The sequence below is a fragment of the Streptomyces griseus subsp. griseus genome (assembly GCF_003610995.1).
Classification (GTDB): domain Bacteria; phylum Actinomycetota; class Actinomycetes; order Streptomycetales; family Streptomycetaceae; genus Streptomyces.
In genome coordinates this window covers 3,959,932-4,075,274 of record NZ_CP032543.1, presented here as the reverse complement: position 1 = coordinate 4,075,274, position 115,343 = coordinate 3,959,932, and the positions used below count along the sequence as shown (strand labels likewise).

Genomic DNA, 115,343 nt, shown 5'->3' with positions numbered 1-115,343 from the left:
GGACATCGTCGAGCAGTTGCGCCACCCCAAGCCCGAGTCCGCCGAGGCGATGAACGTCGACATAGACGACGTACGGGCCTGGGGCCTGGACGTCGCCCTCGTCCTGGACCGGCTCGTCGACGGCGACCTGCGCGGCATGTTCGACGGCCCGACCACCATCGGCATCGACCTCGACGCGCCCCTCATCGTCTTCGACCTCTCGCACATCGACCGCAACTCGATCGCGATGCCGATCCTGATGGCGATCGTCGGCGTCTGGCTGGAACACACCTGGATCCGGCCCGACCGCAAGAAGCGCATCTTCCTGGTCGAGGAGGCGTGGCACATCATCAACTCCCCCTTCGTCGCTCAGCTCTTCCAGCGCCTGCTGAAGTTCGGGCGCCGGCTCGGCCTCTCCTTCGTCGCCGTCGTCCACCACCTCAGCGACGTCGTGGACGGAGCCGCGGCGAAGGAAGCGGCGGCCATCCTCAAGATGGCCTCCACCCGCACGATCTACGCCCAGAAGTCCGACGAGGCACGCGCCACCGGCCGCGTCATCGGCCTGCCCCGCTGGGCCGTCGAGATCATCCCGACCCTCACCCCGGGCATCGCGGTCTGGGACGTCAACGGCAACGTACAGGTCGTCAAACACTTGATCACCGAAGCCGAACGCCCCCTCGTCTTCACCGACCGCGCCATGACCGAGGGCTCCTCGGACGACCTGCTCCCGGAGGACATCCGCGCCGCGGAGCTGGAGGCGGAGCAACGGGCGGCCCGGATCGAGAACCAGCAGCGTATCGACGACTCGTCCCGGTCCACGGTGGCCTGACATGGCACGCCGAGCGGTCCACGGACCGGGACCGGAGCAGGACCCCCGGTACGACGCCCCGTACCACCCCCGGCACCATCCGCGCCCCGGCCCCGGCCGCCGCCCCCAGCCCCGCCACGAGGACTCCCGCACCGGCGGCATCCCCGACGGCCTGCTGGTCGGCCTGATCGGCTTCCTGTTCGCGGCGACGCTGCTCGCCTGGGCGGCCACCGGTCTGGCCGGCCTCCTCGCGCACGGGTCCTGGCCGGACGGCGTCACCTTCACCGGCACCCCCCTCGCCCTGCGCGAACTGGCCACCGCACCACAGGACCTCTCCGCCGCCTGGCCCCACACGCCCGCATCCCAGCTCTCCGGATACGGCCTGTTCTGGGGCCTGTTCATCGGCGAGCTGCTGGTGCTGGTGGTCCTGACCGTGTTCGTCCTGGGGTCCGTCGCCCGATGGCGGACCGTACGGGAACGGCGCCGCGAGGAACGCCTGTACGGGGCACCCCACGAGGCGCACCAGACGCACGAGGCGCATGAGGCCTACAGAACGCACGAGCCCCAGGAAGCACGCCAGCCCTACACGACCGCCGAGCCCCAAGAAGCACGTCAGCCCCACACGACCGCCGAGCCCCACGAGATCCCCACCTCCGCGCAACCAGAGCCACCGGCCACCCCCTCCCTGGCCAAGACCACACCGGAGGCGCCCACCGCGCCCCTCACACTCCCCTCCCCCCGCATCCCCTCCTCGTCTACGCCCCCGCTCCCGCCCGGCGCCCCACCGTCGTCCAGGCCATCCGGGACGCCGAGGGGCCCGCCCTGGTCGTCACCTCGGACCCCACGGTCTGGGCCGAGACGAAGAACGCCCGCGCCAAGCTGGGCCCGGTCCTCGTCTACGACCCCGGCCACCTCTGCGACACCCCGGCTCGCCTCCACTGGCCGCCCACGGCGGGCTGCGAGGACCCCGACACCGCCGCCGTACGCGCCGCCGACCTCCTCGCCCCGGTCCGCCCGCAGGCCAGGATCGACGCGGCGGTGGCCGACACCGCGCAGACCCTCCTCCAGTGCTGGCTTCACGCGGCGGCGGTGGACGCCCGCCCGTTCCGCCAGGTCGCCCGCTGGGCCTCGGGCGCCGCCGCCCACGAACCCGTACGCCTCCTCCGTACGCACCCCAAGGCCGCCTCCGGCCTCGCCGGGCTCCTGGAGTCCGCGCTCACGGGATACCCGGAACGACGGGAAGTGGCGCAGGAGTTGAACGTACGGGCCTTCTCGGCCCTCTCATCGGTGCACATCCGCGAGGCCTGCACAGCAAACCGATCGGATGCGGCCGCGCTGGAATCTTTTGCCCGCGAGGGGGGAACGCTCTATGTGGTCGGTGAACCCATCGAGGATCCCCGCACCCGCCCCGGCGCGATGCCCCTCCTCACCGCGCTCGCCTCACACGTGGTCGAGTACGGCCGCCGCATGGCCGCACGGTCATCCGACGGTCGGCTCGACCCACCAATGACGCTGGTCCTGGACGATGTGGCCGCCGTGGCCCCGCTCCCCCAGCTCCCCGAACTGCTGGCGAAGGGACAGGAGTTGGGTATGCCCGCGATCGCTCTGCTGCGCTCCCGCGAGCAGGGCCGGGCCCGCTGGCAGCAACATCTGCACGCCCCGGCCGCAGGCACCCCCTGAGGGATCGGGCTACCCCCGCTCCATCACATACTCCAGCTCACACTCGACCGGCCCGCCCGGTTCGCCCCGCCCACCCGGCACCGCCATCCGCTGCCCCGACGGTACGAACCCGAACCGCCGGTAGAACGCCGCCGCGCGCGGGTTGTCCTCGTGCACATACAGGCGCACCCGCTCCAGCCGGGGCGCGGACAGCGACCACGCCCAGTCGACGGCCGCCCGGAACAAGGCGTCGGCCACCCCGGCCCCCCGCACCCCCGGCCGGACGAAGACGCCGACCAGGTGCCCCTGGTCGACCGCAGGAGCCTCCCCGAAGCGCACCTCGTCCTCCGGACGCTCCACCAGCACGGTGACCGTGCCCACCCACTCACCCGCGGCCGACTCCACGACGAACTGCCGCACGTCCGTGCCCTCGGCGGCCGCGGCCGTACGCTCCTGCCAGAAGACAGCCGGCCGCGCCACCGCCGCCTCGTACGAATCCAAGAACGCCACGGGAGCCGCCGGGTCCTTCAACGCCTCCAGCCGCAGCTGCCTGGCCAGCGGCCACTCCTCGGCCCGCACGGAACGCATCACATAGTCCATGCACCGATCCTCGCCCCCACCCACACACCACTCAACCGACTAATTCCGCGGCTGCCCCGTCGTACCCCGGTACTACGCCCCCACCCACCACGTCCCACCCCCGGTCGGACGACCACCCTCGGGCCCGCTCCGTAGCGTCGACCGCATGATCGAGGCATACGGACTCACCAAGCGGTACGGCGACCGAACCGTCGTCCACGACCTCGACTTCACCGTCCACCGCCGCCACCCCGGGACGCCAACTGACGGTCTACCGGGTGGTCCAGATTCTGCACGACCTTCGACCTCGACGAGTACGCGTACGACGGCCTCCGCGCCGGTGCCAGCGGCTTCCTGGTCAAGGACGCCCTGCCGGAGGAGCTCCTCACGGTCATCGTGAGCCGGAGGGCTGCGTTCCGGGTCCGGAACGCAGGAAAGCCCCGCACCACAAGGGTGCGGGGCTTTCCCGGAAAAATTGTTCGGCGGCGTCCTACTCTCCCACAGGGTCCCCCCTGCAGTACCATCGGCGCTGAAAGGCTTAGCTTCCGGGTTCGGAATGTAACCGGGCGTTTCCCTAACGCAATGACCACCGAAACACTATGAAATTAGAACACCGGACAAAAACACGGCCGTTCGTTATTTCAGAACTAACACAGTGGACGCGAGCAACTGAGGACAAGCCCTCGGCCTATTAGTACCAGTCAGCTCCACCCCTTACAGGGCTTCCACATCTGGCCTATCAACCCAGTCGTCTACTGGGAGCCTTAACCCTTCAAGAGGGTGGGAATACTCATCTCGAAGCAGGCTTCCCGCTTAGATGCTTTCAGCGGTTATCCTTTCCGAACGTAGCCAACCAGCCATGCCCTTGGCAGGACAACTGGCACACCAGAGGTTCGTCCGTCCCGGTCCTCTCGTACTAGGGACAGCCCTTCTCAATATTCCTACGCGCACAGCGGATAGGGACCGAACTGTCTCACGACGTTCTAAACCCAGCTCGCGTACCGCTTTAATGGGCGAACAGCCCAACCCTTGGGACCGACTCCAGCCCCAGGATGCGACGAGCCGACATCGAGGTGCCAAACCATCCCGTCGATATGGACTCTTGGGGAAGATCAGCCTGTTATCCCCGGGGTACCTTTTATCCGTTGAGCGACAGCGCTTCCACAAGCCACTGCCGGATCACTAGTCCCGACTTTCGTCCCTGCTCGACCCGTCGGTCTCACAGTCAAGCTCCCTTGTGCACTTACACTCAACACCTGATTGCCAACCAGGCTGAGGGAACCTTTGGGCGCCTCCGTTACTCTTTAGGAGGCAACCGCCCCAGTTAAACTACCCATCAGACACTGTCCCTGATCCGGATCACGGACCCAGGTTAGACATCCAGCACGACCAGAGTGGTATTTCAACGACGACTCCACAACCACTGGCGTGGCCGCTTCAAAGTCTCCCACCTATCCTACACAAGCCGAACCGAACACCAATATCAAACTATAGTAAAGGTCCCGGGGTCTTTCCGTCCTGCTGCGCGAAACGAGCATCTTTACTCGTAGTGCAATTTCACCGGGCCTATGGTTGAGACAGTCGAGAAGTCGTTACGCCATTCGTGCAGGTCGGAACTTACCCGACAAGGAATTTCGCTACCTTAGGATGGTTATAGTTACCACCGCCGTTTACTGGCGCTTAAGTTCTCAGCTTCGCACACCCGAAAGTGCACTAACCGGTCCCCTTAACGTTCCAGCACCGGGCAGGCGTCAGTCCGTATACATCGCCTTACGGCTTCGCACGGACCTGTGTTTTTAGTAAACAGTCGCTTCTCGCTGGTCTCTGCGGCCACCCCCAGCTCAAGCAGCACGTGCTATCACCAGGAATGGCCCCCCTTCTCCCGAAGTTACGGGGGCATTTTGCCGAGTTCCTTAACCATAGTTCACCCGAACGCCTCGGTATTCTCTACCTGACCACCTGAGTCGGTTTAGGGTACGGGCCGCCATGAAACTCGCTAGAGGCTTTTCTCGACAGCATAGGATCATCCACTTCACCACAATCGGCTCGGCATCAGGTCTCAGACATCATGCACGACGGATTTACCTACCGTGCGTCCTACACCCTTACCCCGGGACAACCACCGCCCGGGCTGGACTACCTTCCTGCGTCACCCCATCGCTTACCTACTACAAGTCTGGTTCATCGGCTCCACCACTACCCTCAACTCCGAAGAGATCGGGCCGGCTTCACGGACTTAGCATCGCCTGATTCAGTACTGGGCGTTTCAAAGCGGGTACCGGAATATCAACCGGTTGTCCATCGACTACGCCTGTCGGCCTCGCCTTAGGTCCCGACTTACCCTGGGCAGATCAGCTTGACCCAGGAACCCTTAGTCAATCGGCGCACACGTTTCTCACGTGTGTATCGCTACTCATGCCTGCATTCTCACTCGTGAACCGTCCACAACTCGCTTCCGCGGCTGCTTCACCCGGCACACGACGCTCCCCTACCCATCCCAGCCCCCGTTGGGGGTACATGCTGGAATGACACGACTTCGGCGGTACGCTTGAGCCCCGCTACATTGTCGGCGCGGAATCACTTGACCAGTGAGCTATTACGCACTCTTTCAAGGGTGGCTGCTTCTAAGCCAACCTCCTGGTTGTCTCTGCGACTCCACATCCTTTCCCACTTAGCGTACGCTTAGGGGCCTTAGTCGATGCTCTGGGCTGTTTCCCTCTCGACCATGGAGCTTATCCCCCACAGTCTCACTGCCGCGCTCTCACTTACCGGCATTCGGAGTTTGGCTAAGGTCAGTAACCCGGTAGGGCCCATCGCCTATCCAGTGCTCTACCTCCGGCAAGAAACACACGACGCTGCACCTAAATGCATTTCGGGGAGAACCAGCTATCACGGAGTTTGATTGGCCTTTCACCCCTAACCACAGGTCATCCCCCAGGTTTTCAACCCTGGTGGGTTCGGTCCTCCACGAAGTCTTACCTCCGCTTCAACCTGCCCATGGCTAGATCACTCCGCTTCGGGTCTAGAGCGTGCAACTCAAACGCCCTATTCGGACTCGCTTTCGCTACGGCTTCCCCACACGGGTTAACCTCGCTACACACCGCTAACTCGCAGGCTCATTCTTCAAAAGGCACGCAGTCACGACTGACAGCACAAGTGCTGCCAGCGACGCTCCCACGGCTTGTAGGCACACGGTTTCAGGTACTATTTCACTCCGCTCCCGCGGTACTTTTCACCATTCCCTCACGGTACTATCCGCTATCGGTCACCAGGGAATATTTAGGCTTAGCGGGTGGTCCCGCCAGATTCACACGGGATTTCTCGGGCCCCGTGCTACTTGGGTGTCTCTCAAACGAGCCGTTGATGTTTCAGCTACGGGGGTCTTACCCTCTACGCCGGACCTTTCGCATGTCCTTCGCCTACACCAACGGTTTCTGACTCGTCTCACAGCCGGCAGACTATGAAAGAGAGATCCCACAACCCCGTAAGCGCAACCCCTGCCGGGTATCACACGCATACGGTTTGGCCTCATCCAGTTTCGCTCGCCACTACTCCCGGAATCACGGTTGTTTTCTCTTCCTGAGGGTACTGAGATGTTTCACTTCCCCTCGTTCCCTCCACACTGCCTATGTGTTCAGCAGCGGGTGACAGCCCATGACGACTGCCGGGTTTCCCCATTCGGAAACCCCCGGATCAAAGCTTGGTTGACAGCTCCCCGGGGACTATCGTGGCCTCCCACGTCCTTCATCGGTTCCTGGTGCCAAGGCATCCACCGTGCGCCCTTAAAAACTTGGCCACAGATGCTCGCGTCCACTGTGCAGTTCTCAAACAACGACCAGCCACCCACCACCCCGTCCTTGCGGACGAGTTCACCGGGGCCGGAAAGAAGGCAGCCATCACGGCCATACCTTCAGACACCCAACAGCGTGCCCGACCCGACGATCCGTTCACCACGTTCCACGCCGAAGCAGTACTAGTGACCAACAAACCATCGTGCCGAATAGTCAACGTTCCACCCATGAGCAACCAGCACCGAACACTCGCCGGTGTACTGGCCTCTGACCAAACCAGGTTTGGTAAGAAGTGCTCCTTAGAAAGGAGGTGATCCAGCCGCACCTTCCGGTACGGCTACCTTGTTACGACTTCGTCCCAATCGCCAGTCCCACCTTCGACAGCTCCCTCCCACAAGGGGTTGGGCCACCGGCTTCGGGTGTTACCGACTTTCGTGACGTGACGGGCGGTGTGTACAAGGCCCGGGAACGTATTCACCGCAGCAATGCTGATCTGCGATTACTAGCAACTCCGACTTCATGGGGTCGAGTTGCAGACCCCAATCCGAACTGAGACCGGCTTTTTGAGATTCGCTCCGCCTCGCGGCATCGCAGCTCATTGTACCGGCCATTGTAGCACGTGTGCAGCCCAAGACATAAGGGGCATGATGACTTGACGTCGTCCCCACCTTCCTCCGAGTTGACCCCGGCAGTCTCCTGTGAGTCCCCATCACCCCGAAGGGCATGCTGGCAACACAGAACAAGGGTTGCGCTCGTTGCGGGACTTAACCCAACATCTCACGACACGAGCTGACGACAGCCATGCACCACCTGTATACCGACCACAAGGGGGGCACCATCTCTGATGCTTTCCGGTATATGTCAAGCCTTGGTAAGGTTCTTCGCGTTGCGTCGAATTAAGCCACATGCTCCGCTGCTTGTGCGGGCCCCCGTCAATTCCTTTGAGTTTTAGCCTTGCGGCCGTACTCCCCAGGCGGGGAACTTAATGCGTTAGCTGCGGCACCGACGACGTGGAATGTCGCCAACACCTAGTTCCCAACGTTTACGGCGTGGACTACCAGGGTATCTAATCCTGTTCGCTCCCCACGCTTTCGCTCCTCAGCGTCAGTAATGGCCCAGAGATCCGCCTTCGCCACCGGTGTTCCTCCTGATATCTGCGCATTTCACCGCTACACCAGGAATTCCGATCTCCCCTACCACACTCTAGCTAGCCCGTATCGAATGCAGACCCGGGGTTAAGCCCCGGGCTTTCACATCCGACGTGACAAGCCGCCTACGAGCTCTTTACGCCCAATAATTCCGGACAACGCTTGCGCCCTACGTATTACCGCGGCTGCTGGCACGTAGTTAGCCGGCGCTTCTTCTGCAGGTACCGTCACTTTCGCTTCTTCCCTGCTGAAAGAGGTTTACAACCCGAAGGCCGTCATCCCTCACGCGGCGTCGCTGCATCAGGCTTTCGCCCATTGTGCAATATTCCCCACTGCTGCCTCCCGTAGGAGTCTGGGCCGTGTCTCAGTCCCAGTGTGGCCGGTCGCCCTCTCAGGCCGGCTACCCGTCGTCGCCTTGGTAGGCCATTACCCCACCAACAAGCTGATAGGCCGCGGGCTCATCCTTCACCGCCGGAGCTTTTAACCCCGTCCCATGCAGGACAGAGTGTTATCCGGTATTAGACCCCGTTTCCAGGGCTTGTCCCAGAGTGAAGGGCAGATTGCCCACGTGTTACTCACCCGTTCGCCACTAATCCACCCCGAAAGGCTTCATCGTTCGACTTGCATGTGTTAAGCACGCCGCCAGCGTTCGTCCTGAGCCAGGATCAAACTCTCCGTGAATGTTTACCCGTAATCGGGTGCACACACACGAGAGCGGAACAACCGGTCGGAATAAGACCCGTTGTTCACAGCGTCCTCGCTGTGTAATTGCCTACCGTCACCGAAGTGAGCCGGTAGGACTTTCAAAGGAACCACCAACCTGCCGAAGCAGGCCGGGGTATCAAGATATCTGGCGTTGACTTTTGGCACGCTGTTGAGTTCTCAAGGAACGGACGCTTCCTTCGGTCCCGTATCACCGGGGCCCTCCGGGCGCTTCCCTTCGTGTTTCTTTGTCTTGCTGTCCTGCGTTTCCGACTCTATCAGACTTTTTCGTGTCCGATTCCCGGTCGAAGCGGGTCAAGCGGGGTGCTTTCCAGGTTCTTCGCTTTCGCGTTCTCCCTTTCCGGCGATTCCGACTCTATCAGATCCTCTCGGGCCTGATTCCCAGTCAGCGGGGTTTGCCTTCCCGGCTGTTGGGCCGTTCCGACGCTCAAACTCTAGCGGATTCTCTCGGCGGCTCATAATCGGGCCTTCGAAATGAATTCCGGCATGCCGAAATCATCCCGACTGGGAGATCGTGCTGAAGTTTGGTTGCCGCGTGTGCGGCGGGATTGGTTGTCCAGGAACCGTTCCGGCTCCGTGACAACTCGAAGAACCTTACGGATCGGACGGGGCCGTGTCAACCCCGCCCGGTACCGGGGCCAGGGCCGGGCCCCGTACCCCTTCAGTCCAGGTCGGTGAGGCGGCCGCCGGCGTCCGGCTGGGCGTGTTCCACGCGGCGCAGGAGGCGGACCAGGAGCTCGCCGAGGACTCCGCGTTCGTCGCCGGAGAGGTCCTGGAGGAGGTCCTCCTCGAAGTCGGAGGCCATGCGCATCGCCTCCAGCCACTTCGTACGGCCCACGTCGGTCAGCTCGACGATGACGCGGACCCGGTTGTTCTCGTCGCGGTCCCGGGTGACCAGGCCCTCGCCGGCCATCCGGTCGATGCGGTGGGTCATGGCGGCCGGGGTGAGGCCGAGGCGCTTCGCCAGTTCGCCGGGGCCGAGGCGGTAGGGGGCGCCCGACAGGACGAGGGTCTTGAGGACCTCCCATTCGGCGTTGCTGATGCCGAGGGCGGCGACCTGTCTCCCGTACGCGACGTTCATCCGGCGGTTCAGGCGGCCCAGCGCGGAGACGACCTGTTCGACCTGGGGGTCGAGGTCGCGGAACTCGCGCTGGTAGGCGGCGATCTGTTCGTCGAGGGTCGGCTCGGTGGGGCCGGGCTCCTCGGTGCTCTCAGACATGGCGGGCAGTATGGCACGCCCTCACCACTCTTGAAGTCCTTCGGGCTGTAGTTTTCATCATCTAAGTTTAGTGCTAAAGTCTTCGAGTCTGAGGTTCGTTCGAGTCATTGAGGTAGGTGAGTGTGACCAGGGAGATGGGCGCAGCGCTGCGGCGGATCCAGCTGGGCAGCGCGCTGAGCGCGTTCGGGCTCGGGTTCACCGTTCCGTATCTGTACGTCTACGTGGCGCAGGTGCGGGATCTGGGCGCCGGTACGGCGGGAGTCGTACTGGCCGTCTTCGCGATGGCGGCGCTGGCCGTTCTGCCGTTCACCGGGCGGGCCATCGACCGGCGGGGGCCGCTGCCCGTGCTGGTGGTGGCCGCCGGCCTCGCGGCCGTGGGGGCCGCTGCCCTGGGGTACGCGAGCAGTGTGCCGGCCGCCGTGCTGTCGGCCGCGGTCCTCGGTGCGGGCACCGCCGTGATGCAGCCCGCCCTGGCCACGATGCTCGTCTGGTGCTCCAGCACCGCCACCCGTACCCGCGCCTTCGCCATGCAGTTCTTCCTGCAGAACCTGGGGCTCGGGCTCGGTGGGCTGGTCGGCGGGCAGCTCGTGGACGTGAGCCGTCCGGCGAGCTTCACCCTGCTGTTCCTGATCGAGGCCGTGATGTTCGTGGTCCTCGGTGTCGTCGCGGTGACCGTGCGGATGCCCCGTACGGCCTCCATCGGCGGAGACCGGCCGACCGACGGCTCCGCCAAGGGCGGGATGCGGGCGCTGCTCTCGCACCGGGCCATGGTCCAGCTGTGCGTGCTGGGGTTCGTGCTCTTCTTCGCCTGCTACGGGCAGTTCGAGTCCGGCCTGGCCGCGTACGGCACCGAGGCCGCCGGGATCCAGCCCTCGACGCTCGGCTTCGCGCTGGCCGCCAACACCGCGGTCATCGTCATCGCCCAGTTCGTCGTGTTGCGGCTCGTGGAGCGGCGGCGACGCAGCCGGGTCATCGCGGCCGTGGGGCTCATCTGGGCGTTCGCCTGGATCGTCGCCGGATACGCCGGGCTCGGGCACGGCAGCCAGGCCATGGCGACGGCCGCGTTCGTCTCGACGTACGCGCTGTTCGGGCTGGGTGAGGCGATGTTGTCGCCGACCGTGGCGCCGCTGGTCGCCGATCTGGCGCCGGAGTCGATGGTCGGGCAGTACAACTCGGCGTTCGCCCTGTGCAAGCAGCTGGCGCTCGCGGTCGGTCCGGCGGTCGGCGGGCCGATGGGGGCCTCGCTGCACGGTCCGTACATCGTGACGTTCGTGCTGTTCTCGCTGGGCATCACGGTGCTCGCGCTGCGGCTGGGGCGTCGGCTCACCCCCGTACAGGATCAGCCTTCGCTGGACCCGGCACCCTCGCGGGTGGTGGCGGTTTCGCTGCCCGGGGGTGGGGAGAGCGGTGCGGAGGCGGCCGACCGGGCCGTCTCGGTCACCGCGTCGGCGGCCGCGGCCGCCACCGCCGGTCGCTGAGCCGGGCGGCGGGGCTCCGGCAGAGCGTCAGCGGGGCAGGGCGAACTCGCACCAGACCGCCTTGCCGCCGTCCGGGGTGCGGCGGCTGCCCCATGAGGTGGCGACCGAGGCGATGATCTCGATGCCGCGTCCCGCCTCGTCCGCCGGTTCGGCCTGGCGGCGGCGCGGCAGGTGGTCGTCGCCGTCGGTGACCTCGATGATCAGCCGCCGGTCCGTGCGGCGCAGGCCCAGGCGCATCGGCGGGGTGCCGTGCTGGAGTGAGTTGGCGACCAGCTCGCTGGCGGCGAGGACGCCGAGGTCGCGGAGCTCGGCCGGGAATCGCCAGGAGGTCAGGACCCCGGTGGCGAAGGCGCGGGCGCGCGGGGCGGCCTCGATGCCGCCGAGCAGTTCGAGAGCGGCGTTGTGGAACAGCTCCGCGTTGCTCCCCGTGCGGGCGGGGTGCTGGACCACCAGGACCGCCACGTCGTCGTCGTGCTCGGCGGTCACTCCGAGGGAGCGGATCAGCCGGTCGCAGACCACCTGCGGGGTCCCCTTGGCGCCGGAGAGGGCGCGGGCCAGGGAGGCGACGCCCTCGTCGATGTCCTCGCTGCGGCGCTCCACCAGGCCGTCGGTGTAGAGGACCGCGGTGGAGCCGGGCGGCAGGGCGATCGTGCCCGAGGTGTGGACCCAGCCGCCGGTGCCGAGCGGCGGGCCCGTGGGGTCGGCGGCGCGGTGGACCGTGCCGTCCTCGTCGCAGACCAGGATCGGGAGGTGGCCCGCCGAGGCGTAGACGAGCTGCCCCTCGTTCGGGTCGTGGACGGCGTAGACGCAGGTGGCGATCTGGGTGGCGTCGATCTCGGAGGCGAGGACGTCCAGCAGCTGGATCACCTCGTGCGGCGGGAGGTCGAGACGGGCGTAGGCGCGGACGGCGGTGCGGAGCTGGCCCATCACGGCGGCGGCGCGCACGCCCCGGCCCATCACGTCGCCGATCACGAGGGCGGTGCGGCCGGCGCCGAGGGTGATGACGTCGTACCAGTCGCCGCCGACGGCCGCGTCGGTGCCGCCGGGCTGGTAGGTGGCGGCGATCCGGAGGTCGTCGGGCTGCTCCAGCTCCTGCGGGAGCAGGGAGCGCTGGAGGGTGACGGCCGTCTCCCGGTGGCGGCGCTCGCTGGTGCGCAGGCGCTCGGCGGCCTCGGCGTGGTCGGTGACGTCGGCCGCGTAGACGAGGACGCCGCCCTCCCTCCCGGCGTCGTCCTTGTCCTCCGTGCCGCCCCAGGCGGCGACGGGGGTGCAGGTCACGGTGTACGAACCGCCCCCGGCCGTCCGGCGGGACTTGACCGTACGGGCGGTGCCGCTGCGCAGGACCTGGTCCAGCAGGGGCAGCACGCTCAGCTCGGCGAGTTCGGGCAGGGCATCGGCGGCGGGCGCGCCGCAGGTGCGGGGTCCGAACGTGGTCTCGTACGCCTCGTTGACGTAGGCGACGCTGTGGTCCGGGCCGTGCAGCAGGGCGACGGCGGCGGGGAGCCGGCCGAGGATCTCGCGGGCCGAGAGGTCGTCCAGAGCGGGCCCGGGGGCGGCCGGGGCGTGGGTGGTGTCGGGGGGTTCCGGAAGTGTGCCGTCCGGCAGGGGGGCCGCGGTCTGCGCCTGGGCGGACTCGGCCCGGGCCGCGGGGACGGGACTGCGGTCGTCCCGCGCGGCGGCTCGACGCTGCGTTCCGGGAAGGCGGGCGCTCCAACGCGTGAAGTTCACGGAATTTCTGGCCTCGTGTGTCGGTTCGGTGCGTCGCTGCTGGTCACTGTTGGTCACTGCCGGCCGGGTCACTCTGTGCAGGTGTGAGCCCACCTATGGTCACACGTCCAGTGTGACCGACCGTACTGACAGTTGCCGTCCGGGCGCCGTCCCGGCGGCGTCCGGACGGCGTACACCGGGGTGCGGCCCTGGTCAGCGGGAGGGGCGGGGCGGCAGTCCGCCCGGCGGGTCCTCCGGGCTCTCGTCGGCGTCGGGGCGGGGAAGGGTGCCGGGGCGTTGCGGGGCCACCGGACCGCCACCGGCCGCGAGTTCGAACTCGGCCCGGGGGTGTTCGAGCGAGCCGAGGGAGACGATCTCCCGTTTGAAGAGTCCGGCCAGGGTCCATTCGGCAAGGACGCGCGCCTTCCGGTTGAACGTCGGCACCCGGCTGAGGTGGTACATGCGGTGCATCAGCCAGGCGGGGTATCCCTTGAGCTTGCGACCGTAGACGTGGGCGACGCCTTTGTGCAGGCCCAAGGAGGCGACCGATCCCGCGTACGCGTGGCGGTACTCCTTCGGCGGGCGCCCCTCCAGCGTCGCGAGGACGTTGTCGGCGAGGACCTTCGCCTGGCGGACGGCGTGCTGGGCGTTGGGTGCGGTCTCCCTGCCCGGCTCGGCGGCGGTGAGGTCGGGGACGGCGGCGGCGTCGCCCGCGGCCCAGGCGTGCGGCATTCCCTCGACGCCGAGGGTGGCGGTACAGCGGAGCCGGCCGCGTTCGGTGAGGGGCAGGTCGGTGGCGGCCAGGAGCGGGGCCGGTTTGACGCCGGCGGTCCAGACGAGCGTGCGGGTGGGGAAGCGGGAGCCGTCGCTCAGGACGGCGACGCGGTCCTCGCAGGTGTCCAGGCGGGTTTCCAGGCGTACGTCGACGCCTCGGCCGCGCAGCTCGCCGATGGCGTACCGGCCCATGGCCTCACCGACCTCGGGGAGGATGCGGCCGGAGGCCTCGACCAGGATCCATATCAGGTCCGTGGGCTTGATGTTGTGGTAGTACCGGGCGGTGTAGCGGGCCATGTCCTCCAGCTCGGCGAGCGCCTCCACGCCCGCGTAGCCGCCGCCGACGAAGACGAAGGTGAGGGCGGCGTCGCGGATGGCGGGGTCGCGGGTGGCGGACGCGATGTCCATCTGTTCGATGACGTGGTTGCGCAGGCCGATGGCTTCCTCGACGGTCTTGAACCCGATGCCGAAGTCGGCCAGGCCGGGCACGGGCAGGGTGCGCGACACGGATCCGGGGGCGATGACGATCTCGTCGTACGCGATCTCCAGGGCGCCGGTGCCGTCCTCCGCCGTGGCCAGGGTGGTGACGGTGGCCGTGCGCTTGGCGTGGTCGATGCGCCCGGCCTCGCCGATGACGATCGTGCAGTGGTCCAGGACGCGGCGCAGCGGCACGACCACGTGGCGCGGCGAGATCGACCCGGCGGCCGCTTCGGGGAGGAAGGGCTGGTACGTCATGTACGGCTCGGGCGTGACGACCACGATCTCGGCGCCCCCGCTCTTGAGTCTCTGCTTCAACTTCCGTTGGAGACGCAGCGCTGTGTACATCCCGACGTAGCCGCCGCCGACGACGAGAATGCGCACACCTGGCCGGGTGCCGGGGGTCGTCCCCCGGGAATCTGGAGCCATCACCACCCCATGACGCAACGGAGTCGGTGGTTTGTCCACAGGCCCGGCAAATTGTGTGACCGGAGGGTGCGGCCGGGCGGCCCTCGGCGGGCGGGCGGACCGTACGGAAGGCGTGCAGGTCAGGTGCTGTGCGGGGGGTGAAGGGGCGGGGGGCGGCGGGGGGTCGGGGCGATCCTGCTCCGATCGCATGGCTCGCCATGCGGAACTACCCCCTTCTGAATTGACGCGGGCTCAACTATGTTCGTTACCCGTCGGGAGTCGGTGCGGATTTCGTTGTGCTCGCTCCCCGACGGACATGGCGGGGAAGTCTCCGGGGGGAGACGTCATAAACCGGGGGAAGTTATGCAGATTCAGGATTCGTATGGGCAGTCCGCGCGCACGCACGTGCCCAAGGACCATGGACGTCTGGGTTCCGTGGGCGCTCTCGGTGTCATGAGCTCGGCCGACGCGGTGCGTTCCGCCGCCGCGGTGAGCGCTGCGGCGATCAACGCGGCCGCGACGGGAGCGGCTCCGGCCGGTCCCACGACGAGCGGGACGGCACCCGGACCGCCTGCCGGCGCTCCGCGTTCGGCTCCGCTGCGCGTCGACGCGCAGCGCAATCTGGAGCATGTGCTGCGGGCCGCGCGTGAGGTGTTCGGGGAGCTGGGGTACGGGGCTCCGATGGAGGACGTGGCACGCCGCGCCCGGGTCGGGGTCGGCACCGTGTACCGGCGGTTTCCCAGCAAGGACGTGCTGGTGCGGCGGATAGCCGAGGAGGAGACCGCCCGGCTGACCGAGCAGGCGCGTACGGCTCTGGGGCAGGAGGAGGAGCCCTGGTCGGCGCTCTCCCGCTTCCTGCGGACCTCGGTGGCGTCGGGCGCGGGCAGGCTGCTGCCGCCCCAGGTGCTGCGCGTCGGGGCCGACGCGGAGGAGACGGGTGCGGCGGTGGCGGGCGACGCTGCGGACGAGACCCGCGTTCCGCAGCAGCGGCAGGGAGTGGCCGGCCAGGCCGACTTCCGCGTCATCGGCCAGCGCACCGGGAGCGAGGACGCGACCGCCGACGGGGCCGGGGACGGGCTGGACGAGCTCGGTGAGGACTCCGGCGCGGCGGAGCTGCTGGAGGTCGTGGGCCGGCTGGTGGACCGGGCCAGGGAGTCGGGCGAGCTGCGCGGCGATGTGACGGTGGCCGATGTGCTGCTGGTCATCGCCACGGCCGCGCCGTCCCTGCCGGACGCCGTGCAGCAGGCGGCGGCTTCGGCCCGGCTGCTGGACATCCTGCTGGAGGGGCTGCGGTCCCGGCCTGCCGTCTGACTCCGGGGGCGCGTGTGGCCCGGCGCCTGTTGCCTGTTGCCTGTTGCCGTACGGAGTCCGCTCGGCCGCTCGTCGATATTTCGGGCGGTCGGGCGGGGCGCTCGCACGGTCGGGCTCGTGTCGGTGAACAGGTGAACGGGTCCGAGTGGGCGAAACAGCAGGGATTCATTCCCCTAAAGAGGGCCCTCTAGCACTCTCATTCGAGAAAACGCCCCGGATGAGTGGTTGGCATGAGTGAGGGGTCAACGCGATTGAGCCATGTGGCAGTCTTGGCCGGTATTCGGGTCCGAGGGTGTATACGGGGGCTTCCGCGATGAGCGGTAACGAGCAGCAGGAAGAGCCGCTCGGCGAGATCGCTGCGGCGGGCGGGGGTACGAAGGCCGACGGGATGTCTTCCGCGCACGTGCCGGCCCAGGCCGGGCGTGGGCCGTCGGACGGTCCGGAACGTCCGGGTGGTTCGGACCGCTCCGGTGGATCGGACGGTGAGGCCGAGGGCGGCACCGTCCTGCCCGGGCCGTGGCCGTCCGTCGCCGATGCCGGGGACGGCGTCGTGGACAGCCCCGGGGACAGCGCCCCCGGTGGCGTCGGCCCGTACGCCGTGCCCTCGCAGCGTGAGGGCCGCGTTGGGTCTCCCGGCACCGGTCTGTCCGACGCGCAGTTGATCGAGGGCATGCGTGAGGGGGACAACCTCGCCTACGAGGAGCTGTTCCGGCGCCACTCGGGCGCGGTCCGGCGGTACGCCCGCACGTGCTGCCGGGACGGGCACACCGCCGACGACCTGACCGCCGAGGTGTTCGCGCGCACCCTCCAGGCAGTACGGGGCGGCAAAGGGCCGCAGGAGGCCGTCCGGGCCTATCTGATGACCGCCGTCCGCCATGTCGCCGCCGCCTGGACGAAGAGCGCCAAGCGGGAGCAGCTGGTCGACGACTTCGCGGTGTTCGCCGCGCAGGCCTCGCACACCTCGGAGCTCTCCGACGACGACACCCTCGACCTCGGCGCCGATGTGCTGGCGATGCACGAGGCCGAGCAGTCGATGGCGATGGAGGCGTTCCGGAGCCTGCCCGAGCGCTGGCAGGCGGTGCTCTGGCACACCACGGTCGAGGAGGAGTCGCCCAGCGAGATCGCCCCGCTCTTCGGCCTGACCGCCAACGCCACCGCCGTACTGGCCAGTCGGGCCCGTGAGGGGCTCAAGCAGGCGTATCTCCAGGCCCATGTGAGCCAGGCGCTCACCACCGGGGGCGACTGCGCGCAGCACGCCGACCGGCTCGGCGCCTATGCACGCGGCGGGCTGCGGATGCGGGCCGAGCGCGGGCTGCGCAAGCACCTGGACGAGTGCGCGAAGTGCCTTTTGGCAGCAGGCGAGTTGGAGCATGTGAACGCCGGGATTCCGGCGCTTCTGCCGATCGCGGTCATCGGCTGGTTCGCCGCCGGGTACTCGCTCAAGGCCGCCGGTGTCGTGGCGGGTGGTGCCGCCGGCGCCGCCGGGGCGGGAGCCGCCGCCGCGGCCACCGGGTCGGGCACGACCGGGGCCGCTGCCGGAGGTGCCGCGGGAGGTTCCTCCTCCGGGGCTGCGGGGGGTGCTGCCTCCGAGGGGCTCGGCGCGCCCGCCAAGGCCGGGATCGCGGCGGCCGTCGCCGTGGCTGCCGCCGCCGGTCTGGTGTGGGCGCTCGTCGGGGACGACCAGCCGAAGCCGGAGCCCGAGCCGGTCGCGAAGCCTCCGGCGGTGGCGCCCGTGGTTCCGTCTCCGGAGCCGCCCGCCGCCGAGCCCGAGCCGGAAGCTCCGGCCGCGCCCGCCCCCGGCCCGGTACCGCCCGCGCCGGACGGTCCGGCCCCCGAGCCGAAGCCGGAGCCGGCATCTCCCACGCCCGAGCCGACCCCGCCGCCGAGCGCCGGGCCGACACCCTCCCCCGAGCCGCCGGAGCCCGCGCCGAGCCCGCCGCCGTCCCCGCAGCCCACGCCCAGCCCGAAGCCGCCCCCGCCGCCGCCCGCCCCGGCCGTCTACCAGGTCAGCGAGCTCGCGTACTCCCTGCTCGGCGACCACACCGAGCCGGAGGTGGTGACGGGCCGCAGCAGCTGGGTCTGGCAGCGGTCCAACGTGTCGATCGCCGAGACGCGGTACGCGCACGGGGTCACCGTGCACGCCCGGTCCTCGGTCACCATCCAGCTGAACCGCCCGTGCACCCGCTACGAGGCGATGGTCGGTGTGGACGACCTGACGATGGGGCTCGGCGCGGTCCGCTTCTCCGTCTACGACGGGGACGGCGCGCGGTTGTGGCGCTCCCCCGTGATGGCGGGCGGGGCGCCCGCCGTGCCGGTCAGCGTCGGGATCGCCGGACAGTCGTCGATCCGGCTCGTGGTGGAGCCCGAGGGACCGCTCGGCGGGGTGGCGCTGGCCGACTGGGCGGATTCGCGGATCAGTTGCGCCTGAGCCGGGCGCCGTGGCGTGCAGGCCTCGCCCCCACGGGGCCGGTGGCCCCGCTTCACCTCACGGCTGGAGCGTGCGGCGGGACGGGACCACTCCGCCCGCCACCGCGCGCTGGCGCGGCGCCGCCGTGCCCGTCCAGCAGGTGCCCCGGCGGGCCAGCAGACGGCGCAGCCACAGCTCGGTGGAGGCCAGTTCCGCCAGGCCGTCCAGGGGGAGCGGCTCGCCCTCGGAGGCGGCGCGCAGGGCCTTGCGTACGACGCGGGCCTCGACCAGGCCCGCGTCGGCCAGGAGCGGGGCGTCGAAGAGGGCCATCAGCTCCGGCAGCGCGGTGCGCAGGCCGGTGCGGGTGACGGCGGCGGAGGTGGCCTGGGAGGGCGTGCCCCAGCCGGGCGGCAGGTCGTGGATGCCCGCCCCGCCCAGCACCCGGCGCAGGATCGCGGCCCGGGCGCCCGGCTGGACCCGGAGCGACTCGGGGAGCGCGCGGGCGGCCCGTACGACCTGGTTGTCCAGGAACGGGGCGTGCAGGCGCTGGCTGCGGATCTCGGCCGCCTGCTCCAGGATGCGGTGGTCGGCGGCGGCGCGGGCGAGGGCGGCGCGGGCGCGCGCCTCGCCGGGGCGCTGGACCGAGGTGGGCCGGATGGCCGCCTCCTGGAGGCGAACCGATACTTCCGCCAGCGCCTCGCCCGTCAGCCAGCGGGCCGCGGGACCCGGGCGCGACCAGGCGAGGGCGGCAAGCGAGGCGTCGGCGGGGGTGGCGAGGTCGAGGGCGTACCGGTTGGCGTCGGGGAGGAGTCCGGCGGCGGTCTCCAGGCCGGTGCGGTACGACGTACGGGCCAGGCGGCGGGCGGCCCGGTAGAGCGTCAGCGGGACGAACAGCGAGTGCGCCGAGGGGCCTTCGGCCTTGGTGAGGGCGGCGACGGGGCGCAGGAGGTGGCGTCTGCGCCGGTCCATCAGGAGGTCGGCGAGCCGGGCCGGGTGGGCGTCCAGGACCTGCCGGGCGCCGTGCCCCACCAGATGGTCGGCGCTTCCCGCGGCGAGGCGGCGGCGGTGGCGTTCGGCGACGACGAGGGAGGGGCCCGGTTCGTCGGTGAGCGGTCCGGTCTCCAACGAGGCGTAGGGGAGGGCCTCTTCGCCCGCCGCGACCACCACGTGGTGCAGGCGCGGGTTGGCGGCGATGGCGCTGGCGCGCTCCAGCTCGTCCTCGTGGCCGCGCGTGGTGAGGTCGTTGAAGGTGACCGCGAGCAGCCGCTCCCCCGCCCCGGTGCCGTGGCCGAGGAGGGTGCCGGGCAGTCCGGGCAGCCCGGCGGCGAGCAGGGCGAGGGTGGCGGAGGCGCTGCCGCCGGAGAGATCGGCGCCGATTCCGGCCACCGGCCCGCCCCGGGCCGCGCGCCGGTCGGCGGGGCCCATGCCGGGGACGGGCCCCGGGTCCTGGGGCAGGGTCTCGGGGGCGTGGCGGGGCGCGGTGAGCCGGGCGCGTACGGCTTCGACGAGCGCGTCGCGTACGCCCTCCACCGCGTGCACCGGGTCGACCTGGGGCGCGGCGACGGCGAGGGAGGCGACGGCCTCGTACCCGGTGATCTCCCGCGATCCCTCCCGCAGGATCAGCGCGTGGCCCGGCGGGACCCGCTTCACCCCGGCGTACGGGGTGCCGTCGCCGAGCGCCTCGGGCGTCTCCGGGCAGGCGAGCAGGGCGGCGAGGTGGCCGATGTCCAGCTGGGCCTCGATGAGGTCGGCCAGCGGGAGGGCGGCGGTGGCGTAGGCGGTGCCGTTGGCCCATGGGGTGTGGAAGACGGGCCGGGCGCCGGCGAGGTCGCCCGCGACGGTGATGCGGCGGCCGATCTGGACGACGGCGGTGTAGCTGCCCGGCCAGGCGGTGAGGTGGCGCATCGCCCCGCCGCGTGCGGCGAGCAGCCCGACGCGCAGCTGTTCGTCGGTGGCCCCGCAGCAGCCGAGTACGGCGAGGCGGGCGGTGGGGGCGCCTTCGGGGGTGGCGACGCCGATGACGCGGATCTCGTCGGGGCGCCAGTCGCCGACCGCCCAGAGCGGATCCGGGTCGCCCCACAGGAGTTGGGAGCCGACGGGGTGGACCGTGCGCCCCTCACCGCCGTTGCCGACCGCCCCGACGGTGCCGAAGCTCGCGGCGATACTGCTCCATCCCACCAACCAACGCATCGCCGCCTCCACAGGCTGTGGACAAGCGGCGCACCGTACCGAGTCGTATCGCCGCTGCGGGACATGCTGCCACGACAGCGCCGCAGGAGAGGGGGTACGGGCGGCGCACGCCGGATGAGCATGCGCCCCTGGCAAAGGCCGGACCCCGGACTCGCCGCCGTCTTCACCGCATCACCGGCAACGGAAGTACCGGTTCCGGGAGTTAAGGGACCATCGGAGGCCGCCCGGTCTCGCGCGAAGACGCATCGTACACAGAGACGGAGGAGGAGCCGCCGAGCTCCGAGAGCGGTCGAAATCCGGCCATAGTCGGACCGTTGGCCAGACCGTCACCGGACGGTCGTTATTCAGCCATTCTCGTCAGGCTCCGCCGCCCGCGCATACCCGTCCGCGCCCCCGCGGCGGACCCTTCCACGCACAGTCCGGGAGGTGGGCCTCACCTCCCGGACCGGCCCGCCGCCCGCGGGGAATGGAGCGGCGGTATCCCCCAGCCCACTGAGTCCAGTGCAGTGAGCCGACCCACGCGGTACCCAGCCAAGCCCCTCCCGTACGGGCCGGGCCAGAGCGCACGGCCGGGCGCACGGCCACACACCAGGGGCACGCCCCATCCCGCCACGCGCACCCCCGGAGCGCGGGCCCGGCCGCCCGCACGGACAACAATCCCGCCATACGGACGTCTGCCCCTTAACGGTAGGGATGGGGAGAACTACGCTGTGTTTACTGGTGTTCTCAGCAGGGGGGCATATTCCTCGGGGCTCGGCCACATGCGTGTGCAGGCGGAGTACGGGGGTTCGAACCTGGGGAGCATCGGTACGAATGCCGCGCGCCGTCCTCGGTGACGCGGCGGCTGTCTGTGTGTCGAGGGGTGGCGCATGTCCAGGGAGCAACGCGGGCCGAACGAGAAGCTCGGCACGGTTCTCGCCCTCGCGGGAATCAGTAACGCCGGGCTCGCCCGGCGGGTCAACGACCTCGGAGCACAGCGCGGTCTGACACTTCGCTACGACAAGACCTCGGTGGCCCGGTGGGTCGCCAAGGGGATGGTGCCGCAAGGTGCGGCGCCCCATCTGATCGCGGCGGCGATCGGGGCCAAGCTCGGCCGGCCGGTCCCGCTGCACGAGATCGGTCTCGCCGACGCGGACCCCGCGCCGGAGGTCGGCCTCGCCTTCCCCCGGGACGTGGGCGAGGCGGTGAGGTCGGCGACCGAGCTGTACCGGCTGGATCTGGCCGGGCGCAGGGGCGGCGGCGGGATCTGGCAGTCGCTGGCCGGTTCGTTCGCGGTGAGCGCCTATGCGACCCCCGCGTCCCGCTGGCTGATAACCCCCGCCGATCCGTCGGTCGCCCGCGACCCGACGGCGGCACAGGCGGCGATCCTCGGCGCCCGGAGCGGCGGCCAGGACAGCCCCGGCACGCCCGGTCCCCGGGGACCGCAGGGCGGACCTGACGGCCGCGGCGCACACCATCCGCACACACCCCCGGGCGCGGCGAGCGGCTCCGTGCCCGTGCAGCCCGGCCCGGAGTCCGTCGCGGACGCCTCACCGCTGCGGGTGGGCCACAGCGACGTCATGAAGCTGCGCGAGGCGGCCCAGGACGCCCGGCGCTGGGACTCCAAGTACGGCGGCGGCGACTGGCGTTCCTCGATGGTCCCCGAGTGCTTACGCGTGGACGCGGCACCCCTGCTCCTCGGCTCGTACACCGACGAGGTGGGCCGGGCCCTGTTCGGCGCCTCGGCCGAGCTGACCCGGCTCGCGGGCTGGATGGCGTTCGACACCGGCCAGCAGGAGGCCGCCCAGCGCTACTACATCCAGGCCCTGCGCCTGGCCCGCGCCGCCGCCGACGTACCCCTGGGCGGCTATGTCCTCGCCTCGATGTCCCTCCAGGCGACCTACCGGGGCTTCGCCGACGAGGGCGTCGACCTCGCGCAGGCCGCCGTGGAGCGCAACCGTGGCCTGGCGACCGCCCGCACCATGAGCTTCTTCCGGCTGGTGGAGGCCCGCGCCCACGCCAAGGCGGGCGACGCACCGGCCGCGGGGGCCGCGCTCAAGGGCGCCGAGAGCTGGCTGGAGCGGTCCCGGGCGGGCGACGCGGACCCGTCCTGGCTCGGCTTCTACAGCTACGACCGGTTCGCCGCGGACGCCGCCGAGTGCTACCGCGACCTGAAGGCGCCCCGCCAGGTGAGGCGCTTCACCGAGCAGGCGCTCTCCCGGCCGACCGACGAGTTCGTCCGGAGCCACGGACTGCGGCTCGTCGTCTCCGCCGTCGCCGAGCTGGAGTCGGGGAACCTGGACGCGGCCTGCGCGGCGGGCACCCGGGCGGTCGAGGTGGCCGGCCGCATCTCCTCCGCACGCACCACCGAGTACGTACGCGATCTGCTCCACCGGCTCGAACCGTACGGGGACGAGCCGCGCGTCGCCGAGCTGCGGGAGCGGGCCCGTCCGCTGCTGGTGACCCAGGTCTGAGCCGGTGCTCGTGGCCCGGGTCCGGGCCGGGCGTCCGGTGCGGGCGCCCCGATGGTGCGCCACGCCCTGCCCGGATCGGGTTTGAGCCCGCTGTCAGTGGGTCAGTGCACTATCGGGGTGGGAGGTGGCGTGATGATGACGCACGCGGCGTACGACTGCGATGTGCTGGTGATCGGCGGAGGGATCGTCGGTCTGTCGACCGCGTACGCCCTCCAGAGGGCCGCTCCGGGCACCCGGGTGACGGTCCTGGAGAAGGAGCACGGCCCCGCCCGCCACCAGACCGGCCGCAACAGCGGAGTGATCCACAGCGGGATCTACTACCGCCCCGGTTCGCTCAAGGCGCGGTACGCGCTGCGCGGCTCCGCCGAGCTGGCCGGCTTCTGCGCCGAGCACGGCATCGCCCACGCCGTCACCGGCAAGCTGATCGTCGCCACCGACCGCTCCGAGCTGCCCCGGCTGCACAGCCTGGTCCAGCGCGGCCGCGAGCACGGACTGCCGGTGCGGGAGCTGGGCCCGGCGCAGATCGCGGAGTACGAGCCCGAGGTCCGGGGCCTCGCGGCGATCCGGGTCGGCACGACCGGCGTCTGCGACTTCACGGCCGTCGCCACCCGCTTCGCGACCGAGGTCACGGCCGCCGGCGGGATCGTGCGGTACGGGGCGGAGGTCACGGCGATAGACCGGCGCGCCTGGGGCGTGGCGGTGCGCACGGCGGACGGGCTGGTGGTCCGCGCCCGGACCCTGGTCAACTGCGCGGGGCTGCACTGCGACCGGGTGGCCCGGCTCGCGGGCGACGACCCGGAGGTGCGGATCGTGCCGTTCCGGGGCGAGTACTACGAGCTGGCCCGCCCCGAGCTGGTGCGCGGCCTGGTCTACCCGGTGCCGGACCCGGCCTTCCCCTTCCTCGGCGTCCACCTGACCCGGGGCTTCGACGGCTCGGTCCACCTCGGGCCGAACGCGGTCCCCGCCCTGGCCCGCGAGGGGTACGGCTGGCCGGTGGTGCGCCCCGCCGAACTCCTGTCCACGCTGAGCTGGCCGGGCACCTGGCACATCGCCCGCAGACACTGGCGGTACGGGGCGGGCGAGGTGCACCGCTCGCTCTCGAAGTCCGCCTTCACCCAGGCCGTACGCCGGCTGCTCCCCGCCGTACGGGAGGAGGACCTGCGCCCGTCACCGGCCGGGGTACGGGCCCAGGCGGTGCTGAAGGACGGCACGCTGGTCGACGACTTCCTGATCCGCGAGGCCCCGCACACCGTGCACGTGCTCAACGCGCCCTCGCCCGCCGCGACGGCGTGCCTGCCGATCGGACGGGAGGTGGCGCGGCTGGCGCTGCGCCGGGCTCAGGAGACGGGGTGGAGGCCGCCCGCCGTAGAATCGGGTCATTGTGTCTGAGCAGCCCTTGAACCCCACCTCCGCCGCGGCCCCCGGATCCGGGACGGCCGACGAAGCCGTGCTGTCCGCCGACGCCGACACCACGACGGTCCACGCGCCGGCGACCGGTTCCACGGAGCCGACCGCCGACGAAGCCGCCGCCCTGCGGGCCGCCTCCTTCGAGCGTGCGCGCCGGCTGCGCCAGGAGCCCCGCTTCCCCGGTGGCCCCGCCGCCGACCCGGCCGGGTCGCACCACGAGCGCCGCATCCGCAGCTTCCAGCCGCGCCGCAGCCGGGTCACCACCGGCCAGCAGGACGCCCTGGAGCGGCTGTGGCCCAAGTGGGGCCTGGACATCGACGGCAAGCGCGTCCTCGACCTGGACCAGCTCCTCGACGGCCTGCCCGTCGTCCTGGAGATCGGGTTCGGCATGGGCGAGGCCACCGCCCGGATGGCCGCCGACGACCCGGGCACCGGCATCCTCGCCGTCGACGTCCACACCCCCGGCCAGGGCAACCTGCTGGGCCTCGCGGACAAGGCGGGCTCCACCAACGTACGGGTGGCCAACGGCGACGCGGTGATCCTGCTCCGCGAGATGCTGGCCCCCGAGTCCCTCGACGGCCTGCGGGTCTACTTCCCGGACCCCTGGCCCAAGGCCCGCCACCACAAGCGGCGCCTCATCCAGCCGGAATTCCTGGACCTGGTGGCCCCGGTGCTCAAGCCCGGCGCGATCGTGCACTGCGCGACCGACTGGGAGCCGTACGCGGAGCAGATGCTGGAGGTGCTGACCGCGCACCCCCGCTTCGCGAACACGGCGGCGGACGGCGGATACGCGCCGCGTCCGGCGTTCCGGCCGCTGACCCGGTTCGAGGGCCAGGGTCTGGACAAGGGCCATGTGGTGCACGACCTGCTGTTCGCCCGTATCTGAGACAACACCTGCCACAGAGCCCGGCGCATCGCCCGGTCCGGCCATGTCCTGGCCGGATGCACCGTCGCCGGGTGTCCGTGGTCCTCGTTAGGGTCGAGGGGTGTCCGACGGTTCCGTGCAGTACCAGCAGTGGCAGCCGGCGGTCCCGGTCCTCAACGAGCAGCGGCCCGAGGAGGTGCTGGGCGCCGTGCCGGAGCGCGGCCGGTGGACGTACCGGCCGCGCCGCGTCGGCATGGTGTGGCGCAGCAAGGTGTTCCGCGCCGGGACGGTGATCGTGGCGCTCGCGCTGTGCGGGCTGGTGATCCTGGCCCTGGTCCGCGAGCAGACGGGTCCCGAGGGCTTCCTCGTCGGCCTCGGTCTGGCGGTGCTGCCGGTGCCGCTCCTGATGGCCGCCTTCCGCTGGCTGGACCGGGTGGAGCCGGGCCCCTGGCGGAACCTGATCTTCTCCTTCGCCTGGGGTGCGTGCGCCGCCGCGCTCGTCGCGATCATCGCCAACTCGTTCGCGATGCGCTGGATCGCCACGGCGACCGCCGACCCGACGAGCGCCGACACCCTGGGGGCGACGGTGATCGCCCCGGTCGTGGAGGAGAGCGCCAAGGCCGTCTCCGTTCTGCTGATCTTCATCTTCCGGAGGCGGGAGTTCCGGGGCGTGGTCGACGGCATCGTGGTCGCCGGCTTCACCGCGACGGGCTTCGCCTTCACCGAGAACATCCTCTACCTGGGCAACGCCTTCGACGAGGACCAGCAGCTGGGCAGCTCCGGGATCGCCTCGGTGACGGCCGGGACGTTCTTCGTACGGATCGTGATGTCGCCGTTCGCGCACCCGCTGTTCACGGTGCTCACCGGTCTCGGCTTCGGCTTCGCGGCGATCAGCGCCCGCCACCACCGGGTCCGCCGGATCGCGTTGCCGGTGCTCGGCCTGCTCTTCGCGATGGGCCTGCACGCGCTGTGGAACGGCTCGTCGGCCTTCGGCCCGTACGGCTTCTACGCGGTGTACGCGGTGGTGATGGTCCCGGTCTTCGCGCTGGTGGTCTGGCTGGCGGTCTGGTGGCGCCGACGGGAGCTGCGAACGCTCGCCGCCGAACTCCCCGCGTACGCCACGGCGGGCTGGCTGACCCCGGCCGAGCCCCTCGCGCTCTCCTCGATGCGGACCAGGGGCGTGGCCCGCGACCTGGCCCGCCACTGGCACGGCAAGCAGGACCGCTCCCGGGGCCGGGCGGCGGCCCGCGCGGTCGCCGAGTACGAGTCGTTCGCGACGACCCTGGCCGGCCTGCGCCGCCGCGCCCGCCACGACGCGGTGGGCCCGGACTTCGCCGCCCGGGAACGGGAGCTGCTGCACCACCTCTGGCAACGCCGCGACATCGCCGCCCCGGCCCTCACCCACGCGGCCCGCATGACGGGCACCGGCCCGCGTCCACGCCCACAGCCGCGCCCGCCCCTGCCGTACGGATACGGGTACGCGTACGGGCAGAGCCAGAGTTACGGCTACGGACAGAGCCATGGGTACAGCTACGGGCCGGGGCAGGGATACAGCTACGGCCAGGGCTACGGAACCGCGCACGGCACCCCGGCCCCGCAGCCATCCCCGTACGGGCGACAGAGCCGGCACGATCCGCACGGCCCGCACAGCCAGGACGGCCACCACGCCCCCTACAGCCGCCCCACCCCGCCTCCCCCGTAAGGCGGTTCAGGCGGTCCGGCTCAGGCGGACGCCTCCGTGAGCGCCGTCAGCTCCGCGTCCGTCAGCTCCAGGTCGGCGACGGCCAGCAGGGCGGGGAGCTGGTCGACCGTGCGGGCCGAGGCGATCGGGGCCGCGACCGTGGGGCGGGCGGCGAGCCAGGCGAGGGCGACCGTGGCGATCTCGGCATCCCGTTCCGCGGCGACCTTGTCGAGAGCGGCCAGCACCTTGCGGCCGCGCTCCGACTCCAGGTGTTCGCCCGCCTTGGCCGAGCGGGCGCTCTCCACGCTCGAACCCGGGCGGTACTTGCCGGTGAGGAAACCGGCGGCGAGCGCGAAGTACGGTACGGCCGCGAGCCCGGCGCGGGCGGCGGTCTCCTGGAGCGGGCCCTCGTAGGTGTCCCGGGAGACCAGGTTGTAGTGCGGCTGGAGCGCGACGTACCGGGCCAGGCCCTCGCGCTCGGAGAAGTCCAGCGACGCCTGGAGCCGCTCCGGGCTGATGTTGGAGGCGGCGATGTGGCGCACCTTGCCGTCCTTCACCAGCTGGTCGAGGGCGGTGATGATCTCCTCGACCGGGACGGTCTCGTCGTCGAAGTGCGTGTAGTAGAGGTCGATGTGGTCGGTGCCGAGGCGGCGCAGCGACTGCTCGGCGGCGGCCTTGACGGTGGTGGCGGAGAGCCCCTTGTAGTCGGGGTGGGCGCCGACCTTGGTGGCCACGACGATGTCGGAGCGGTTGCCGCGCGAGGCGAGCCACTTGCCGATGACGGTCTCCGACTCGCCGCCGTGGTTGCCCTCGATCCAGGCGGTGTAGGCGTCGGCGGTGTCGATGAAGTTGCCGCCCGCCGCGGCGTACGCGTCGAGGACCGCGAAGGACTGGGCCTCGTCCGCCGTCCAGCCGAAGACGTTGCCGCCGAGGGAGAGGGGGAAGACCTGGAGGCCGGAGCTGCCGAGGGGGCGCAGAGAAGTCATGTGGGTGTTCAACGGCGGCGCCGGAGCCACATATTCCATGGCTGGGCCAGGTACTCCCCCGTACCCCACCGGAGAGACCGGCAGCCCTGACGTCGGGGGGTGAGCGTCAGGGCTGCCGGGGTGGGCGAAGGGACGGCGACGAGCGACGTACCCAGGTCTCAGACGGAGAGGCCCTTGCTGTTCAGCCAGGCGGCCGGGTCCATGGCCGAGCCGCCGGCGGTGCGGACCTCCAGGTGGAGGTGGACGCCGGTCACGTTGCCGGTGGCGCCCATGCGGCCGATGGTCTCGCCGGTGCTCACCTTCTGGCCGACCGAGACGTCGATCGAGGACTGGTGGGCGTACCAGAGCTCGGTGCCGTCCTCCAGCTGGAGGACGGTGCGGTAGCCGTACGAACCGGACCAGCCGGCCGACGTGATCGTGCCGCTGTGCACGGCCTTGAGCGGCGAACCGGCCGCCCCGGCGAAGTCCAGGCCGGTGTGCTGGCCCGAGGACCACATCGCGCCGGACTGGCCGTAGGTCGAGGTGAGCGTGTACGACGAGGTGGGCAGCGTGTAGCTGGCGCGGAGCTTGGCGAGGCGCTCCTCCTCGGCCTTCTTCGCGGCCGCTTCCTCCGCCGCCTTCTTCTCGGCGGCGATCTTGGCCTTGGCCTTGGCCTCGGCCTGGTCCTGCTGCTTCTTCGCGTCGGCGGCGGCCTTCTCGGCCGCGGCCTTCTCCTCGGCGGCCTCGGCCTCGGCGTCGGCGCTGGCCTGCTGCTGCTCGGCCTGCTGGAGGATGCGGGCGCGCAGTGCCTCACCGGCGTCGGTGGTGCCCTGGTCGGCCTCGGCGGTCGTGATGCCCGCGGTGGTGAGCGGGGCGGCGGTGACCGGGGCGGCCTCGGCCTCGTCGGACATGAAGGCCCCGACGCCGGGAAGGGACTTGGCGTCGGGGAGGTTGTCCGCGATGGAATCGGGGAGGGAGATGGAGACCGGGGGCTTGGACTGGGCGGTGGCCATGCCACCCGCGCCGACAGCCGCTATGACGCCGACCCCGAGGACGGTGGAGCTGCGGGCGAGGCCGCGCTGCTTGGCCACGCGGTGTTTGCCGCGCACGGGGCGGACGGACTCCGCGGTGGGGTTCCACTCCTCCCACGTCCGCTCCGGACCACCGAGGCCATCGGCAGTGAAGGGTGACGGGGCCTCAGGGGCAGGCTGGTTGGACGCCACGTGGGCGCGCTCCTTTCCTTCCTTCTCGCCTACCGGGTTAGCTGACGGGTTCGGAGCAGGAAGGTCTCCTACGGGCCCCTCCGCCTCTCACGAGACACAGGCGTCCGATTCACCCCATGTAGGTGGTTCCCCGGTTCCCTTGCGGGATTCGGCGCTCGCGCACGGCGCCGTCTCTGACGACGGCTGGGACGACCGCGCTGCGTTATCGAACGTTAATAGACGGACGGGCCCGATTCCAAGCTGTTCGTGTTGATCATTAACGACTCCAGCAGGGACTTACCGTCCACAAGCGGCCCGAATCGGACGACTTGACGACCCCTCGCCCACACCTCTTTTTCTGATGGTGTGTCAACTGTTATGCGGAGCGATGCTCTTCAGTTACGCACCGTGTCATCGCCCCGGCCGACGATCTTCACCGTCGTACGCCGCGGCGCCTGCCCCTCCGCCGGCCGGCTGACCGCGAGCAGCGCCATGTCGTCCGTCGACCGGCCCCCGGTGTGCAGCCGTACGTCGTCGGTGAGCGCCGAGAGCAGCTCCTCGGGGCCGGGGAAGATCCGGCCGCGCAGCCGGGCCGCCGGATCGTAGAAGACCCCGCTCGCGTCCCGCGCCTCGGAGAGCCCGTCCGTGAAGGCGAGGAGCGTCGAGCCGCCGGGCAGCTCCCACTCGTCGGACCGGTCCGGCCACACCCCCAGGTCCATCCCCAGCGGCATCGCGGGCACGGACGGCGCGAGGACCTCCAGAGCCCCGTCCGCGTGCAGCAGGATCGGCTCGGGGTGGCCGCGGTTGACCAGGCGCAGCGAGGCCGAACCGGGCGGGATCTCGGCCAGCACGGCGGTGATGAACCCCTCCATGGCGTCCAGCCCGTACCGCCGCGTCCCCTCCCGGGCCAGCGCCCGCTCCAGCCGCTGCGCCACGCCCTCCAGGGACCGCTCCTGCTCGGCGGCCTCCCGGAACGCCCCGATGATCACCGCCACCGCCTCCACGGCGTCCAGCCCCTTGCCACGCACATCCCCGACGACCAGGCGTACGCCGTGCGGGGTGTCCGCCACCGCGAACAGGTCCCCGCCGACGAACTCGTCCGCCTGCGCCGCCTCGTACCGCGCCGCCACCTGGAGCCCACCGATCCGCTCCGCCGGGGTCGGCAGCACGGCCCGCATGGCCGTCTCCGCGATGACCCGCGCCGAGGCCAGCTGCTCGTTGCTGCGGCGCACGACCCCGTTGATGACGAGGGCCAGGGCGGCGGCGGTGAGGACCGTGATCATCTCGATGACCGGGACGACCTGGGTGGACGTCCCGTCGGAGAGCCGCATCGCGATGACGGAGAGGACCGCGGCCACGCCCGTACGGATGGTGCTGGCGAGCGAGAAGAAGGGGGCGGCGATCAGCGGCGCGGCCACGAAGATGGGGACGGCGGTGAAGTTGGGCGGGGCGATCGAGTCGAAGAGGAGCCCGCCGCAGATCAGCAGCACCGGCAGCAGCCGGACGAACCGCCGGGTCCCGACGCTCCGGGCCACCACCGGCTTCCCCCGCCCCGCGGAGCCGGCCTTACCCTGCCCGGAACCGGTCTTCACCCGCCCGGAGCCGGACAGCCCGCGCCCCGGGAGGCCGAAGCTCCCCGTCACGCGTCCACGCCCCTTCTCCGCCATCCCCACCTGTGCACTCCTGCCCGGTCCGGCCACGGCTGCGGACGGTACCGCGCCCCGTCCAGGCTTCCCGGAGCCGCGCCGTGCGGCGACTCGTCGTCGGCCAAATAGGGGGAAAGCGGCCGGGAACCCCTGCGCTCCCCGTGGTCAGCCGGAGAGCCGTTGTCCCGCGTAGATCGTCAGTGCATCCCGTACGAAGGCGGCGGTGCCGTCCCCGTATCGATCGTAGTTCTTTCCGAAGCGCGGATCGGCGACATACATCTCGCCGAGCCCGATGACGTACGACCGGCTGGGAGCGACCGTCGTGGACAGCCACGCACAGTGCCGCCGGGCGATCTCCTGTGCCACGTCACTGCCGGCACCCACCCCGGCCTCCTTGGCCGCCCCCCAGTCCCGCGCGATGGCTTCGTGCTCGTCCCGGAACGCCCGCTTCCCCCTCTCCCCGAGCGAACGCCACCAGCGGTCGCCCTCCTCGTACGCCTCACGCCCCCACCGCTCGGTCACCTCCCGCTCATGAGCGGTGTGGTCGAACCCGTCGAACACTTCCTCGGCCATGAGTTCCATCCCCTCCTGCGTCCTGTGGAGAGTGGTCCGCACCGAGGCGATCCGCCGCCCGATGCGCGCCTGCTCCTGTTCGAGCAGCCGCAGATGCGCCCGCAGCGCCACGGCCGTGTCCCGCTGCCCTTCGAGCACCCCCTTGATGGCGGGCAGGGACAGCCCCAGCTCCCGCAGCAGCAGAATCCGCTGCAGCCGGACGAGGGCGTCCTGGTCGTAGTAGCGGTAGCCGTTGCTCCCGACCCGGCTCGGCACGAGGAGACCGAGCTCCCCGTAGTGCCGGAGCGTGCGGCTCGTGGTGCCGGCCTTCCTGGCGATTTCCTGGATGGACCACTCCATGCCGGAAACGCTAGATCTTTACGCTGCGTCAAGGTCAACCCGGAAACACCGGGGAACGACTCAGGCCCGGTACGCGGTCTGCGTACCGGGCCTGGATCTTCAGTAGCGGGGACAGGATTTGAACCTGCGACCTCTGGGTTATGAGCCCAGCGAGCTACCGAGCTGCTCCACCCCGCGTCGGTAAACACCACTCTACGCCATCGGAGCGGCCACTCCGACCACTGCCCGGCCCCCTCGCGCATCGTCGATGAGGGGTGGCGCGCGGCTGCCGCACACCGCCAGGTACGCCGAGCTGCGGGGCGGTCCGTCCGACGAGAGCCTGGCGTCCGTGGCCGCACCGGGCCCGAGGCGTGGAGCGAGCGCCCGGAACGCACCCGAACATGCAGCGACCCCAGACCAGAGAAACACTCTGGCCCGGGGTCCAGTGGTAGGCCGTGTGGGACTCGAACCCACAACCAACGGATTAAAAGTCCGCTGCTCTGACCAATTGAGCTAACGGCCCGTGCAACATCACCCACGAGCATAGCCCGCCCGATCCCAGCAGCCGATCCGGTATCGGTGTCGGGCCCCGTCACGCCCCGACCGCGCCCCCGTCGCGTCCCTTTCACGCCGGTTCGCGCCCCTGGAGAGCGGCGAGGGGAGCAGTGAGGGAACAGCAACAGGGCCCGTACGTCACCGAGTCGGTTCGGTGGCGTACGGGCCCTGCCGGTCTGTCAGGCGGACCTCACCGGCCGGGAGTCGGCCGGGGTGGGGTCAGCCGTTGCGCTTCCAGCGCGGCTTGTCGTCGCGGCGGCCGAAGGTGCCGGTGTTGGTACCGGTGTTGGCGCCGCGGTGGTCGTCACGACGGCCGGTCGGGCGGTCGCTGCCACCGGAACGGAAGCCACCCGAGGGGCGGTCGTCACGACGGTCACGGTTGAACGGGCGGTCGCTGCCACCGGAGCGGAAGCCGCCGGAGGGGCGGTCGTCACGACGGTCGCGGTTGAAGGACGGGCGGTCGTTGTCACGACGCTCGAACGGACGGCCACCACGGTCATCACGACGGTCACCACCGGAGCGGAAGCCACCCGAGGGGCGGTCGTCACGACGGTCACGGTTGAAGGACGGGCGGTCGTTGTCACGACGCTCGAACGGACGGCCACCACGGTCATCCCGACGGTCACCACCGGAGCGGAAGCCACCCGAGGGGCGGTCGTCACGACGGTCACGGTTGAAGGACGGGCGGTCGTTGTCACGACGCTCGAACGGACGGCCACCACGGTCATCACGACGGTCACCACCGGAGCGGAAGCCACCCGACGGGCGGTCGTCACGACGGTCGTTGCCGCCCCGGTAGCCGCCACGGTCGCCACCGCGGTTGTCGCGGCGCTCGTAGTTGCCCCGCTCGTCGCGGCGCTGCTCCTCGCGGGCGGCCGGCTGCTCGGGGACGGAGATGGCGGCCACCAGGGCGGCCTCCGCCTCGGCGGTGACCTCGGCCACCGCTGCCTCCGGGTCGTCGCCCCGCTCGCGCGCGGCACGGGCGACCAGGCGGTCGGCCTCCTCGCGCAGCTCCACGGCGCGGCGCTGGACGCGCTCCAGCTGCTTCGTCAGGTCGGCGGCCTCGCGCTCGGCCTGCTTGGCGGCGTTGTTCGCGGAGTCGGCCTGGACCTCGGTGAGCGAACGGGCGCCGGTGATCTCGGCGACCTCCGGCTCGAAGACGCCCGCGCCCTGGACGATGTGGCGCGAGGCGTCGACGCCCGCGTCCTCCATCAGGCGGAAGATCTGGCGGCGCTGGTGCGGGAGCGCCAGCGAGACGACGACACCGGACTTGCCGGCCCGGGCGGTACGGCCCGAGCGGTGCAGGTAGTCCTTGTGGTCTCCGGCCGGGTCCACGTTCAGGACCAGGTCGATGCCGTCCACGTGGATACCGCGGGCGGCCACGTCGGTCGCGACGAGCGCGTTGACGTAACCCTTCTTGAAGTCCTCCAGGACCCGCGTACGGGCGCCCTGGGTCATGCCGCCGTGCAGCGCGTCGGCCTTCACACCGGACTCGATGAGCTGCTCGGCGATGCGGTCGGCGCCCAGCTGGGTGCGGACGAAGATGATCGTGCGGCCCTTGCGGGCGGCGATGGCGGAGGTGACCGGCGCCTTGTCCTTCGGCTTCACGACGAGGACGTGGTGCGACATGGTCGTGACGTTGCCCTGGGCGCTGTCGACCTCGTGCGTCACCGGGTTGGAGAGGTAGCGCTTGACCAGCGTGCCGATCTCGTTCTCCATGGTGGCGGAGAAGAGCATCCGCTGACCCCCACCGGGGATCTGGTCCAGCAGCTCGGTGACCTCGGGCAGGAAGCCCAGGTCGGACATCTGGTCGGCCTCGTCGAGGACGGCGACCTGGACGTTCTCCAGCGAGCACGCGCCACGGTTGATGATGTCGCGCAGTCGGCCCGGGGTGGCGACGAGGACGTCGACACCGCGCTCCAGCGCGTAGATCTGGTTGCCCATCGACGTACCGCCGCAGACGACCTTCATCTTGAGGCCGAGCACGTCGCCGTACGGCTGGAGGGCGTCCGCGACCTGCATCGCGAGCTCACGGGTCGGGGTGAGGATGATGCCGCGCGGCTTCTTCTTCTCGGTGGCGCCACCGGAGAGCGAGGCCAGCAGCGGCAGGCCGAAGGAGAGCGTCTTGCCGGAGCCCGTACGGCCACGGCCGAGGATGTCCTTGCCGGCCAGGGCGTCCGGGATGGTCGCCGCCTGGATCGGGAAGGGGGCGGTCACACCGTTCTGCGCGAGCTTGCGGACGATGCCGTCGGGCAGGCCCAGGTCGCCGAAGGTGATGGTCGGCTCGGCGTCGGTCTCCGCCACGGGGGCCTCGTCCGTCTCGGCCTCGGCAGCGGCCTCGGTCTTGGCGGGGGCCTCGGCCTTGGCGGCCGGCTTGTCCTCGGTGATGAAGTCGGCGACGGACTTCTCGGCCGCCTTCTCAGCCACCGGAGCCTTCCCGGCTGCGGCGGTGGCGCCGGCAGGGGCCTCGGTCACAGCGGCCTCGACGAGCTCGGCGAGCTCGGCGTTGTCGATGTTCTCGGGCATGACGGTGTGGTCAGAACTGGAAATTGACATGCGAAATGCGAAACCTTCCGGAGTCTCGGCACGCGCCCGTAACTCCGTGATTCGCAATTTCGACCGCCTCAATGCGGTCCAGCCACGGCAAGGGAGAGTACGCGCCACACGGCGCTCTTCTGTGTCGGCGCCGGGCAATGGGATCAAACGATCTACCACCATACGCACTCTCACCCACATTGCGCAACCCGGCCCTCTTCCCGCTCCGGCTACACCGGCCTGACCTGCGGTGATGCCTCCGGTGTCCGCAACGGCCTGCCCTCCCCCGTGCCCCCCATCGACTGTGTCCGCAGCTGCGCGGCCGGCGACGCGGAAGGGGGCGGTTCGGAGGGTTCGGTGGGCTCCGGTTCGGGGTCCGGGTCCGGGTCGGGGGACGGCTGCGGGGCGGGCGGTTCCGGCACGACCGGCGGTGGCTCCCCGGGGCCGGGCGTGGAAGGTGTGGGGGCCGCCGGTTGACCGGGGCGCGGGGGGTGGGGGACACCGGGCTGGGGGCGCGCGCCCTTCGGTGTGTCCGACGGCACGGCGCTCCCGGACGCCTCCGGACTCGGCTTCCCCTTGGGGTTCTTGCGGTCGGCGGAGTCGCCGTCGGAGTGGGTGTGGGCGTCACCCCCACGGTGTCCGGCTTCGCCGGATCCGGCCGTCGTCTCGTCGTCCGGGTCGGCGGTCCGGCCCTTCGAGTCGGAGGAACCGGAGGGGCTGGGCCTCGCGCCGTCGTCACCGACGCTCATACAGCCGGTGGACGCGGCGATCGTCAGCGCGGTGACGGCTGCCCAGCGGACAGGGGCGGACAACTTGCGCACGGGTGGCACCTCCGGGGCGGGGCAGAGCGGGGGCGGGGAGCGGGGTGGGCTGTCGCGTGCGGCATAAAGCGCGCCGTACGCGATGGTGTGGTGCCGTGCCCAACTCCCCGGACCCCGCCGGAGACACGCCCGAACCACCGACGGGCCGGGCAGCCCCGGGGTGGAGGGCGCGCCGGACCGCCTCGCGGGGCCCGTCGGGGCCGACCGAAGCCCCGGGCCGGGCCGACCCCCTACCCCCCGAACCCGCCCGCCAGTTCCGCCCCCAGGAACACCGCCCCGAGCCCCATCAGCAGCGACGCCACCACGTTGGCCACAGCGAGGAAGGACCGGCCCGTTTCGGCCAGACGGAGGGTTTCGTACGAGAACGTCGAGTACGTCGTCAGCGCCCCGCACAGCCCCGTCGCCAGCAGGGCGGACGCGGACGAGGAGACCGCTGCCCCCGTCAGCACCCCGAGAATCAGGCTGCCCGCCGCGTTGGCCGTGAACGTGCCCCACGGGAAGACGTACGCGACACCCCGGCCCTGGTTCGCCTGGACCGCCCGGTCCGTCAGATAGCGCAGGGGCGCGCCCACCGCCCCGCCGATGACCACCAGGAACCAGTTCACGCGGCCCGCTCCCCGCCGCGCCCACCCCGTGCGCCCCGGTCCAGCAGCCGCCGTGTCACCACCGCACCCGCCCACACGGCCGCCAGCGCCGCCACGACCGTCGTCGCCATGTACGCCACCGCCGTCGGGAGTTCCTGACGCACCAGCAGGCCCGAGACATCGGCCGCGTACGTCGAGAAGGTCGTGAACCCGCCGAGTACGCCGACGCCGAGGAAGAGCCGGAGCAGCGGGTGCGTCACCCGGCCGCGCTCCACGGTCACCACCATCAGGACGCCGATCAGGGCGCAGCCGGTCACGTTGACGACGAACACCGTCCACGGGAAGCCGCCCTCGGCGGCGGGCCACCGCACCAGCGCCGCGTACCGCGCGAGGGCGCCCAGCGCGCCGCCCGCCGCGACCGCGCCCAGCACCCGTGGCTGCGAAGCGGAAGGTGGTCCCGGTTCCGGCAGTTCGTCCGGTGCCTGCTCGCTCACCCGTAGCCCAGGGCGTGCAGGCGCTCGTCGTCGATGCCGAAGTGGTGGGCGATCTCGTGGACCACGGTGATCTCGGTCTCGGCCACGATGTCCTCGTGCGTCTCGCACATCCGCAGCGTCGGACCGCGGTAGATGGTGATCCGGTCCGGCAGCACCCCGGCGTACCACTCCCCGCGGTCGGTGAGCGGCGTGCCCTCGTAGAGCCCGAGCAGCTCGGGGTCGCCGGGCTCCGGTTCGTCCTCGACGAAGACCGCCACGTTGTCCATCAGCCGCATCAGCTCCGGCGGAATCCGGTCAAGAGCCTGGCTCACCAGCTCTTCGAACTGCTCCCGCGTCATCTCCAGCACCCCGCCATTGTCACGTACGGGGGCCCGCCACGGGCAGATGGCCACCGCACCTGATCCACTTCACGGCCACCCCATGCCCCTCGCCGCCCCTCGCCTGATCCACTCCGCCGTCGGCACCCCGGCATGGGCGGAGCCGTACCGGGGCATACGCGCCCAATGGTCCGCGCTCCGTTCCGTGCCGCTGCCGACCGCGTCCGGCACCGCCTCACCCAGCTCGTCCGGCCCGACTCCGCGAAGTCCCCGAAACGCCCGGCACGCAGGCCCGCCACCGGCGACCTCATGGGCACCGCCACCCCCAGGCCGTTCGTACGCGCCCTCGCCATGCTCGCCGTCGTCGTGATCGGGGCCTGGCTCGGGCTGCTCGCCGTGGGGTCCATCCGTACGCCGGTCGGCCCCATGGACACCAACATGACCCTGCGCCCGTCCCTCACCGGCGGCAGCAAGATCAACGTGTCCCCGCTGGGCGCCCTGGAGCTGGACTCGCACATCGCCCCGCTCCGCCTCGACGTGAACGTGGACCGCCTCGACCCCGTGCGCTCGCAGGCCCTGGTGGACCAGCCGGAACGGTTCTCCGGACTCCAGGACGAGGTCACCCGGGACGTCGCCGCCGGCACCCGCGAGCTGGCCGTACGCTCCTGTGTCGCCGTGATCTCCGGGGCGACCGCGCTCGGCCTCGTCGTCTACCGCCGCCCCCGCCGCGCCCTGGCCGCCGGCGGGCTCGCCCTGACCCTGCTGGCCGCGTCGGGCGTCAGCGCGTACGCCACCTGGAACCCGAAGTCCGTCCTGGAGCCCAAGTTCTCCGGGCTGCTCTCCAGCGCCCCGTCGCTCGTCGGCGACGCCCGGTCGATCGTCACCGAGTTCGACATCTACCAGCAGGAGCTGGCCCGCCTGGTCACCAACGTCACCCGGCTGTACGACGCCACCTCAACGCTCCCCGTCTACCAGCCGGACCCCGGCACCATCCGCGCCCTGCACGTCTCCGACATCCATCTCAACCCGGCGGCCTGGCACATCATCGCCTCGCTCGTGAAGCAGTACGAGATCGACGTGATCATCGACTCCGGCGACACGATGGACCACGGCTCGGCCGCGGAGAACGGTTTCCTCGACCCGATCCGCGACCTCGGCGCCCCCTACGTCTGGGTGCGCGGCAACCACGACTCCAAGGTCACGCAGGCGTACCTGGAGAAGGTCCGGAACGTGCGCGTCCTGGACAACGGCCGGACCGTCGACGTGGCCGGGCTGCGGATCGCCGGCACCGGCGACGCCTCGTTCACCCCCGACCGCACCAAGCCGGTCGGCGGCAAGGCGGCCGCGGAGCTGCAGGGCATGCGCCTGGCGTCCGCCCTCCGCGACCAGGAGCAGGCCGGCACCCCGGTCGACATCGCGGTCGCCCACGACCCGAACACCGCCCGGCAGACCGACGGCACGGTCCCGCTGGTGCTGGCCGGCCATGTCCACCACCGGGTCAACGAACAGCTCAAGGGCGGTACGCGGCTCAAGGTCGAGGGCTCCACGGGCGGCGGCGGGCTGCGCGCGGTGCAGAACGACAAGCCCGAGAAGGTACGTGCCTCGGTGCTCTACCTGGACCGCGAGACCCGCCGGCTCCAGGCCTGGGACGAGATCACGCTCGGCGGTCTCGGGCTGACGACCGCCGAGGTCAGCCGCCATCTGCCGGAGGAGAACCTGAAGGGGGAGAGCCCCGCCTCGCCCTCCCCCAGCCCGTCCCCGACGGGCTCCGCGACCCGGCCCACGCCCTCGCCGTAAACCGTTTTGGCGATAGCTCCACCCATCCCATATGCTTCTCACGTCCCCGACGCGCTGCAAAGCGAACAGGCGGGCCAATAGCCCTCATCGTCTAGTGGCCCAGGACGCCGCCCTTTCAAGGCGGTAGCACGGGTTCGAATCCCGTTGGGGGCACGTTTCACCGTGTGCGAGACTTGTTTCGCACATTGCTTGGTCCTGTGGAGCAGTTTGGAGTGCTCGCCACCCTGTCAAGGTGGAGGCCGCGGGTTCAAATCCCGTCAGGACCGCTTGCAGCCCCAGCGGCTGCGTGGCTGGGTAGCTCAGTTGGTACGAGCGATCGCCTGAAAAGCGATAGGTCGCCGGTTCGATCCCGGCCCCAGCCACCTCCGATAGGCCCCGATCCACGGATCGGGGCCTATCCGCGTTTCACCGGCCCCGGGCCCCCTCTCCCGTACGTGCCTCATCCGCCCGGCCCCCGCCCCATGCCCGACCTCCCCGCCCCGGCCCGTCGTGGCCGCACCAAAGGGTCCGCCCCGTGCTGCCGGGAGCGGTGCGGGGCGTCCGTCGGCACGGTCCCTTCGGGCACAGGGGGTGTCCGCTCGCGCACCGCACGTGCGCTCAGGGCGGCACCGTGGTTCCTTCTGCGCGGTGCCGCCGCGAGGGAAGCATGGGCCCTCCGAGCCAGACCCCGGCCTTCGAGCGAAGGGCAGTCCATGACCCAGCGGCAGGAGTTCTACTCCAAGGTCGCCGAGAAGTTCGGCGGCTATTCCAGCGGGGCACAGCGCACCACCTCCTTTCCGCAGGGTGACCCCGAGGAGCACTTCGACTCCCTGGTGCGCGAGCACGGTTCACCGACGGCTCGGCTGCTGGACGTGGGATGCGCCGACGGCCGCAACGTGCTGGCCGTCGCCCCCGCGTTCGGACGGGTCGAAGCGATCGACCTGTCGGCGGAGATGCTCGCGTCGGCCGAGCGCCACCGGGCCGGGTCAGGGCTCGACCATGTCGCCTTCACCGTGGGCGACGCCTCGGCCACCGGCTTCCCGGACCAGACGTTCGACGTGGTGACCTCGCGCCGCGGGCCGCTCTTCCCCAGGAGTTCCACCGCGTGCTGCGGCCCGGGGGCACGGTGGTGTACCTGGGCATCGGGGAGCGGGACGTCCAGTCGCTGAAGGAGGTCTTCGGCCGGGGGCAGCTGTACGGGCGGTGGTCCGGCGAGCCGGTGGTCCGGCAGGAGCGCCGGCGGTTGGAGGACGCCGGTCTCACCGTGGAGGAGGAACGCGAGTTCTCCTACGACGAGTTCTTCCACACCCCCGCCGACCTGGACCGGTTCCTCCAGATGGTGCCGATCTTCGAGGACTACGACTCGGCCACCGACCGCCGCTCCTTCGAGCGCTACGCGGCCCAGGCCACCACGCCAGAGGGCATCCACCTGGCCCGGCACTGGTTCGTGCTCTGCGCCCGGCGGCCCGCTCAGGGGTGACACGCCCGCGCGGCACTCGGCCGTCCCCGAGCGGCCGCCCCCATCCCGGTACCCGACGAAGTGAGGACGACGCGTGTCGAAGATCATTGCGGTGGTGTCCGGCGGAATCGACTCCGTCACCATGGCCTACCACCTCCGTGCCCAGGGCCACGAGCTGCACCTGCTGGGCATCGACTACGGCCAGCGCCACCGGCGCGAACTGGCCTGTGCCAGGCTGGCGGCCGAGCGTCTCGGCGCACCGTACGAGGAGGCCGACCTCGGTGGGGCGCGCGGGGTGCTGCGCGGGTCGTCACTCACCGATCCGGCACTGGACGTCCCCGTGGAGGGCGCCGGGAGCAGCGGTGCGGCCGCGGTGCCGGGGCGCCCCAACATCGTTCCTAACCGCAACGCCCTCCTGCTGTCGGCCGCCTTCGCGCTCGCCGTCGTGGAGCGGGCGGAGGCCGTGGCCTTCGGCATCATGGCCGAGGACGTCGGGCCCTCGGACACCTCCCTGGAGTTCCTGGACGCCTTCCTCGCCATGGAGCGGATCGGCACCCGGGGCCACGCCCACCCCGACCTGGACCTGATAGCGCCCCTGGCAAGCATGCTCAAGCGCGAGGTGATCGCTCTCGGCCACCGGCTCTCCGTGCCGTTCGCGGACACCTGGACCTGCTTCCGCGGCGAGGAGCTGCACTGCGGGCGCTGCGCCTCGTGCGTGGAGCGGCGCGGGGCCTTCGAAGCCGCCGGGATCCACGACCCCACCGTCTACGCCGCGTCGGCGGTCACCGTAGAGGGGGCGTGAGGTGGACGTCTTCGAGGAGCTGGAATCCGAGGTCCGGAGCTACAGCCGCGCCTGGCCCGTGGTGTTCGACCGGGCCCGGGGAAGCTGGCTGTACGACGAGGACGGCAACCGCTATCTGGACTTCTTCACCGGTGCCGGGGCGCTGAACTACGGGCACAACCCGCCCGTGCTCAAGCGCGCGCTGATGGACTACCTGAGCCGTGACGGCGTCGCCCACTCACTGGACATGTTCACCGTCGCCAGGCGCCACTTCCTGAAGGCGCTCCAGGAGACGGTCCTCGCTCCCCGGAACCTGGACTACCGGGTGGTCTTCCCCGGTCCGGGCGGGGCCAACGCAGTGGAAGCGGCGCTGAAACTGGCCCGCCGCGTGACCGGTCGCTCCACCGTGGTCCACTTCACCAACTCCTTCCACGGCATGACGCTCGGCGCCCTGGCCGTGAGCGGCAACGCGGCCAAGCGGGCCGCGGCCGGCATCCCCCTGACGCACGGCGTCGCGTTGCCGTACGACGGCTACGCGGACGGCTCCCCCGAGCTGTTGGACCGGCTGATCGGCGACCCGGGAAGCGGGCTGGACAGGCCGGCCGCCGTGATCGTGGAGACGGTGCAGGGCGAGGGCGGGGTGCGGGCGGCCTCGGCGCCGTGGCTGCGCACCCTCGCGGAGGTGTGCCGCCGGCACGAGGTCCTGCTCGTCGTGGACGACGTCCAGATGGGATGCGGACGCACCGGGCCGTTCTTCAGCTTCGAGGACGCCGGGATCACTCCCGACATGGTGTGCCTGTCGAAGTCGATCGGCGGATACGGTCTGCCGCTGGCCCTCACGCTCATCCGGCCCGAGCTCGACGTCTGGCAGCCGGGTGAGCACAACGGCACCTTCCGCGGCGTGGGCCCGGCCTTCGTGACCGGGGCCGCGGCGCTGCGGGCCTACTGGTCGGGCAACGACCTGGAGAAGGCCGTGCGCCGCTCCGGGGAGTGTCTGGCCGCGGGCCTCGGCGAGATCGCGGACAGGTACGAGGGCGCGGGGCTCCACGTCACCGGACGAGGTCTCGCGGCAGGGCTCGGAATCCCCGGGCCGGCCGGGGACGGGAGCGGCGGCGAGGCCGCCGCGGTGTCGACCGCGGCGTTCAGGCGGGGGCTGCTGGTCGAGACGTCCGGCGCCGACAGCTCCGTCGTCAAACTGCTCCCTCCGCTCACCGTGACCGAGAGCGAGCTGAAAGAGGGCATCGACATCCTCGCGTCGGCGGTCGACGCGGTCCTCGGTGCCTGACCCTTCGCACCATACGAAAGGACGTCCTCATGGACAGCGCTGTTCCCGTCGTCGATCTCGGCGGCTGGCGGACCGCCTCGGCCGCGGAGCGGGAGGAGACCGCCGCGGCCCTGGACCGGGGGTTACGCGACACCGGCATGTTCCTCCTGACGGGGCACGGCGTGCCGGAGACCGCCATGCAGGAACTGCGAGCGCGCGGGAGGGAGTTCTTCGCGCTGCCGAGCGAGGCCAAGCGGCCGTACGCGATCGGCGCCCCGTACGAGAGCGGCTGGCTGGAGATGCATCCGGGCGGTGGGGTGGGCGTGCCCCGTGCGGAGGGCGCGGAGGCGGCGGCACCCCCCGATCTGCACGAGTCCTTCTACTCCGGCCCCTCCTACCGGTCGGGGGACGAGGCGCTCGACCGGTACTGCTACCCGCCCAACCGCTGGCCGGACGGTGAACTCCCCGGGCTGCGCCGCGCCGTCGAGACGTACACGGATCACATGCGGCGGGTGGCGCAGGCCCTGAACGAGCTCTTCGCCCAGGTGCTCGGCCTCCCCGGGGACTTCTTCACCAGCCGGGCCACCCGCGCGACCTGGACCCAGAACGTCAGCTGGTACCCCTCGCTCGCCTCGGTGGGCACGGTGGCGAGCGGGCAGCTGCGCAACGGCCCCCACACCGATCTGGGCGCCTTCACGATCCTCAGCCGGCAGCTGGGGGTCGGCGGCCTCCAGGCGTGGAACGAGACGGCCGGCTGGTTCGCGCCGCCCCACCGGCCGGACGCGCTGGTGGTCAACCTGGGCGACCTGATGGAGCGCTGGACCGACGGACGCTGGCGGGCGCTGCGCCACCGGGTGCTCGCTCCCAGCCCGAGCGCCCCCGACGAGGAGCTGCTGTCCCTGGTGTTCTTCTACGAGTCCGACCCGGGGACCCGTATCGATCCGCTGTCTCCGCCCGTCGGCGGCGGTGCCGGTCTGGAGCCCGTCGTCTCCCGCCACTCGGTGCTGGCGAAGCTCGGTGTGCACCTGGAGGCCACGGCCTTCCCCGCGTGACCCCTGTCGGTCGCCCCCTGCCCCTTGATGTCCCTGTTTCCCCCCAAGAGAGGCCCTGGCCGTCATGACCCTGCGTATCACCAAACGATTCGACTTCTCCGCCAGCCACCGGCTGGGCGGCCTCCCCGAGAGCCACCAGTGCGCCCGGCTGCACGGCCACAACTACGCGGTGGAGCTCGAACTGAGTGCCGAGCGGTCGGCGTTGACCGCCACCGGTTTCGTCCGGGACTACGGCGAGCTCTCGGTGTTCAAGAAGTGGCTGGACGACACCCTCGACCACCGGCACCTGAACGACGTCGTCGAGGGGAACCCGACCGCGGAGAACCTCGCCGTCTGGATGTTCGAGCAGTGGAAGGCCGACTTCCCGGAGCTCAGCTCCGTCCGCATCTCCGAGACGCCCAAGACCTGGGCGGAGTACCGGCCCTGATCCCGGAGCCGGCCCCCCGGCCACGGCAATGACGTACGTCACGTACAAGGAGGAGGTGGTGCCCTGTGGAACCGGAACTCGTGGTCAACGAGATCTTCGGCCCCACTTGAGGCCGTCCAGGGAGAGGGACGGTCCATGGGCCGCAGGTGCGGGTTCCTGCGGCTGGGCGGTTGCAACCTGTCGTGCCGCTGGTGCGACACGCCGTACACGTGGGACTGGCAGGGCATCAGCGACAGCGGTGTCCGCTACGACCCCAAGGTCGAGCTGCACCGGCGGTCGGTCCCCTCGGTCGCCGAGGAACTGCTGGGGCTCGGAGTCGGCCTCGTCGTGATCTCCGGGGGCGAGCCGCTCAGCCAGCAGGTGCGCCTGCTCCCGCTGATCGACACGCTGCTGGAGGCGGGCGTGGAGGTGGAGTTCGAGACCAACGGGACACGCGTCCCCGACGGTCGGCTGGTGCGGCCGGGCGTGCGTTTCAACGTCTCGCCCAAGCTGTCGCACTCCGGTGACCCGGCCGAACGCCGCATCGTCCCGCAGGCGTTGCGGCGGTTCGCCGTCACGCCGGGGGTGACCTTCAAATTCGTCTGCCGCACCACGGCGGACCTGGACGAAGTGGCCGCACTGGTCGACGACTTCGCCCTCGAATCGGTCTGGATCATGCCCGAGGGCCAGGACCCCGACGCCATCGACAAGCACATGCAGGAGATCGTCTCCTCGGTCATCGACCGGGGATGGAACGTGACCACCCGGCTGCACACGCTGGTCTGGGGCCACAAGAGAGGTGTCTGAATGACCATGAACACCGTCGAACCGCAGACCGAGGCCGAGGAAGGCCCGGCCGATCCCCTGGTGGATCTCGCGCGGCGCCTGCTCAAGGAGATCGGCGAGGACCCCGACCGGGACGGTCTGCGCCAGACCCCCGAGCGGTTCGCCCGCTGGTGGCGCGAGTTCATCGACTACGACCCCGGGACCATCGACACACTCTTCGAGACCACGACCACCAGCCAGATGGTGGTGGTCTCCGACATCCGGGTGTGGTCGCTGTGCGAGCACCATCTCCTGCCGTTCAACTGCTCCGTGGACATCGCCTACCGTCCCACCCAACGGCTGCTGGGGCTGTCGAAGTTCGCGCGGGTCGCCCACCGCCACGCGCACCGGCTCCAGGTGCAGGAGCGGCTGGTGGCCGACATAGCCCAGGAGGTGGCGGACATCACCGGCGCCGAGGACGTCGCGGTCATCGCCAAGGGGGAGCACCTGTGCATGACGATGCGCGGCATCAAGGCGAGCGCCGAGATGACCTCCACGGCGTTTCTGGGGGCCTTCGGGGACGACAGTTCGCTGCGCGGTGAGCTGTTCGCGCTACTGCGGTCCTGAGGCTGCGGCGCTCCGCCGATCGGCGTCGGTCCTCGCCCTGGCCCCTGAGGTCCGGTGGGGCCGGCGCCGGTCCGCGTACGTCACATGTAGCCTTCGCGGATCGCGTAGGCCACGGCGTGCGCGCGGTTGCGCAGGTGCAGGCGAGTCATGGCGTCGTGCAGGACGCCCTTGATGGTGCGCTCGGAGTAGTTGAGCTCTTCGGCGATCTCCCTCGTGCCGAGTCCGTGCGCGACCAGTTCCAGGATGTTCAGCTCGCGCCCGGTCGGACGACCGGGCGCGACGGCGCTCAGCACAGTTCCCTGGGAGTGGCGTTCGAGGTGGGCCAGCGCCCTGCGCAGCAGGTCTCCGGGCATGTCCCCCTCGTCCCGGGCCGCCGCCTGTATCGCTTTCACCAGACTCGCCGGGGTGGCCTGGTGGCGCCAGACGATGGAGAAGATCCCTGCCTCGATCACCTGGCTCAGGCGGTGTTCGTCGAGTTCGCCGACGACCAGGACGACACGTTTTCCGTATTCGGAACCCAACTTTCGCAGATGAGTGAAGGACTGGGTGTCCAGATGGCCGCCCAGGACTAACGCGACCTCGCACGGCGGCCCTCCGGCAGCGCGATCCGTGTCCGCCAGCAGGGCTATGCCCCGGTGGTGTCCTATCTGGGCCACGACGCCCGCTCGGGTGAGGGGGTCGCCCCCGTACATGATCACGGAGATGGCCGGCGACGGTATGTACGAGGTGAGCCCGGCCGGCTCCGGAGGGGTGTCGGGGCCGGATACATCGGTGTACAAGCTGGGATAAGGCCGAGACATTTTCGTCCTTCACTGCATACGAGCGGTTGACCCCCGTCATGACCGCAGAGCGTAGATCCAGACCGGAGCGTGTTCGTCGGACGGAGCCACGTCGCGCGGCCATGTTGACGTGAACTGCTCGGAAGGTGTCCGAAAGTTCACTTCACCTCGCTGACGTGAGGTAAAGCAGGTGAACGGCAGGCACCCTCCAGGCAAACCTCTCAATCAAAGGAAAGATGGACACTCCGCCATTCATTCCTTTTTTAATCCCACCCAGAATCACAGATGTGAAGGCGTGGCGAAAAGGGAGAGGAAACTTCCCGTAGCCCTGATCCTCCGGGGCCTTTTCAAGACAGCGTTGTCACCCCTCCCCCTCTCCGGAGTCACTGTCGCGATCCGGACAGCTCGACGGAGAAGCCGACACCAGGGCGCCACTCCCTCCCCGCTCCCCGCCGACCGGGCGGAACGCCTGCACGTTCGGCCCCTCCGATGTCCGTACGAACCGTCTGGCGGTCCATGTCGCCGCCACGTGCCAGCCGGAAACATGGACGGTGAGACCCGGCCGCCCCCGGCAAGGACGGCAGGCCGCCTACCGAGGAGAGGGCTCCATGACCATCAGCTCACCCGCGCTCGTCCTGGTGGACCCGGTGCGTCAGGGCCGGCCGTTCAAGGACGCCGCCCGTGATCTCGGTTTCTCCGTCGTCTCCCTCTACACCCACGACTACCTGGCCTCCCTGGACGGGCACGCCGACGGCGACGACCTGTCCTTCTACACCGCTGACCCGGAGGAGGCCCTCCACCTCGTCAGCGCCGCGGGCGTCGACGCCCGGGCCGTGGTGCCCTGCCTGGAGGCCGGGGTGTACCTCACCGACGTCCTGGCACACCTGCTGGGGCTGCCCGGCAACGACCACACCCTCGCCATGGCCCGGCGCAACAAGGCGGCGATGCGGGCGCACGCCGCGCGGGCCGGGGTCCGCATACCCGAGTTCCGGCTGGTCACATCGGCCGACGACATCGTGGCGGCGGCCCACGAGATCGGGTTCCCGGTGATCGTCAAGCCGACGCTGGGCGCCGGGTCGCAGGGCGTACGCGTCTACTCCACCCCCGCCGACCTGGAGAAGGGGCAGCCCCAGGTCACCCACGACGTCTACCGGGAACCGGTCCGCGAATGGCTGGTCGAACGCTACGTGCGGGGACGGGAGTTCGCCGTCAACTTCTTCAGCGCCGACGGGGAGCACCGGCTCGTGGACCTGTGGGAGTACCTGCGCCCCGACGACGCCGACTACGACTTCCCCCTCTGGGACATCGTGCAGGCCGGGCCGGACCACCCGGACCGCTCACGTGTGGAGGAGTACGTCCGCGGCGTCCTGGACGCCTTCGGCATCCGCCGGGGCCCCAGCCACACCGAGGTCAAGTGCACCGCCGACGGCGTCTACCTGATCGAGGTGGGGGCCCGGCTCTCCGGCGGCCCCGCCGTCGACCTGTGGATGGCGCACGGAGGGCTGCGCCCCTTCCACGACACCATCGCCTGCTACCTCGGCCGCCGCCCCGCCCTGCTCGACGGTCCCGTGGAGTTCCCGGCCCGCTTCGGCTCCTCCGTCGTACACAACGAGCAGGGGCCCGGCCTCCTCGTCGCGGTGCACGGCGCGGAGGAGGCCGCCGGCCTGCCCGGGGTCGACAGCGTGGAACTCGGCTACGCACCCGGCGAACATGTCCCGGCCACCCACGACAACATCAGCATCCCGTTCAGCGCGGCCGTCCACGGAAGCGACACCGACAGCGTCCTCGCGACCCTGGCCGCCATCCGGTCGCTGGTACGGGTGGAGACCCGTCCCGCCACACCCGACGACGCTGCCGGCACCTCCGCGGCCCTCACCTGACGTGCCGGGACCGGACCCCCGTGACCGGCCGACGGCCGCGGACACCCCAGCGCTTCCCCGCGGCCGTCTCCTGGCCCCCTACCGCGCGGTACTGGCCTCGCCCGGCGCCCCGCGGCTGGCCCTGGCCAGCCTCATGGCCAAGTGGCCGATCAGCATGTTCCCGATCAGCGTGCTGCTGCTCGTCCCACCCCGCTACTCCTACGCCCAGGCGGGTGCCGTCGTAGCCGTCATGCTTCTGGCCAACGCGGTCAGCAGCCCGGTCCGCGGCCGGCAGGCGGCGCGGCGCGGGGCAGGCCCGGTGCTCCGAGTCTGCCTGGCCGGCTATCTCGCCGGCATCGCCGGGATCGGCCTCTGCGCCGTGGTCGGCGCCCCTCTGCCTCTCCTCCTGGGTTCGGCCCTGCTGATGGGCGCGTTCTTCCCACCCGCCAGCATTCTGCTGCGCTCCCACTGGACCGCGGTCGACCGCGACCTGGGCGGCCGGTCCTCCGCCAACGCCCTCGAATCCGCGCTGATGGACCTGTCGCTGATCACGGGCCCCGTGCTGGCCGGCTGGCTCAGCACCTCCATCGCCCCCGTCCTCCCCCTCGTCCTCATCGGCGCGCTGATGGCGCTCGCGGTGGTCCTGCTGACCGCGCTGCCCGACCGTGCGACCGTGCCGTCGCCGGCACCCGAGCACACCGGCAGAGTCCTGCGGGCGCCGCTGGTCATGCTGTTCGCCGCGCAGTTGCTCTTCTGCGCGGCCCTGGCCGCCACCGAGGTGTCCCTGCCCGTCTACGCGCAGGAGCGGAACGCCGCCTCCGCGAGCGGCTGGCTCCTGGCGGGTCTCTCCACGGGCAGCATCGTCGGCGCGCTGGCCCTCGGCCGGCTGCACGGCTCCCGCCTCACCCGGCTCCCCGTGCTCCTCGCGCTGCTGGCCGCCGGGACGTGCGCCGTCGGCGCGGCGATGTCCCTCCGGCCGCTGGTGGTCGCCCTGGTCTGCGTCCCTGCGGGCCTGGCGATCGGCTCCGTCTTCGCCCGCTTCTTCACCGTCCTCGGCACGGTGACCCCGCCCGGCTCCGACCACGAGGTCCAGGGGTGGGCGAACAGCATGACCACGGTCGGCTTCGCCGCCGGCTCCTTCGGCGGGACCGCTCTGGGGGAGGCGTTCGGGACGACGGCGCTCGTGTTCTGCGCCCCGGTCCTGGCTCTGGCCGCAGCCGCGCTGGCAGCCTCCGCCCGCCCCGGGACCACCCCCTGAGACCTCACCGGACGCCCCCGCCCGGGGTGGCCCCGGTGCTCCGTACCCACCACAGATGAGAAGGAGGATGCCCATGCCACGTGGAACCGAGCTCCCGCCGGCGGACACGGCGGCGGAGAGTACGCGCCCCCACGGCGGCGACCGCGGGCCCGGCCTCGAACCGGAGGACTTCGAGGTGGTGCCCGCCCGGCACTATGGCCGGTGGGTCGCGTCCCTCGCCGTCCTGGTGGTGGTGCTCCAGTTCACCCACGGCCTGCTGACCAACCCGGTCTGGGAGTGGCGGGTCGTCGCCTCGTACCTGCTGTCCGAGTCGATCGTGAACGCCGTGGGCGTCACCCTCCAGCTCACCGCGTACGCCACGGTGCTGGGCTTCTCCCTGGGCACGGTGCTCGCCTTCATGCGGCTGTCCGCCAGCCCCGTCCTGCGGACGGTCGCCTGGACCTACATCTGGGTCTTCCGCTCCATCCCGATGATCGTCCAGCTGGTCTTCTGGTTCAACCTGGGCGCGCTGTACCGGGAGTTGGGCATCGGAATCCCCTTCGGCCCGGTCTTCGCGTCGGTGGAGAGCAACACGCTGATCGGCACGATGGGAGCCGCCATCATCGGGCTGTCCCTGCACCAGGCCGCGTACTGCGCGGAGATCGTGCGCGGCGGCATCCTCGCCGTGGACCGCGGTCAGTGGGAGGCTGCGGCGGCGCTCGGCATCCCCCGGCTGCGGCAGATGCGGCGCATCATCCTGCCGCAGGCCATGCGCTCCCTGCTCCCCACCGCCGTCAGCGAGGTCGTCAGCCTGCTGAAGGGCACCTCCGTGGTCTATGTGATGGCCATCGGCGAGCTGTTCTACCAGACGCAGGTGATCTACAGCCGCAACAGCCGGGTGATCCCCCTGCTGCTCGTCGCCACCGCCTGGTACGTGGCCTTGACCTCGGTCCTGTCGGTGGCCCAGTTCTACGCGGAACGGCGCCTGGCCCGCGGGGTGGACGGGGCGCCCCCGCCCTCCCCGCTCCGCCGTCTGCGGCGCCTCGCCGCCCGCCCGGAGAAACCGGCTGCCCCGGCCGCAGGAGGGCCCCGATGAGCCGGTGGACCGTGGACATGCGCGGCGTCCACAAGAGCTACGGCGCACTCGAAGTGCTGCGCGGGGTGGACCTCCAGGTCCGCACCGGCGAGGTGGCCGCCCTCCTCGGCCCCTCGGGGTCGGGCAAGTCCACGCTGCTCAGGGTCCTGAACCAGCTGGAGCGGGCCGAACGCGGCCACGTCACCATCGACGGCGAGCTGATCGGCTACCGCAGGTCCGGCACCAAGCTGTACGAGCTGAAGGAGAAGGACATCCTCCGGCAGCGCCGGAAGGTGGGCTTCGTCTTCCAGAGCTTCAACCTCTTCCCGCACCTCACCGTCCTGGACAACCTCGTGGAGGCGCCGCTCGCCGCCCGCCTGGCCGGGCGGGAGGAACTGCGGGAGACGGCACGGACGCTGCTGTCCCGGGTCGGCCTCGCCGACAAGTCCGACGCGTACCCCCGCCAGCTGTCCGGTGGACAGCAGCAGCGGGTGGCGATCGCGCGGGCTCTCGCCCTGCGGCCGAAGGTCCTCCTGTTCGACGAGCCGACCTCGGCCCTCGACCCCGAGCTGGTCGACGAGGTACTCGACGTGATCAAGGACCTGGCCCGGTCCGGAACCACGATGGTCGTGGTGACGCACGAGATCGGGTTCGCGCGCGAGGTGGCCGACACGGTCGTCTTCATGGACGGCGGCGTGATCGTCGAACAGGGCCCTCCTTCCGAGGTCCTGGACCATCCGCGGCACCCCCGTACCCGAGCGTTCCTCTCCAAGGCCCCGCTCTCCCCGTCTCCCCCCAAGGAATGACTGTGCCCCGTCGCCCCCGCCTCCGCCCTCTGGCCGCCGCCCTGTGCCTGGCCGTCCTCGCCCTGTCCTCCTGTGCCAACCCCCCGGACGCCGAGCGCCCCGCCGCCGGCTCGGCGTCCGCGGGCGACATCAACAAGGAGGCGGGGCTCCAGCGGCTGCGCACGGAGCGGGTCGACGCGATCGCGGCACAGGTGCCCCGGGCCGTCCGGGACCGGGGGACGCTGGAGATCGTGACCTTCGCCGGGCTGGCCCCTCCGCTGAGCTTCTACGCCACCGACAACAAGACGGTCATCGGCATGGAGCCGGACCTCGGACGCCTCGTCGCCGACGTGCTGGGGCTGAAGCCCAGGCTGCACACGGTGTCCTGGGAGAACATGTTCGTCGGCCTGGACAGCGGCAAGTACGACGTGGCCATCGCCAACATCACCGACACCGAGGAGCGCAAGCGCACGTACGACTTCGCCTCCTACCGCCAGGACAAAGTGGCCTTCGAGGGGCTGAAGGGGAGCGGCCTGCGCGTGCGGGAACCCCGGGACGTGGCCGGGCTGACGGTCGCGGTCCACCCCGGTACCAACCAGGAGAAGCTGATCACCCAGTGGAGCGCGGAGAACGAGCGGGCGGGCCGCAAGCCCAGCGAGATCAAGTTCTACCAGGCCCAGAGTGACGTCTATCTGGCTCTGCGCTCCGGCCGGGTCGATCTGTACCTCGGCTCCAACCCCTCCGTGGCGTACCACGTGGCCGACGCCGGGCAGACCGAGGTGGTCGGCACCTACTCGGGCGCGGGCGCCGGGCGGGAGGGCTGGATCGCCGCCACGACCAGGAAGGACAACGGGCTGGCGGCCCCGCTGGCCGGTGCGATCAACGCGCTGATCGACGACGGCGTCTACGGCAAGGCGGTCGCCCGCTGGCACCTCACGGAGGAGGCGGTGACCCGCTCACGGATCAACCCGCCCGGCCTCCCGTAGCGGTGCCGTAGGGGTGCGGACACCGGCCGGGACCCCGCTTCCCACCGGCCGGTTGCGCGAGGCCCGTCGTGCACCCGGCTGGTGCCGCCGGCCGGGACAGTGTGCGCGCCTCCGTTCTCACGCCTCCCCGGCCCTCTCGTCGGTCACGCGTCGCCGCCAGGCCCGTACGCCGAGAACCCCCAGCACCACCAGCACCACAGCCCCCAGCAGCACCGCGTCCGACACCCGCTCGCCCAGCCTCTGCGCCCACTGCTCCACCGCGAACGAGCTGTCGACCCCGAGCAGTCCGGGGAGCGCGGTCGTCCCGTCGTAGACGAGGAAGAGCACGCCCAGGCCGATGAAGAACAGGCCCGAGAGCAGCGAGGTCGTGTGCAGCTGGAATCGGCCGCCGAGCTGGACGGTCCGGCCGCGCAGCCAGGTGCGGCGGCCCAGGTCGAACCGCTCCCAGAGCAGGGCGAGTACGAAGAGGGGGACCGCCATCCCGAGCGCGTAGACCGCCAGCAGCAGGCCCCCGTAGACCGGGCTGCCGCTGACCGCCGCCACGGTGAGGACGCTGCCGAGGATCGGGCCCGCGCAGAAGCCCGCCAGGCCGTAGACCGCGCCCAGGGCGTAGACGGAGAAGGCGGTGGTGGGGCGGATGCGGCCGCTGAGCTCGGCCATACGGCGCGACGCGAAGCCCAGGCCGACGATCTGTGCGACCCCGAGCACGATGATCAGCCAGCCCGCGCCCGTCACCAGGGCGTCGCGGTGGCCGTAGAAGAGCCTCCCCGCGTACGAACCGGCCGCCCCGAGCGGGACGAGGGTGGTGGCGAGACCGGCGTAGAAGATGCCGGTACGGGCCAGCAGGCGCGAGGTGGAGTCGATGGAGTACGCGAAGAAGGCCGGGAGCAGCAGCGCGCTGCACGGGCTGACCAGGGCGAGCAGCCCGCCGAGGAAGGCCGCGAAGTAGCCGATGTCCGGGCTCACTTGGCGGAGTCCCCGGTGGTGCCCGCCGTGCCGGAGGAGCTCCCGGCGGTGGTCTTCGCCTGTTCCGCCGCCGTCTCGATGGCCTGCGTGAACGTCTCCTTCGGCTGCGCCCCCGCGATCGGGCGGCCGTTGATCAGGAACGACGGGGTGGACGTGGCGCCGATCCCGTAACCCTGCTCCTGGTCCCTGGCGACGGCGGCGCGGGCGGCCTCGCCGTCCAGGTCCTTCATGAAACGGGCCAGGTCCTTGACCCCGGCCTCCTCGGCGAGGGCCTTGACCCGGTCCTTGCCGAACCCCTTCTCCTTCGCCCCTTCGGCGTAGGCGGCCGCGTGGAACTCCCAGAAGCGGTCCTGCTGCCCGGCGGCCCAGGCCCCACGGGCGGCGTTCTCGGACTCCTCGCCGAAGATCGGGAAGTTGCGCCACTCGATGCGCAGGGTGCCGTCCTCGACGTACTCCTTGATCAGCTCGGGCTCGGTGTCCCGGGCGAACTTGCCGCAGTAACCGCACTTGAAGTCGGCGTACTCGATCAGGACGACGGGGGCGTCGGCGCGGCCGGCCGCCAGCTTGTCGTCGGCGTCGCGGCGGGCCAGCTTCGCGAGCTCCGGGTGGACGCCCTGCTGCGGGTCGGCGGAGACCTCGGCGACCGGGCCGGTGGCGGTGTCCGCCGAGGAGCCGCCGGGTGCGGTCGCCTTGTAGGAGGCGAAGCCGAGGAGACCGGCGGCGACGACGATCACGGCGCCGTAGAGGAGGGGCTTGCGGGAGGAGGGCTTGGTGTTCTTGGGCGTGGGCATGCGGCACTCCGTGCTGGTGGTGCGGGAGGAGAGGGAAGGGTGCGGGTCGGGCGGGTCGCCAGGCCTACACCCTCAGCACGGAGAGCTGTACGGGGGTCGGTGTGGCGGAGACCGGGTCCTGGACCCGTATCCCCGGCGGCGGCTCGGCCGGCAGGGCGCCCGTCGCGGCGGGCAGCCCCCAGGGGGCGAGGCCGGGGGCCTGGTCGTAGGCGGCACGGGCCCGGGTCGGCACGGCGGGCTCGCTGTCGTGGTCGCCGGGCTCCCGGCAGCCGGGGACCGGGGCGCCCGCGTCGAAGGCCTCCACGACGGCCCGCGCGGCGGCGGCCGTGGCATCCGCAGCGGCCGGGCCGTCCGGTGCCGTCGCCGTAACCGCCTCCCCGACAGTGACCGCGACACCCTCGGAGGGTGACGCGTCAGCATAAGAAGGAGCCGCGCCCATCGGTCCGCACAGCAGCCCCATCAGGATCGCGAGCAGCGCCGTCAGGCAGCACCACTGCGTACGGGACACGGGACCGGCGCCTTTCGTGCGGGGAGACTGAGCGTTCGACTGCCCGAAATGGTACGCGCCGTGACCACGCCCGCCGCATCGGTCACCGGGCGCCCGCGCTCCCGGGCCGCCCCCGCGTGACGCAGTCCGCGCGAAATGAGGTCGCCACTCCTGACCGCCGGGTGAGATCCTGGGATCCGTATGTCTACTTCCTTCGCCGATCTCCAGTCCCAGCTCGGACAGCTCTCGCTCCGTGACGCGAACCGGCTCGGCCGGCGCCTCGAAGGAGCGCGCCGCATCCGCAAGCCCGAGGCCCGCCAGTCCGTGCTGGACGAGATCGCGGCCGAGGCGGGCAAGGCGGCCGAACGGCTCGCGACCCGCGCGGCCCGGCTGCCGGCCCTGTCGTACCCGGAAGAGCTGCCCGTCAGCCAGAAGAAGGACGAGATCCTGGAGGCGATACGCGACCACCAGGTCGTGATCGTCGCCGGTGAGACCGGGTCCGGGAAGACCACGCAGATCCCCAAGATCTGTATGGAGCTGGGGCGCGGCGTCCGGGGCATGATCGGCCACACCCAGCCCCGCCGGATCGCCGCCCGTACGGTCGCGGAGCGCGTCGCGGACGAGCTGAAGACGCCGCTGGGCGAGACCGTCGGCTGGAAGGTCCGCTTCACCGACCAGGTGAACCCGGAGTCGACGTATCTGAAGCTGATGACCGACGGCATCCTGCTCGCCGAGATCCAGACGGACCGCGAGCTGCTGGCGTACGACACGATCATCATCGACGAGGCCCACGAGCGGTCGCTGAACATCGACTTCCTGCTCGGCTATCTGGCCCGGCTGCTGCCCAAGCGCCCGGATCTGAAGGTCGTCATCACCTCGGCGACCATCGACCCGGAGCGGTTCGCGCGCCACTTCGGCGAGGCGCCGATCGTGGAGGTCAGCGGCCGGACGTATCCGGTGGAGGTCAGGTACCGCCCCCTCCTCGAGGACGACAGCGAGGACTCCGACCGCGACCAGATCACCGCGATCTGCGACGCCGTGGACGAGCTGGGCCACGAGGCCCCCGGTGACGTGCTGGTCTTCCTCTCCGGTGAGCGCGAGATCCGGGACACGGCGGACGCGCTGAACAAGCGGAACCTCCGGCACACCGAGGTGCTCCCCCTCTACGCGCGCCTCTCGCACGCCGAGCAGCACCGCGTCTTCCAACGCCACACGGGACGCCGCATCGTGCTGGCGACCAACGTGGCCGAGACCTCGCTGACCGTTCCCGGCATCAAGTACGTGATCGACCCGGGCAACGCCCGTATCTCCCGCTACAGCCACCGCACGAAGGTCCAGCGGCTGCCGATCGAGCGGATCTCCCAGGCCAGCGCCAACCAGCGCAAGGGCCGTTGCGGCCGTACCTCGGACGGCATCTGCATCCGGCTGTACTCGGAGGACGACTTCACCACCCGGCCGGAGTTCACCGACCCGGAGATCCTGCGGACCAACCTGGCCTCCGTCATCCTCCAGATGACCGCCGCCGGGCTCGGCGACATCGAGAAGTTCCCCTTCATCGACCCGCCGGACCACCGCAACATCCGCGACGGTGTGCAGCTCCTCCAGGAGCTGGGGGCGCTGGACCCGGCGGAGAAGGATCCGAAGAAGCGGCTCACCCCGCTCGGCCGCAAGCTCTCCCAGCTTCCCGTCGACCCGCGCCTGGCCCGCATGGTCATCGAGGCCGACAAGAACGGCTGCGCCCGCGAGGTCATGGTCATCGCCGCCGCGCTCTCCATCCAGGACCCGCGCGAGCGGCCCTCGGAGAAGCAGACGCAGGCCGACCAGAACCACGCCCGGTTCAAGGACGAGACCTCCGACTTCCTGGCGTATCTGAACCTCTGGGCCTACATCCGCGAGCAGCAGAAGGAGCGTGGCTCGTCCTCGTTCCGCCGGATGTGCAAGCAGGATTATCTGAACTTCCTGCGCATCCGCGAATGGCAGGACATCTACGCGCAGCTGCGCACGGTCGCCAAGCAGATGGGCATCACCGTCGAGGAGCCCAAGGCGGAGGCGTCCATCCCCGAGCAGGCGGTGCACACCTCGCTGCTGGCCGGGCTGCTGTCGCACATCGGGCTGAAGGACACCGAGAAGAACGAGTACCTGGGCGCGCGCAGCGCCAAGTTCGCGATCTTCCCGGGGTCGGCGCTGTTCAAGAAGCAGCCGCGGTTCGTGATGTCGGCGGAGCTGGTGGAGACCTCGCGGCTCTGGGCGCGGGTCAACGCCAAGGTGGAGCCCGAGTGGATCGAGCCGCTGGCGCAGCACCTGCTGAAGCGCACCTACAGCGAGCCGCACTGGGAGAAGGACCAGGCCGCGGTGATGGCGTACGAGCGGGTCACGCTCTACGGGGTGCCGATCATCGCCCAGCGCAAGATCAATTTCGGCCGTATCGACCAGGAGGCCTCGCGGGATCTGTTCATCCGCAACGCCCTGGTCGAGGGTGACTGGCGCACGCACCACCAGTTCTTCCACGACAACCGCAAACTCCTCGGCGAGGTCGAGGAGTTGGAGCACCGTGCCCGGCGCCGCGACATCCTCGTGGACGACGAGACGCTCTTCGACTTCTATGACCGGCGCATCCCGGAGCACATCGTCTCCGGGGCGCACTTCGACTCCTGGTGGAAGAACAAGAAGCGCGAGGAGCCGGACGCGCTCGACTTCGAGCGCTCCATGCTGATCAACGAGAAGGCCGGGGCCGTCACCAAGGACGACTACCCGGACTCCTGGCGGCAGGGGAAGCTCAAGTTCAGGGTGACGTACCAGTTCGAGCCCGGCGCCGACGCGGACGGTGTGACCGTCCACGTGCCGCTCCAGGTGCTGAACCAGGTCACCGCCGAGGGCTTCGACTGGCAGATCCCGGGGCTGCGCGAGGAGGTCGTCACCGAGCTGATCCGCTCGCTGCCGAAGCCGGTCCGCCGGCATTACGTCCCCGCGCCGAACTACGCCGGCAAGTTCCTCGACCGGGCCGTTCCGCTCCAGGAGCCGCTGCCGCAGACCCTGGCGCGGGAGCTCCAGCGCATGGTCGGCGTGCCGGTCACGGCGGACGACTTCGACCTCTCCCGGGTCCCGGACCATCTGAAGATCACGTTCCGGATCGTCGACGAGCGGCGCCGCAAGGTCGCCGAGGACAAGGACCTGGAGGCGCTCAAGCTCCAGCTGCGTCCGAAGGCCCGCCAGGCGCTCTCCAAGGCCGCCGCGGCGACCGCCGGGCCCTCCGGAGAGTCCATCGAGCGCTCGGGCCTCACGGAGTGGACGATCGGCACGCTGAACAAGGTCTTCGAGACGCGTCGGGCCGGGCAGCCGGTGAAGGCCTACCCGGCGCTGGTGGACCAGGGCGGCACCGTCGCCGTACGCCTCTTCGACACCGAGGCCGAGCAGCAGCAGGCGATGTGGCGCGGGACCCGGAAGCTGATCCTGCTGAACATCCCGGTCAACCCGGCGAAGTTCGCCTCCGACCGGCTCACCAACCAGCAGAAGCTGGCCCTGTCCCGCAACCCGCACGGCTCGGTCCAGGCCCTCTTCGAGGACTGCGCCACCGCCGCCGCCGACCGGCTGATCGCCGCGCACGGGGGCCCGGCGTGGGACGAGAAGGCGTTCCGGACGCTCTACGACAAGGTGCGCGCCGATCTGGTGGACCTGACCGTCCGCACGATCGACCAGGTGCAGCAGATCCTGGCCGCCTGGCAGGCCTGTGAGCGCCGCCTCAAGTCGACCAACAGCCTGACGCTGGTCGCCAACGTCGCCGACGTACGGGAGCAGCTGGCCCGTCTCGTACCGCCCGGTTTCGTCACGGCGACGGGGCTGCGGCGGCTGCCGGACCTGATGCGGTACCTGGTCGCGGCCGACCGGCGGCTCCAGCAGATGCCGACGGCCGTGCAGCGGGACACCACGCGGATGGCGAAGGTCCACGAGATGCAGGACGAGTACGCGTGGCTGCTCGAACAGCTCCCGCAGGGACGGCCGGTGGGGCAGGAGGTGCTGGACGTCCGCTGGATGATCGAGGAGCTGCGGGTCAGCTACTTCGCGCATGCGCTGGGGACCGCGTTCCCGGTCTCCGACAAGCGGATCGTGAAGGCGATCGACGCGCTCGCGCCCTGACGCGAGGGCGCCGGGAGCGGTGACGGTGTCACCACCAGGAGTGAAGTCGACCTGGACCTCCCACCTCCTGTACAGTCTGGTTTCGCAGCAAGCCGCAAGGCAGCAGCGAAAACCTGGTCCTGTGGAGCAGTTTGGAGTGCTCGCCACCCTGTCAAGGTGGAGGCCGCGGGTTCAAATCCCGTCAGGACCGCAGTAGGAGAGAGCCCGGATCATTCCGATCCGGGCTCTCTCGCGTTCCGGGGGCCTCTCGCACCCTTGACGGCGCCTTCCGCCGCGGGTACCCCGTAGAGACGAGGCCGCCCCTGTTTCCCTCGGCGAGGGGCGGCCGGGCTCACCGGGAGGTGGCTCGTATGTCCGCGTCCACAGCACGACACGAGACCCGCGCACTGCTCCGTGCCCATCTGGCCGCCGCTTACGGCTACGGCCACCTCACCCGCCACTGCCCGGTCTGCCACCGGCTCCTGCGCCTCGCCATGGAGCCCGGGGACGGGGACGGAGCCGCCGCGGAGCCTGTGTACGGGCCGCGGGAGCCCCGGGAGCGCGCCGCGAGCCCGTCGGCGGTCGAGGACGCATCCGCCGAGCCGGCCCGGGACGAGGACGAAAGACCCTCCACTCCGTGACCATCGGCCGGATGATTCCGCGTCCGGACAGTGGCAGGCTCGTAGTTGGCAAGCATCAGACAGTGTGACGGGTGTCACCGAAAGAGTTTTCAGACCGGGGTACTTTACGCCTGCCTTACAACTGGCGAATTTAATATGTGCAATTGCACCGCCCCGACCGTTCGGCCGGACCGTTCCGTCCGGGGCTGTCCCACCGAGTCCGGGACGCTCACCCACACTCCCGCACAGACCCGCTCACAGACCCACGAAGGGCGCCGGGACGGACGGCGGCACCTGGGCGGCGCGGGCCGCGGAGGGCCCCGAAGCCGACCGACCACCCGGTTATCGGTCACCCGCCCCCAGGCCCCGCACAGGGTGTGCGAGGGGCGTACGCGGACACGAGAGGCCTCGGTGGTGCGATCCCGGCCCAGGGGCCGGGACATAAAAAGATCGCGCTGGACCCGGCGGAGTCCAGCGCGATCAGAAACGACGTACCCGTACACAGGTATGACGCCCGTTGGGGCAGGCGTCCGTCGAGTGGAGCTGTGTATGGGCGGCCTGGGGTTGGGGGACCTGGCGGCTGCCCGGTTGTGATGCCGTGCTGCTGTCGAGCTGCGTGACAGGGGTGTGTCAGGCCTCGCTGCGCTGCTGCGGAATACCCGCAAGCAGTGCGCGGACCTCTGCCTCGCGGTACCGGCGATGTCCACCGAGCGTGCGGATGGACGTGAGCTTGCCAGCCTTGGCCCAACGGGTGACCGTCTTCGGGTCCACGCGGAACATCGTGGCAACCTCAGCCGGGGTCAGCAGCGGCTCGGCATCAGGGGTGCGAGCGGTCATGAGCGGCCTCCTCGGGAGAACCGAACCTTCTCGGTTCTTTCCTCTAAATTCTGCACCTTGACCCGCGTTGCCCGAAATGGCGGACGCGGGCCGAGTCGGTTATAGGACGAACGGCTTGTCCTCGGCACTACAACTACACCATCCGTCCAGCCGCGTCGGCCAAACCGATGGAATTGCCCTCCCAGGTGTTCATCAGCGACGGAAGCCGATGGACCATGCCATAGCGGACAGTCACGCCACCGTGACGATCAGTCACAGAGCGATCAGGAGTCATCAGACCCCCCATAGAGTGCAATGCTGAGCATTCCGCCCTTACTTGGACGGAAGGAGCCCTCCCCGGACTCCTTGTCCTATTTTGGCATGAGGAGTAGGGATGGGCGCAAGGGCACCGTTAGTGCTATCCATCACGCTTGAGGCAAAGGCCCGGTTCGGGACGTAGGTCCTGGGTCGGAAGGCGTACGCTGCCGCCCCACCCACCACACGTGTCACACGGGACGCAGGTTCACGGCCCGTCAACTCCCCTTCGCGGCCCCTGCCCAGGCGATCCGGCCGGCTCCCTCGCCGGGCTCGCACTCCTCCTCCTTCCCGCCCGGTCGGTCTTCCGTTCCGTCCTGGATGAAGGATGCCCCGGTTCCGTCACGTTGATGCCGCTGTGGGTCTTTTCACGTCAATTGGTGAACTGGCGGTCCCGGACCGCCCGCCACCGCTCCGCCAGCCGCGCGTACGCCTCTCCCGCACCCTCGGCGTCGCCGTTCCCGAGCGCCGTGAGCCCCTCGGCCACATCCGCCGCCGACCGGTCCCCGGCCAGCTGCGCGGCGGAGAGCGCGTGCACCAGGCCCCCGTAGTCCAGCTCCACCAGCGAGTGCGGATGGAACTCCTCCAGCCAGCGCCCCACTTCCACCAGGCCGTCGACGAGCGGCCCGCCGGTGACGTTCTCCCGCAGCGTCCGCAGCCCCCGGGCCAGCCGGCGCCGCGCCTCCACCATCGGCGTCCGGTAGCGCAGCACCGGCTCCCCGCCCTCGCCGTCCGCCGCCAGGTACTCCCGCTCCTCGTCCCGGAAGAGGACGAACCACCGCACCGGGACCTGCCACACCGTCGTACGGATCCACGGCCGCGCGTCCGGGTTCCGGCGCCGCCAGCGCTCATGGTCGGCCTGCGCCTGGCCCCGCACCACCTCGGGCAGCAAGGAGTCCAGCACGTTGGCCGGAAACATTCCCCCCAGCTCCTCCAGCGCGAGCCACCCCCGCAGCCGGGTCCGCCACGGGCAGACGCACACCACCCCGTACAGCTCCGCCACGAACGCGTCGCCGCTCTCGTGCACGGGCACCCCGACCGGCGGCGTCGGCACCAAGTCGGCCAGCGAGCGGCGCAGTTCGTCCTGGGCCGTGGGCAGCACCGGACGCTCGGCGTAGCGGGCCCAGTGACTGCGCTCGGGCTCCGCGAAGGCGGCGAGCGGCTCGTACACCCGGAGGTACGACGTGTAAGGGACGAGCACTGAAGACACCACCGACATGCAGCGCATCGTGCCACGCCGGAACACCCCCTTGGGGTGATCCTCGGCACGGGGGCAGATCCGCGCCGCCGGAGGACTTACGCTCTTGCCCATCGGACCGGCCGTGCCGGTCGGTCCGGGGTCCTCCCCACCCCTAGGAGGACCTCCCCGCCGCTTCGTACTTGGGAGTCACCACAGTGACCGATGTGACCGGCGCGCCTGGCGATGTACTGCACACCCTGTTCCACTCGGATCAGGGGGGCCACGAGCAAGTCGTGATCTGCCAGGACCGTGCCACCGGCCTCAAGGCCGTCATCGCCCTCCACAACACCGCCCTCGGCCCCGGCCTCGGCGGCACCCGCTTCTACCCGTACGCGAACGAGGCCGAGGCCATCGCCGACGCGCTGAACCTCTCGCGCGGGATGTCGTACAAGAACGCCCTGGCCGGACTCGACCACGGTGGCGGCAAGGCCGTCATCATCGGCGACCCGGAGAAGATCGAGGCATCGCAGAAAACCGAACTCCTCCTGGCGTACGGACGGTTCGTCGCCTCGCTCGGCGGCCGTTACGTCACCGCCTGCGATGTCGGCACCTATGTCGCCGACATGGACGTCGTCGCCCGCGAGTGCCGCTGGACCACCGGCCGCTCCCCCGAGAACGGCGGCGCCGGCGACTCCTCCGTCCTCACCGCCTTCGGCGTCTTCCAGGGCATGCGGGCCTCGGCCCAGCACCTGTGGGGCGACCCGACGCTGCGCGGCCGCACGGTCGGCGTCGCCGGGGTCGGCAAGGTGGGCCACCACCTCGTCGAGCACCTGCTCGCCGACGGGGCCGAGGTCGTGATCACCGATGTCCGCGAGGAATCGGTGCGCCGCATCACCGATCTGCACCCCGAGGTCACCGTCGCGGCCGACACCGAGGCGCTGATCCGCACGGAGGGCCTCGACGTCTACGCGCCCTGTGCGCTCGGCGGCGCGCTGAACGACGCGACCGTCCCGGTCCTCACGGCGAAGGTGGTCTGCGGCGCGGCCAACAACCAGCTGGCCCACCCGGGCATCGAGAAGGACCTGGCCGACCGGTCGGTTCTCTACGCCCCCGACTACGTGGTCAACGCCGGTGGCGTGATCCAGGTCGCCGACGAGCTCAACGGGTTCGACTTCGACCGGTGCAAGGCGAAGGCGGCGAAGATCTTCGACACTACGCTGGAAATATTCGCACGTGCGAAGGCGGACGGCATTCCGCCCGCCGCGGCGGCCGACCGGATCGCCGAGCAGCGGATGGCCGAGGCGCGCGGTCGCTGACGCGCACACGCACGACCCGCGGGCCGGCGGGAGACAAGACTCACGCCGGTCGGCGGGTCGTGCGTGCAGAAGAGGTTAAAATCGCAGTTGACCAGCGGGGACGGGGCTCCTCACTGGCCCTGCACCGGGGCGCAAGACGCGGGCGGCGTACCGTATGGCCTTGGAAGCAGGTACCGTTAAAGCCCTACGGGCGCGGTCTCTCTGTCGAGAGTCCGTCCTGAAACATGAACGCGTGTCAAGACTCTGGGGCCGTCGAGCCCCGTCACCGAGGGGGTCGAGCCATGGGGCGCGGCCGGGCAAAGGCCAAGCAGACCAAGGTCGCCCGCCAGCTGAAGTACAGCAGCGGCGGGACGGACCTGTCGCGTCTGGCCAATGAGCTGGGCGCATCGCCTTCGAGTCAGCCACCGAACGCCGAGCCGTTCGAGGACGACGACGAGGAAGATGACCCGTACGCACAGTACGCGGATCGCTACAACAAGGACGATGACGAGGATCAGGACGACCAGTCCGGTCCGTCGTCACAGCGCCGCGGCGCTTGACCTCGCGCTGACACATCAACCCGGTCCGGGCCTGCCCCGGGCCGGGTTCTGTGTGTCCTGATCCGGTCCGGATGCGGTTCCCCCGGTGTGCGCCGGGCGGATTCGGCCTGTTCGGCCCACCCGGCGCACACACCGGCGTACGGCTGCTCAGCGTGCGTAGCTGCCCGTCAGCTCGGCGCCCGTGGTCCGGTCACCGCGGGCGGTGATCTCACCGGCGACCCAGGAGTCGACCCCGCGGTCGGCCAGGGTCGTCAGGGCGGCGTCCACCGAGTCGGCCGGGACGATCGCGATCATGCCGACGCCCATGTTCAGCGTCTTCTCCAGCTCCAGCTGCTCCACCTGGCCGGCCGTGCCGACGAGGTCGAAGACCGCGCCGGGCGTCCAGGTGGAACGGTCCACCGTGGCGTGCAGCCCGTCCGGGATGACCCGGGCCAGGTTGTTCGCCAGGCCGCCGCCGGTGACGTGGCTGAAGCCGTGCACCTCGGTCGTCCGGGTGAGCGCCAGGCAGTCCAGCGAGTAGATCCGGGTCGGCTCCAGCAGCTCTTCGCCGAGGGTCCGGCCGAACTCCTCGATCTCGCGGTCCAGCGTCCAGCCGGCCCGGTCGAAGACCACGTGGCGGACGAGCGAGTACCCGTTCGAGTGAAGACCGGAGGACGCCATCGCGATGACGGCGTCACCCGTGCGGATACGGTCCGGGCCGAGCAGCCGGTCGGCCTCGACCACGCCCGTACCGGCGCCGGCGACGTCGAAGTCGTCCGGGCCGAGCAGACCGGGGTGTTCGGCCGTCTCGCCGCCGACCAGGGCGCAGCCCGCGAGGACACAGCCCTCGGCGATGCCCTTCACGATCGCCGCGACACGCTCGGGGTGCACCTTGCCGACGCAGATGTAGTCGGTCATGAAGAGCGGCTCGGCACCGCAGACGACGAGGTCGTCCACGACCATGCCGACGAGGTCGTGGCCGATGGTGTCGTACACGCCCATCTGACGCGCCAGGTCCACCTTGGTCCCGACACCGTCGGTGGCGGAGGCGAGCAGCGGACGCTCGTAGCGCTTGAGCGCGGAGGCGTCGAAGAGGCCGGCGAAGCCGCCGAGCCCGCCGAGGCCCGCGACCTCGGGGCGCTGCGTCTTCTTCACCCACTCCTTCATCAGCTCGACGGCACGGTCACCGGCTTCGATGTCGACGCCGGCCGCCGCGTAGGAGGCACCTGTTGTCTCAGACATGGCCTGGGATCTTTCGTGTGGAGATACGGGGCTGGTGGGAGGGGCGACGGCGCGTCCGGGTCACGGACGGCGCAGCGCGTCGGCCGCGGCGGTGGCCGCGGGTCCTGCCGCCAGCTCGGTCTCCAGCAGCTGCTTGCCGAGCAGCTCGGGGTCCGGGAGGTCCATGGGGTACTCACCGTCGAAGCAGGCGCGGCACAGGTTGGGCTTGTCGATGGTCGTCGCCTCGATCATGGAGTCGATCGAGATGTACGAGAGGGAGTCGGCCCCCATCGAGGTGCAGATCTCGTCGACGGTCATGCCGTTGGCGATCAGCTCGGCGCGGGTGGCGAAGTCGATCCCGAAGAAGCAGGGCCACTTCACCGGCGGCGAGGAGATCCGGATGTGGATCTCGGCGGCGCCGGCCTCGCGGAGCATCCGGACCAGGGCGCGCTGGGTGTTGCCGCGGACGATCGAGTCGTCGACGACCACCAGGCGCTTGCCCTTGATGACTTCCTTCAGCGGGTTCAGCTTGAGCCGGATACCGAGTTGGCGGATGGTCTGCGAGGGCTGGATGAAGGTCCGGCCGACGTAGGCGTTCTTCACCAGTCCGGCGCCGAACGGGATGCCGCTGGCCTCCGCGTACCCGATCGCGGCGGGGGTGCCGGATTCCGGGGTCGCTATGACCAGATCCGCCTCCACGGGGGCTTCGGCGGCCAGCTTGCGGCCCATCTCCACCCGGGAGAGGTAGACGTTCCGGCCGGCGATGTCGGTGTCGGGACGGGCCAGGTAGACGTACTCGAAGACACAGCCCTTGGGCTTCGCTTCTGCGAATCGGGAGGTGCGCAGACCGTTCTCGTCGATGGCGACGAGCTCGCCCGGCTCGATCTCGCGTACGTAGCTGGCACCGCAGATGTCGAGTGCGGCGGACTCGGAGGCGACCACCCAGCCGCGCTCCAGACGACCGAGCACCAGCGGGCGGATGCCCTGCGGGTCACGGGCGGCGTAGAGGGTGTGCTCGTCCATGAAGACGAGCGAGAACGCGCCCTTGACGTCGGGGAGCACCTTGGCGGCGGCTTCCTCGATGGTCAGCGGCTTGTCGTCCTCGTCGCGCTGCCCGGCGAGCAGCGCGGTCACCAGGTCGGTGTCGTTGGTCGCGGCGACCTGGGTGGCGCGGCCGTCCTTGCGGGGGAGGTCGGCGACCATCTCCGCGAGCTGGGCGGTGTTGACCAGGTTCCCGTTGTGGCCGAGGGCGATCGAGCCGTGCGCGGTGGCACGGAACGTCGGCTGCGCGTTCTCCCACACCGAGGCACCGGTGGTGGAGTAGCGGGCATGACCGACCGCGATATGGCCCTGGAGGGAACCCAGAGACGTTTCGTCGAAGACCTGCGAGACCAGTCCCATGTCCTTGAAGACCAGGATCTGGGACCCGTTGCTCACTGCGATGCCCGCGGATTCCTGTCCGCGGTGCTGCAGGGCATACAGTCCGAAATAGGTGAGCTTGGCGACCTCTTCACCCGGAGCCCAGACACCGAAGACGCCACAAGCGTCCTGGGGGCCTTTCTCTCCGGGGAGCAGGTCGTGGTTGAGTCGTCCATCACCACGGGGCACGGCACCGAGTGTAGGCGAGATCGACCACTGGTCCGAATTGGGGACCGGTCGGCAAAGCCGGTGCGGATCACGGCATACGGGTCCGTCCGCCGTGTCGGGCGGGTGATTCGCGGGACTTCGAGCGGTGACGCTGCGTGATCATGGAGCGGATGTCACGGAGCTCGGGGAGCCGGTGCGGGGCTCACTGTCGGGCCGGGAGGCCGGTTACCGACCGGTAGGGGCGGTGGGCCGGGACCGGGCGGCGGCCGTCCGGCCGTGGCGCTCGGTGAACCTGTCCCGAACCCGTCCCGGCCGCTGGCCGAACGCTCGTTTCGTGGTGAGCCTCACACCGGGGAGCCGGGTTCAGCCGTGCTCCTGGGCGCCCTCGGCCTTCGCCGGGGTGGCCGTGGCGCCGAGGCCCTTGCCGTCCTTGGAGGTGACGGTGAGCGTGGAGCCCTTGATCGTGTACGTCGCCGGGCCGTCCAGGGCCGCGAGGACCGCGCGCTCCGTCGTCATCTCCGCCTCCGGGCACAGCCTCTTGGTGCCGGCCGGCGGCCCGAAGGTGATGGTGGAGCCCTTGACCTCCGCCGTGCCGTGGAAGGAGTTGCAGCCGGAGTCGCCGTGCACGGTGCCGTCCTCGCCGAAGGTCAGGTGAGGCACCCGGTCCTTGGGGAGGTCGGCGGGCACGGAGGTCGCCGTCTCACCGCTGAGCAGGGTGTTCACCGCCCACCGGGTGCCCACCAGATCGGCCGCCTTCTCCTCGCTGAGCGCGATGGTGTCGCCGCCCTCGGCGGTGAGGGTCAGCTTCTCGCCGGAGAGCTTCGCGGTGACTTCGCCGTCCATCGCCGCGAGGGCGGCCTTCTCGGCCTTCTCGGTGGCCTCGTCGCACGCCATCTGCGTGGAGACGGGCGCGCCGAAGGTGATCCGGTCGCCCTTGACCTGGGCGTCCGCTCCGATCTGGTTGCACCCGAAGTCGGCCTTGGCCCGGCCCTTCGGGTCGATCTCCAGCCGGGAGCCCTCCGGAGCCTCGGTCTTCTTCCCGCCGACGGTCATGGAGTCGACGCTCCACGCCACCCCCGTGACGGGCACATCGCTCTGCACGGTGTCGCCGCCGTCACCGGAACCGGAGCCGGAACCCGGCTCCGTACCGCAGGCGGCGAGGGTGAGGAGGGCCAGGACGCTGACGCTGACTGCCATACGTTGTGTGTGCATGGCGATGGGACGGGACGGGCCCCCGATCCGGTTCCGTCGCCGGGGACGCGTCAGCCCATCAGGGGCAGCAACGCGTTGAGGTCGGCCCGCTCGCCGCTCGCGCTGACCTCGGCGTTCTCCAGGGCCCGCGCCCACCCCGTACGCCCGGTGGCGAGGCGGATCCAGGTCAGCGGGGCGGTCTCCACGACGTTGGGCGGGGTGCCCCGGGTGTGTTTGGGGCCGCCGATGCACTGCACCACCGCGAACGGCGGGACGCGCACCTCGACCGAACCGCCGGGCGCCCGGTCGGCGAGGGTGTCCGCCAGCAGCCGGGTGCAGGCGGCCAGCGCCTGCCGGTCGTACGGGATCTCCAGGCCGAGCGCCTCGTTCAGATCGTCCGTGTGGACGGTCAACTCGACGGTCCGGGTGACCAGGAAGTCGGCCAGCCGCATGGAGCCGACCCGGGTGGGCAGCAGCCGGTCCCCGGTGCCGGAGGCCGGAACGTCCGCGAGGAAGCCCGCCTCCACCTCGTCGTACAGCGCGGTGAGGTCGGGGCGGCCGGTCGCCAGCTCCTCGACGTCATCGGCGATCCGGTCGGCGTGCGCGGCGGTGGCGGGCGGCCACTGGAGGAGCGTGAGCCCGGGCTTGGGTCCGGGCGGCTCCGGCAGGGCCAGGGACCGGCTCACGCTGCCGAGGACCATCGCCATGTGGGCGGCGAGGTCGCGCACCGTCCAGTCGCCGAGCCGGGTCGGCCGGGCGAGCTGCTCGGGCGTCAACGTGACCACGGCGTCGCGGACATGGCCGAACTGGGCGAGCACCGCCGTCCGGGTCCTGAGGTGGTCGTAGGCGCGGGGACGCTTCTTGGCCGGGGGCATGGGGCCGAGACTAACCGGCCGCACCGACACCTCCCTCGGCCCGCTCCCCCACGGTGAACGTCTCGCCGCCCGCCGGGACTCCGACGCCCCGCCAGGTGAACGGGACACCCCGGGCGTCATCGGGGTCCGGGCCGTCCATCAGGTGGAAGTGGAGGTGGGGTTCGGTGGTGTTGCCGGAGTTCCCGACGCGGGCGATCTCCTGCCCGGCCCGGACGGTGTCCCCGGCCCTCACCTGGAGCGAGCCGCGCCTGACGTGCGCGTAGGCCGCGTACGTACCGTCGCCGAGGTCCAGGACCAGGTGGTTGCCGAGGACCCGGCGCACGCCCAGGACCGACCGGACGTTGCCCTCGATGAGCATCAGAAAGGCGAGCGCGGGCAGCGAGTTGCGGCTCAGGTGGTCGCGCTGGCCGTCGCTCGCCCGGACGACGGTGGCGTCGGCCACGGCGAGCAGCGGGGCGCCGAAGGCCGGGAAGGCGTGGTTGCGGCGGACGACCGGCCAGAGCCATCGGAACGCGGGGCGGGCCGGGGCCTCGCCGCCCTCGTCCTCCCGCTCGGCCACGATGTCGATCGCGTACGTCTGCCCGTAGATGTGCGTCCCGTGGCTCGGTACCTTGTCCGCCGGGCTGTTGAGGGCCGTCCAGCGGCCGGTCACCGGTGGGGCGACCTCGACCGGGTCGCGCGGCTCGCCCCGGGGTGCGGCTGCCCGGGCCTGGAGGGTCGTCACGGTCACCATGAGGACGAGGACGACCCCGGCGGGCAGCAGCGTGGTCGCCCACCCCGGTCCCGGCAGATCCGTGACGAACTCACCGATCACCAGCGCGATCAGGACCAGCCAGGACAGTCGCAGGGCGGTCGCGAGGACGGTGCGGACGGACATGTCTCCCCCTGTTGTCGCTGCTTCTGTGCGTCGGTCCTACGGCCGGGCCGCCGTCAGCACCACCAGCAGCGGCACCACCCGGGCCGCCGGCACCTCGTAGCGGCCGCGGCCGGTCGTGTGCAGCCAGCCCGTGCCGGTCAGCTGGCGCAGGTGGTGGTAGATCTGGCCGGTGGTGCCGACCGCGTCGAGTGCGGCCAGTTCGGCGGCGGTACGGCGGCCGCCGAGGATCTCCCGGAGCAGGCGCAGCCGGACCGGGTGGCCGAGCGCGGCGAGCGAGTCCGCCGTGGCCGACGCGCCGGCGGGCCGCTCCCCGTCGTCCGGGTCCTCGCCTTCGAGGAGAGCGCCGGTGAGGGCGCCGTACTGCCACTCGTAACTCTCGCCGGTGGGCAGCCGGACCGCTCCGGTGAAGAGCACTCCCCCGTCGGCGGCGGCCTCCCCGACGTCGGCGAGCTGCTGTTTCAGCCCGTTCAGCGCCCAGAAGTCGCCGTCGCCCAGGCGGGGGGACTCGCGGTCCTGCCGCTCCAGCGCCGTGAGCCGCCGCTCCAGCTCGGCGACCCGCTGCTCCAGCTCCATGACACCAACCTTACGTAATTACGTAATCCTTGACAACGGGTGCGGGGAAAGGCCGAAGCCCCCGCCCGGATGACCCGGTCGGGGGCTTCGGAGAACGCCGGTCGGCGCGCGGCTCAGGCGAGCAGCGCCGGGATCGTCGCCTCGTGTGCCGTACGGAGCTCGCTCAGCGGGATGGAGAACTCGCCCTGGATCTCGATCTCTTCGCCGTCCACGACACCGATCCGGGCGACGGGCAGACCCCGTGCACCACACATGTCGTTGAAGCGGAGCTCCTCGCTGCGCGGGACCGCGACGACCGCACGCCCCGCCGACTCGGAGAAGAGGAACGTGAACGTGTCCAGGCCGTCCGGCACGACCAGCCGGGCACCCTTCCCGCCGCGCAGGCAGGACTCGGTGACCGCCTGGACCAGGCCGCCGTCGCTCAGGTCGTGCGCGGCGTCGATCATGCCGTCGCGCGAGGCCGAGATGAGGATCTCGGCGAGCAGCTTCTCGCGGCCGAGGTCCACCTTGGGCGGCAGACCGCCCAGGTGGTTGTGGACGACCTCGGACCAGGCCGAGCCGCCGAACTCCTCAGCCGTCTCGCCCAGCAGGTAGAGGAGCTGGCCCTCCTCCGCGAAAGCGACCGGCGTACGCCGGGTGACGTCGTCGATCACACCGAGCACGGCCACCACCGGCGTCGGGTGGATCGCCGTCTCACCGGTCTGGTTGTAGAGCGAGACATTGCCGCCGGTGACCGGGGTGCCCAGCTCCAGGCAGCCGTCCGCGAGACCGCGCGTGGCCTCGGCGAACTGCCACATGACGTCCGGGTCCTCGGGGGAGCCGAAGTTGAGGCAGTCCGAGATGGCGAGCGGCTTGGCGCCGGAGGCGGCGACGTTGCGGTACGACTCCGCCAGCGCGAGCTGCGCGCCGGTGTACGGGTCCAGCTTGGCGTACCGGCCGTTGCCGTCGGTCGCCAGCGCCACGCCCAGGTTCGACTCGGCGTCGATGCGGACCATGCCCGCGTCCTCGGGCATCGCCAGCACGGTGTTGCCCTGCACGAAGCGGTCGTACTGGTCGGTGATCCACGCCTTGGAGGCCTGGTTCGGGGAGGCGACCAGCTTGAGGACCTGCTCGCGCAGCTCGGCGGCGTTCGCCGGGCGGGCCAGCTTTCCGGCGTCGTCCGCCTGGAGCGCGTCCTGCCAGGACGGGCGGGCGAACGGGCGGTGGTAGACCGGGCCGTCGTGGGCGACCGAGCGCGGGGGCACGTCCACGATCTGCTCGCCGTGCCAGAAGATCTCCAGCTGGGAGCCGTCGGTCACCTCACCGATGACGGTGGCGATGACGTCCCACTTCTCGCAGATCTCCAGGAAGCGGTCCACGTGCCGCGGCTCGACGATCGCGCACATGCGCTCCTGCGACTCGCTCATGAGGATCTCCTCGGGCGAGAGGGAGGAGTCGCGCAGCGGCACGGTGTCCAACTCGACGCGCATACCGCCGGAACCGGCGGAGGCCAGCTCGCTGGTGGCACAGGAGAGCCCGGCGCCACCGAGGTCCTGGATGCCCGCGACGAGCTTCTCCTGGAAGATCTCCAGGGTGCACTCGATGAGGAGCTTCTCCTGGAAGGGGTCGCCGACCTGGACCGCCGGGCGCTTGGCGGGACCCGTCGACTCGAAGGTCTCGCTCGCCAGCACGGAGACGCCGCCGATGCCGTCGCCGCCGGTGCGGGCGCCGTACAGGATGACCTTGTTGCCGGGGCCCGAGGCCTGCGCGAGGTGGATGTCCTCGTGCTTCATCACGCCGATGCAGCCGGCGTTGACCAGCGGGTTGCCCTGGTAGCAGGAGTCGAAGACGACCTCGCCGCCGATGTTGGGCAGGCCCAGGCAGTTGCCGTAGCCGCCGATGCCCGCGACGACGCCCGGCAGGACGCGCTTGGTGTCGGGGTGGTCGGCCGCGCCGAAGCGCAGCGGGTCCACGACCGCGACCGGGCGGGCGCCCATGGCGAGGATGTCGCGGACGATGCCGCCGATGCCGGTGGCCGCGCCCTGGTAGGGCTCGATGTACGAGGGGTGGTTGTGCGACTCGACCTTGAAGGTGACCGCGTACCCCTGACCGACGTCGACGACGCCCGCGTTCTCCCCGATGCCGACGAGCATCGCGTCGTTCTCGGGGACCTTCTCGCCGAACTGCTTGAGGTGGACCTTGCTGCTCTTGTACGAGCAGTGCTCCGACCACATCACCGAGTACATGGCGAGCTCGGCGCCGGTGGGACGGCGGCCCAGGATCTCGCGGATCCGGGCGTACTCGTCCTCCTTGAGGCCCAGTTCCTTCCAGGGCTGCTCGGCGTCCGGGGTCTCGGCCGCGTGCTTGACCGTATCCAGGCTCATGCGTTGACCAGCTTCTTGATGATCGAGGTGAAGAAACCGAGGCCGTCGGTGCGGCCGGTGCCGATGAGCGGCTCCACAGCGTGCTCCGGGTGCGGCATCAGACCGACGATGTTGCCCGCCGCGTTGGTGATGCCCGCGATGTCACGGAGCGAGCCGTTGGGGTTGCCGTCCAGGTAGCGGAAGGCGACGCGGCCCTCGGCCTCCAGCTCGTCGAGGGTGTGCTCGTCGGCGGTGTACCGGCCGTCCATGTTCTTGAGCGGGACCCTGATCTCCTGGCCGGCGCTGTAGTCCGAGGTCCAGGCGGTCTCCGCGTTCTCCACCCGCAGGCTCTGGTCACGGCAGATGAAGTGGAGGTGGTTGTTGCGCAGCATCGCGCCGGGCAGCAGGTGCGCCTCGGTCAGGATCTGGAAGCCGTTGCAGATGCCGAGGACCGGCATACCGGCCTTCGCCTGCTCGATGAGCGGCTCCATCACCGGCGAGAAGCGCGAGATCGCGCCGGCCCGCAGGTAGTCCCCGTAGGAGAAACCGCCGGCCAGGACGACCGCGTCGACCTGGTGCAGATCCTTGTCGCGGTGCCAGAGGGATACGGGCTCCGCGCCCGCGATCCGGACGGCCCGCAGAGCGTCCTGATCGTCGAGGGTGCCGGGAAAAGTGACGACGCCGATACGGGTGGTCACTTCTCCTCCTCCACCTTCACGGTGAAGTCCTCGATGACGGTGTTGGCGAGGAAGGTCTCGGCCATCTCGTTAATACGGGCGAGGGCGGCGTCGTCCACCGGCCCCTCGACCTCCAGCTCGAAACGCTTTCCCTGACGAACGTCCGCGATTCCCTCAAAGCCGAGACGGGGCAGCGCACGCTGCACCGCCTGTCCCTGCGGGTCGAGGATCTCCGGCTTGAGCATGACGTCGACTACGACGCGTGCCACTGGCACTCCCGGTGTGGTGGTGTGATGCGGCTGTCTCTCCGGGGGGTTCCCCAGACCCCCGCGGGTCCACTCAGCGTACCTGGCCGAAAATTCTACGCGGGTAGATATGGGACGGAACGGACGCGGCGGCGAGAGGGCGCGGGCTCGGCGCAGATCACGCCGGGATATCGGCCGCGACAACATGCGGGAAAAGTCCTGGGAAAAAAATCATGCGCCGGATTGCGCACGGACACGCGGATGTAATTGGCTGGGCTTCACAATGCGGTGCCCACCGCTGTACAAATGATTACCCGGGGAAAGCAGCATTGCCCCGGAACACCGGAACACTCGACATCAGTCGATCCGTATCCGCCTAACAGCCGGAAGGCCGGCCCACCGGCGCACGCACGACGCGCCGACGCCGTAGGAAAGGACCGATATCCGTGGCCCAGCGCGTAGTGGTTACGCTCTCCGACGACATCGACGGGGGAACAGCGGCGGAAACGGTCACCTTCGCCCTGGACGGGAAGACGTACGAGATCGACCTCAATCCCGCCAACGCGAAGAAACTGCGGAAGGCCCTGGCCCCTTACGTGGCGGCCGGCCGAAAGCAGACAAATGCCAGTAAGCACGGCAGGACCCCCGCGACGTACCACCACACCTCCCTCGCCCCGGACCCCGCGGCCGTCCGCGCCTGGGCCCGCTCGCACCGGATGGAGGTGCCGGCCCGCGGCCGGATCCCGAAGAAGGTGTACGAGGCGTTCAACGCGGCCGGCTGAGGAGCGGGCCCCCGGGGCTCCGGCCCCGGGGGCGGACCGGACCGGCGCGCGGACGCTCCGTCAGGCGGGTTGCGGGCGGGGGGCGCAGGGGCCGGACCGGGGTCCGGGGGGCCGGTCGGCGGCCCGCTCCGGGGGACCCGCCGGGAGCCGACTTGCGCGACACCCCCGCAGGTCGGCTAGAGTCTGGAGCACGCCGAGGGGCGAGGCCGAAAGGCCGGATCCCGAGCCGCGTGCGGGTGTAGTTCAGTAGTAGAACAGCCCCCTTCCAGGGGGAAGGCGCAGTGTGCAATTCCTGTCACCCGCTCTGCACAACTCTTCGGACCACTCCGGTGGATCAGGTAGAGTAGTGCTCGCTCCACCGGTGAAAGCCGAGTGGCTGCACTGCGGACGTAGCTCAGTTGGTAGAGCGCAACCTTGCCAAGGTTGAGGTCGCCAGTTCGAACCTGGTCGTCCGCTCCACAGAGACAGAGGCCCTGACCGATTTCGGTCAGGGCCTCTGTCGTTCCCCGCACCTTCTCCATGACGTTTGTCATGAGCAGTGGTGACAGCGCGCACTGCTCGCGGGCCGGGTCCGGCGGAAAACTCGAAGCATGACCAGCGACGACTTTCTCAGCGACCGAACGACAGGTGGCACGGCAGACGCGGAGACGGTGATCGCGGCGGACGGGGTCCGCCGCAGCTACAAGGACGGCTTCGAGGCCGTTTCCGGGGTCTCCTTCTCCGTGGCCCGCGGCGAGCTGTTCGCCCTGCTCGGGACGAACGGCGCGGGCAAGACCTCCACCGTGGAGCTCCTCGAAGGGCTGGCGCTCCCGACCTCCGGCACCATCAGGGTCCTCGGCCACGACCCGTACCGCGAACGCGCCGCCGTCCGGCCCCGGACCGGGGTGATGCTCCAGGAGGGCGGCTTCCCCTCCGACCTCACCGTGCTGGAGACCGCGCGGATGTGGTCGGCGTGCACCACCGGCGCCCGGCCCGCCGCCGAGGCCCTGGAGATGGTGGGCCTCACCAGCCGGACCGGGGTGCGGGTCAAGCAGCTGTCCGGCGGGGAGAAGCGGCGCCTGGACCTGGCGCTGGCCCTGACCTCGCGGCCCGAGGTGCTCTTCCTGGACGAGCCGACGACGGGGCTGGACGCGGAGGGGCGGCGGGACACCTGGGACCTCATCCGGGCGCTCCGGGACGGCGGCACGACCGTACTGCTGACCACGCACTACCTGGAGGAGGCCGAGGCGCTCGCGGACCGGCTGGCGATCATGCACCAGGGGCAGATCGTGACGGCCGGGACGACCGCCGAGGTGACCGCGTCGCAGCCCGCCAGGATCCGGTTCACGCTGCCCGACGGCGTACCGGCGGGGCATCTTCCGCTCTCGCTGCGGGCGGGTGCGGAGGGGCAGCGGGTGGAGATCCGCACCTCCGAGCTCCAGGAGTCGCTGCACGAACTGCTGGGCTGGGCCCGGGAGTCGGGCGTGCGGCTGCTCGGACTCGACGCCCGTTCCGCCTCCCTGGAGGAGGCGTTCCTCCAGATCGCGAACACCCAGCTCCGCTCCCGGGCCGACGACCCGCGCCGGGCAGGGGCCAAGCCCACGGACGACACGAAGAAGAAGGTGACGGCATGACCACCACGACCGTCCTCCCGGGCCCCCGCCGGTCCCCCTCGAAGACCTCCGCCTCCGCGCGGCGGCTCACCGCCCTCGCCCGCGCCGAGCTGGTGCTGCTGATCCGCAACCGGTCCGCGATCTTCATCGCCCTGGTGCTGCCGATCGTGATGATCTTCTCGATCCGGGCCTCGCTCCAGCAGATCGACCTCGCCGGCACCGGCCTCTCCATCGCGGGCGCCGCCCTCGCCGGCGGTATCGGCATCGTGCTGGTGCAGGTCGTCTACATGAACCTCGTCACCGGTTACGTCACCCGGCGTGAGGAGCTCGTCCTCAAGCGGCTGCGCACCGGCGAGATCACCGACCGCGAGATCCTGACCGCCACCGCTCTGCCCTCGATCGCGCTGGCGCTCCTCCAGTGCGTCCTGCTGGTCGCGGCCGGTGCGGTCGCCTTCGACCTGGCGGCGCCGAAGCGGCCCGAGCTGTTCCTGGTGGGGCTGGTGGTGGGGCTCGTGATGATGTCCGCGCTGGCCGCCGCGACCTCCGCGCTGACCCGTACGGTCCAGACCGCGCAGCTCACCACGTTGCCGCTGTTCTTCGTCTCGCTCTTCGGCTCCGGGATCTTCGTCCCGCTGGACGTCTTCCCGGACGGGCTGGCCTCGGTGTTCGAGCTGCTGCCGCTGACCGGTGTGATGACCCTCGTACGGCACGGCTGGCTCGGCGGTGTGGAGGGCGGTGACCTGCTCACGGCGGCCGTGGCGGCGCTGGCCTGGACCGTGTTCGCGGTGTTTGCTGTGCAGCGGTGGTTCCGCTGGGACCCGCGCGGCTGACGTGAAGGGGCTGAAGGGTGTGATCGATCGGGTACGGGACTGGCGGCGCGGCTGGCACGCGCGCAGCAAGCTGCAACGCATCGATCTGTACACCCGGGCGACGCTCTGCGCCCTCCCCTGGCTCTTCCTCGTCTCCTGGGGGCTGCTGCCGCTGCTGCCGACCCTGGGCCAGGGCCCGTTGCCCGCCGTACTGGCCGTGGCGTTCTTCGTCGTGAACACCGCCCAGTGCGTGCTGAGCAACCGCGACCTGGCAGCGGCGTTCGCCCACCACCGAGGTGCCGTCGCCTTCCCCCGGCGACGGCTCCGCGTCCCGGTGGCGCTCCAGGCCGTGATGACCGGTCTGCTGGTGGCGCTGGCGGCGACGGGCGACGTCAAGGACGCGGGGCTGGCCCTGCTGGTGCTGGACCTCCCGCTGGCGTTCGCCATCGTCTACGTGCTCCTCGTTCCCGTCCGCACCTACCTGGTGCACTGTGCGGCCTTCGCGGCGGTCCTGGTGGCGCTGCTCGCCGTCGTCGGAGTCCCCGGGGGGCTGCTGTTCGGAGCGGCCCTCTCGATGCTGGTCGTCGTCCTGCTGGTCCTCACCTCGGTACGGCCGAGCGCCTGGACCATGAGCGTGATGTGGCAGGCCGAGGAGGCGCGGGACATGCAGGCCCGGCTCGCGGTGGCGGAGGAGCGGCTGCGGTTCGGCCGGGACATGCACGACGTGCTGGGCCGGAACCTGGCGGTGATCGCGCTGAAGAGCGAGCTGGCCGTGGAGCTGGCCCAGCGCGGGAACGCGGCGGCCGTGGACCAGATGGTCGAGGTGCAGCGGATCGCCCGCGCCTCCCAGCAGGAGGTACGCGATGTCGTACGGGGCTACCGCGAGGCCGACCTGCCCACCGAACTGCTCGGCGCCAAGGGCGTGCTGGAGGCGGCCGGTATCTCCTGCACCGTCGAGGGCGCCGAAGGACCGGCGGGGATCGGGGCGCCCCCGGCCGTCCAGGCGGCCCTCGGCTGGGTGGTCCGCGAGGCGGCGACCAACGTCCTGCGCCACGGCGACCCCCGGCACTGCGTGATCCGGCTCACGACGGGGGCGGGCGCCGTGGTGCTGGAGGTCGAGAACGACGGGGCGGTCTCCGGGGTGACCGACGCGGCCGGGGGCGGCGGCTCCGGGCTGGCCGGGCTGCGGGAGCGGCTCGCGGCCCTGGGCGGATCGCTGGAGGCCGGGGCGGCCGGGGACGGCCTGTTCCGGGTGACGGCGACGGTCCCGGTGGCCGCCCCCCGTAACCGCTCCCGCTCCACTTCTCCGGAGGAACGATGACCACCGAAGGCCCCGGCGGCCGGCCCCTGCGGGTCCTGCTCGCCGACGACGAGCACCTCATCCGTGGCGCGCTGGCCGCGCTGCTCGCCCTGGAGGACGACCTCGTGGTCGTCGCGGAGGCGGCGAGCGGACCAGAGGCGCTCGCGATGGCCCTCGCGCACCACCCCGACGTCGCCGTCCTGGACCTCCAGATGCCGGGCGCGGACGGTGTGAAGGTCGCCACATCGCTCCGCGGCGAACTGCCCGGCTGCCGCACCATGATCGTGACCAGCCACGGCCGCCCCGGGCACCTCAAGCGGGCGCTGGCCGCCGGCGTACGCGGGTTCGTGCCCAAGACCGTCAGCGCCCGGCGGCTCGCCGAGATCATCCGTACCGTCCACGCCGGAAACCGTTACGTCGACCCCGAGTTGGCGGCCGACGCGATCTCCGCCGGGGACTCCCCGCTGACCGCCCGGGAGGCCGAGGTCCTCGAACTGGCGGCGGACGGGGCGCCGGTCGCGGAGATCGCGGAGCGGGCCTCGCTCTCGCAGGGGACGGTCCGCAACTACCTCTCCTCGGCCGCGTCCAAGATCGGGGCGGAGAACCGGCACACGGCGGTGCGTCTCGCCCGCGAGCGAGGTTGGGTATAGTGAGCATCGCGCTTCGGCGCAACGCGGACGTAGCTCAGTTGGTAGAGCGCAACCTTGCCAAGGTTGAGGTCGCCAGTTCGAACCTGGTCGTCCGCTCCATGGAACAGAAGGCCCCGGTCGACAGTGACCGGGGCCTTCTGCGTATCTCCTGCTACCAGTTGGAGCCGGTCAGGACCTCGTACGCCTCGATGTACTTGGTGCGGGTCGCGTCCACGATCTCCTGCGGCAGCGCCGGCGGCGGCTGCTCGCTCGCACGGTCCCAGCCGGAGTCCGGCGAGGTCAGCCAGTCCCGGACGTACTGCTTGTCGTACGAAGGCTGCGCGCGGCCCGGCTTCCAGGTGACGGCGGGCCAGAAGCGCGAGGAGTCCGGTGTCAGCACCTCGTCGGCGATGATCAGCCGCTCGCCGTCGCCCTCGCCGGTCCTCTCGAAGCCGAACTCGAACTTGGTGTCGGCCAGGATGATCCCGCGCTGGTGCGCGATGTCCCGGGCCCGGCGGTAGACGTCGAGTGTGGTCCGCCGCAGCTCGGCGGCCGTCTCCACCCCGACCTCGCGGGCGATCCGCTCGTAGCTGACGTTCTCGTCGTGGTCGCCGACGGCCGCCTTGGTGGCCGGGGTGAAGATCGGCCCGGGCAGCTCGGAGCCGTCGACGAGCCCCTCGGGGAGGCCGATGCCGCAGACCGTACGGGAGGCGTTGTACTCGGCCAGCCCGGAGCCGGTGAGATAGCCGCGGGCCACGCACTCGACCTGCACCATCCGCAGCGACTTGCAGATGAGGGTGCGCCCCTCCCAGTCCGCCGGGGCGCCGGGGGGCAGCTCGGTGGAGAGGACGTGGTTGGGCACCAGGTCGGCGAGCTGGTCGAACCACCAGAGCGAGAGCTTGGTGAGGACGCGGCCCTTGTCGGGGATCTCGGAGGGCAGGACCCAGTCGTACGCGGAGATCCGGTCGCTGGCGACCATGACGAGGTCGCCCGCCTCGTTCCGGTAGAGGTCACGCACCTTGCCGGTGTGCACATGGGTGAGGCCCGGAACCTGCACGGGCTCGGGCTTTTCTACAAAACCGGACACGGTGCCTCCGCGTAGATTGATCCAGGAGCGGTTCCGATTGTCCCGTATCCGCGGGGCGACGACGGGAGCGGGTCCGTGGACACGCCCGGCAGCCGTCAGTCGCGCTTGCAGATCCGGTCGAGGAGGTTGGCCGTGGCCCGCTGGATGCGGGGGTCGGTGTGGCCGGGGCGGTCCAGGGCCGGGGACCAGGCGAAGGTGCCGGAGGCGAAGACGAGCGCGCCGGAGGGGGCCTGGTAGAGCGAGGTCTCCTGGTGACGGGTGGCGCCCTCGGAGTCCTGGTACGGCGAGTGGGCGAGCAGGATCCGGTTGTCGTGCTCCGGCAGGCTCGTACGGGGGAAGTAGCGGTCGGCCTCACCGGCGACCAGGCCCGGGACCTCGTCGCCGTCGGCCGCGCCCGTGGCGTCCCACAGCCAGTGCTCGGCGTTGCGCACGACGAGCGGGCTGGGCTCGGGGACCCGGCCCGCGTACTGGATGCCCAGGAGCTGCTGCTCGGGCCGGTCCACCTCGCGCCAGAGCGCGGACTTGCCAGGGCCCCGGCGCTTGCGACAGGTCAGCAGGCGGTCGGGGATGCCGGAGGCGGAGGGGGCGAGGCCCACCTGCCAGTACATGGTGTTGGCGGAGAGGAAGACGAGCGAGGTGCCGGAGTCGCGGGCGCGCTCGGCGGCCCGGCGCATGGGCGTGGACCAGTATTCGTCGTGGCCGGGGAAGACCAGGCCCCGGTAACGGCTGGGGTCGACGCGGCCCGCGTGCAGGTCGCGGGCGTCGGCGTAGGCGAGGTCGTAGCCGTATCTCTCGGCCCAGCGGATGAAGTCGTACGCGTGCCCCACGTGCAGCGGCAGGCCCGCCCCGGCGTACGGGCGGTCGAAGGAGATCGTGACGGCGGCGTCCTCCTCGCCGAGCAGCCGCCCCCTCTCGTCCCACGCGTGGTAGAGGCTGGCGCCGGTGCGGCCGTCCTCCGGATAGAGGTTGTACGCCTGCCAGGTGATGTCGGGGAGCAGGAGCAGCAGGTCGGCGGGGTGGTCGTGGCGGACGGTGAACGGGATGTGCGAGCGGTACCCGTCGGCGGTCGTCAGGACCGCCACATACGCGCCGACCGACCAGTAGGTGGGGATCTGGAGCCGCCAGGACATCCACCAGTGGTGGCAGGAGACGGTCCGGTCGGCGGCCAGCGGCGGCGGCTGGACGATGCCGGAGAGGCGCGGGCTGGTGGTGATCTTGGCCGCGCCGTCGCCGCCGTAATGACCGATCCGGTAGATGTCCACGGAGAACTGCTGGGGCGGGTCCACGGTGATGTGGAAGTCGATGGCCTCGCCGGGGGCGGCCGCTCCGGGCGAGACGAAGCCCTTGATCTGGCGGCGCACGTCGTCGGCGGTGCGGGTGCCGCCGCCGGTGCCCCGGCCGAGGTCGGCGTACCAGGGGACGACCTGGCCGGTGTCGTCGAAGTAGTTCTCACTGCCGCGCAGCCAGGGCAGCGGGCCCTGGCCGAAGGGGTCGCTGACCGCGTGCGCGAGGGCGCCCGACTCCCATCGGCGAATCTGCTCCGCCCCCATGCCGCGCCCCTCCCTCAGGTCCCCCGGACAACTCAGGCGCGCACGGTGTCAGCGCCGATCCCCAGCACATCACATAACGCACGCACTCCGTCACCCTTCGTCGTGAATTGACGTGAACGGAACCTTTCCTTCCGGATCGGGTCGTGTGCGGCCGTCGACGGCCGCACGGTCACACCAGTCGCACGGGCTTGTCGGAGCGGACGCCCACCTCGGCCAGCCAGGACCGCAGCGGGTCCGGGTCGCCGTCCTCGACCAGGGTGAGGACCGGCACCGCGAGGTCCGCCCGGCGCTCGCCGTCGACGAGCAGCGCGGGCCCGTCCAGCCAGTCGAGGCCGGGCGCCGCGCCCGCCGTGTCCACGGCCGCGCAGCAGACCATGGCCGCGACATGGTCGGCGAGCAGCTCCGTGCCCGTACGCGGCGGCTGGAGCGGGAAGAGGGGGAGCGGGTCCGGGCCCCAGAGGTCGAGGGGGTCCTGGCCGGCGCCGGACGCGGGCTGCGGGGCCGGGCCGGGCGCGGGGGCCTGGGCGTCGTCGCGGGCGACCGCCGCCCCGATACCGGCCGCGAGCTCCTCCCCGGGCTCGCCGGGACCGGCCAGGTGCTCCATGACGCGGGCCAGGGTGGGGACCGCCGGGTCGGCGGCGGAGGCCGGGGGGACGCCCATCGCGTCCAGCACACGGTGCAGCCGGGCCGCCTCCGTACGCCACTTCCGGTCGACGACCTCGTCCGGATACTGCTGCCAGTCCACCGGCGCCCAGTCCGGACCGCTCTCCGCCGGACCGCCGTGGAAGAGCCGGGCGGCGAGCAGGGAGGTGGCCTCGTCGGCGACGCCGGGCTCCTCCAGCAGGTCGCAGGCGGGGCGCTCGCCGAGGCGTGAGGTGAAGCCGTCGGCCAGCCGGTCCCGGCGGGAGAGCTCGGTGAGGGCGGAGACCACCCCGGCGTCCAGCCGCGAGGGCCAGCGGCCCATCCGCCAGGCGGGGAGCGCGACCCGGGTCAGCAGCCGGTCCCAGCCCGCGTAGGCGAGGCCGACCTGCTCCTGGGCGGCGATGCGGAGCGCGTAGTCGACGCCCTGGGCGCGCATGGAGGCCGTGGCCGCCACGCACCGCTCCATCTCGGCGGCGTGCTCCCGGCAGGCGCGCAGCAGCAGCCGGGCGATCCAGCCGGCGAAGGTGACCGGCGCCCCGCGCAGCGCGCCCCGGCCGGGGGCGGCTCCGTCGGCCACCGCGGCGTCCAGGCCCCGGACGAAGCGGCGGGCGGCGGCTATGTCGGGGTGCGCGGACGAGTCGGTGCCCGCCACGACGGGGGCGAGGACGGCGCGGAGCTCGGCGACCCGCATCCACCAGAGGAAGGGGGAGCCGATGACGAGGACGGGGGCGGTGTTCTTGGCCTCCGATGCCGCTTTTCCGCCGCTGCGGCGGGTGCGGCTGCCGCGGTGGGTGCGGTCCTCCAGCCAGCTGTCGCAGTCCGGGGTCAGCGCTATGGCCGAGGGCGCGGGGACGCCGAGCCGGTCGGCCAGCTCCCGGACCAGCCGGTAGAGATCGGGGGCACCCTCCTCCGCCACGGGGACGGTCGGGCTCACGGCGGGCCGGGCCCGCGCGACCGACACCGCGACGGCCGCGGCCACCAGCAGCACCACGACGGCGACCCCGAGCACCGCCCAGCGCACACCGTCCCAGACGGGCCCGCCGAGGTGCCCCTGGGCGCCCGCGGCGAACAGCACGACCGCCACGGCCGCGGGCGTGATCACCACGGCCAGCGCCCTGCTGCGGATCCGCAGCAGGGCGAGCGCTCGGGCCTGTGCGGCCCGCGCACCCAGCTCCTCACCCACGTCGATACCGGACACGGCCGGATGTCACCCCCTCTGCCCCGCGACGGTTGCTCACTCCCCCACTGTGGCACCCGTCACTGACATCGCAATGCCGGTGGGCCAAGTGCCGGAACGCTTGCGCCGCACCCTAGTTGGGGCCTCGGCGGGCGTCATCCGTCTGGCCCAGTCGTCACCCGATGGAATGGCTTTGGGTAAAGCTGCTGACGTGTTCGCGTCCGTAGGGCAGGGGTGTGGAGGGCTGGGCTGTGGAGGGCGGTGGCTTGCGCGCCTCCTCTGCGGCGCTTCATGGGTGGCACGCGTCAGGTAGGGCGCTTCGTGGGTGGCGCGCGTCATGGAGCAGCCCCTCGCGCCGCCCGCGTACGCCGGTGGCGTACGGAGGGAGGCCGGAGGGGCTGCCTGTCGTGCTGGAGTGCTGGGGCACCTGGGGCGGGTGCCCGGCGGATCAGCCTCCGGCGGCCTTCAGAGCGATGTCCGTCCGGTGCTGGGAGCCGTCGAGGCGGATGCGGCCGAGCGCGGTGTAGGCGCGCTCACGGGCGGCGGCGAGGTCCTTGCCGGTCGCGGTCACCGAGAGGACGCGGCCGCCCGCGCTGACGACGGCGCCGCCTTCCGTACGGGTCCCGGCGTGCAGGACGTACGCATCGGGCGCATCCTGCGCCGCGACATCGGCGAGCCCGTCGATCGGGTCGCCGGTGCGCGGGGTGTCCGGGTAGTTGTGCGAGGCGATCACGACGGTGACGGCCGCTTCGTCGCGCCACTTGAGCGGCGGGAGGACGTCCAGGGTGCCGTTGGCGGAGGCGAGGAGGACGGCGGCCAGCGGCGTGCGGAGGCGGGCCAGCACGACCTGGGTCTCGGGGTCGCCGAAACGGGCGTTGAACTCGATGACCCGCACCCCGCGCGAGGTGATCGCGAGGCCCGCGTAGAGCAGCCCGGAGAAGGGGGTGCCCCGGCGGCGGAGCTCGTCGACGGTCGGCTGGAGGACGGTTTCGAGGACCTCGTCGACCAGCTTGGGGTCGGCCCACGGGAGCGGGGAGTAGGCGCCCATGCCGCCGGTGTTCGGGCCCGCGTCGCCGTCCAGGGCGCGCTTGAAGTCCTGGGCGGGCTGGAGCGGCAGCACGGTGGTGCCGTCGGTGATGGCGAAGAGGCTGACCTCGGGGCCGTCGAGGAACTCCTCGATGACCACGCGGTCGCAGGAGAGGGCGTGGTCGCGGGCGGCGGCGAGGTCGTCGGTGACGACGACACCCTTGCCCGCCGCGAGACCGTCGTCCTTGACGACGTACGGAGCACCGAAGGCATCGAGGGCCTCGTCGATCTCCGTGGGGGTGGTGCAGACGTAGCTGCGGGCGGTGGGGACCCCGGCCCCGGCCATGACGTCCTTGGCGAACGCCTTGGAGCCTTCCAGCTGGGCGGCTTCGCCGGAGGGGCCGAAGCACGGGATGCCGGCGGCGCGCACGGCGTCGGCGACCCCGGCGACGAGCGGCGCCTCCGGGCCGACGACCACCAGCTCGGCGCCCAGCTCGGTCGCGAGGCGCGCGACGGCGTCACCGTCGAGGGCGTCGACCGGGTGCAGTTCGGCCACCTCTGCGATGCCGGCGTTGCCGGGGGCGCAGTACAGAGCGGTGACATCGGGGTCGAGGGACAGAGAGCGGCACAGGGCGTGTTCGCGGGCGCCGCCGCCGATGACGAGGACCTTCACGGGGTGCAGCCTAGCCGCCGGGGCGGGAGGGACCGGACGGCCGCCGGTAGGTGGACGGGGTCGCGGGGATGGGGAGCCTGTGGGGGCCAGGGGGCTGCCGGTCCGTGGAGGTGGGCACGGGGGCGGGGAAACCGTCGGAGAGGTCGGGTGGCCACTGGTACGTGGACGGGGTCGCCGGGGCAGGGAGCCCTGGGGGCGCGTGGTTTGTGGAGGGCGGGTCCGTCCGTGGACGGGGTCGCCGGGGCAGGTAGCCCCGGGGGCGCTGGTGTGCGGAGGGGGTCCGTGGCGCGCCGGTCCGTCCGTGGACGGGGCCACCGGGTATGTGACCCCCCCGGGGGGGGCCGACGGTCCGTGGAGGGCCGGCCCGCCTGCTCAGGGGCTACTGCTCGTTGGTGAACTCCTCCACCACGGTGGCGCCCAGCTCGCGAACGATCAGCTCGTGGCCGGAGAGGGCGGAGTCGACGAGATCCGGATCATCGGCCTCCGCGGTGTCGTCCTCGGGGGCGACGGCGTACCCGCCGTGGGAGGGCTCGGGGGCGGAGGGAGCCGCGCCCCGACCCTGCTGGGCCTGGGCCTGGGCCTGGTGGGACCGCGGTGACTGCTGCTGCCCGGAGAAGGGCGGAGCGGAGGCGGTCTGTGGGGACTGCTGGGACTGCTGCGGGTTGTGCGGCTGGTTGGGCTGCGGGGCCTGCTGTTGGTTGTGCTGCTGGGGGGCGTGCGCCGGGTTGCCTTCGTACGCCGTCGGGGTCGGGGCGGGGGTGTACTGCGGGGCGGGGGGTCGTCCGCCGCCGGAGGGCGGGAGCGGGGGGGCCGCACCGCCGCCGGAGGTGTCGACGACCGCTTCCACCCGCCACTGGGCGTTGAACCGCTCGGCGAGGGCCTGCTTGAGGACTTCCTCGCTGCCGCTGCTGGCGAAGTTGTCCCGGGCGCCCGCGTTGATGAAGCCGAGCTGGAGGGTGGTCCCGTCGAACCCGGTCACCTGGGCGTTCTGGCTGAGCAGGATCCAGGTGAAGCGGCGCCGGTTCTTCACCGCCTCCAGGATGTCGGGCCACATGCTCTGGACCTGCCCGGCGCCTTGGACCATGCCCGGTCCGCCCGCTGCCGGGGCGGCGGGTGCGGAGGGGGCCGCCGGGGCGGGGGTGGCCGGTCCGGTTGCGGCGGGGGCCTGGGCAGCGGGGCCGCTGCCGGGGGCGGACGCGGTGGGCCAGCCGCCGGGGCGCCGGGCCTGCTCGCCCCCTGCGGCGGTGGGCCAGGACCCGGGCCGCTGGGCGGGGGCCGGGGCTTCGGCAGGGGACTGCGGGGCAACGGGCTCGGCGGCAGGCGGCGCATAGGCGGCAGCGGGCGCGGGGGCCGGCGCCTCGCCCCGTACGGCGGCACGAGCGGCATCCGGACCGGCGGGAGCCGCGGGCGCGGCCTGGGGCGCATGGGCCTGCGCAGCCGGGACCTGGGGGGTGTGGCCGTGGGCCTCGGGCCCGGGAACGTACCCCATGGGAACCGCGGCGGCAGGCGGCGCCGCGAACGAGGCGGCAGCGGCGGCGGACGCACCGCGCTCCAGCCGGTCGAGCCGGGCCTGCATCGACCGCTCGTCGTCGAAGGCGGCCGGAAGCAGGACCCGGGCGCAGATCAGCTCCACCTGGAGGCGCGGCGAGGTGGCGCCGCGCATCTCGGTGAGCCCGTCGTTGACCAGGTCGGCGGCGCGGCTGAGCTCGGCGGCACCGAAGACGGAGGCCTGGGCCTGCATCCGCTCCACGACATCGGCGGGAGCGTCGATGAGCCCCTTCTCCCCCGCGTCGGGCACAGCGGCGAGGATCACCAGATCGCGCAGCCGCTCCAGCAGATCGGCCACGAACCGGCGGGGATCGTTGCCGCCCTCGATGACCCGGTCCACGACCTCGAAGGCGGCGGCCCCGTCACCGGCGGCGAAGGCGTCGATGATCGAGTCGAGGAGCGAGCCGTCCGTGTACCCGAGGAGGGAGGTGGCCATGGCGTATGTCACACCGTCGTCGCCCGCGCCGGCCAGCAGCTGGTCCATGACGGACATGGAGTCACGCACGGAACCGGCCCCGGCCCGCACGACGAGCGGCAGGACCCCGTCCGCGACGGGGCTGTTCTCCCGCCCGCACACATCGGCGAGGTAGCTGCGCAGGGTCCCGGGAGGAACGAGCCGGAACGGATAGTGGTGCGTACGCGACCGGATCGTCCCGATGACCTTCTCGGGCTCGGTCGTCGCGAAGATGAACTTGAGGTGCTCCGGCGGCTCCTCGACCACCTTCAGCAGGGCGTTGAACCCTGCCGGGGTGACCATGTGGGCCTCATCGATGATGTAGATCTTGTAACGACTGGAGGCGGGCCCGAAGAACGCCTTCTCGCGCAGATCACGGGCGTCGTCCACACCACCGTGCGATGCGGCGTCGATCTCGATGACGTCGATGGACCCCGGCCCGTTACGCGCGAGGTCCCGGCACGACTGGCACTCCCCGCACGGGGTCGGTGTGGGCCCCTGCTCGCAGTTCAGACAGCGGGCGAGGATGCGCGCACTGGTCGTCTTTCCACAGCCACGCGGCCCGCTGAACAGGTACGCGTGATTGACCCGGTTGTTCCGCAGGGCCTGCTGGAGCGGGTCAGTGACATGCTCCTGACCGATGACCTCGGCGAACGACTCGGGGCGGTAGCGGCGGTACAGCGCAAGGGACGACACATCTACGAGGTTATCGGGGCGGACTGACAACCAACCCCACACGGCCCACGCAGGACCCCCCGCCCCAGCTCGGACGGCCAACAACCACCGGCCTCCGGCGCCACCCCCGCCTTCCACCCAGGAACGCAAGGGCCCCCCACGCACCCGCCAGAGCCAACCTACCCTTGCTGCCTTCCGGCCCTGGGGGAGTTCAGTCAGATAGCGCCACGTGAGGGGCTGACGCCCACCTTAGCGGATCCCCACCGGGTCCGGTCCACCCACCCGCCCCACCGAACGACCTGCACGCCCTCCGAGGACGATCTTCGGCGAACGTGTTCGCGAGCACCCTCCAACGTCTTGTATTGTTTGCGGCGGAGGATTCGCCTAGTGGCCTAGGGCGCACGCTTGGAAAGCGTGTTGGGGGCAACCCCTCACGAGTTCGAATCTCGTATCCTCCGCCATTGCTCTCACCGGGCAATACGTCGAAGGGCCCCACCGCTTGCGGTGGGGCCCTTCGACGTTCCTAGTCTCATCTGCAGTCTCAACGAGACTCTTCGGAGCCCTCCGTGCTGTTGTCGTCAGCGTCGTTGGCCACTTCCCAGATGAGTCCTCCGACCCGCTGCGCGACGTCGGCCAGGATGCCGCCCGTCACGTGCTGGTACCGGGCCGCCATCGCCGTGGACGACCAGCCCATGATCTGCATCACGACCCGTTCGGGGACACCGAGGATGAGCAGAACCGTCGCCGCGGTGTGCCGGGCATCGTGCAGGCGCCCGTCCCGAACCTTCGCGTCGATCAGCAGCCGCTTCCAGGCGTCGTAGTCCGTGCTCGGCACCAGCGGCTCGCCTACGGGAGAGGTGAAGACGAACCCGGACTCTCGCCAGTCCTCCCCCGCGATCGCTCGCTCGCGTGCCTGCTCTCTGCGGTGGAGCTCCAGCAGTCTCACCAGTTCGTCAGGAACACCGATGACGCGTCGGCCGGCGCGCGACTTCGTGTTGGCCGTGTCCTCGTTCTTCCTGACGCGCTTCTTGCAGAACCCCGGCTTCGTGCCGCAGTCGCCGCCGCACCCGTGGAGGTACTTCGGCCTCAGCCTGTTCTTCCTGACGCGCAGGACTCCGCTGCTCGTATCGAGGTCTGCCCACCGCAGCCCGAGCGCTTCCCCTTGCCGGAGCCCCAGAGCGAGCGCGATGGACCAGCGAGCACTGTTCCGAAGCTTGGCGGCCTCCGAGAGCAGGCGCTGCACCTCTTCGATGTCGTAAGGCTCCACCTCCTCTTCCTCGATCCTCGGTGGGACCGCGAGGGTGGCGACGTTCCGTGTGACGTGGCCGCGGCGCATCGCGTGATTCAACGCGGTACGGATCGTCCGGTGCGCCTGGTGCGCGGTGGCGGGCTTGCTGCCGTTGGCCAGCATTCGGCTGTAGAAGCGCTCCAGGTGTTCGGGCTCCAGCTTGTCCAGCCGGTGAGCCCCGACGCCCGGCACGAGGTGGACCCGTACGGCCACCTCGTATCCGGCGTACGTGTTCTCTCGCACCGATGGCTTGGCGATCTCTTCCACCCAGTGCAGCAGCCACGCCTTGACGGTCCACGGACGTCCAGGCTTCCGTACCTTGCCTTCGTCCCGCTGCTTCTCCAGAGCGCGAACCTTCTTGATCACCTCCCCTTCGCTGATCTTGCTCATGACGTGGCGCCGGTCCGGCTTGCCGTCGTCACGGATGCCGACGGTCACACGTCCGTGCCAGTAACCGTCACTGCCGAGATAGATGGATGACGCCCCGTCCGGGCGCTTGGGCCGCTTGGCCATTGGTGCTCCTTACGCCGCGGCGTGGTTGTTGCTGGTCTGCATGTGCTGGTTCAGGTAGTTGATGAGCGCCTGAACGGGGACTCGTCGGCTACGGCCGAACGGGACCGTCTGGACGGCTCCGTCACGGATCAGGCCGTACATCGTGGTCCGGCCGATGCTCAGGCGGCGTGCGGCTTCCTCGACCGTCACGGCGAGGATGGTGAGATCGAGGTCCTGCGGGTTCTCTTCGTTCTTCAGCAATTCGAGCCGGGGCATGGCACTCCTCGGTGCGGTCACGCGAGCTGGTGTGTGTTGAGTCCGCATTGCTGTGTGTCGCGACTCAAGCGACTCAGAGGCCGTTTCCTGGGCGGCGTGAGTCGCTTGAGTCGCGACACCGGCTATCGCCGATCGGACGGCGTGAGCGTGATGCCGGTGTACGTGGGCACCTGCCGGCCGTACGCGTCGCGGGGTCGCGCCCGGTGCAGTTGCGGCACGACGGAGAGCAGATTCCGTCCGAACATCTGCTTGGTCCCGACGGCTCGTACGCCGTTGTCCTCGGCCCACTCGCGCCAGACCGCCCACAGAGTGTCGACCGGAACCTCACAAGCGGCACCGACGGTGCAGCGCTCGCGAATGAACGCGCTCGTCGGCGAGGCGGTGTCCTGCATCGTGATGACCGCTTCCTGTGAGGAAGGCGGGTCCGTGATCCGGCCGATGCGCTGGAGTCGGGCCAGCCCTTCCAGGGCCCAGTTGAGGATCCCGGGCATCTCGGCGGCCAGCTTGTCCGTGAGGGCCGTGTCTTCCTTGCCGAGCCAGGAAACGGTCATGTTGAGCACGATGAACCTGCGGGCGATGACCCCGGAAGAGTCCCCGAAGCTCGGTAGCTCGTTGGTGAGGATCATCAGTCGCGTGGGCAGTTTGCCGGTCCACGGGTCGCGGAACTTGCGGTCGATGTCGATGGTGTCCTCACCGGAGATGGTGAGAAGCCGTTCGACGACCTGCCCGCCGTCCTTGCCGGACAGACGGGCATCGGAGATGACCGCGAGCGGCTTGCCGAGCAACGTAGACAGACCGAAGTTGCTGCCGAGACCGGCGAGCGTCGGCCCAGCGAGATTCTCGCGCCCGACCAGTTCCTTGAGGACCCGGGCAATGGTGCCCTTCCCCGAGCGGGACGGCCCCTTGATGAGCAGGATCTTCTGTTGGTCGGTGCGGCCGGAGAGAACGTAGCCGAACCATTCCTGCAGTGCGTCCAGGGCCGCTTGGTCGTCGGGCCAGATCTGCCGCAGGAAGCGTTCCCACGTCGGTGCCGTGGCGGCGGGGTCGTAGTGGAACGGGACGGAGACGAGGTTGAAGAAGCCGGGGGTGTGCGGCAGCAGGGCCCGATCCCGGATGCGGAGCAAGCCGTTCTCACAGGCCACGATCGGGCTGCCGTCCTTGCCCGCGGCATCCTGCTCGACCCACGAGGGGGCGTCGGTGTCGGTGGGCAGGAGCGTGATGGCTCCCAGCGCATCGAGCAGGTTGCTGATCTTCTGCTTCGTGGGTGCCCAGTCTCGGGTCTCGGGCTGGCCGTCCTTCCCGGGAACGCTGTAGATGGCGTACTCCAGCCGCTTGTAGAGCGCGGACCGCATCTGCTGATCGTCCAGCTCACGCCAGCAGGTGCCGGTCCAGCGCATCCACGATCCGCGCCAGCGGCGGCACACAAGCCGCTGGTTCTCGTTCTGCCAGCTCGGGAGCAGGCGGCGCGCCACGGCCATCGGATTGGACGGAACGGGCAGTTCCTCACGGCCCGTCATGCCGCACTCGCCTCACTCGCGCCGCCCCGAACGAACCCGGAGCGGATCGCGGTGCGGCACTCTCCAGCGGGCAGACCGATCGACTGCCCGGCGCTCATGAGTTCGGTGCTGACGGCGGCCTCGGTGAGGTCCCCGCTCCGGATCATCCGGGCAAGGGCGTAGGCCGCGAAGTACACGGCACGATTACGACCGCCCTCCCGGGCGGTCAGCACCTTTTCGAGCTCCCCGCGCAGAGCCGCGGTGCTGTAGGCGGTGGCGTTGCGCATCCGGGCCGACAACTCGGACAGCGGCATGGGGGCCGGTGCGGGCTTGGGGGTGAGCAGGTCACTGAGCCACGCAGGGAGGGGAGCCGGAGACGCGTCGTGAATGATCTCGTACGATGCTCCGCCCACAGCACTGCCGGCCGCAACCACGTACCCTCCCCAGGCCCGGGTGTCGACCTTCCAGCCCAGGGCGTTGGCCGTGCTGCGTAGCCGCTTTCCGGTGGGTGCGGTGAAGTACAGGTGCTGGCCGCCGCGGCGGGTCCGCACGGTGTACGTCTCGGTCGGCAGCCGTTGCCCGGCACGCTCGCAGAGCATGGCGAGCACATCCAGGCCGTCCGCTGCTCCCGCCCACTCGGTGGGCGCGGTGTCGGTCTCGTCCTTAGGCACGTCCAAGTCCACGACCACGAGGTTGGCGGGGCCAGTGGCGATGCCGACGTTGAACGGGGCTGCCTGCCAGCACTGGGCGATCTGCTCGCTGTCGAGCGTGGCGCGCTGCTCCGGGGTGCGGTGCCCTTCCGAGCATCGGCCGGTGCCGGGGCAGTGGCGTTCGGGGTGCCCGGCCGGCCGCTTGTCACCGGGACGCAGGGGGAAGACGGGCCACCCACGCTCGGCGGCGGCCAGAGCAGCGCGCAGCAGCGCCAGGGCAGGGGTTGGTGTCATGCTGAGGGTTCTCCTGTTTCTGCGAAGGGACAAGGGAACCGGGGCGGTCGTGGTCTTTGGCGAGAGGCGACCGCCCCGGGCGTAGCTACTGCTCGCTGGACCACAGGGCGTACTGCTGGCGGACGTAGTTGCGCGGGTCGCAGATGGCGTCCGTGTCGTCCAGCTCCATCAGCCGCGCCGCAGCGAGCTCGGCTGCTGCGATGGCGTCCCCGCCGTGGCGCGCGGCTTCCCCGGACAGCGCGATGCGGTCCAGGAGCGCAGCCTTGCGAAGCCAGAACTCCCGGCCCATCCGGGTGCCGAACGGCTTGCCAGCAGCGGCCTGAGCGGTCCAGCCGATCTCACGGACCATGCTCGGGGCTGTGGCGTACGCCGTGTCCGGGGTGGGCCACTTTTCGGTGCAGGTGCTCACGTCAGTGCTCCTTGGGGGTGTCGGCGGCGGGGAGCTCAGGCAGACCAGCGTCTGTGAGCGTCTGCGGGTCGAAGCCGGGCAGGGCGGCACGGGTGATGAGCGCGGTGGCGAGTTGCTCGGCGTAGGCGGCACCCGAGCGGGCGACCTCGATCTGTGCCCCTGCTCGCAGAGCCTCCACGCGTTCGACGTGACTGTGTTCCTCGCGGCGGGTCGTGGTCTGCCGTTCGTAGTCGACGGTGTCGCGCCGGTCGGTGCGCCAGTAGCGGGCGGCGATCCCGTAGGCGACGGCCGTGGCCACGGCCCACAGCAGCAGAGGGAGGGGAAGGCCGTCGGCGTATCCGGCGACGCCTGCGAGGGCGAGGCCGCCCGAGGTGGCGAACGCGGTTCCGGCGATGACGGAGTCACCGGCGCGACCGGCCGACGCGAAAGCGCCGGCCGTTGCTGCTCCGGCGGCGAGGACGACCATCAAGGCGGCGTTGCCGGTGGAGTGTTCGGCGCCGTTGGCGTTCCAGATCCGTCCGAGGATCAGCACGGTGGAGGTGGCGAGGGCGGGGGCCACCTTGGGGGCGGCGAGTGCGGCCCAGTGGCGTTGGATCAGGGGTTCGTTCATGACGGTGCCTCCTACAGGTCGGGGATGGCGTCGATGACGGCGGTGGTGAGTTCGTTGATCGGGCCGGACGCGCCGGTGGAGGCGAGGAAGAACCCGAACATGACGGCGACGAACGCGGCTCCCCAACCGAGGGAGTTGGAGCGCAGGAGGAAGAACAGGACGAGTCCGAAGAGCAGGACGAGCGAGACGGTGACGGCCACGACGGGAACTCCTTGGAAGCTGATGGGGAGTGCTGGATAAGGTGCGGGAGCCCCGGGTGCTCGCAAGTTCGGGGCTTGGACCGGCGGTCACGCTGGCGAGCGCCTGACATGGTCGGGATCGCCTCAGGGCGGGTGACCGCCGGTCTTCTGCGTGGTTAGCGGGTGCCATCGCGGTGGAGGCGGGCGGCGACGTTGTAGAGGTGGCGGCCGATACGGATGCGTTTGCCGGTGGCCTTGCAGCGGCGGCAGTCCTTGCCGCGCTTGGTACGGCCCTTGCGGTCGGTCTTGGTCGCGAAGCCCCAGCCGCGGCACTTGCGGCAGTCTCCGAACGGCGAGACCGCACACAGACCGCCGTAACTCAGGGTGATGGACAGAAAGAATGCGCTAGCGAGCAGGGCAGGGGTCATCACGGGCCTCCCAGGCCTGTTTCGGGGGTTTGCGCAGGTGGGACGCTAGAAGCTAGTGCGCTGATCAAGCGGCAGATGTGCCGCTAGCGGTGCCGCTAGACCTAGCGGGGTGTGCTGCTAGGTCTAGCGGCGAACCGGGCTAGCTCGCGTCCCGGTTTCCGTCACGCTCCGCAATTGCGGTGAGGATGTGGGATCGCTCGATGCCGCGCCGGTTGGCGCCCTTCCCGGCTTCGGTCTTGCCCCAGACCTGGCCGGTGCTGACGCCGTGCGGCTTGAGGGCGGCGGCCAGCTGCTCGGGCTCCCAGCCGCCGTAGACATCCGGCCGGAGTTCAGCGAGACGGGCCACGACGACTTCGGACCACAGCTTCGGCTCTTCGGCCGGCACGACGGCGAGGATGTCCGCGAGGAGATCGAACCCGCTGGTCTCCCGGTCCTCGAACGACTCGCCCGCGGCGTGCCCGGTGAGCCGTCCGGCTGCCTCGCGCAGGCGGCGGGCCCGCAGCCCGATCACCTCGGCGGTGGGGGCGTCGATGTAGACGGACGAGACGATCCTTGCGTCGGCGCCTTCACCGACGAAGTAGTGGATCCCCTTGTCCTTCCAGCTGAACATGGTGGCCCGGATCCCTCGCTTGTAGGACGAGGTGCCGAGGACCATGTCGTTCTCCAGCTGGCCCATGACCTTCAGGCACCACCGGGCCGACGCGTTCGCGCTGATCCCGGTGGGCAGAGCCTTTGCGTCCGGCCGCTGCGTGGCCAACAGGAGCACGATGCCGGTGGCGGGGCCGCGCTTGACGAGGTCGGTGCAGATTTCTTCGAACTCTCCGCCGTGCTTGGGGTGCTCGAACCAGACCTGGCACTCATCCACCCCGATGACGATCGGGTGCAGCCCGAACTTGGGCTTGTTCGCCAGTTCGGACGTCACCTTGGACTCCGGGCAGATGTCCCGCGGCAGGGACCGGATCATCTTGGCCCGGCGGCGGAGTTCGGTGCGCAGCCCCCGCAGGTCAGCCAGGGCGTATTCGATGTCCTCGTCATCGTCCCCAGCCCGGTGACGGTGCGAGACCCGCTCCCCGACGGGGTCGAGGTCGCCGGTGCCCTTGAGGTCGTAGGTATGCAGCTCGGCCCGGTTGTCGAGTGTTGCGATGAGCAGGAGCAGACGGAGCAGGAACGTCTTGCCCATCCGGGGGATCGCCCCGATGACCCCAGCGATGTACATCAAGGTGATCTCGACCCATCGGCCGCGCTGGTCCGTGCCGAAGGAGACCGGCTTGAACAGGTCGACGGACCCGCCCTTGATCAGGGGCCATGCGGGCTTCGTGGCCGTGGACATGTCCTGATCACCGACCCAGAGCACCAACCGGCCGGTGTGCTCGTCCGGGACGGCTTCGGGCCACACACAGCCGAGCGGGCGGCGCAGGCCGGAGGCCAGCTTGTCGCGGCGCTCGATGACGTCGGTGACCGTGACGCCGTAGGGAAGATCCCCTTCGGCACGCCATCCGGGGCCGTCGCGGGTGATGGGGGCGGTGAAGGTGAACCCGTCGCGGCCCTTGCTCTGCACCTGGTTGATCGCGGTGATCCCGAGAGCCCCGAGGGCCCGCAGCACGATGTCACTGGTGAGCTTGGGTGCCTTGGTCATCTCCACGGCGCGGGTGATGACCGGGGCGTCGGCCTGCGTGCCGGCCGACCCGAGGGCCAGCAGCAGAGCCCCGACCGACAGAGCCTGAAGCCATCCGGGGGCAAGGACGTAGATGGCGAGCGCGATGCCGAGTCCGACGAACATGCCCAGCACCGCAACGAGGGTGCGGAGCCGGACCCGGCCGTCACGCTGGCGGGAGAGCTTGAGGTACTCGGCTGCGTCCTCTCGCCGGACGGACGCGAGCCGGACCGGCTCGCCCTCCCGGTCGGACACCCACCGCATCGTCCCGCCCATGAACTTCGCCGCCCCGACGGGGGCTTGGAAGGTGAGGCGGGCGGCGTAGTACGGGGAGCGCAGTGCGTGGTACCCGGCGAGGTGCCCGTAGTGGCCTGCGGCCCACCGGGTCGCGGTCCGCAGCTCGGTAGTGGAGCGCAGCCACGCGGGAACAATCGCCCGGCGCTTGGCCCCGATGATCCGGCCCATGAACCCGGGCCCGACTTCGGCCGGACCGTCGACCATCATCGGCTGATCCGGGTCGCCCGACCCGTCACCCGACCCGGTGGGAGCCGAGTCGGCCGACTGGTCGGCGAGCGGGTCGGCCGACTCGGTCCGGGCTGTCCGGGCCTTGTCGAGGTCGACTACTTCCCCGACCGAGTCGGGTGCGGTGGGGGTGTTCATGTCGGCTTCGAGTCGGTTGAAGAGTTCGCTTTCGTCGTCGTGATTCACTAACTGTCCTTCCTGGACAAGGGAGTGGACACGGGCCCGGCCGACGCTGTGAGAGGTGAGCGGTCGGGCCCGTGCCGTTGATGCTCGGCCCCCGCAGCGGGGACCAGGGGCAGGATTCCTGCCCCTCGTTCGTGCGTTCGATTTACGTCGCAGGACGCTGCTCTTCGAGGTAGGCACAGGTGGGGCACATGCCGAGTGAGGTCGGGATGCAGTACCCGGCATCCACTCCGCACTGCGGGCAGGTGCGGCGGGCGAGCATCGCCTTGGCGAGCGCCGCGGCCCTGCCCGGGGTCATCGGCCGGACGGGCTTGGCCCGGTCGATGCGGTAGAGGTAGGCGACGGCCACACCGGCTTTGCGGCGGCGCGAGCGGCGCATGATCTGCGCCGCCACCTCCTGCCCACCAGGCCGCAGCCCGCGGGCACGCAGCTGGCGGCGGGTGGCGTAACCGTCGGGGGCGTACTTCCACGGGAACGTCGGTATCCCGTGCACCGCCCCGGTGGGGTCGTAGCACTTGCCGAACGCGGGGGACATCAGGCCGCGTCCCGTGGTCCGGCAAGTGCGGTGCCGCGTCGGCCGGCACGACGTCCGGACCACGTGGCGAAGATCCTGCCGAGCCCGGCCCGACGCACCCCGGCCCTGCCCTGCTTCGCCGCATACATGGCCTCATCCGCCCGCCGCAGCAGACCGGACAGGTCCTCGTCGGGGTGGTCTGCAGCCCGGACCCAGCCGAGCGACACCGTGGTGTGCACTGCCGGGTCCATTCCGTCTGCTGGGCGGGCGAGTACGCCGTGCAGGACGGCGAGGAGGTCGGAGACGGTGCCGTGGTCATCGATGACGACGGCGGCGAACTCATCGCCCCCGAGCCGTCCGGCGACACCGGCCCGGCCGACGTAGTGGGCCAGCCGGTCCGCGGTTGCCCGCAGCAGGGCATCCCCTGCTGCGTGGCCGTAGTTGTCGTTGATCTGCTTGAAGCGGTCGACGTCCGCGAGGACCACCACCGACCGGGGATCCTTGAGCAGGACGGCGGCTCGGCGGGTGAAGCCGTCACGTGTGCGCAGCCCGGTGAGCGGATCCCTGCGAGCGCTACGCAGGGAGCGGCGCAGCCACAGGGTGTGGGCTGACCATCCGGCCGCGAGCGGCCCGGCCGTGGCGAGGGCGGTTAAGAGAGTGTTCATGCCGCCACCGCCCCGGCGTCGTCACTGTGGTCGTCGTGCTCGGTGGCCACGGCGTGCAGCGGCTCGGCTTCGGCGCGCTCTTCCTTGAGGGTGTCGCGCAACGTGCGAGCAGTCGCCGCAGAGACGCGCACCGCCGTGCGGATGCCGTCTGCGGTCAGCGCCGCGTCCGGCCACTCCTCGGTGACCTTTCGGGCCTCGGCCAGGACCTCTTCCGGACTCCGCCGCGGCTTCGGCTTGGACTTCGAACGGCGACGCGGCGAGGACACTGCAGGCGCCTTCGGCTCGGTCGCCTCATCCGGTCCCTGCTCGCCTGGCGGCTCCACCGGCGGTTCGGCCGGCAACTCGGCGGGCGCGGCCTGCTCGGCGGGGTTGGCCTCCCCGAGCTTGAGCAGGACACGCGTGGCCCGCGGCGTCTTCGAACGCCACCGGCGCCCGTGCCGCTCGCGCAGCTCGGCACGGGCGAGCAGACGTTCCCGCTCACGGGTCAGGGCGTCGGCGTAGGAGGTGATCTCCCACAGCGTCATCCGGCGCCAAAGGGTGAAGGTGGAGGGGAAGGCGAGCAGCCACCGGGAGGCGCGGATCTTGTCCATGCGGCGGCCGGTGACGGCGCCGATGCGGGAGGCGTAGATGTGGGCGCCGATCTCGGAGAACACCACCCACAGCAGCGGCATCGTTCCGTGCGCCACCTTGGCCCATAGGTCATGGCCTGCGGAGATGTTCAGTCCGCAGGTGACCAGGGTCAGGATCCAGGGGACGAAGCGGACCCAGGCCAGGGCCATGTCCATCCGGATCAGCAGCAGGTTCGCCACGGAGAACACGGGGATGGACACGTCCATGCCGACGGGGACCATCCACGCTTCGCTGAATCCCCACAGGGCCGCCGCGGCCGAGACCGCGTCGAACGAGGAGATCAGCCCGAGTGCGCCGACACCGGCCGCAGCGAGTGCACCGACACCGGCCAGGCCGAGTTCCGGGCGGGTCAGCGGCGGAACCGCCGGCCGATCCGTGCTGTGCGTTGTGGTCGTCATGCCGCCGCACCGCCCCGGTACTGCCGTCGGCCGGCCGCTCGGCGGGTGGGGAGCAACGCGACGTTGAAGAGCTCCGGGGCGTGAGCCTGGATCGCCTCGGCGGCGGCCTGGCTCACGCGGTCGGGCAGGTCGGGGTTGTCAGCGAGGATGCCGCGAGCCGCGTCCAGACGGGCCGCCCGCTCCATCTCGCTCTCACCTTCCACACCCAGCCAGAGATCCAGGGGGGTACCGAGGGCCAGTTCTACGAAGTCGGTGTCCGAGACGACCTGGTGGCCGCCGATGTACATGCGCATGAGAACTCCAGGACTACGAAGGGATCGGGAACCGGGGCGGTCGCGGTCTTTTGGCGAGAGGCGACCACCCCGGGTACAGCGGGATCAGACAGTGGCGAAGATCAACGAAGCGATCAGCCTCCGAGCGGAGGGCCACAGGGCTTCACCTGTCGGCCGATGCCACGGCCAGCAGGTCCAGAGCCCGGGAAGTCGGGTGCGTCATCGTCGCTGCTCTGACGCCAGCAGGGCGGCGTGCATACGGGTGGCACCCAGGTGCTCTCAGGTGTTCTCCAGAGCCGTTGCACAGAAGGTTGGTGCCGCCGGGCGACATCACCCGGTCACCGCGGGAACGAGGAATTCCACCCCGCCATTCGTTCTTGGCACGCTGTTCAGTTCTCAAGCTGCGAGCGCTTCCTTCGAACCCGTTTCACGGGGCTCTCCGGGCAGGTAGAGCCGTTCATCGCGATCACCCCGCGAGGTGATGCAGTACCTCTATTACAGGTACTGCATCGACTGCCGTCAAGCTCATCGGCGGAACCTCTGGGCTTTGCGCCGGAACTTCTTGGCGCACCATCAGCATCGGTGCAGGCCAGGGGCGTTGGTTACCCCTTCCGTAGACACCTTGGGCCTATCTGGCTACCGTCGAGAAGTCCCAAGACGTCCCACCGGGGGTAGAGATGACCAACGAGCGCTTACGTTCGGCCCTGCTCGCTCAGGGCATGACCGTCCGCGACCTGGCCGAAGCCATCGACGTAAACGCCAAGACGGTGGAGCGCTGGATCACACAGGGGAAGGTGCCGTACCGGCGGCATCAGTACGCGACGGCCTCTGTGCTCGCCGTGGACGTCACGACGTTGTGGGACGACGGCAGGGCTGTCGACAGCGCTACCGACCTAAGCAAGGCGGAGATCGTCACGGTCTACCCGCACCGCCACATGGTCCCGAACGGACTATGGCGGGAGCTTTACGCACAGGCCCGCACACACCTCGATGTGCTGGTCTACTCCGGACTCTGGCTCTCGGAGGACCCTCTCTTCCACGGCCTACTGAAAGCCAAGGTTGAGGGCAACGCGCAGGTGCGGATCATGTTGGGAGACCCCGGCTGCGACGCGGTGCGGCAGCGCGGCATAGACGAAGGGCACCGCATCATGGACGGCAAGATCCGCAATGCCCTGGTGAACTACCAGCCGCTCTTCACGAGCCACCCAGATATCGGCTTCCGGCTCCATGACGCCACGCTCTACAACTCGCTCTTCCGATCCGACGACGAAATGCTCGTGAACACGCACGTCTACGGAATCGGCGCCTACATGGCCCCTGTCCTACACCTGCGCCGACTACCGGGCGGCGGGCTCTTCGACACCTACGCCCGTAGCATCGAACAGACCTGGGGCAGCGCACGCCCGGTCACCAACGACGACATGGTGGGAGCCTGAACATGGGACGCATCGACTACCTCCACGACCCGGACGCCCCGCCGGCCAACTCGGTGGTGCCGTCCGTCGTGGCGTTCGTGCGGAACGACGAAGGCGCCGTCCTGCTCATTCAGCGCTCAGACAACGGCCGTTGGGCGCTGCCCGGTGGCGGCCACGATGTCGGCGAGTCCATCAGTGACACGGTTGTGCGCGAGGTCTGGGAAGAGACCGGCATCAAGGCCGAAGTCATAGACATCTCTGGGATCTACACCGACCCCGGGCACGTGATGCTCTACGACGACGGAGAGGCACGGCAGCAGTTCAGCATCTGTTTCCGCGCTCGCCCCGTCGGTGGTGACGTACGGACGAGCGACGAAACAACTCAGGTCCGCTGGGTTACCGCAGCGGACCTCTCGACTTACGACGTCCATCCGACCATGCGCCTCCGAATCGAGCACGCCATGGACGACGCTCGGCCGGCGCCCTACATCGGCTGACGCTTGACCTCTGCGAGCCGCAGCACGACCCGCGCAGTGCAGGCGAGGATCTCCGGTTCCGCACGCCGGATGAACGTACCGATGAGGCTGTCGGGCCCGTACCGGCCGGCGATCTCGTTCACCCGGTCCACCGGGTTGGTCGACGTGCCGTCTGGCGTGGTGTTCATGTCGCAGTAGCAGAGCGCGTCTGCAAGCTCAGGGTGCTCGCGCGGGAACTCGGCTTCCAGCTCGTCGCGCATCCCGCGCGCTTCGGCTTCCATCCACGCACAGGAGTGGTGAGCGACCAGGGACACGATGCGCTCGTCCGCGTGCGCGACATCCCGGAGGTACCGCGCGCCATCCAGTGGGTGAAAGCCAGTCTCGGCCAAGTCGGGCGCGTACCCAATGTCGTGCAGAACAGCCGCGGCCTCCAGCAGCTCGGCATTGTCTCCGAGGATCGGGGCAAGGGTTCGGGCCCGCTCAGCCACACCCTGGCAATGCGCCCACCGACGCGGCAACGGCTCGGCAAGCAGCTTCTCCGCGAGGGGATACGCCCACTCGGTCAATCGCGTGGTCTTCAAGATTCCGGAGACTCCGTTCGCTTCGGCAGCGCCCGCACGGTGCGCTGCTTGCCTTGCCGAGCCTCGGACAGCAGGCCGACGGATTCCAGCTTGTGGAGAGCCTTGCTCACAGTTGGCCGCGAGACACCGAACCGAGCGCTGAGTTCCGCTGTACTCGGGAAAAGCTGCCCAACCCGCAGATCGTCTTTTGAGAAGACCTCGATAATACGATCAGCAAGGGCAATTCGGCGCCCTTCTTCCTGCCTTCCAGGGCGCACGACTCGCCACCGGCCGCCCGGGACTGGTTCAGCAATGCCTTCAGCGCGAAGAATAGCAAACGCCCGCAACGCTACGCCGCGGGAGACCTGATTATCACGCATAACATCAGCAAGTCGTGGAAGTGTCTTCATGGCTTGATCATCAGAAATCTGAGCACGTAGGGCCTCAGCGATTTGCAGGAACGTTCCGCGAGGGTTGACCTTCTCCGACATCCCTCCCCCTTCGAAGCGCCCCCCGATAGGGCATCGTAGAATAATACCCCGACGACAGAGGCGTACAGCGCTTGCGATCAACATGAGAACTCAAAGCGCATCAGCACCCTTCTGGCGCAACGCTTGGAGGTATTGCTGCAGTGTCCAGATTTCTGTCATCAGCTCAGCCGACGGTTCCCCAGATTCGCGTTCGATTTTTGCCAGCGATGATTGCAGATGATCCACGCGTCGCCCAACCGATCTGATACGCACCTGAGCCAATTGCATACCAGCATAATCGCGTCCGATCTTCTTCCCGTGCATTGGCTCTACCGCCAGCTCAAAGAGAAGTTCTCGCACTTTTTCGTTAGGTGCAGCGTTGCGAATACGCGCCAAGTAGTCCACCTGCCGACTACCCACACCCCCGACAGCCAGAATGCATCGATAGACAGCAGCGTACGGCGCCGCCGTGAATTCCGCTTCCGCATATCCGTCGAATTCGGGAACCAATGCAGGCTTCTGTAGCGCGAGCTTCAGGAGCTCCCTTTCAGTCCGATGCGCAGGACTGCGCAGGTCGGGCAACGAGTCAGCGGGGGGAGTCAATCCCATATGAGGCGCGCGTGAGGGGGAAGTGTGCTTCCGTTCCTGCCGAGATCCACGAGAAGGCGGACTTACCCCGCCTATCTGACGAGATGGAGGCGAGGATGATGTTTGCCCAAAGGGCAGCGGCCACACTGACTGAACTGGCACGGCCCCACTGAGGGGCACTCGGGCCTCTTCCTCGGCAGTTGGCTTCTGCCGAGGAAGAGAGCGCGAAGGCGCATCCATCGGGCCGGGAAAAATAGAAAAGGAGCTCTTTTTCGCATCAGTAACAATTCGCACCTTCTGAGAGCTGCCACCTTTCCCGAAGGCGCGATGCGTGGCATCGATTCGCTCCTGCACCGCCACCTCAAACTGCTCCAGATTGCTCAGCTCGTCATCGCTGACCAAATCACTAACAGCTCGCGAGAAGATGCTAAAGGACTGCCCCGTTACAGCGGCCCCCTCTTTGCTAGAAGAGACATCAGAATCGCGCACGAATAGCGCAACTTGTGCCGGTGAACAAGCATAAACGTACGCAACCTTCCGGCGCAAAGAGGCCGCAACCTTACGATTACTCCACTGCCGAACCCCGGGCGGAGGAGCCATCGCTGCCCGATCGATCCCTTCTCGACAAGCATCGATCAGGAAAATTATCTGTCCGGCAGGCGACTCTTCAAGTTCCTTGACCCAATCTATTTTAATGCAACTTTTATCAATCGCCGACGTTCGAAAATGGGCATCTTCCGGTACGAGGTAGTCGGCGCCCTCAAAATGAAGCCCATGACCGCTCAGCATAACAAGTAGCGCGTCTCCCGGTTGAGCGCGCCACAAGAAGTCGGCGACTCTGCCATTGACAAAATTAGGCGTTACACCTCGCTTAGACGTGGCAATTTCGACCGCATTGAATCCCCGCCGAAGAAGTGCAGTTTTCATTCTCTGCAAGTCTCCCGGCACGAAGGGAAGTGGCGTGATCACTGGGTCATCGTAATCACTAGCACCGATCAACAGAGCCTTGTGCTGAATCACTAATCCTACTGTCGCTTAAATGTGAGGGTGAGACCTCGTCCACTCTGCATCTGTCCCGTGCCAATCAATTGAATACCACCGGTGGCAGTGACTTGAAAGGTGAGTTGCGCTTCGCTCAGGGAGAGCGTTCCTGGCCTATCGGCAATATCAGCAAACACTTGCTGCAGACTGTCAATTGTTTCGGCGAGATTCTTGCGCAGCGGGCCTACGGGAATCGACCGCAGTACAGCTTCGCCGTCGTTGCCGTTACCGAACAGGCCCATTGCGTCACCGCCACCCGTCCCTTCACCGGCCGCCACCCAAAAGGAGAGTGCCGGTTCGCCAAGATCTTCTACACCATGCTCCATCGTCTACCCCTGGCTCAACTGCGGGACTAGTACCTCAACTCTAGTTCTGGACAGCACAGTTTGCACCGACTTGGCTGCAGCGGGCGGAGGCACTCCCCATCCCAGCGCGGCGACCGGCAGCTACGCACCTCCTCCTGGTGAGCTCAGGCGGGCCCCTGCGCCGGCCCTCTCACTTGTAGCGCCGCCTGATGCCCAGACGATCGCCCCGTTGCATTCACTCCCGCCTGGAAGCAGTCACTCAGGCGGATCACAGGTCGAACTAGTGCTCAAATGACTATCAATCAACACAAACGACGCTTTTGGCTGATGACTGCTCAAGAATGTTGCGCGATCCTGGCCTTCACGCCGCGCTACTGGGAGCGTCCTGGAGCTGACATCGAGCCTCTGTGTGGGTGAGGTCGACAAGCGCGCTGCGGCGCGTCTCTCCTGAAAAATTTTTACTCGCATGACGGCACAACACCCGCTACTCCTCGCACCTTTGCTTAGGATGAGTCGTACTTAGCGCGGGCGAGGCTAGCGTCGGGCTAGCTTCATGGCCGCACGACCAAAGGGGAGTTGCGTCGCGCATGCCGCTACAGGTTGTTTACGGCGAGAGCCGAGACCGAATCCGTGCCTCGCTCCTGGCGGATCAACTGCGTACAGTCACTGATGAAGGGACGGTGTATCTCGGCTATCCCGTGCTCGCAACTGCAGAGGAGAACGTCGAGGTTGATGCGTTGATGGTCAGCCGTTCTCACGGCGTTGTGGCGTTCCTGCTCGCAGAGTCCATCCCTCGTACCGCCCCGGATTGGGCAGCCATTCAAGCGCAACAGGACCGCTTGTACGATGTGTTGGACAGCACGCTCAGCAAACATCGCTCTCTCCGCAGGCGACGCACGCTAGCCGTGGACATCACAACGGTGACTGTTTTCCCCGGTCCCGTCAATTCTCCAGACCTCGATGCTGACGGGGCCATCTACTGCGACTTGCAGGACGTCGCTGCCGAAATCATGCAGCTTCCGGGAATCGATGAGCCCCTCGAACGTGCAGTGCAAGGTGCTTTGCAGCGCGTCAGCACAATCAAACCGGCTAAGAAGCGATCTTCAGTCGAGGGAACTACCTCGCGTGGTGCAGTCCTAAAAATCATCGAGGCTGGAATAGCGAATCTGGACCAGTGGCAGAAGTCTGCTGCCATCGAAACACCACAGGGCCCTCAGAGAATCCGCGGCTTGGCAGGTTCAGGAAAGACAGTAGTTTTGGCGTTGAAGGCCGCTTACCTGCATACTCAGCACCCAGAGTGGCATATCGCCGTGACGTACTACTCCCGCGCCCTGTATCAGCAGATCGAAGATCTGATTGCCAGGTTTACGTTTGAGTATCGCAACGACCGCCCCGATGAAAACTACCTGCAGATTCTACACTCGTGGGGGTCTGCTTCTCGCGCAGGCATGTACAGCGAGATGGCCCGGGCCGCTGGGACCACACCGCGGGACTTCAGTTACGCCAGGGCCACTTATGGAATGGACAATGCATTCCAGGGAGTTTGTCGTGAACTTCTGACGATCGTCAAAGCATCCAACCCCGAACCAATTTTCGATGCCGTACTCATCGATGAAGCGCAAGACCTCCCTCCCGAGTTCTTTCAATTGATCTACCATTTCACAAGATCCCCCAAGCGGATTGTTTGGGGATTCGATGAACTGCAAAAACTCTCTGAGTCCGCAATGCCGAGCACGGATGAACTATTTGGGACTGGCCCGGAAGGTCAAAGCCTGGTCTCTATCGTTAATCGAGATAACGAGCCCAAGAAAGATATTGTCCTACCGGTCTGCTATCGAAATACACCATGGGCGCTGGCCACCGCACATGCCCTTGGTATCGGTGTCTACCGAAAAGGCGGCCTTCTGCAACATTTCGACAATCCTGAGCTCTGGGACGACATTGGGTACGAGACAGTGCATGGCGAGCTTGCCCTAGGATCCCCGGTGACTTTGGAGCGCAAGCATGACAGCGCCCCCTCCTACTTCCGAGACCACGTCTCTGTTGACGACGCGGTCGTTATGCAAAGATTTGATAGTCAAGAGTCGCAAGATATTTGGGTAGCTCAGGATATCAAAAAGAGCCTCACCGAGGACGAGCTTGAGCATGACGACATTTTGATTGTCTTGCCGGATGTTTACCGCGCAAAGTCGCGAGCGCCTCGACTCATGCGAACGCTTCAGGAGCACGGCATTCCGTCACACCTCGTCGGTGTCAACACGAGCGTGGACACGGTCTTCGTACGCGGCTCCGTAGCTCTTGCGCACATTTTTCGCGCAAAAGGCAATGAAGCCCCTATGGTCTATGTTGTCGACTCTCAGAATGCAGCCAGCAATTTCAACACCGTTACGCGCCGAAATACTCTTTTCACCGCCATCACACGCAGTCGCGCCTGGGTTCGCATCACGGGATACGGGGACGCCATGGATGTGGTGGCCCGAGAGATCGAAACCGTTCGGGAAAAAAATTTCCAGCTGGAATTCAATATCCCAAGTCGCCAATCACTAGCGCAGATACGGCATCTGCATAGTGACCAATCTGGCAACAATTCCGGGAAGGCGAAACGGGCGGCCGAGGGGCTCCAGATGTTCCTGGAGGCATACGAAGCGGATGAGATCGATCTGGACGAAATCCCGCCGGCCATACGCACGCGGTTGATGAGGAAACTCAGGGAAGAGCTCCCGAGTGACGACGCCTAGATCGGTTCGTGACGATATTGTCAATTTCCTTGACTACCTACTGGGTTCAGATATCGCCGTTTTCGCCAATACGGTTTCCATCAAAGGCGCTCGAGTTTCATGGAATGCCCTGGACCCCACAATCCCCTTCCTTGTTAACCGCGGCGATCCCAGTCTGCAGGATTACCGACGGTGGGCTGAGGCAGGAGCCTATTCTGCACTCCTGTTTGACGGTGCGCTCTTGCAGATCACATATGACGTGGAAGGAGGAGACATTGCTGGGCACCGTCTCGCCTACATACCTTGCCCGTACAGGCTAGACGCCGAGATGTTGCGCATCGACCCCATCTTGGATGTTTTGGACCTACACATAGAATCCGATCCCACCAGTATGGTGTTGCACTCAGCGGTGCGCTTTGACTACGACCCAGCCTCAGCCGCGCCCGGGCATCCAGCCTCGCACCTGACAATCAACTCGTCTCATTGCCGGATTGCTTGCGCTGCTCCCATGCATGTCGGGAGATTCGCCGACTTCCTATTCCGGCACTTCTACGCCGACCTGTGGGCAGCTCACCGCAGCTACTTCTCCGCCAGTGCCACACGACATATAGGTGACCGCACATTGACTGAAGGCGACCGCGCCAGCCCTCACCTGATGTGGAACTAGGTCGTGACTACGGTGGCTGGCAGACTCCGCGACGCGGTCTAGGAAGCCGTCACGACGTGATACCCCTGCGGCCTCCTCCTCTGAGCATGACAGCTGGAGCTTTCCATTCGTCTCGACGACGGTTGCCGAAGCGTGTTTCTGTGCATCGCGCATACGCCTTTCCTGGCGCTAGCGCTGTGAAGAAACTTCCCTCAGGTCAGGAGTTACCTGACCCATGGGTAGGGAGTTCAGAGTGGCGTCTCAACCAAGGTGCGGCGTACGCACCACAGGTGGCGCCGCGTGCCGGAACCCGGCAGTGACTCGGCACGTCTCGTTGCGCGAAGCATCAGGGCCCCTGGTCGGCCTATGGAGTCGCACAACGCGAGGAGAAGGAAGCCAAGGAAGAGAAGCGCAAGATCCGCAAAAGTCGATGCGCTACCACTAGACCTCCGGGAGCCGGCACAGTCTCATCTGTAGTCTCGTTCACAGCCGTACGCGGTCGTTCAATCTTCCCGGCAGGCCTGCCCGTGAGCTGGTGGGTGGACGCGAACGAACCAGGATGAACACGGACATGCAGAGTTGGAAAGCGTGTTGGGGGCAACCCCTCACGAGTTCGAATCTCGTATCCTCCGCCATTGCTCTCACCGGGCAATACGTCGAAGGCCCCCACCACTTGCGGTGGGGGCCTTCGACGTTGGCGGTTGCAGTTCCGCTCGGCGCCCGTTGAGGACGGCCCGGCAAACCTTGCGGTACGTGGTCGCGTTCGGCCCGTACCGGCGTGTCATCTGGCTGCAGCCGACGCACAGTCCGAGTTCCCAGGACCGGCAGCGCAGCGCTGTGGAGGCCGCTGCCCGCTCGACGGGAGTGCTCCGAGTCGAGTGGGCCCGGGCGCTGGGCCGGAAGGCGGGGAAGAGTGAAGCCGCCGGTCGGCTGGGCGAGATCGAGCAGAGGCCGGGCGTCACCGGCGGACCAGCTGTCTTCGCCTGCCCGGCAACTGCGGTCGGCCTCCTGCTCTGCGAAGGTGATCATGTCGTCATCCTCTTCGACCGGCGTGGCGGGCAGGGGCGTTCTCTCGTCGACGATCTCCTCCCACAGTGCGCGATCGGCCGCCGACACCCGCATGCGCCGTCCGGCGCTGCACCCAGCCCTCGGAGATCCCGGCCCAGCACCTGGGCGAAGAAGGACCGAGCGGCCGGGATGAGGAGCTCGACCCCGCCGACTTCTGATCCTCGGCTCACCCGACGCCGACGGTCTCGTCCGGGCGACGCGTCACATCCTGCGGGCCCGTCCCAGGCGGAGGGCGGAGACCAGGAAGAAGACGCCGCCGAGGAACGCGTAGCCGGCGAGGTTGGTCAGGGAGGCGTCGCCCGTGCCCGCCTGGGCGACGAACGAGGCACCGGCGAGTGTGGAGATGGCCCCGCTGGCGATCATCGCCCACTGGCCGCCGAGTTGGCGGCGGGCGGCGCCGACGACGAGCTGGACCACGCCCGCGGTGACGGCCCAGACGCCCCAGACCCGCAGGACGGCCGGGATGCCGGAGGTGGCGGCGACGGCGAGGGCGATGCCGGTGAGGGCGCTGAGCGCGATGTTCACGTACAACCCGCGCACCGGTTGGGCGTTCGCTCGGGCGGAGCGGAGATCGATGACCGCGCAGGCCACGTCGAACATGGGGTAGATCACCAGCAGCGTGGCCGTGAGCGCACCCAGGTTGTCGGCGGTCGCGAACAGCAGGGCCGCCCATACCGCGGCGAAGCCGAAGCGCAGGAAGTACAGCTTGCGCAGGGCTGTGGGGACGCTGGCGGCGGGAGCTGTACCGACGAGGGTGTCCACGGAAGTTCCTTTCGGGGAGAGGCGTCACCCTCTCGCGAGGGAGAACGTTCGGTCTCTTTTATTGAAAGGGGGTGAGGGGTGGGCTGTCAAGACCGAACGTTCTCCCTCATCGATGCGGTAGCCTGGCCGTATGAGTGAGGGCACGGGAGGCAGCAGCACGTCGGCGGCGCGGGCTCGGCTGCTCGACACGGCGACCAGGATCTTCTACGCGGAGGGCATCCACTCCGTCGGCGTCGACCGGATCATCGCGGAGGCGCAGGTCACCCGCGCCACGCTGTACCGGCACTTCACCGGCAAGGAAGAGCTCGTTCTCGCCTACCTCGACCAGGCCGACCGGGGGATCCGGGCAGGCATCGAGGCCGCGCGGGCGGACGAGGAGTCGGCGGCCGACGCGGTCCGGGCGATCGGCCGGTTCATCACCGGGGGCATTCAGAGCCCCGGGTTCCGCGGCTGCGCCTTCCTCAACGCGGTGGCCGAGTACCCCGACCCCGCCCACCCCATCCACCAGGCCGTCCTGGCCCACCGCCAGTGGTTCCTGGAGACCGTCACCGAGTTGCTGGCGCAGGTCGGCGACCGGCCCGCCGACGGAGCCGGCCGGCATCTCGTCATGCTCCGCGACGGCGCCATGGCGTCCGGCTGCCTCTCCGACCCGAAGCCGATCGCCGAGACCTTCCTCCTGGGCGTCGACGGAATTCTGCGGGCACGCGGGGCCTGAGCGACCGCGGCGGACGGCTGCGAGGCCGCGGGAGTACAGGAGGTCGAGCAGCCGGCCCGGGTGGTGGCACCGGGAAAGAGCCCGAGGCTGCGACGGCGGGCAGGAATCATGTCGTGTGTGGCGACCCCAGTTCCCGCGTGCGGTGGTCGTGAGAGCGGTGAGGTGTTCCCGGCCGGGATGGCTCAACCCCATCACGGCTGGGGTGCGCATGGCCGCCTGCGCCAGGACTCGGCGCCAGCCCGGGCCGTTCAACTCCCGCCGGGGCAACGAGGGTCGGCTGCCGCCAGGAAGACGGAGTGAGCTGTGGCGCGGCTGTGGTCCGTCACGTACTTCGGTGCCCACGCGCCGCGGATGGGGGACCGGGAAGGCCAGGACTCCGTGGGGCCCGAGGTGGAGAGCGAAGGCATGTGGTCGGGGGCCATCCCCGCGCTTCGTGAGCGATGCGACGAGGAATCAGCCACACCTTCTCGGGCCGCATTCCCCTGCTCCTGGGAAAACCGCAGGCTCCCTGGATTCCGGACCGCTGCCCACAGTAAGGCGAACGGCGCTTTTCGGACAACCCAGGCCTATCCGGTGGACCTCAGACAACCCGAGCGCCCAACTCCGCCTCTCACAGGCCGGACACAGCGTCGCCACAGGTGAGTTGGGGCCGTGCTGTTCGTCCGCGTCCCATCACGTGCTCGGAAAAGCCGGAAGTACGAGGAATGATGACCAGATCCCAGCAGGGCCGCACCAACCGTCTCACCCGCCCCTCGATCGCCATCGCCGCCGCTGTCGCCGTGACGGCCGGGGTCGTGGCCGCCGCGCCAGACGCCAAGACCGCGCAGCCGGGGCCGAAGCTCAGCCTGATCGCCGCCTCCACCTCGGTGACGCTCGACTCGTGGAAGGAGGATCCAGGGGTCTACCTCGATCTCGGGACCTATCTCACCTCCGAGAAGGGCGCCTTCGAGCTCAAGGTGACCCGTAAGTCCTACAAGGATCCGGTCGTCGCCCGGCAGATCATCCGGAACGGGAAGAAGACGCAGACCAAGACGCTTCCCGCGGGGCTGGTGAAGGACTTCGCCGGGCTGCCGGGCTTCGTGACGGTCAGTGTCACCGATGCCGCGGGGAAGTCGGTGCTGAAGAAGACCGAGGCCTTCTGCCCCAACAACGCCTCCGGGCGCGTACGGCCCGACGCTCCCGCCAACTCGAAGTATCCGCAGAGCTGTCCGGTCAACCCCTTCACCCTCGGTTCCGTGTGGGGCGTGGAGAACGGGTGGGCGGCCAACACCTATGCCGGTTACTACTCCGAGCCGGTCCAGCTGGCCGCGGGGAAGTACACCGCCAAGATCTCCGTGACGAAGAAGTACCGCGATCTCTTCGGGATCGCCGACAAGCCGCAGACCGTCAAGGTCGTCGTGCGTGAGCGGAGTTGGGAGGAGGGGGAGGGCGTTTCCACGTCCGCCGTCCCCTCCTCCGACAAGGCCGCCAGAGCCGCAAAGGCCTCTCGGTCCACCGAGTCCGCCGCCGAAGCCGGGCATGGCGCCCACGCCGGCCACGGATCGGGCGCCGGCTCCGGGCACGCCGGGCACGGTGCCGCCTCCCCGGCCGCCTCCTCGCAAGGCACTCACGACGCTCACAGTGCACACGGCGCCCCCGCCCGTACCGACGCACCCGCCAACCCGACGACCGGGGCCGGGGCCACGTACAACGTCGGGCACGGGCCCTACCCGCCCGCGCCGCCCGCTCTCCCCTGGGCGCTCAAGAAGCAGGCCGCCGAGAGGGACGCCTTCGGGGCGCAGGGGTTCGCCGCCGCCAAGGTCGGTGACCGGGCCGGGCAGACCGACGGGTCGCGGCAGGCTCCCGGGGCGCGGCCCAACGCCAAGCGGCCCACCGGCAAGGCCTCCGTGCCCGATGTGCCCAAGCCCGACCTGCGGTCGCTGCCCGCGTACGGCATCACCGTCAGCGACGGTTACGAGGACGTGCCCGGCAAGGACTACCTCGCCTTCAGCGCCAACGTGTGGAACGCGGGGCCGGCCAAGCTCGTCGTGGACGGCTTCCGCTCGCCGGGCAAGAAGCTGATGGACGCCTACCAGTACTTCTACGACGCCAAGGGCAAGCAGGTCGGCTACGCCCCGACCGGCACCATGGAGTGGGACCCGCGCCCCGGCCACGAGCACTGGCACTTCACGGACTTCGCCAGCTACCGGCTGCTGAAGGCCGACAAGAAGGAGACCGTCCGCAGCGGCAAGGAGGCCTTCTGCCTCGCCAACACCGACGCCGTCGACTACACGGTCAAGAACGCCAACTGGCACCCCGGCAACACCGACCTGTCCACCGCGTGCGGCCAGGAGAACTCGATCTCCGTACGTGAGGTCCTCGACGTCGGCTCCGGTGACACCTACACCCAGGACCTGCCGGGCCAGTCCTTCGACATCACCGACCTGCCCAACGGCACCTACTACATCCAGGTCCTCGCCAACCCGGAGAACCGGCTCAAGGAGACCAACCTCAAGAACAACAGCGCCCTGCGCAAGGTCGTCCTGGGCGGCAAGAAGGGCGCCCGTACGGTGAAGGTGCCCGCCCACCAGCTGGTGGACGCCAACTGATCCTCGGGCTGTCGCCCTCCGCACCTTCCACGTGATGCCGGCCCCGGGATACCGCTCCCGGGGCCGGCATCACCCCGTCTCCCCCACCGCCCGCCGGTCCGTCACCCGCCCCGTCGCGTCCGCGTCCAGGCGGGCCGTACCCTCCGTACCGCTCACCGTGACGCGGACCCGCGGCCCCACCCCGCCACCGGTGCCCGGGGTCACGTCGATGCGCCAGCTCTCGGGGTCGCGTACGCCCAGGGTCGTGCGCGCCTCACGGACGAGGCCGGGGAGGAGTTCGTACGGGAGGGACTGGAGGTGGACCGTCTCGGCGGGCGGGAGGGCGGAGTCGCCGCGCACCGCCATGCGGTGGTCCTCGATCGTGATCGCGGTGACGTACGCGGTCCCCACCCGGGTCTCCAGCTCCATCGCGGTCGCCCGCATCCGTCCGAAGGTGAGCAGGGAGGACGAGGGCCCGGAGACGGTGGTGGAGGTGGAGAACGTACGGGAGGCGGAAGAGGACGGCGGCTTCGGCGCGGCCGGGGGGTCGTCCGACGTGGACAGCTCCCCCCGGAAGACCAGGACGACCAGCGCCGCCCCCGCCAGCAGCGCGACCAGCCCCAGCAGGCACCACGCGCCGCCGACCGCGTCCGGGTCGCTCACCAGCGTGGACTCGGGCGCCGAGTCGATCTGTGCCCCCTCGGCCCGACGGCTCCACTCCGGAGTCGGCCGGGTGACGATACGGACGTCCCAGGGCTGGTCCGGGCGGTACTCCACCACCGCGACGCCGCCCGGCCGGTAGGCGGGGATGTCGACCAGGTTGATGGACTGGCTGATCTTCACGCGGTACGCCGACCGGCCGTCCTCCGGTCCCGGGGCCACGGTCAGCCGGAACTTCACCGGTACGTCGGCGGTCTCGCCGCCCGTCGCCCGCAGGTCCTCGATCCGGGCCAGGGCGATCCGCGCGGCCGGCGGCGCCTCGCGCCCCGAGCGCCGCCCGCCGAGAGCGGCGAGGAGGATCAGCAGGACCAGGACCCCGCCCCCGGAGACGAGGACGGGCACCCGCTCCAGGATGACGCCGACCACGAGGGCGGCGACCGCCGCACCGGTGACGCCGGAGAGCACAGTCAGGCGCAGCGCGGCCGGAAGGCCACCGGCAGCTGAACGTGCCTTCCCCGCAGCCTCGTCGACCTCACCAGCACCCCGTCGACCCTGCCCCGTCATCCCCATGACCGTGATTGTGCCGGTCGGGGGCGGGCCGGGGCAGGGGGCGGAAGAAGAACGGAAGGGGAAGGAGGGTCAGTCCTCGCCCTCCAGGTTTCCCTCCGTCTCCAGGTACACCTGCCGCAGCGCCTCCAGCACCGCCGGATCCGGCTTGGCCCACATGCCGCGCGACTCGGCCTCCAGCAGGCGTTCCGCGATGCCGTGCAGGGCCCAGGGGTTGGCCTCCTGGAGGAACCGCTTGTTCTCCGGGTCCAGGACGTACGTCTCGGTGAGCTTGTCGTACATCCAGTCGGCGACGACGCCGGTCGTGGCGTCGTAGCCGAAGAGGTAGTCGACGGTCGCGGCCAGCTCGAACGCGCCCTTGTAGCCGTGGCGACGCATCGCCTCGATCCACTTCGGGTTGACGACCCGGGCGCGGAAGACGCGGGAGGTCTCCTCGACGAGCGTGCGCGTGCGGACGGTCTCGGGGCGGGTGGAGTCCCCGATGTACGCCTCCGGGGCCTTGCCCTTCAGCGCGCGCACGGTGGCCACCATGCCGCCGTGGTACTGGAAGTAGTCGTCCGAGTCCGCGATGTCGTGCTCGCGGGTGTCGGTGTTCTTGGCGGCGACCTCGATGCGCTTGTAGGCGCTCTCCATCTCCTCGCGGGCCGGGCGGCCGTCGAGCTCGCGGCCGTAGGCGTAACCGCCCCAGACCGTGTAGACCTCGGCGAGGTCGGCGTCGGTGCGCCAGTCTCGGGAGTCGATGAGCTGGAGGAGCCCGGCGCCGTACGTACCGGGGCGCGAGCCGAAGATCCTGGTCGTGGCCCGGCGTTCGTCGCCGTGCTCGGCCAAGTCGGCCTGGGCATGGGCCCGTACGTAGTTCTGCTCGGCCGGTTCGTCCAGAGAGGCGGCCAGCCGTACGGCGTCGTCCAGCAGCCCGATCGTGTGCGGGAACGCGTCCCGGAAGAAGCCGGAGATGCGGAGCGTGACGTCGATCCGGGGACGGCCCAACTCCTCGTGCGGGATGGGCTCCAGACCCGTGACGCGGCGCGAGGCGTCGTCCCAGACGGGCCGGATGCCCAGCAGCGCGAAGGCCTCCGCGATGTCGTCGCCCGCCGTGCGCATCGCGCTGGTGCCCCAGAGCGAGAGGCCGACCGAGGTGGGCCAGTCGCCGTTGTCGGTGCGGTAGCGGGTGAGGAGAGAGTCGGCGAGCGCCTGTCCGGTCTCCCAGGCCAGCTTGGACGGAACGGCCTTCGGGTCGACCGAGTAGAAGTTACGGCCGGTCGGCAACACGTTCACCAGCCCGCGCAGCGGCGAACCGGACGGCCCGGCCGGCACGAAGCCGCCGTTCAACGCATGCACGGCGTGGGTGAGTTCGTCGGTCGTGGCCGCCATGCGCGGGACGACCTCGGTGGCCGCGAAGGCGAGGATGTCGGTCACCGCGCCGGGAAGGCCCGCGGCCACCTCTGCCACGGCCGCCGGGTCCCAGTCCGCGTCGTCCATCGCCTGGACGAGCGCGCGGGCCTGCTCCTCGACCGCGTCGGCGTCCGTGCGCGTGGCGGCCGACTCGTCGAGGCCGAGCGCCTCACGGAGCCCCGGCAGCGACGCCGTACCGCCCCAGATCTGGCGGGCGCGCAGCACGGCCAGCACCAGGTTGACCCGGTCGTTCCCGGCGGGCGGGTTGCCCAGGACATGCAGCCCGTCGCGGATCTGGACGTCCTTGATCTCGCAGAGCCAGCCGTCGAGATGCATGATGAAGTCGTCGAAGCCCTCGTCCTCCGGCCGGTCCTCCAGGCCGAGGTCGTGGTCCAGCTTCGCCGCCTGGATCAGCGTCCAGATCTGGGCGCGGACGGCAGGCAGCTTCGCCGGGTCCATCGCGGCGATCTGGGCGTGCTCGTCGAGGAGTTGCTCCAGGCGCGCGATGTCGCCGTAGCTGTCCGCGCGGGCCATCGGCGGGACGAGGTGGTCGATCAGCGTGGCGTGGACGCGCCGCTTGGCCTGCGTGCCCTCGCCCGGGTCGTTGACCAGGAACGGGTAGACGAGCGGCAGATCGCCGAGAGCGGCGTCCGGGCCGCAGGCGGCCGACAGACCGGCGTTCTTGCCCGGCAGCCACTCCAGGTTCCCGTGCTTGCCCAGGTGGATCATGGCGTCCGCACCGAAGCCGTTGTCGTCGGCGGAGGCGGCGATCCAGCGGTAGGCGGCCAAGTAGTGGTGGGACGGCGGGAGATCGGGGTCGTGGTAGATCGCGATCGGGTTCTCGCCGAAGCCGCGCGGCGGCTGGATGAGGATGAGGAGGTTCCCGCGCCGCAGGGCCGCGAGGACGATGTCGCCCTCCGGGTTGGCGGACCGGTCCACGAACATCTCACCGGGCGCCGGGCCCCAGTGCTCCTCCACCGATTCCCGCAGTTCCTGCGGGAGTCGGGCGAACCAGCGGCGGTAGTCGGCGGCCGGAATGCGGACCGGGTTCTTGGCCAGCTGCTCCTCGGTCAGCCACTCCTGGTCATGGCCGCCGGCCTCGATCAGCGCGTAGATCAGCTCGTCGCCGTCGCCGGAGACCAGCCCCGGGATGTCGGTCTCGGGCCCGAAGTCGTACCCCTCGGCGCGCAGCCGCCGCAGCAGCGCCACGGCGCTGGCAGGCGTGTCGAGGCCGACGGCGTTCCCGATCCGGGAGTGCTTGGTCGGGTAGGCGGAGAGCACGAGCGCGATGCGCTTCTCGGCGTTCGGGATGTTCCGCAGCTTCGCGTGCCGTACGGCGATCCCGGCGACCCGGGCCGCGCGCTCGGCGTCGGCGACGTACGCCGGGAGCCCGTCCTCGTCGATCTCCTTGAAGGAGAAGGGCACGGTGATCAGCCGCCCGTCGAACTCCGGCACCGCGATCTGGGTGGCCGCGTCCAGCGGGGAGACGCCCTCGTCGTTCTCCTCCCACGCGGCGCGCGGGCTGGTGAGGCAGAGCGCCTGGAGGATCGGCACGTCGAGGCCGGTCAGCGCGCCCGCGTCCCAGGACTCGTCGTCGCCACCGGCCGAGGCCTCGGCGGGCCTGGTGCCGCCCGCCGCGAGGACGGTGGTCACGATGGCGTCGGCGGCGCGCAGCTCCTCGATCAGCTCGGCCTCCGGCGTGCGGAGAGAGGCGACGTACAGCGGAAGCGGCCGGGCTCCCGCGTCCTCGACCGCTGTGCACAGCGCGTCGATGAACGCGGTGTTCCCGCTCATGTGGTGGGCGCGGTAGTAGAGGACGGCCACGGTCGGCGCGCCCGCGTCCACCGCACGGGCC

General features: G+C 70.0%; 91 protein-coding genes, 10 tRNA genes, 3 rRNA genes, 1 other RNA gene, 2 pseudogenes and 1 riboswitch (2 of these 108 only partly in view). Of the genes and pseudogenes, 47 read left to right on the top strand and 60 right to left on the bottom strand.

From position 1 onward, the window contains the following. Positions 1-808: the 3' portion of an ATP-binding protein gene (locus tag D6270_RS18215; protein WP_109164468.1), read on the top strand. The gene continues 611 nt to the left of window position 1, outside the view; the window shows 808 of its 1,419 coding nt (coding positions 612-1,419); its start codon lies beyond the left edge, outside the window; its stop codon occupies positions 806-808. Position 809: 1 nt separating this feature from the next. Beyond that, positions 810-2,467: pseudogene (locus tag D6270_RS18210) on the top strand (type VI secretion protein). A 9-nt stretch (positions 2,468-2,476) separates the two neighbouring features. Here the strand turns inward: D6270_RS18210 and D6270_RS18205 are convergent. Further along, positions 2,477-3,046 carry a GNAT family N-acetyltransferase gene (locus D6270_RS18205; protein ID WP_109164469.1) on the bottom strand — a complete coding sequence of 190 codons (570 nt, stop codon included), beginning with the start codon at positions 3,044-3,046 and terminating at the stop codon, positions 2,477-2,479. Between the two features lie 273 nt (positions 3,047-3,319). On the opposite strand from D6270_RS18205, the pseudogene D6270_RS18200 reads away from it, so the two are divergent. Then, positions 3,320-3,421 (top strand): annotated as a pseudogene (locus D6270_RS18200) (DNA-binding response regulator); the annotation flags it as partial. An 81-nt stretch (positions 3,422-3,502) separates the two neighbouring features. On the opposite strand, the gene rrf reads toward D6270_RS18200, so the two are convergent. The 4 genes from rrf to D6270_RS18175 form a co-directional block, all read right to left on the bottom strand. After that, a 5S ribosomal RNA gene (rrf, locus tag D6270_RS18195) occupies positions 3,503-3,619 on the bottom strand. 77 nt (positions 3,620-3,696) lie between these two features. Continuing rightward, positions 3,697-6,821: ribosomal RNA gene (locus D6270_RS18190) — 23S ribosomal RNA — on the bottom strand. A 298-nt stretch (positions 6,822-7,119) separates the two neighbouring features. After that, positions 7,120-8,645, bottom strand: a 16S ribosomal RNA gene (locus tag D6270_RS18185). The 16S, 23S and 5S rRNA genes sit together here, the layout of an rRNA operon. Before the next feature lie 703 nt (positions 8,646-9,348). Then, positions 9,349-9,906 carry a MarR family winged helix-turn-helix transcriptional regulator gene (locus D6270_RS18175; RefSeq protein ID WP_109164471.1) on the bottom strand — a complete coding sequence of 186 codons (558 nt, stop codon included), beginning with the start codon at positions 9,904-9,906 and terminating at the stop codon, positions 9,349-9,351. Positions 9,907-10,040: 134 nt separating this feature from the next. On the opposite strand from D6270_RS18175, the gene D6270_RS18170 reads away from it, so the two are divergent. Next, positions 10,041-11,384, top strand: coding sequence for an MFS transporter (locus D6270_RS18170; protein WP_109164472.1), 1,344 nt, complete (start codon positions 10,041-10,043; stop codon positions 11,382-11,384). A 27-nt stretch (positions 11,385-11,411) separates the two neighbouring features. On the opposite strand, the gene D6270_RS18165 is transcribed toward D6270_RS18170, so the two are convergent. After that, positions 11,412-13,112 (bottom strand): ATP-binding SpoIIE family protein phosphatase, encoded by a 1,701-nt coding sequence (locus D6270_RS18165; protein ID WP_109164473.1) that lies wholly within the window; start codon positions 13,110-13,112, stop codon positions 11,412-11,414. Positions 13,113-13,304: 192 nt separating this feature from the next. Then, positions 13,305-14,726: an NAD(P)/FAD-dependent oxidoreductase gene (locus tag D6270_RS18160; protein ID WP_382772990.1), complete on the bottom strand. Its 1,422-nt coding sequence runs from the start codon at positions 14,724-14,726 to the stop codon at positions 13,305-13,307. A 459-nt stretch (positions 14,727-15,185) separates the two neighbouring features. Here D6270_RS18160 and D6270_RS18155 point away from each other — a divergent pair, with 459 nt between their 5' ends. After that, positions 15,186-16,061 carry a TetR/AcrR family transcriptional regulator gene (locus D6270_RS18155; protein WP_109167385.1) on the top strand — a complete coding sequence of 292 codons (876 nt, stop codon included), beginning with the start codon at positions 15,186-15,188 and terminating at the stop codon, positions 16,059-16,061. A 313-nt stretch (positions 16,062-16,374) separates the two neighbouring features. After that, positions 16,375-18,489: a sigma-70 family RNA polymerase sigma factor gene (locus D6270_RS18150; protein ID WP_109164475.1), complete on the top strand. Its 2,115-nt coding sequence runs from the start codon at positions 16,375-16,377 to the stop codon at positions 18,487-18,489. A 57-nt stretch (positions 18,490-18,546) separates the two neighbouring features. Here the strand turns inward: D6270_RS18150 and D6270_RS18145 are convergent, their stop codons facing one another. Next, the gene (locus tag D6270_RS18145) at positions 18,547-20,658 is read right to left on the bottom strand and encodes an asparagine synthase-related protein (RefSeq protein WP_109164476.1); all 2,112 of its coding nucleotides are present in this window, start codon (positions 20,656-20,658) and stop codon (positions 18,547-18,549) included. An 869-nt stretch (positions 20,659-21,527) separates the two neighbouring features. Between D6270_RS18145 and D6270_RS18140 the strand changes: the two genes are divergently transcribed. The 4 genes from D6270_RS18140 to D6270_RS18125 all read left to right on the top strand — a co-directional run bounded on the left by D6270_RS18140 (position 21,528) and on the right by D6270_RS18125 (position 27,085). Next, positions 21,528-23,111: an NsdA family TPR-like regulatory protein gene (locus D6270_RS18140; protein ID WP_109164477.1), complete on the top strand. Its 1,584-nt coding sequence runs from the start codon at positions 21,528-21,530 to the stop codon at positions 23,109-23,111. A gap of 132 nt (positions 23,112-23,243) precedes the next feature. Further along, on the top strand, positions 23,244-24,500 hold the full coding sequence (gene lhgO / locus D6270_RS18135) for an L-2-hydroxyglutarate dehydrogenase (protein WP_109164478.1): 1,257 nt from the start codon (positions 23,244-23,246) through the stop codon (positions 24,498-24,500). Positions 24,501-24,558: 58 nt separating this feature from the next. Beyond that, entirely contained in the window at positions 24,559-25,404 is an 846-nt protein-coding gene (gene trmB / locus D6270_RS18130; protein ID WP_382773165.1) for a tRNA (guanosine(46)-N7)-methyltransferase TrmB, read from the top strand. Between the two features lie 100 nt (positions 25,405-25,504). Continuing rightward, positions 25,505-27,085 carry a PrsW family glutamic-type intramembrane protease gene (locus tag D6270_RS18125; RefSeq protein WP_109164480.1) on the top strand — a complete coding sequence of 527 codons (1,581 nt, stop codon included), beginning with the start codon at positions 25,505-25,507 and terminating at the stop codon, positions 27,083-27,085. 20 nt (positions 27,086-27,105) lie between these two features. Here D6270_RS18125 and D6270_RS18120 read toward each other — a convergent pair whose 3' ends face one another. From D6270_RS18120 to D6270_RS18070, 11 genes are all read right to left on the bottom strand, one after another. Continuing rightward, positions 27,106-28,050 carry an aldo/keto reductase gene (locus D6270_RS18120; protein WP_109164481.1) on the bottom strand — a complete coding sequence of 315 codons (945 nt, stop codon included), beginning with the start codon at positions 28,048-28,050 and terminating at the stop codon, positions 27,106-27,108. Between the two features lie 158 nt (positions 28,051-28,208). Then, a complete protein-coding gene (locus D6270_RS18115; protein WP_109164482.1) occupies positions 28,209-29,252 on the bottom strand; it encodes a M23 family metallopeptidase in 1,044 nt (347 codons plus the stop codon). Between the two features lie 11 nt (positions 29,253-29,263). After that, a riboswitch (cyclic di-AMP (ydaO/yuaA leader) is annotated at positions 29,264-29,416 on the bottom strand. Between the two features lie 210 nt (positions 29,417-29,626). Beyond that, a complete protein-coding gene (locus D6270_RS18110) occupies positions 29,627-30,898 on the bottom strand; it encodes a PP2C family protein-serine/threonine phosphatase (RefSeq protein WP_202418835.1) in 1,272 nt (423 codons plus the stop codon). Positions 30,899-31,042: 144 nt separating this feature from the next. Further along, positions 31,043-31,789 (bottom strand): MerR family transcriptional regulator, encoded by a 747-nt coding sequence (locus tag D6270_RS18105; RefSeq protein ID WP_109164483.1) that lies wholly within the window; start codon positions 31,787-31,789, stop codon positions 31,043-31,045. 103 nt (positions 31,790-31,892) lie between these two features. After that, positions 31,893-31,966: transfer RNA gene (locus tag D6270_RS18100), tRNA-Met, on the bottom strand. Between the two features lie 248 nt (positions 31,967-32,214). Beyond that, a tRNA-Lys gene (locus tag D6270_RS18095) sits at positions 32,215-32,291 on the bottom strand. Positions 32,292-32,542: 251 nt separating this feature from the next. Next, positions 32,543-34,849 (bottom strand): DEAD/DEAH box helicase, encoded by a 2,307-nt coding sequence (locus D6270_RS18090; protein ID WP_151414702.1) that lies wholly within the window; start codon positions 34,847-34,849, stop codon positions 32,543-32,545. A gap of 239 nt (positions 34,850-35,088) precedes the next feature. Further along, positions 35,089-35,679: a hypothetical protein gene (locus D6270_RS18085; protein WP_151414701.1), complete on the bottom strand. Its 591-nt coding sequence runs from the start codon at positions 35,677-35,679 to the stop codon at positions 35,089-35,091. A gap of 230 nt (positions 35,680-35,909) precedes the next feature. Continuing rightward, positions 35,910-36,284 carry a fluoride efflux transporter CrcB gene (gene crcB / locus D6270_RS18080; protein WP_109164486.1) on the bottom strand — a complete coding sequence of 125 codons (375 nt, stop codon included), beginning with the start codon at positions 36,282-36,284 and terminating at the stop codon, positions 35,910-35,912. Then, positions 36,281-36,757, bottom strand: coding sequence for a fluoride efflux transporter CrcB (crcB, locus tag D6270_RS18075; protein WP_109164487.1), 477 nt, complete (start codon positions 36,755-36,757; stop codon positions 36,281-36,283). The genes crcB (D6270_RS18080) and crcB (D6270_RS18075) overlap by 4 nt, the downstream gene beginning before the upstream one ends. Beyond that, positions 36,754-37,104 (bottom strand): metallopeptidase family protein, encoded by a 351-nt coding sequence (locus D6270_RS18070; protein WP_204117096.1) that lies wholly within the window; start codon positions 37,102-37,104, stop codon positions 36,754-36,756. Before D6270_RS18070 ends, crcB (D6270_RS18075) begins: the two co-directional genes overlap by 4 nt. Before the next feature lie 156 nt (positions 37,105-37,260). Between D6270_RS18070 and D6270_RS18065 the strand changes: the two genes are divergently transcribed. From D6270_RS18065 to folE, 12 genes are all read left to right on the top strand, one after another. Beyond that, positions 37,261-38,871 carry a metallophosphoesterase family protein gene (locus D6270_RS18065; protein ID WP_109164488.1) on the top strand — a complete coding sequence of 537 codons (1,611 nt, stop codon included), beginning with the start codon at positions 37,261-37,263 and terminating at the stop codon, positions 38,869-38,871. An 80-nt stretch (positions 38,872-38,951) separates the two neighbouring features. Beyond that, a tRNA-Glu gene (locus D6270_RS18060) sits at positions 38,952-39,024 on the top strand. Positions 39,025-39,062: 38 nt separating this feature from the next. Continuing rightward, a tRNA-Asp gene (locus tag D6270_RS18055) sits at positions 39,063-39,137 on the top strand. Between the two features lie 22 nt (positions 39,138-39,159). Continuing rightward, positions 39,160-39,233: transfer RNA gene (locus D6270_RS18050), tRNA-Phe, on the top strand. Positions 39,234-39,563: 330 nt separating this feature from the next. Then, complete coding sequence (locus D6270_RS18045) at positions 39,564-40,019, top strand: class I SAM-dependent methyltransferase (RefSeq protein WP_158650535.1); 456 nt, start codon at positions 39,564-39,566, stop codon at positions 40,017-40,019. Further along, positions 39,956-40,330 carry a hypothetical protein gene (locus D6270_RS18040; RefSeq protein WP_151414699.1) on the top strand — a complete coding sequence of 125 codons (375 nt, stop codon included), beginning with the start codon at positions 39,956-39,958 and terminating at the stop codon, positions 40,328-40,330. The genes D6270_RS18045 and D6270_RS18040 overlap by 64 nt, the downstream gene beginning before the upstream one ends. 73 nt (positions 40,331-40,403) lie before the next feature. Continuing rightward, a complete protein-coding gene (locus D6270_RS18035; protein ID WP_109164490.1) occupies positions 40,404-41,111 on the top strand; it encodes a 7-cyano-7-deazaguanine synthase in 708 nt (235 codons plus the stop codon). 1 nt (position 41,112) lies between these two features. Beyond that, positions 41,113-42,375, top strand: a complete 1,263-nt coding sequence (gene ectB, locus D6270_RS18030) for a diaminobutyrate--2-oxoglutarate transaminase (RefSeq protein ID WP_109164491.1) — start codon at positions 41,113-41,115, stop codon at positions 42,373-42,375. Positions 42,376-42,404: 29 nt separating this feature from the next. Further along, the gene (locus D6270_RS18025; protein ID WP_109164492.1) at positions 42,405-43,406 is read left to right on the top strand and encodes an isopenicillin N synthase family dioxygenase; all 1,002 of its coding nucleotides are present in this window, start codon (positions 42,405-42,407) and stop codon (positions 43,404-43,406) included. Positions 43,407-43,470: 64 nt separating this feature from the next. Next, positions 43,471-43,833, top strand: coding sequence for a 6-carboxytetrahydropterin synthase QueD (gene queD, locus D6270_RS18020; RefSeq protein WP_109164493.1), 363 nt, complete (start codon positions 43,471-43,473; stop codon positions 43,831-43,833). Positions 43,834-43,968: 135 nt separating this feature from the next. Then, the gene (locus D6270_RS18015) at positions 43,969-44,619 is read left to right on the top strand and encodes a 7-carboxy-7-deazaguanine synthase QueE (RefSeq protein ID WP_204117097.1); all 651 of its coding nucleotides are present in this window, start codon (positions 43,969-43,971) and stop codon (positions 44,617-44,619) included. Next, on the top strand, positions 44,620-45,204 hold the full coding sequence (gene folE / locus D6270_RS18010; protein WP_109164494.1) for a GTP cyclohydrolase I: 585 nt from the start codon (positions 44,620-44,622) through the stop codon (positions 45,202-45,204). It abuts the gene before it with no gap. A gap of 80 nt (positions 45,205-45,284) precedes the next feature. Here folE and D6270_RS18005 read toward each other — a convergent pair whose 3' ends face one another. After that, entirely contained in the window at positions 45,285-45,983 is a 699-nt protein-coding gene (locus tag D6270_RS18005; protein ID WP_225976892.1) for a helix-turn-helix transcriptional regulator, read from the bottom strand. Positions 45,984-46,591: 608 nt separating this feature from the next. Between D6270_RS18005 and D6270_RS18000 the strand changes: the two genes are divergently transcribed. The 5 genes from D6270_RS18000 (at position 46,592) to D6270_RS17980 (ending at position 51,925) form a co-directional block, all read left to right on the top strand. Next, the gene (locus tag D6270_RS18000) at positions 46,592-47,863 is read left to right on the top strand and encodes an ATP-grasp domain-containing protein (protein ID WP_109164495.1); all 1,272 of its coding nucleotides are present in this window, start codon (positions 46,592-46,594) and stop codon (positions 47,861-47,863) included. Between the two features lie 133 nt (positions 47,864-47,996). Continuing rightward, positions 47,997-49,100, top strand: a complete 1,104-nt coding sequence (locus D6270_RS17995) for an MFS transporter (protein ID WP_158650534.1) — start codon at positions 47,997-47,999, stop codon at positions 49,098-49,100. Between the two features lie 67 nt (positions 49,101-49,167). Further along, entirely contained in the window at positions 49,168-50,175 is a 1,008-nt protein-coding gene (locus D6270_RS17990; protein ID WP_413251931.1) for an amino acid ABC transporter permease, read from the top strand. Beyond that, positions 50,172-50,960, top strand: coding sequence for an amino acid ABC transporter ATP-binding protein (locus D6270_RS17985; RefSeq protein WP_109164498.1), 789 nt, complete (start codon positions 50,172-50,174; stop codon positions 50,958-50,960). The genes D6270_RS17990 and D6270_RS17985 overlap by 4 nt, the downstream gene beginning before the upstream one ends. Continuing rightward, positions 50,957-51,925 carry an ABC transporter substrate-binding protein gene (locus tag D6270_RS17980; RefSeq protein WP_109164499.1) on the top strand — a complete coding sequence of 323 codons (969 nt, stop codon included), beginning with the start codon at positions 50,957-50,959 and terminating at the stop codon, positions 51,923-51,925. Before D6270_RS17985 ends, D6270_RS17980 begins: the two co-directional genes overlap by 4 nt. A gap of 117 nt (positions 51,926-52,042) precedes the next feature. On the opposite strand, the gene D6270_RS17975 is transcribed toward D6270_RS17980, so the two are convergent. The 3 genes from D6270_RS17975 to D6270_RS17965 all read right to left on the bottom strand — a co-directional run bounded on the left by D6270_RS17975 (position 52,043) and on the right by D6270_RS17965 (position 54,190). Beyond that, positions 52,043-52,891 (bottom strand): cytochrome c biogenesis CcdA family protein, encoded by an 849-nt coding sequence (locus tag D6270_RS17975; RefSeq protein WP_109164500.1) that lies wholly within the window; start codon positions 52,889-52,891, stop codon positions 52,043-52,045. Beyond that, the gene (locus D6270_RS17970; RefSeq protein ID WP_109164501.1) at positions 52,888-53,682 is read right to left on the bottom strand and encodes a DsbA family protein; all 795 of its coding nucleotides are present in this window, start codon (positions 53,680-53,682) and stop codon (positions 52,888-52,890) included. The genes D6270_RS17975 and D6270_RS17970 overlap by 4 nt, the downstream gene beginning before the upstream one ends. A gap of 64 nt (positions 53,683-53,746) precedes the next feature. Then, positions 53,747-54,190, bottom strand: a complete 444-nt coding sequence (locus D6270_RS17965) for a hypothetical protein (RefSeq protein WP_109164502.1) — start codon at positions 54,188-54,190, stop codon at positions 53,747-53,749. Positions 54,191-54,370: 180 nt separating this feature from the next. Between D6270_RS17965 and hrpA the strand changes: the two genes are divergently transcribed. From hrpA to D6270_RS17950, 3 genes are all read left to right on the top strand, one after another. Beyond that, positions 54,371-58,303 (top strand): ATP-dependent RNA helicase HrpA, encoded by a 3,933-nt coding sequence (gene hrpA / locus D6270_RS17960; protein WP_109164503.1) that lies wholly within the window; start codon positions 54,371-54,373, stop codon positions 58,301-58,303. Between the two features lie 115 nt (positions 58,304-58,418). Further along, positions 58,419-58,493 (top strand) — tRNA-Asp (locus D6270_RS17955). Positions 58,494-58,653: 160 nt separating this feature from the next. Next, positions 58,654-58,923, top strand: a complete 270-nt coding sequence (locus tag D6270_RS17950; RefSeq protein WP_109164504.1) for a DUF6274 family protein — start codon at positions 58,654-58,656, stop codon at positions 58,921-58,923. Positions 58,924-59,532: 609 nt separating this feature from the next. Here the strand turns inward: D6270_RS17950 and bldC are convergent. Both bldC and D6270_RS17940 read right to left on the bottom strand, forming a co-directional pair. Further along, positions 59,533-59,739, bottom strand: a complete 207-nt coding sequence (gene bldC, locus D6270_RS17945) for a developmental transcriptional regulator BldC (RefSeq protein ID WP_003949541.1) — start codon at positions 59,737-59,739, stop codon at positions 59,533-59,535. Positions 59,740-60,406: 667 nt separating this feature from the next. Beyond that, a complete protein-coding gene (locus D6270_RS17940; RefSeq protein ID WP_109164505.1) occupies positions 60,407-61,252 on the bottom strand; it encodes a DUF8083 family protein in 846 nt (281 codons plus the stop codon). Between the two features lie 176 nt (positions 61,253-61,428). On the opposite strand from D6270_RS17940, the gene D6270_RS17935 reads away from it, so the two are divergent. Together D6270_RS17935 and D6270_RS17930 are read left to right on the top strand one after the other, a co-directional pair. Continuing rightward, entirely contained in the window at positions 61,429-62,529 is a 1,101-nt protein-coding gene (locus D6270_RS17935) for a Leu/Phe/Val dehydrogenase (protein ID WP_109164506.1), read from the top strand. Between the two features lie 281 nt (positions 62,530-62,810). Further along, a complete protein-coding gene (locus D6270_RS17930; RefSeq protein WP_073875479.1) occupies positions 62,811-63,068 on the top strand; it encodes a DUF3073 domain-containing protein in 258 nt (85 codons plus the stop codon). 147 nt (positions 63,069-63,215) lie between these two features. Here the strand turns inward: D6270_RS17930 and purM are convergent, their stop codons facing one another. The 9 genes from purM to purS form a co-directional block, all read right to left on the bottom strand. Beyond that, complete coding sequence (purM, locus tag D6270_RS17925) at positions 63,216-64,289, bottom strand: phosphoribosylformylglycinamidine cyclo-ligase (RefSeq protein WP_109164507.1); 1,074 nt, start codon at positions 64,287-64,289, stop codon at positions 63,216-63,218. Positions 64,290-64,349: 60 nt separating this feature from the next. Then, entirely contained in the window at positions 64,350-65,876 is a 1,527-nt protein-coding gene (gene purF, locus D6270_RS17920; protein ID WP_030076797.1) for an amidophosphoribosyltransferase, read from the bottom strand. Positions 65,877-66,218: 342 nt separating this feature from the next. Next, complete coding sequence (locus tag D6270_RS17915; RefSeq protein ID WP_109164508.1) at positions 66,219-67,067, bottom strand: META domain-containing protein; 849 nt, start codon at positions 67,065-67,067, stop codon at positions 66,219-66,221. Between the two features lie 50 nt (positions 67,068-67,117). Next, a complete protein-coding gene (locus D6270_RS17910; protein ID WP_109164509.1) occupies positions 67,118-67,921 on the bottom strand; it encodes a maleylpyruvate isomerase family mycothiol-dependent enzyme in 804 nt (267 codons plus the stop codon). A 10-nt stretch (positions 67,922-67,931) separates the two neighbouring features. Continuing rightward, positions 67,932-68,798 carry a M23 family metallopeptidase gene (locus D6270_RS17905; RefSeq protein WP_109164510.1) on the bottom strand — a complete coding sequence of 289 codons (867 nt, stop codon included), beginning with the start codon at positions 68,796-68,798 and terminating at the stop codon, positions 67,932-67,934. A 36-nt stretch (positions 68,799-68,834) separates the two neighbouring features. Further along, positions 68,835-69,371, bottom strand: a complete 537-nt coding sequence (locus D6270_RS17900; protein ID WP_109164511.1) for an ArsR/SmtB family transcription factor — start codon at positions 69,369-69,371, stop codon at positions 68,835-68,837. 113 nt (positions 69,372-69,484) lie between these two features. Beyond that, complete coding sequence (gene purL / locus D6270_RS17895) at positions 69,485-71,734, bottom strand: phosphoribosylformylglycinamidine synthase subunit PurL (RefSeq protein WP_109164512.1); 2,250 nt, start codon at positions 71,732-71,734, stop codon at positions 69,485-69,487. Continuing rightward, a complete protein-coding gene (gene purQ, locus D6270_RS17890) occupies positions 71,731-72,411 on the bottom strand; it encodes a phosphoribosylformylglycinamidine synthase subunit PurQ (RefSeq protein ID WP_109164513.1) in 681 nt (226 codons plus the stop codon). Before purQ ends, purL begins: the two co-directional genes overlap by 4 nt. Beyond that, complete coding sequence (purS, locus tag D6270_RS17885; RefSeq protein ID WP_015610108.1) at positions 72,408-72,659, bottom strand: phosphoribosylformylglycinamidine synthase subunit PurS; 252 nt, start codon at positions 72,657-72,659, stop codon at positions 72,408-72,410. The genes purQ and purS overlap by 4 nt, the downstream gene beginning before the upstream one ends. 422 nt (positions 72,660-73,081) lie before the next feature. Here purS and D6270_RS17880 point away from each other — a divergent pair, with 422 nt between their 5' ends. The 8 genes from D6270_RS17880 to D6270_RS17845 all read left to right on the top strand — a co-directional run bounded on the left by D6270_RS17880 (position 73,082) and on the right by D6270_RS17845 (position 77,867). Further along, on the top strand, positions 73,082-73,417 hold the full coding sequence (locus D6270_RS17880; protein WP_109164514.1) for a histone-like nucleoid-structuring protein Lsr2: 336 nt from the start codon (positions 73,082-73,084) through the stop codon (positions 73,415-73,417). A 232-nt stretch (positions 73,418-73,649) separates the two neighbouring features. Further along, a tRNA-Gly gene (locus D6270_RS17875) sits at positions 73,650-73,721 on the top strand. Between the two features lie 79 nt (positions 73,722-73,800). Then, a tRNA-Gly gene (locus D6270_RS17870) sits at positions 73,801-73,876 on the top strand. A 131-nt stretch (positions 73,877-74,007) separates the two neighbouring features. Continuing rightward, positions 74,008-75,030 (top strand): ABC transporter ATP-binding protein, encoded by a 1,023-nt coding sequence (locus D6270_RS17865; RefSeq protein ID WP_109164515.1) that lies wholly within the window; start codon positions 74,008-74,010, stop codon positions 75,028-75,030. Further along, positions 75,027-75,839, top strand: coding sequence for an ABC transporter permease (locus D6270_RS17860; RefSeq protein ID WP_109164516.1), 813 nt, complete (start codon positions 75,027-75,029; stop codon positions 75,837-75,839). Before D6270_RS17865 ends, D6270_RS17860 begins: the two co-directional genes overlap by 4 nt. A gap of 1 nt (position 75,840) precedes the next feature. Further along, the gene (locus D6270_RS17855) at positions 75,841-77,139 is read left to right on the top strand and encodes a sensor histidine kinase (RefSeq protein ID WP_109164517.1); all 1,299 of its coding nucleotides are present in this window, start codon (positions 75,841-75,843) and stop codon (positions 77,137-77,139) included. Further along, entirely contained in the window at positions 77,136-77,768 is a 633-nt protein-coding gene (locus D6270_RS17850; protein WP_109164518.1) for a response regulator transcription factor, read from the top strand. Before D6270_RS17855 ends, D6270_RS17850 begins: the two co-directional genes overlap by 4 nt. Positions 77,769-77,791: 23 nt before the next feature. Then, positions 77,792-77,867 (top strand) — tRNA-Gly (locus tag D6270_RS17845). A gap of 52 nt (positions 77,868-77,919) precedes the next feature. Here the strand turns inward: D6270_RS17845 and D6270_RS17840 are convergent. The 6 genes from D6270_RS17840 to ffs all read right to left on the bottom strand — a co-directional run bounded on the left by D6270_RS17840 (position 77,920) and on the right by ffs (position 86,821). Next, on the bottom strand, positions 77,920-78,834 hold the full coding sequence (locus D6270_RS17840; protein WP_109164519.1) for a phosphoribosylaminoimidazolesuccinocarboxamide synthase: 915 nt from the start codon (positions 78,832-78,834) through the stop codon (positions 77,920-77,922). A gap of 95 nt (positions 78,835-78,929) precedes the next feature. After that, on the bottom strand, positions 78,930-80,384 hold the full coding sequence (locus tag D6270_RS17835; RefSeq protein ID WP_109164520.1) for a N,N-dimethylformamidase beta subunit family domain-containing protein: 1,455 nt from the start codon (positions 80,382-80,384) through the stop codon (positions 78,930-78,932). A gap of 169 nt (positions 80,385-80,553) precedes the next feature. Further along, a complete protein-coding gene (locus tag D6270_RS17830) occupies positions 80,554-82,224 on the bottom strand; it encodes a M48 family metalloprotease (RefSeq protein ID WP_109164521.1) in 1,671 nt (556 codons plus the stop codon). A 427-nt stretch (positions 82,225-82,651) separates the two neighbouring features. Further along, positions 82,652-83,902, bottom strand: coding sequence for a phosphoribosylamine--glycine ligase (purD, locus tag D6270_RS17825; protein ID WP_109164522.1), 1,251 nt, complete (start codon positions 83,900-83,902; stop codon positions 82,652-82,654). 379 nt (positions 83,903-84,281) lie between these two features. Continuing rightward, positions 84,282-86,600: a DNA polymerase III subunit gamma and tau gene (locus D6270_RS17820; protein ID WP_109164523.1), complete on the bottom strand. Its 2,319-nt coding sequence runs from the start codon at positions 86,598-86,600 to the stop codon at positions 84,282-84,284. Positions 86,601-86,724: 124 nt separating this feature from the next. Continuing rightward, an RNA gene (ffs, locus tag D6270_RS17815) (signal recognition particle sRNA small type) lies at positions 86,725-86,821 on the bottom strand. Between the two features lie 131 nt (positions 86,822-86,952). Between ffs and D6270_RS17810 the strand changes: the two genes are divergently transcribed. Next, positions 86,953-87,040: transfer RNA gene (locus D6270_RS17810), tRNA-Ser, on the top strand. Positions 87,041-87,120: 80 nt separating this feature from the next. Here D6270_RS17810 and D6270_RS17805 read toward each other — a convergent pair. The 13 genes from D6270_RS17805 to D6270_RS17745 form a co-directional block, all read right to left on the bottom strand. Next, on the bottom strand, positions 87,121-88,380 hold the full coding sequence (locus D6270_RS17805) for a tyrosine-type recombinase/integrase (protein WP_097967329.1): 1,260 nt from the start codon (positions 88,378-88,380) through the stop codon (positions 87,121-87,123). Positions 88,381-88,389: 9 nt separating this feature from the next. Further along, positions 88,390-88,635 (bottom strand): helix-turn-helix domain-containing protein, encoded by a 246-nt coding sequence (locus D6270_RS17800; protein ID WP_109164524.1) that lies wholly within the window; start codon positions 88,633-88,635, stop codon positions 88,390-88,392. A 122-nt stretch (positions 88,636-88,757) separates the two neighbouring features. Beyond that, positions 88,758-90,152: a DNA primase family protein gene (locus D6270_RS17795; RefSeq protein ID WP_109164525.1), complete on the bottom strand. Its 1,395-nt coding sequence runs from the start codon at positions 90,150-90,152 to the stop codon at positions 88,758-88,760. After that, positions 90,149-91,075: a bifunctional DNA primase/polymerase gene (locus D6270_RS17790; RefSeq protein ID WP_109164526.1), complete on the bottom strand. Its 927-nt coding sequence runs from the start codon at positions 91,073-91,075 to the stop codon at positions 90,149-90,151. Before D6270_RS17790 ends, D6270_RS17795 begins: the two co-directional genes overlap by 4 nt. Before the next feature lie 85 nt (positions 91,076-91,160). Continuing rightward, entirely contained in the window at positions 91,161-91,484 is a 324-nt protein-coding gene (locus D6270_RS17785) for a hypothetical protein (protein WP_109164527.1), read from the bottom strand. Position 91,485: 1 nt separating this feature from the next. After that, on the bottom strand, positions 91,486-92,094 hold the full coding sequence (locus tag D6270_RS17780) for a hypothetical protein (RefSeq protein WP_109164528.1): 609 nt from the start codon (positions 92,092-92,094) through the stop codon (positions 91,486-91,488). Positions 92,095-92,105: 11 nt separating this feature from the next. Next, a complete protein-coding gene (locus D6270_RS17775) occupies positions 92,106-92,294 on the bottom strand; it encodes a hypothetical protein (protein ID WP_109164529.1) in 189 nt (62 codons plus the stop codon). Positions 92,295-92,449: 155 nt separating this feature from the next. After that, the gene (locus D6270_RS17770; RefSeq protein WP_109164530.1) at positions 92,450-92,701 is read right to left on the bottom strand and encodes a hypothetical protein; all 252 of its coding nucleotides are present in this window, start codon (positions 92,699-92,701) and stop codon (positions 92,450-92,452) included. A 139-nt stretch (positions 92,702-92,840) separates the two neighbouring features. After that, entirely contained in the window at positions 92,841-95,063 is a 2,223-nt protein-coding gene (locus D6270_RS17765; RefSeq protein WP_109164531.1) for a cell division protein FtsK, read from the bottom strand. A 142-nt stretch (positions 95,064-95,205) separates the two neighbouring features. Continuing rightward, a complete protein-coding gene (locus tag D6270_RS17760; RefSeq protein WP_109164532.1) occupies positions 95,206-95,595 on the bottom strand; it encodes an RRQRL motif-containing zinc-binding protein in 390 nt (129 codons plus the stop codon). Beyond that, positions 95,595-96,239 (bottom strand): GGDEF domain-containing protein, encoded by a 645-nt coding sequence (locus tag D6270_RS17755; RefSeq protein ID WP_109164533.1) that lies wholly within the window; start codon positions 96,237-96,239, stop codon positions 95,595-95,597. Before D6270_RS17755 ends, D6270_RS17760 begins: the two co-directional genes overlap by 1 nt. After that, positions 96,236-97,267: a DUF2637 domain-containing protein gene (locus D6270_RS17750; protein WP_109164534.1), complete on the bottom strand. Its 1,032-nt coding sequence runs from the start codon at positions 97,265-97,267 to the stop codon at positions 96,236-96,238. Before D6270_RS17750 ends, D6270_RS17755 begins: the two co-directional genes overlap by 4 nt. Beyond that, a complete protein-coding gene (locus D6270_RS17745) occupies positions 97,264-97,560 on the bottom strand; it encodes a hypothetical protein (RefSeq protein WP_097967340.1) in 297 nt (98 codons plus the stop codon). Before D6270_RS17745 ends, D6270_RS17750 begins: the two co-directional genes overlap by 4 nt. A 656-nt stretch (positions 97,561-98,216) precedes the next feature. On the opposite strand from D6270_RS17745, the gene D6270_RS17740 reads away from it, so the two are divergent. Next, positions 98,217-98,975 carry a helix-turn-helix domain-containing protein gene (locus tag D6270_RS17740; RefSeq protein ID WP_109164535.1) on the top strand — a complete coding sequence of 253 codons (759 nt, stop codon included), beginning with the start codon at positions 98,217-98,219 and terminating at the stop codon, positions 98,973-98,975. Between the two features lie 2 nt (positions 98,976-98,977). Beyond that, positions 98,978-99,451, top strand: coding sequence for an NUDIX hydrolase (locus D6270_RS17735; protein ID WP_109164536.1), 474 nt, complete (start codon positions 98,978-98,980; stop codon positions 99,449-99,451). Here the strand turns inward: D6270_RS17735 and D6270_RS17730 are convergent. The 4 genes from D6270_RS17730 to D6270_RS32560 all read right to left on the bottom strand — a co-directional run bounded on the left by D6270_RS17730 (position 99,439) and on the right by D6270_RS32560 (position 102,415). Next, positions 99,439-100,011: an HD domain-containing protein gene (locus D6270_RS17730; RefSeq protein ID WP_109164537.1), complete on the bottom strand. Its 573-nt coding sequence runs from the start codon at positions 100,009-100,011 to the stop codon at positions 99,439-99,441. The two genes, D6270_RS17735 and D6270_RS17730, sit on opposite strands and share 13 nt — an antisense overlap. Continuing rightward, positions 100,008-100,481: a GntR family transcriptional regulator gene (locus tag D6270_RS17725; RefSeq protein ID WP_109164538.1), complete on the bottom strand. Its 474-nt coding sequence runs from the start codon at positions 100,479-100,481 to the stop codon at positions 100,008-100,010. The genes D6270_RS17730 and D6270_RS17725 overlap by 4 nt, the downstream gene beginning before the upstream one ends. A 90-nt stretch (positions 100,482-100,571) precedes the next feature. After that, positions 100,572-102,068: a DNA primase gene (locus D6270_RS17720; protein WP_109164539.1), complete on the bottom strand. Its 1,497-nt coding sequence runs from the start codon at positions 102,066-102,068 to the stop codon at positions 100,572-100,574. Positions 102,069-102,073: 5 nt separating this feature from the next. Then, positions 102,074-102,415, bottom strand: coding sequence for a Pepco domain-containing protein (locus D6270_RS32560; protein WP_158650532.1), 342 nt, complete (start codon positions 102,413-102,415; stop codon positions 102,074-102,076). A 659-nt stretch (positions 102,416-103,074) separates the two neighbouring features. Here D6270_RS32560 and D6270_RS17715 point away from each other — a divergent pair. Both D6270_RS17715 and D6270_RS34020 read left to right on the top strand, forming a co-directional pair. Continuing rightward, complete coding sequence (locus D6270_RS17715; RefSeq protein ID WP_204117098.1) at positions 103,075-105,132, top strand: DEAD/DEAH box helicase; 2,058 nt, start codon at positions 103,075-103,077, stop codon at positions 105,130-105,132. Next, entirely contained in the window at positions 105,119-105,778 is a 660-nt protein-coding gene (locus D6270_RS34020; RefSeq protein WP_109164541.1) for a DUF2290 domain-containing protein, read from the top strand. The genes D6270_RS17715 and D6270_RS34020 overlap by 14 nt, the downstream gene beginning before the upstream one ends. A gap of 1,248 nt (positions 105,779-107,026) precedes the next feature. Here D6270_RS34020 and D6270_RS17705 read toward each other — a convergent pair. Then, positions 107,027-107,587, bottom strand: a complete 561-nt coding sequence (locus D6270_RS17705; RefSeq protein ID WP_109164542.1) for a hypothetical protein — start codon at positions 107,585-107,587, stop codon at positions 107,027-107,029. A gap of 130 nt (positions 107,588-107,717) precedes the next feature. Here D6270_RS17705 and D6270_RS17700 point away from each other — a divergent pair, with 130 nt between their 5' ends. Together D6270_RS17700 and D6270_RS17690 are read left to right on the top strand one after the other, a co-directional pair. Beyond that, positions 107,718-108,302 (top strand): TetR/AcrR family transcriptional regulator, encoded by a 585-nt coding sequence (locus D6270_RS17700; protein WP_109164543.1) that lies wholly within the window; start codon positions 107,718-107,720, stop codon positions 108,300-108,302. Positions 108,303-109,006: 704 nt separating this feature from the next. After that, complete coding sequence (locus D6270_RS17690) at positions 109,007-110,890, top strand: lysyl oxidase family protein (RefSeq protein WP_204117099.1); 1,884 nt, start codon at positions 109,007-109,009, stop codon at positions 110,888-110,890. 69 nt (positions 110,891-110,959) lie between these two features. On the opposite strand, the gene D6270_RS17685 is transcribed toward D6270_RS17690, so the two are convergent. Next, a complete protein-coding gene (locus D6270_RS17685) occupies positions 110,960-112,099 on the bottom strand; it encodes a hypothetical protein (RefSeq protein WP_204117100.1) in 1,140 nt (379 codons plus the stop codon). A gap of 69 nt (positions 112,100-112,168) precedes the next feature. Next, positions 112,169-115,343, bottom strand: the 3' portion of a protein-coding gene (cobN, locus tag D6270_RS17680) for a cobaltochelatase subunit CobN (RefSeq protein WP_109164544.1). The gene runs 431 nt beyond the window's last position; the window shows 3,175 of its 3,606 coding nt (coding positions 432-3,606); its start codon lies off the right edge, out of view; it ends in the stop codon at positions 112,169-112,171.

What these genes read in the sequence shown, in the direction of transcription:
- D6270_RS18015 (WP_204117097.1), top strand. Translation starts at nt 43,969, where the DNA reads ATGGGCCGCAGGTGCGGGTTCCTGCGGCTGGGCGGTTGCAACCTGTCG.
- D6270_RS17685 (WP_204117100.1), bottom strand. Translation starts at nt 112,099, where the DNA reads ATGGGGATGACGGGGCAGGGTCGACGGGGTGCTGGTGAGGTCGACGAG.
- D6270_RS17990 (WP_413251931.1), top strand. Translation starts at nt 49,168, where the DNA reads ATGCCCATGCCACGTGGAACCGAGCTCCCGCCGGCGGACACGGCGGCG.
- lhgO (WP_109164478.1), top strand. Translation starts at nt 23,244, where the DNA reads ATGATGACGCACGCGGCGTACGACTGCGATGTGCTGGTGATCGGCGGA.
- D6270_RS17740 (WP_109164535.1), top strand. Translation starts at nt 98,217, where the DNA reads ATGACCAACGAGCGCTTACGTTCGGCCCTGCTCGCTCAGGGCATGACC.
- hrpA (WP_109164503.1), top strand. Translation starts at nt 54,371, where the DNA reads ATGTCTACTTCCTTCGCCGATCTCCAGTCCCAGCTCGGACAGCTCTCG.
- D6270_RS17950 (WP_109164504.1), top strand. Translation starts at nt 58,654, where the DNA reads ATGTCCGCGTCCACAGCACGACACGAGACCCGCGCACTGCTCCGTGCC.
- D6270_RS17795 (WP_109164525.1), bottom strand. Translation starts at nt 90,152, where the DNA reads ATGACGGGCCGTGAGGAACTGCCCGTTCCGTCCAATCCGATGGCCGTG.
- D6270_RS18045 (WP_158650535.1), top strand. Translation starts at nt 39,564, where the DNA reads ATGACCCAGCGGCAGGAGTTCTACTCCAAGGTCGCCGAGAAGTTCGGC.
- D6270_RS17750 (WP_109164534.1), bottom strand. Translation starts at nt 97,267, where the DNA reads ATGACGACCACAACGCACAGCACGGATCGGCCGGCGGTTCCGCCGCTG.
- D6270_RS17745 (WP_097967340.1), bottom strand. Translation starts at nt 97,560, where the DNA reads ATGCGCATGTACATCGGCGGCCACCAGGTCGTCTCGGACACCGACTTC.
- D6270_RS17900 (WP_109164511.1), bottom strand. Translation starts at nt 69,371, where the DNA reads ATGGAGCTGGAGCAGCGGGTCGCCGAGCTGGAGCGGCGGCTCACGGCG.
- purL (WP_109164512.1), bottom strand. Translation starts at nt 71,734, where the DNA reads ATGAGCCTGGATACGGTCAAGCACGCGGCCGAGACCCCGGACGCCGAG.
- D6270_RS17835 (WP_109164520.1), bottom strand. Translation starts at nt 80,384, where the DNA reads ATGGGGGCGGAGCAGATTCGCCGATGGGAGTCGGGCGCCCTCGCGCAC.
- D6270_RS17940 (WP_109164505.1), bottom strand. Translation starts at nt 61,252, where the DNA reads ATGTCGGTGGTGTCTTCAGTGCTCGTCCCTTACACGTCGTACCTCCGG.
- D6270_RS17690 (WP_204117099.1), top strand. Translation starts at nt 109,007, where the DNA reads ATGATGACCAGATCCCAGCAGGGCCGCACCAACCGTCTCACCCGCCCC.
- D6270_RS18000 (WP_109164495.1), top strand. Translation starts at nt 46,592, where the DNA reads ATGACCATCAGCTCACCCGCGCTCGTCCTGGTGGACCCGGTGCGTCAG.
- D6270_RS17930 (WP_073875479.1), top strand. Translation starts at nt 62,811, where the DNA reads ATGGGGCGCGGCCGGGCAAAGGCCAAGCAGACCAAGGTCGCCCGCCAG.
- D6270_RS17985 (WP_109164498.1), top strand. Translation starts at nt 50,172, where the DNA reads ATGAGCCGGTGGACCGTGGACATGCGCGGCGTCCACAAGAGCTACGGC.
- D6270_RS18025 (WP_109164492.1), top strand. Translation starts at nt 42,405, where the DNA reads ATGGACAGCGCTGTTCCCGTCGTCGATCTCGGCGGCTGGCGGACCGCC.
- D6270_RS18140 (WP_109164477.1), top strand. Translation starts at nt 21,528, where the DNA reads ATGTCCAGGGAGCAACGCGGGCCGAACGAGAAGCTCGGCACGGTTCTC.
- queD (WP_109164493.1), top strand. Translation starts at nt 43,471, where the DNA reads ATGACCCTGCGTATCACCAAACGATTCGACTTCTCCGCCAGCCACCGG.
- D6270_RS17995 (WP_158650534.1), top strand. Translation starts at nt 47,997, where the DNA reads ATGGCCAAGTGGCCGATCAGCATGTTCCCGATCAGCGTGCTGCTGCTC.
- D6270_RS17760 (WP_109164532.1), bottom strand. Translation starts at nt 95,595, where the DNA reads ATGTCCCCCGCGTTCGGCAAGTGCTACGACCCCACCGGGGCGGTGCAC.
- D6270_RS17915 (WP_109164508.1), bottom strand. Translation starts at nt 67,067, where the DNA reads ATGCACACACAACGTATGGCAGTCAGCGTCAGCGTCCTGGCCCTCCTC.
- D6270_RS18065 (WP_109164488.1), top strand. Translation starts at nt 37,261, where the DNA reads ATGGTCCGCGCTCCGTTCCGTGCCGCTGCCGACCGCGTCCGGCACCGC.
- D6270_RS18090 (WP_151414702.1), bottom strand. Translation starts at nt 34,849, where the DNA reads ATGCCCGAGAACATCGACAACGCCGAGCTCGCCGAGCTCGTCGAGGCC.
- purM (WP_109164507.1), bottom strand. Translation starts at nt 64,289, where the DNA reads ATGTCTGAGACAACAGGTGCCTCCTACGCGGCGGCCGGCGTCGACATC.
- D6270_RS17780 (WP_109164528.1), bottom strand. Translation starts at nt 92,094, where the DNA reads ATGAACGAACCCCTGATCCAACGCCACTGGGCCGCACTCGCCGCCCCC.
- D6270_RS18175 (WP_109164471.1), bottom strand. Translation starts at nt 9,906, where the DNA reads ATGTCTGAGAGCACCGAGGAGCCCGGCCCCACCGAGCCGACCCTCGAC.
- D6270_RS18150 (WP_109164475.1), top strand. Translation starts at nt 16,375, where the DNA reads ATGAGCGGTAACGAGCAGCAGGAAGAGCCGCTCGGCGAGATCGCTGCG.
- D6270_RS17865 (WP_109164515.1), top strand. Translation starts at nt 74,008, where the DNA reads ATGACCAGCGACGACTTTCTCAGCGACCGAACGACAGGTGGCACGGCA.
- D6270_RS17800 (WP_109164524.1), bottom strand. Translation starts at nt 88,635, where the DNA reads ATGCCCCGGCTCGAATTGCTGAAGAACGAAGAGAACCCGCAGGACCTC.
- D6270_RS18110 (WP_202418835.1), bottom strand. Translation starts at nt 30,898, where the DNA reads ATGGCGGAGAAGGGGCGTGGACGCGTGACGGGGAGCTTCGGCCTCCCG.
- D6270_RS17805 (WP_097967329.1), bottom strand. Translation starts at nt 88,380, where the DNA reads ATGGCCAAGCGGCCCAAGCGCCCGGACGGGGCGTCATCCATCTATCTC.
- D6270_RS17860 (WP_109164516.1), top strand. Translation starts at nt 75,027, where the DNA reads ATGACCACCACGACCGTCCTCCCGGGCCCCCGCCGGTCCCCCTCGAAG.
- D6270_RS17700 (WP_109164543.1), top strand. Translation starts at nt 107,718, where the DNA reads ATGAGTGAGGGCACGGGAGGCAGCAGCACGTCGGCGGCGCGGGCTCGG.
- D6270_RS17980 (WP_109164499.1), top strand. Translation starts at nt 50,957, where the DNA reads ATGACTGTGCCCCGTCGCCCCCGCCTCCGCCCTCTGGCCGCCGCCCTG.
- D6270_RS18145 (WP_109164476.1), bottom strand. Translation starts at nt 20,658, where the DNA reads ATGCGTTGGTTGGTGGGATGGAGCAGTATCGCCGCGAGCTTCGGCACC.
- D6270_RS17905 (WP_109164510.1), bottom strand. Translation starts at nt 68,798, where the DNA reads ATGTCCGTCCGCACCGTCCTCGCGACCGCCCTGCGACTGTCCTGGCTG.
- D6270_RS17790 (WP_109164526.1), bottom strand. Translation starts at nt 91,075, where the DNA reads ATGACACCAACCCCTGCCCTGGCGCTGCTGCGCGCTGCTCTGGCCGCC.
- D6270_RS17725 (WP_109164538.1), bottom strand. Translation starts at nt 100,481, where the DNA reads ATGTCGGAGAAGGTCAACCCTCGCGGAACGTTCCTGCAAATCGCTGAG.
- D6270_RS18105 (WP_109164483.1), bottom strand. Translation starts at nt 31,789, where the DNA reads ATGGAGTGGTCCATCCAGGAAATCGCCAGGAAGGCCGGCACCACGAGC.
- folE (WP_109164494.1), top strand. Translation starts at nt 44,620, where the DNA reads ATGACCATGAACACCGTCGAACCGCAGACCGAGGCCGAGGAAGGCCCG.
- D6270_RS17755 (WP_109164533.1), bottom strand. Translation starts at nt 96,239, where the DNA reads ATGAACACTCTCTTAACCGCCCTCGCCACGGCCGGGCCGCTCGCGGCC.
- D6270_RS17970 (WP_109164501.1), bottom strand. Translation starts at nt 53,682, where the DNA reads ATGCCCACGCCCAAGAACACCAAGCCCTCCTCCCGCAAGCCCCTCCTC.
- D6270_RS18170 (WP_109164472.1), top strand. Translation starts at nt 10,041, where the DNA reads ATGGGCGCAGCGCTGCGGCGGATCCAGCTGGGCAGCGCGCTGAGCGCG.
- D6270_RS32560 (WP_158650532.1), bottom strand. Translation starts at nt 102,415, where the DNA reads ATGGAGCATGGTGTAGAAGATCTTGGCGAACCGGCACTCTCCTTTTGG.
- D6270_RS17850 (WP_109164518.1), top strand. Translation starts at nt 77,136, where the DNA reads ATGACCACCGAAGGCCCCGGCGGCCGGCCCCTGCGGGTCCTGCTCGCC.
- D6270_RS17910 (WP_109164509.1), bottom strand. Translation starts at nt 67,921, where the DNA reads ATGCCCCCGGCCAAGAAGCGTCCCCGCGCCTACGACCACCTCAGGACC.
- D6270_RS18205 (WP_109164469.1), bottom strand. Translation starts at nt 3,046, where the DNA reads ATGGACTATGTGATGCGTTCCGTGCGGGCCGAGGAGTGGCCGCTGGCC.
- D6270_RS17735 (WP_109164536.1), top strand. Translation starts at nt 98,978, where the DNA reads ATGGGACGCATCGACTACCTCCACGACCCGGACGCCCCGCCGGCCAAC.
- D6270_RS18120 (WP_109164481.1), bottom strand. Translation starts at nt 28,050, where the DNA reads ATGACTTCTCTGCGCCCCCTCGGCAGCTCCGGCCTCCAGGTCTTCCCC.
- D6270_RS17770 (WP_109164530.1), bottom strand. Translation starts at nt 92,701, where the DNA reads ATGACCCCTGCCCTGCTCGCTAGCGCATTCTTTCTGTCCATCACCCTG.
- bldC (WP_003949541.1), bottom strand. Translation starts at nt 59,739, where the DNA reads ATGACCGCTCGCACCCCTGATGCCGAGCCGCTGCTGACCCCGGCTGAG.